Origin of the sequence: Streptomyces sp. NPDC021100, assembly GCF_044333095.1 — a bacterium.
Classification (GTDB): domain Bacteria; phylum Actinomycetota; class Actinomycetes; order Streptomycetales; family Streptomycetaceae; genus Streptomyces.
This window is the reverse complement of record NZ_JBIRQH010000014.1, coordinates 1-86,522: the sequence shown is the minus strand read 5'-3', so window position 1 is coordinate 86,522 and position 86,522 is coordinate 1. Positions and strand designations below refer to the sequence as shown.

The 86,522-nt window shown below is 74.6% G+C and carries 74 protein-coding genes, 2 tRNA genes and 3 pseudogenes; 32 read left to right on the top strand and 47 right to left on the bottom strand.

The window, feature by feature from the left end; genetic code table 11:
- From ACH4PU_RS23895 to ACH4PU_RS23885, 3 genes are all read left to right on the top strand, one after another.
- Positions 1-2,114, top strand: a 2,114-nt coding sequence (locus ACH4PU_RS23895; RefSeq protein ID WP_398275531.1) for a ferritin-like domain-containing protein, incomplete at its 5' end; no start/stop codon positions are given.
- Positions 2,111-3,733, top strand: a complete 1,623-nt coding sequence (locus ACH4PU_RS23890; RefSeq protein ID WP_398275528.1) for an FAD-dependent monooxygenase — start codon at positions 2,111-2,113, stop codon at positions 3,731-3,733. The genes ACH4PU_RS23895 and ACH4PU_RS23890, both read left to right, overlap by 4 nt.
- Positions 3,734-3,851: 118 nt before the next feature.
- On the top strand, positions 3,852-5,081 hold the full coding sequence (locus ACH4PU_RS23885; protein WP_398275526.1) for a cytochrome P450: 1,230 nt from the start codon (positions 3,852-3,854) through the stop codon (positions 5,079-5,081).
- A 4-nt stretch (positions 5,082-5,085) separates the two neighbouring features.
- On the opposite strand, the gene ACH4PU_RS23880 is transcribed toward ACH4PU_RS23885, so the two are convergent.
- The 4 genes from ACH4PU_RS23880 to ACH4PU_RS23865 all read right to left on the bottom strand — a co-directional run bounded on the left by ACH4PU_RS23880 (position 5,086) and on the right by ACH4PU_RS23865 (position 9,820).
- Positions 5,086-6,630 carry an FAD-dependent oxidoreductase gene (locus ACH4PU_RS23880; RefSeq protein ID WP_398275523.1) on the bottom strand — a complete coding sequence of 515 codons (1,545 nt, stop codon included), beginning with the start codon at positions 6,628-6,630 and terminating at the stop codon, positions 5,086-5,088.
- A gap of 275 nt (positions 6,631-6,905) precedes the next feature.
- The gene (locus ACH4PU_RS23875) at positions 6,906-7,232 is read right to left on the bottom strand and encodes a putative quinol monooxygenase (protein ID WP_398275809.1); all 327 of its coding nucleotides are present in this window, start codon (positions 7,230-7,232) and stop codon (positions 6,906-6,908) included.
- Between the two features lie 636 nt (positions 7,233-7,868).
- A tRNA-Leu gene (locus ACH4PU_RS23870) sits at positions 7,869-7,956 on the bottom strand.
- Between the two features lie 310 nt (positions 7,957-8,266).
- The gene (locus tag ACH4PU_RS23865) at positions 8,267-9,820 is read right to left on the bottom strand and encodes an aldehyde dehydrogenase family protein (RefSeq protein ID WP_398275520.1); all 1,554 of its coding nucleotides are present in this window, start codon (positions 9,818-9,820) and stop codon (positions 8,267-8,269) included.
- Positions 9,821-10,164: 344 nt separating this feature from the next.
- On the opposite strand from ACH4PU_RS23865, the gene fdhD reads away from it, so the two are divergent.
- Positions 10,165-10,998: a formate dehydrogenase accessory sulfurtransferase FdhD gene (fdhD, locus tag ACH4PU_RS23860; protein ID WP_398275517.1), complete on the top strand. Its 834-nt coding sequence runs from the start codon at positions 10,165-10,167 to the stop codon at positions 10,996-10,998.
- A gap of 39 nt (positions 10,999-11,037) precedes the next feature.
- On the opposite strand, the gene ACH4PU_RS23855 is transcribed toward fdhD, so the two are convergent.
- The gene (locus ACH4PU_RS23855) at positions 11,038-13,446 is read right to left on the bottom strand and encodes a GTPase-associated protein 1-related protein (RefSeq protein WP_398275514.1); all 2,409 of its coding nucleotides are present in this window, start codon (positions 13,444-13,446) and stop codon (positions 11,038-11,040) included.
- A 251-nt stretch (positions 13,447-13,697) separates the two neighbouring features.
- Entirely contained in the window at positions 13,698-14,159 is a 462-nt protein-coding gene (locus ACH4PU_RS23850) for a MarR family winged helix-turn-helix transcriptional regulator (RefSeq protein WP_398275511.1), read from the bottom strand.
- 135 nt (positions 14,160-14,294) lie between these two features.
- Between ACH4PU_RS23850 and ACH4PU_RS23845 the strand changes: the two genes are divergently transcribed.
- The gene (locus tag ACH4PU_RS23845) at positions 14,295-15,227 is read left to right on the top strand and encodes a zinc-binding alcohol dehydrogenase family protein (protein WP_398275508.1); all 933 of its coding nucleotides are present in this window, start codon (positions 14,295-14,297) and stop codon (positions 15,225-15,227) included.
- A gap of 20 nt (positions 15,228-15,247) precedes the next feature.
- Here the strand turns inward: ACH4PU_RS23845 and ACH4PU_RS23840 are convergent, their stop codons facing one another.
- A complete protein-coding gene (locus tag ACH4PU_RS23840; protein WP_398275505.1) occupies positions 15,248-16,303 on the bottom strand; it encodes a bile acid:sodium symporter family protein in 1,056 nt (351 codons plus the stop codon).
- Between the two features lie 85 nt (positions 16,304-16,388).
- Between ACH4PU_RS23840 and ACH4PU_RS23835 the strand changes: the two are divergent.
- Together ACH4PU_RS23835 and ACH4PU_RS23830 are read left to right on the top strand one after the other, a co-directional pair.
- A pseudogene (locus ACH4PU_RS23835) lies at positions 16,389-17,261 on the top strand (LysR family transcriptional regulator); the annotation flags it as partial.
- Positions 17,262-17,607: 346 nt separating this feature from the next.
- Complete coding sequence (locus tag ACH4PU_RS23830; RefSeq protein ID WP_398275502.1) at positions 17,608-19,446, top strand: AMP-dependent synthetase/ligase; 1,839 nt, start codon at positions 17,608-17,610, stop codon at positions 19,444-19,446.
- Positions 19,447-19,553: 107 nt separating this feature from the next.
- Here ACH4PU_RS23830 and ACH4PU_RS23825 read toward each other — a convergent pair whose 3' ends face one another.
- Positions 19,554-19,865, bottom strand: a complete 312-nt coding sequence (locus ACH4PU_RS23825; RefSeq protein ID WP_185943457.1) for a 4a-hydroxytetrahydrobiopterin dehydratase — start codon at positions 19,863-19,865, stop codon at positions 19,554-19,556.
- A 154-nt stretch (positions 19,866-20,019) separates the two neighbouring features.
- On the opposite strand from ACH4PU_RS23825, the gene ACH4PU_RS23820 reads away from it, so the two are divergent.
- Positions 20,020-20,826, top strand: coding sequence for a helix-turn-helix domain-containing protein (locus ACH4PU_RS23820; protein WP_398275498.1), 807 nt, complete (start codon positions 20,020-20,022; stop codon positions 20,824-20,826).
- Here ACH4PU_RS23820 and ACH4PU_RS23815 read toward each other — a convergent pair.
- Positions 20,816-21,184, bottom strand: coding sequence for a nuclear transport factor 2 family protein (locus ACH4PU_RS23815; RefSeq protein WP_398275495.1), 369 nt, complete (start codon positions 21,182-21,184; stop codon positions 20,816-20,818). The two genes, ACH4PU_RS23820 and ACH4PU_RS23815, sit on opposite strands and share 11 nt — an antisense overlap.
- A 102-nt stretch (positions 21,185-21,286) precedes the next feature.
- Positions 21,287-21,700 carry a hypothetical protein gene (locus tag ACH4PU_RS23810; RefSeq protein WP_398275492.1) on the bottom strand — a complete coding sequence of 138 codons (414 nt, stop codon included), beginning with the start codon at positions 21,698-21,700 and terminating at the stop codon, positions 21,287-21,289.
- Here ACH4PU_RS23810 and ACH4PU_RS23805 point away from each other — a divergent pair.
- The gene (locus ACH4PU_RS23805; RefSeq protein ID WP_398275489.1) at positions 21,699-22,097 is read left to right on the top strand and encodes a hypothetical protein; all 399 of its coding nucleotides are present in this window, start codon (positions 21,699-21,701) and stop codon (positions 22,095-22,097) included. The genes ACH4PU_RS23810 and ACH4PU_RS23805 overlap by 2 nt on opposite strands.
- Before the next feature lie 39 nt (positions 22,098-22,136).
- On the opposite strand, the gene ACH4PU_RS23800 is transcribed toward ACH4PU_RS23805, so the two are convergent.
- The gene (locus ACH4PU_RS23800) at positions 22,137-23,561 is read right to left on the bottom strand and encodes an amino acid permease (protein ID WP_398275486.1); all 1,425 of its coding nucleotides are present in this window, start codon (positions 23,559-23,561) and stop codon (positions 22,137-22,139) included.
- A gap of 364 nt (positions 23,562-23,925) precedes the next feature.
- On the opposite strand from ACH4PU_RS23800, the gene ACH4PU_RS23795 reads away from it, so the two are divergent.
- Positions 23,926-24,789: an SAM-dependent methyltransferase gene (locus ACH4PU_RS23795; protein WP_398275483.1), complete on the top strand. Its 864-nt coding sequence runs from the start codon at positions 23,926-23,928 to the stop codon at positions 24,787-24,789.
- Between the two features lie 12 nt (positions 24,790-24,801).
- Here ACH4PU_RS23795 and ACH4PU_RS23790 read toward each other — a convergent pair whose 3' ends face one another.
- Positions 24,802-25,593: an SGNH/GDSL hydrolase family protein gene (locus tag ACH4PU_RS23790; protein WP_398275480.1), complete on the bottom strand. Its 792-nt coding sequence runs from the start codon at positions 25,591-25,593 to the stop codon at positions 24,802-24,804.
- A 116-nt stretch (positions 25,594-25,709) separates the two neighbouring features.
- Between ACH4PU_RS23790 and ACH4PU_RS23785 the strand changes: the two genes are divergently transcribed.
- Together ACH4PU_RS23785 and ACH4PU_RS23780 are read left to right on the top strand one after the other, a co-directional pair.
- Positions 25,710-26,237 (top strand): GNAT family N-acetyltransferase, encoded by a 528-nt coding sequence (locus ACH4PU_RS23785; protein WP_398275477.1) that lies wholly within the window; start codon positions 25,710-25,712, stop codon positions 26,235-26,237.
- A gap of 321 nt (positions 26,238-26,558) precedes the next feature.
- Positions 26,559-30,131, top strand: a complete 3,573-nt coding sequence (locus ACH4PU_RS23780) for an NACHT domain-containing protein (RefSeq protein ID WP_398275474.1) — start codon at positions 26,559-26,561, stop codon at positions 30,129-30,131.
- Positions 30,132-30,179: 48 nt separating this feature from the next.
- Here the strand turns inward: ACH4PU_RS23780 and ACH4PU_RS23775 are convergent, their stop codons facing one another.
- A complete protein-coding gene (locus ACH4PU_RS23775; protein WP_398275471.1) occupies positions 30,180-31,274 on the bottom strand; it encodes an MBL fold metallo-hydrolase in 1,095 nt (364 codons plus the stop codon).
- Positions 31,275-31,530: 256 nt separating this feature from the next.
- Positions 31,531-32,784, bottom strand: a complete 1,254-nt coding sequence (locus ACH4PU_RS23770; protein WP_398275468.1) for a pyridoxal phosphate-dependent aminotransferase — start codon at positions 32,782-32,784, stop codon at positions 31,531-31,533.
- 337 nt (positions 32,785-33,121) lie between these two features.
- Between ACH4PU_RS23770 and ACH4PU_RS23765 the strand changes: the two genes are divergently transcribed.
- A complete protein-coding gene (locus ACH4PU_RS23765) occupies positions 33,122-33,490 on the top strand; it encodes a VOC family protein (RefSeq protein WP_398275465.1) in 369 nt (122 codons plus the stop codon).
- A 146-nt stretch (positions 33,491-33,636) separates the two neighbouring features.
- On the opposite strand, the gene ACH4PU_RS23760 is transcribed toward ACH4PU_RS23765, so the two are convergent.
- Positions 33,637-34,230, bottom strand: coding sequence for a TetR/AcrR family transcriptional regulator (locus ACH4PU_RS23760; RefSeq protein ID WP_398275462.1), 594 nt, complete (start codon positions 34,228-34,230; stop codon positions 33,637-33,639).
- 68 nt (positions 34,231-34,298) lie between these two features.
- Between ACH4PU_RS23760 and ACH4PU_RS23755 the strand changes: the two genes are divergently transcribed.
- Both ACH4PU_RS23755 and ACH4PU_RS23750 read left to right on the top strand, forming a co-directional pair.
- A complete protein-coding gene (locus ACH4PU_RS23755; RefSeq protein WP_398275459.1) occupies positions 34,299-35,117 on the top strand; it encodes a class I SAM-dependent methyltransferase in 819 nt (272 codons plus the stop codon).
- 228 nt (positions 35,118-35,345) lie between these two features.
- On the top strand, positions 35,346-35,780 hold the full coding sequence (locus ACH4PU_RS23750; protein ID WP_398275456.1) for a VOC family protein: 435 nt from the start codon (positions 35,346-35,348) through the stop codon (positions 35,778-35,780).
- 33 nt (positions 35,781-35,813) lie between these two features.
- Here ACH4PU_RS23750 and ACH4PU_RS23745 read toward each other — a convergent pair whose 3' ends face one another.
- Positions 35,814-36,428 carry a GNAT family N-acetyltransferase gene (locus ACH4PU_RS23745; protein WP_398275453.1) on the bottom strand — a complete coding sequence of 205 codons (615 nt, stop codon included), beginning with the start codon at positions 36,426-36,428 and terminating at the stop codon, positions 35,814-35,816.
- 157 nt (positions 36,429-36,585) lie between these two features.
- Here ACH4PU_RS23745 and ACH4PU_RS23740 point away from each other — a divergent pair, with 157 nt between their 5' ends.
- The 3 genes from ACH4PU_RS23740 to ACH4PU_RS23730 all read left to right on the top strand — a co-directional run bounded on the left by ACH4PU_RS23740 (position 36,586) and on the right by ACH4PU_RS23730 (position 38,274).
- Positions 36,586-36,882 (top strand): hypothetical protein, encoded by a 297-nt coding sequence (locus tag ACH4PU_RS23740; protein WP_398275450.1) that lies wholly within the window; start codon positions 36,586-36,588, stop codon positions 36,880-36,882.
- Positions 36,883-37,102: 220 nt separating this feature from the next.
- The gene (locus ACH4PU_RS23735; RefSeq protein WP_398275447.1) at positions 37,103-37,618 is read left to right on the top strand and encodes a GNAT family N-acetyltransferase; all 516 of its coding nucleotides are present in this window, start codon (positions 37,103-37,105) and stop codon (positions 37,616-37,618) included.
- Between the two features lie 155 nt (positions 37,619-37,773).
- Positions 37,774-38,274: a hypothetical protein gene (locus tag ACH4PU_RS23730; protein ID WP_398275444.1), complete on the top strand. Its 501-nt coding sequence runs from the start codon at positions 37,774-37,776 to the stop codon at positions 38,272-38,274.
- Positions 38,275-38,294: 20 nt separating this feature from the next.
- On the opposite strand, the pseudogene ACH4PU_RS23725 reads toward ACH4PU_RS23730, so the two are convergent.
- A pseudogene (locus ACH4PU_RS23725) lies at positions 38,295-39,542 on the bottom strand (glycosyltransferase).
- A gap of 164 nt (positions 39,543-39,706) precedes the next feature.
- Positions 39,707-40,288 (bottom strand): PadR family transcriptional regulator, encoded by a 582-nt coding sequence (locus ACH4PU_RS23720; RefSeq protein WP_398275441.1) that lies wholly within the window; start codon positions 40,286-40,288, stop codon positions 39,707-39,709.
- Positions 40,289-40,408: 120 nt separating this feature from the next.
- Between ACH4PU_RS23720 and ACH4PU_RS23715 the strand changes: the two genes are divergently transcribed.
- Complete coding sequence (locus ACH4PU_RS23715) at positions 40,409-40,858, top strand: nuclear transport factor 2 family protein (RefSeq protein WP_398275438.1); 450 nt, start codon at positions 40,409-40,411, stop codon at positions 40,856-40,858.
- Positions 40,859-40,881: 23 nt separating this feature from the next.
- Here ACH4PU_RS23715 and ACH4PU_RS23710 read toward each other — a convergent pair whose 3' ends face one another.
- The 4 genes from ACH4PU_RS23710 to ACH4PU_RS23695 all read right to left on the bottom strand — a co-directional run bounded on the left by ACH4PU_RS23710 (position 40,882) and on the right by ACH4PU_RS23695 (position 43,968).
- The gene (locus tag ACH4PU_RS23710) at positions 40,882-41,544 is read right to left on the bottom strand and encodes a hypothetical protein (protein WP_398275435.1); all 663 of its coding nucleotides are present in this window, start codon (positions 41,542-41,544) and stop codon (positions 40,882-40,884) included.
- 65 nt (positions 41,545-41,609) lie between these two features.
- Positions 41,610-43,187 carry a multicopper oxidase family protein gene (locus tag ACH4PU_RS23705; RefSeq protein ID WP_398275432.1) on the bottom strand — a complete coding sequence of 526 codons (1,578 nt, stop codon included), beginning with the start codon at positions 43,185-43,187 and terminating at the stop codon, positions 41,610-41,612.
- Positions 43,184-43,567: a hypothetical protein gene (locus ACH4PU_RS23700; protein WP_398275429.1), complete on the bottom strand. Its 384-nt coding sequence runs from the start codon at positions 43,565-43,567 to the stop codon at positions 43,184-43,186. Before ACH4PU_RS23700 ends, ACH4PU_RS23705 begins: the two co-directional genes overlap by 4 nt.
- A gap of 56 nt (positions 43,568-43,623) precedes the next feature.
- Entirely contained in the window at positions 43,624-43,968 is a 345-nt protein-coding gene (locus ACH4PU_RS23695; protein WP_398275426.1) for a darcynin family protein, read from the bottom strand.
- 107 nt (positions 43,969-44,075) lie between these two features.
- Between ACH4PU_RS23695 and ACH4PU_RS23690 the strand changes: the two genes are divergently transcribed.
- Positions 44,076-44,828 (top strand): TetR/AcrR family transcriptional regulator, encoded by a 753-nt coding sequence (locus tag ACH4PU_RS23690; protein WP_398275423.1) that lies wholly within the window; start codon positions 44,076-44,078, stop codon positions 44,826-44,828.
- 36 nt (positions 44,829-44,864) lie between these two features.
- A pseudogene (locus tag ACH4PU_RS23685) lies at positions 44,865-45,005 on the top strand (DUF6255 family natural product biosynthesis protein); the annotation flags it as partial.
- Between the two features lie 12 nt (positions 45,006-45,017).
- On the opposite strand, the gene ACH4PU_RS23680 reads toward ACH4PU_RS23685, so the two are convergent.
- Complete coding sequence (locus ACH4PU_RS23680) at positions 45,018-46,316, bottom strand: serine hydrolase domain-containing protein (protein WP_398275420.1); 1,299 nt, start codon at positions 46,314-46,316, stop codon at positions 45,018-45,020.
- Between the two features lie 71 nt (positions 46,317-46,387).
- The gene (locus ACH4PU_RS23675) at positions 46,388-47,149 is read right to left on the bottom strand and encodes a Clp protease N-terminal domain-containing protein (RefSeq protein ID WP_398275417.1); all 762 of its coding nucleotides are present in this window, start codon (positions 47,147-47,149) and stop codon (positions 46,388-46,390) included.
- Positions 47,150-47,282: 133 nt separating this feature from the next.
- Here ACH4PU_RS23675 and ACH4PU_RS23670 point away from each other — a divergent pair, with 133 nt between their 5' ends.
- On the top strand, positions 47,283-47,501 hold the full coding sequence (locus tag ACH4PU_RS23670; protein ID WP_398275806.1) for a DUF6255 family natural product biosynthesis protein: 219 nt from the start codon (positions 47,283-47,285) through the stop codon (positions 47,499-47,501).
- A 154-nt stretch (positions 47,502-47,655) separates the two neighbouring features.
- On the opposite strand, the gene ACH4PU_RS23665 is transcribed toward ACH4PU_RS23670, so the two are convergent.
- Positions 47,656-48,396, bottom strand: a complete 741-nt coding sequence (locus tag ACH4PU_RS23665) for an alpha/beta hydrolase (protein WP_398275414.1) — start codon at positions 48,394-48,396, stop codon at positions 47,656-47,658.
- 339 nt (positions 48,397-48,735) lie between these two features.
- On the opposite strand from ACH4PU_RS23665, the gene ACH4PU_RS23660 reads away from it, so the two are divergent.
- A complete protein-coding gene (locus tag ACH4PU_RS23660; RefSeq protein WP_398275411.1) occupies positions 48,736-49,440 on the top strand; it encodes a 2OG-Fe(II) oxygenase in 705 nt (234 codons plus the stop codon).
- A gap of 16 nt (positions 49,441-49,456) precedes the next feature.
- Positions 49,457-50,857 carry a hypothetical protein gene (locus ACH4PU_RS23655; RefSeq protein WP_398275408.1) on the top strand — a complete coding sequence of 467 codons (1,401 nt, stop codon included), beginning with the start codon at positions 49,457-49,459 and terminating at the stop codon, positions 50,855-50,857.
- A gap of 189 nt (positions 50,858-51,046) precedes the next feature.
- Here the strand turns inward: ACH4PU_RS23655 and ACH4PU_RS23650 are convergent, their stop codons facing one another.
- Positions 51,047-51,334 carry a cytochrome P450 gene (locus tag ACH4PU_RS23650; protein WP_398275405.1) on the bottom strand — a complete coding sequence of 96 codons (288 nt, stop codon included), beginning with the start codon at positions 51,332-51,334 and terminating at the stop codon, positions 51,047-51,049.
- Positions 51,335-52,364: 1,030 nt separating this feature from the next.
- Positions 52,365-53,303, bottom strand: a complete 939-nt coding sequence (locus tag ACH4PU_RS23645) for a LysR substrate-binding domain-containing protein (RefSeq protein WP_398275402.1) — start codon at positions 53,301-53,303, stop codon at positions 52,365-52,367.
- Between the two features lie 104 nt (positions 53,304-53,407).
- Between ACH4PU_RS23645 and ACH4PU_RS23640 the strand changes: the two genes are divergently transcribed.
- Together ACH4PU_RS23640 and ACH4PU_RS23635 are read left to right on the top strand one after the other, a co-directional pair.
- Positions 53,408-54,553 carry a diaminopropionate ammonia-lyase gene (locus ACH4PU_RS23640; protein ID WP_398275399.1) on the top strand — a complete coding sequence of 382 codons (1,146 nt, stop codon included), beginning with the start codon at positions 53,408-53,410 and terminating at the stop codon, positions 54,551-54,553.
- 245 nt (positions 54,554-54,798) lie between these two features.
- Entirely contained in the window at positions 54,799-55,272 is a 474-nt protein-coding gene (locus tag ACH4PU_RS23635; RefSeq protein WP_398275396.1) for an RICIN domain-containing protein, read from the top strand.
- Positions 55,273-55,752: 480 nt separating this feature from the next.
- On the opposite strand, the gene ACH4PU_RS23630 is transcribed toward ACH4PU_RS23635, so the two are convergent.
- Positions 55,753-56,496 (bottom strand): class I SAM-dependent DNA methyltransferase, encoded by a 744-nt coding sequence (locus ACH4PU_RS23630; RefSeq protein ID WP_398275393.1) that lies wholly within the window; start codon positions 56,494-56,496, stop codon positions 55,753-55,755.
- A 90-nt stretch (positions 56,497-56,586) separates the two neighbouring features.
- Positions 56,587-57,378: a metallophosphoesterase family protein gene (locus ACH4PU_RS23625; protein ID WP_398275390.1), complete on the bottom strand. Its 792-nt coding sequence runs from the start codon at positions 57,376-57,378 to the stop codon at positions 56,587-56,589.
- Positions 57,379-57,529: 151 nt separating this feature from the next.
- Between ACH4PU_RS23625 and ACH4PU_RS23620 the strand changes: the two genes are divergently transcribed.
- Positions 57,530-58,066: a hypothetical protein gene (locus ACH4PU_RS23620; RefSeq protein WP_398275387.1), complete on the top strand. Its 537-nt coding sequence runs from the start codon at positions 57,530-57,532 to the stop codon at positions 58,064-58,066.
- Positions 58,067-58,110: 44 nt separating this feature from the next.
- On the opposite strand, the gene ACH4PU_RS23615 is transcribed toward ACH4PU_RS23620, so the two are convergent.
- Together ACH4PU_RS23615 and ACH4PU_RS23610 are read right to left on the bottom strand one after the other, a co-directional pair.
- A complete protein-coding gene (locus tag ACH4PU_RS23615) occupies positions 58,111-58,923 on the bottom strand; it encodes an ABC transporter permease (protein ID WP_398275384.1) in 813 nt (270 codons plus the stop codon).
- On the bottom strand, positions 58,920-59,666 hold the full coding sequence (locus ACH4PU_RS23610) for an ATP-binding cassette domain-containing protein (protein WP_398275381.1): 747 nt from the start codon (positions 59,664-59,666) through the stop codon (positions 58,920-58,922). The genes ACH4PU_RS23615 and ACH4PU_RS23610 overlap by 4 nt, the downstream gene beginning before the upstream one ends.
- Before the next feature lie 273 nt (positions 59,667-59,939).
- Here ACH4PU_RS23610 and ACH4PU_RS23605 point away from each other — a divergent pair, with 273 nt between their 5' ends.
- The 3 genes from ACH4PU_RS23605 (at position 59,940) to ACH4PU_RS23595 (ending at position 62,226) form a co-directional block, all read left to right on the top strand.
- Entirely contained in the window at positions 59,940-61,367 is a 1,428-nt protein-coding gene (locus ACH4PU_RS23605; protein ID WP_398275378.1) for a sensor histidine kinase, read from the top strand.
- Complete coding sequence (locus tag ACH4PU_RS23600) at positions 61,364-62,044, top strand: response regulator (protein WP_398275375.1); 681 nt, start codon at positions 61,364-61,366, stop codon at positions 62,042-62,044. The genes ACH4PU_RS23605 and ACH4PU_RS23600 overlap by 4 nt, the downstream gene beginning before the upstream one ends.
- A gap of 108 nt (positions 62,045-62,152) precedes the next feature.
- A tRNA-Lys gene (locus ACH4PU_RS23595) sits at positions 62,153-62,226 on the top strand.
- A gap of 84 nt (positions 62,227-62,310) precedes the next feature.
- Here ACH4PU_RS23595 and ACH4PU_RS23590 read toward each other — a convergent pair.
- The 14 genes from ACH4PU_RS23590 to ACH4PU_RS23525 all read right to left on the bottom strand — a co-directional run bounded on the left by ACH4PU_RS23590 (position 62,311) and on the right by ACH4PU_RS23525 (position 81,360).
- The gene (locus ACH4PU_RS23590) at positions 62,311-62,574 is read right to left on the bottom strand and encodes a DUF1049 domain-containing protein (protein WP_398275372.1); all 264 of its coding nucleotides are present in this window, start codon (positions 62,572-62,574) and stop codon (positions 62,311-62,313) included.
- A gap of 92 nt (positions 62,575-62,666) precedes the next feature.
- Positions 62,667-63,275: a 4'-phosphopantetheinyl transferase family protein gene (locus ACH4PU_RS23585; RefSeq protein WP_398275369.1), complete on the bottom strand. Its 609-nt coding sequence runs from the start codon at positions 63,273-63,275 to the stop codon at positions 62,667-62,669.
- 424 nt (positions 63,276-63,699) lie between these two features.
- Positions 63,700-66,876, bottom strand: a complete 3,177-nt coding sequence (locus ACH4PU_RS23580) for an AMP-binding protein (RefSeq protein WP_398275366.1) — start codon at positions 66,874-66,876, stop codon at positions 63,700-63,702.
- Positions 66,877-66,985: 109 nt separating this feature from the next.
- Positions 66,986-67,627, bottom strand: coding sequence for an isochorismatase family protein (locus ACH4PU_RS23575; RefSeq protein ID WP_398275363.1), 642 nt, complete (start codon positions 67,625-67,627; stop codon positions 66,986-66,988).
- Between the two features lie 278 nt (positions 67,628-67,905).
- Positions 67,906-69,585 carry a (2,3-dihydroxybenzoyl)adenylate synthase gene (locus ACH4PU_RS23570; RefSeq protein WP_398275803.1) on the bottom strand — a complete coding sequence of 560 codons (1,680 nt, stop codon included), beginning with the start codon at positions 69,583-69,585 and terminating at the stop codon, positions 67,906-67,908.
- A gap of 26 nt (positions 69,586-69,611) precedes the next feature.
- Positions 69,612-70,856 carry an isochorismate synthase DhbC gene (gene dhbC / locus ACH4PU_RS23565; protein ID WP_398275800.1) on the bottom strand — a complete coding sequence of 415 codons (1,245 nt, stop codon included), beginning with the start codon at positions 70,854-70,856 and terminating at the stop codon, positions 69,612-69,614.
- Positions 70,857-71,233: 377 nt separating this feature from the next.
- Entirely contained in the window at positions 71,234-72,031 is a 798-nt protein-coding gene (locus ACH4PU_RS23560; protein WP_398275360.1) for a 2,3-dihydro-2,3-dihydroxybenzoate dehydrogenase, read from the bottom strand.
- 303 nt (positions 72,032-72,334) lie between these two features.
- Positions 72,335-74,335, bottom strand: coding sequence for a prolyl oligopeptidase family serine peptidase (locus ACH4PU_RS23555; RefSeq protein WP_398275357.1), 2,001 nt, complete (start codon positions 74,333-74,335; stop codon positions 72,335-72,337).
- A 5-nt stretch (positions 74,336-74,340) separates the two neighbouring features.
- Positions 74,341-75,747 carry a M20/M25/M40 family metallo-hydrolase gene (locus tag ACH4PU_RS23550; protein WP_398275354.1) on the bottom strand — a complete coding sequence of 469 codons (1,407 nt, stop codon included), beginning with the start codon at positions 75,745-75,747 and terminating at the stop codon, positions 74,341-74,343.
- 582 nt (positions 75,748-76,329) lie between these two features.
- On the bottom strand, positions 76,330-77,316 hold the full coding sequence (locus ACH4PU_RS23545) for an aldo/keto reductase (protein WP_398275351.1): 987 nt from the start codon (positions 77,314-77,316) through the stop codon (positions 76,330-76,332).
- Between the two features lie 97 nt (positions 77,317-77,413).
- A complete protein-coding gene (locus tag ACH4PU_RS23540) occupies positions 77,414-78,685 on the bottom strand; it encodes an FAD-dependent monooxygenase (RefSeq protein ID WP_398275348.1) in 1,272 nt (423 codons plus the stop codon).
- Between the two features lie 83 nt (positions 78,686-78,768).
- Complete coding sequence (locus tag ACH4PU_RS23535; RefSeq protein WP_398275345.1) at positions 78,769-79,668, bottom strand: SAM-dependent methyltransferase; 900 nt, start codon at positions 79,666-79,668, stop codon at positions 78,769-78,771.
- 222 nt (positions 79,669-79,890) lie between these two features.
- Positions 79,891-80,541: an isochorismatase family protein gene (locus ACH4PU_RS23530; RefSeq protein ID WP_398275342.1), complete on the bottom strand. Its 651-nt coding sequence runs from the start codon at positions 80,539-80,541 to the stop codon at positions 79,891-79,893.
- A gap of 33 nt (positions 80,542-80,574) precedes the next feature.
- Positions 80,575-81,360, bottom strand: coding sequence for a 2,3-dihydro-2,3-dihydroxybenzoate dehydrogenase (locus tag ACH4PU_RS23525; RefSeq protein WP_398275339.1), 786 nt, complete (start codon positions 81,358-81,360; stop codon positions 80,575-80,577).
- Positions 81,361-82,007: 647 nt separating this feature from the next.
- Between ACH4PU_RS23525 and ACH4PU_RS23520 the strand changes: the two genes are divergently transcribed.
- Positions 82,008-82,487, top strand: coding sequence for a DUF6314 family protein (locus tag ACH4PU_RS23520; RefSeq protein ID WP_398275336.1), 480 nt, complete (start codon positions 82,008-82,010; stop codon positions 82,485-82,487).
- A gap of 23 nt (positions 82,488-82,510) precedes the next feature.
- Here ACH4PU_RS23520 and ACH4PU_RS23515 read toward each other — a convergent pair whose 3' ends face one another.
- Both ACH4PU_RS23515 and ACH4PU_RS23510 read right to left on the bottom strand, forming a co-directional pair.
- Positions 82,511-85,075, bottom strand: coding sequence for an MFS transporter (locus ACH4PU_RS23515; protein WP_398275333.1), 2,565 nt, complete (start codon positions 85,073-85,075; stop codon positions 82,511-82,513).
- Positions 85,076-85,262: 187 nt separating this feature from the next.
- Positions 85,263-85,709, bottom strand: coding sequence for an SRPBCC family protein (locus ACH4PU_RS23510; RefSeq protein WP_185943525.1), 447 nt, complete (start codon positions 85,707-85,709; stop codon positions 85,263-85,265).
- Between the two features lie 171 nt (positions 85,710-85,880).
- On the opposite strand from ACH4PU_RS23510, the gene ACH4PU_RS23505 reads away from it, so the two are divergent.
- The gene (locus ACH4PU_RS23505; protein ID WP_398275330.1) at positions 85,881-86,396 is read left to right on the top strand and encodes a GNAT family N-acetyltransferase; all 516 of its coding nucleotides are present in this window, start codon (positions 85,881-85,883) and stop codon (positions 86,394-86,396) included.
- The last annotated feature ends 126 nt before the right edge of the window (positions 86,397-86,522 follow it).

Here is an 86,522-nt window from a genome sequence, read left to right as displayed (position 1 = left end):
GCAGCGCGGGCAGCGCGGGCAGCGCGGGCAGCGCGGGCAGCGCGGGCAGCGCGGGCAGCGCGGGCAGCGCGGGCAGCGCGGGCAGCGCGGGCAGCGCGGGCAGCGCCCCGAACGACCGGGTGGGCGGAACCGACAGCGGACCGGACGGCCGAACCGGCAGAACGGTCGGCGCACCGGGCGCCGTACCGCACGGCCCCGTGGGCGGCGCACCCCCGCCGGACGGCCGAGCGCGCAGCGCGAGCCCCGCACACGCGCCCGCCCCCGCACCGGCGCCTGCGCCGTACGCCCCGGAGTGCACCCTCACCACCGACGCCCGAGGCCACGCCCACCTCATCCTCCGCGGCGACCGCGCCGGCACCTGCCGGGTGCTGCTCTCGACCGGCCCCGCCGACGCCCCCGGCACCGACCCCCGCGCCCCCGGCTCCGCCTGGACCGCCTACGACGACGCGGACGCGCTCCGCTTCTGGGCGGGCGCCGGCTCGCTGGCCGTCCGCGTCCTGCCGGACGACTGGCACCTGGACGCGATCCCCCGCGAGAACGTGGACTTCGCCCTCCTCCACCGGGAGATCTTCGCCTACTACGAACAGGTCTCCACCTTCATGAAGTCCGAGGTCTTCAGCCTCGCCGACCGCTGCAAGGTCGAGACCTACGCCGAGCTCGCGTGGCAGATGTGCGACCCGCGCAACAAGGACCGCACGTACTACATGCCGCCCACCCGCGACCTCACCGACCCGAAGGCCCGGCTGCTCCTCGCCTACCTCCGCAACCAGCAGGCCAGGGCCCGCCCGCCGCTCGCCGTCCCCGCGCCGCCGCCCGCGCCGCCGGCGATCACCACCCGGGGCCGGCTGTGGGCCGTCCTCAAACAGGCGGCGACCCTCGAACTGGCCGTGATGCTCCAGTACTTGTACGCCGCCTTCTCCCTGCCCACGCACGGCGCGGGCCGCGTCCTCGTGCGGCGCGGCCTGTGGACCCCGCGCCAGCTGGAACTCGTCTGCGGCCAAGGCGGGGCGACGCTGGACGACGGGATCCGCGGCGGCCTGCTGACCGTCGCCCGCGAGGAGATGATCCACTTCCTGCTGGTCAACAACATCATCATGGCGCTCGGCGAACCGTTCCACGTTCCGGTGATCGACTTCGGCACGCTCAACGGGCGGCTCCCCGTACCCCTGGACTTCGCCCTGGAAGGGCTGAGCATCGGCAGCGTCCAGCGGTACATCGCCGTAGAGCAGCCCGCCGGCCTCACCCCTGAACTGCGGCGGGAGGGCGCGCCGCCCGGCCCGCCCGTGCCGCGCGCCGGCGCGTGGGGGTCGATCAGCGAGCTGTACGCGGCCATCCGGGAGGGGCTGCGGCGCGTCCCGGACCTGTTCCTGGTGGAGAAGGGCCGCGGCGGCGGCGAACACCACCTCTTCCTCCGCGAGTCCGTCAACACCGCACACCCGGACTACCAGCTGGAGGTCGACGACCTCGCGAGCGCGCTGTTCGCCGTCGACCTCATCACCGAGCAGGGCGAGGGCGGTTCCGGTGCCGCGCCCCCGCCGGAGACCTCGCACTTCGAGACGTTCCTGCGGATCGGCGAACTCCTCACCACCGAACGCGCCCCCGGACCGCACGGCCGGCTGCTCCCCTGGGACCCCGCCTATCCCGTGCTGCGCAACCCCACCCTCGGCACCGGCGACGCGGCCAAGGACCCCGTCACCGACCCCGAGGCACGGGCGGTCGCCCGGTTGTTCAACCAGGCGTACGAGTTGATGCTGCGGCTGATGGTCCAGCACTTCGGCGAGAGCGCCGACGGCAGCCTGCGCCGCTCGAAACTGATGAACGCCTCCATCGACGTGATGACGGGCATGATGCGCCCGCTGGCGGAACTGCTGGTCACCATGGACTCGGGCCGCCGCGGCCGGACGGCGGGGCCGACGTTCGAACTGGAGGCCGCGCCCCAGTCCGTGCCCCGCCCCGACGTCGCCCGCCGCGCCCTGGCCCTGCGCTTCGCCCACCTGGCCGCCGCGGCACGCGCCTGCCCCCGGGTGCCGGAGCAGGTCGGCGACATGGCGGCGTTCTACGCCGACTTCTTCCGGAGAGCAACGGAGCCGAAGGAGAGGAACCGCGAAGGATGAGGATCACATGGAGTGGCGAGCACGGGGGCCGGGGAGCGCCCTTCGACACCGACGTCCTGATCGTCGGCGCCGGCCCGGTCGGGCTGGCACTGGCCCTGGACCTGAGACACCGGGGCGTTCGCTTCCTGCTCCTCGACGCCTCCGACGGGCGGGTGGAGCACCCCAAGGTCGGTACGGTCGGACCGCGCTCGATGGAACTGTTCCGGCGCTGGGGCCTCGCGCACGCCATCCGGACGGCCGGCTGGCCCGGTGACCACCCGCTGGACGTGGCGTGGGTGACCGCGGTCGGCGGCCACGAGATCCACCGCCTGCCGTTCGGCACGTCCGACAGCCGGCCGCCGCTCCCCTGGACGCCGGAGCCCGAACAGGTCTGTCCGCAGCACCTGTTGGAGCCGCTGCTCGCCCGCGCGGTCGGTGTCCGCCCCGACGGGCCGCTGCGGCACGGCCACCGCCTCGACGGCTTCGTCCAGGACGCCACAGGCGTCACCGCCTCAGCCACCCGTCTCGCCGACGGCGCCGCCCTCACCGTGCGGGCCCGTTGGCTCGTCGGCTGTGACGGCGCCTCGTCGACCGTCCGCCGGCTCCTCGGCGTCGCCGCCCCTTCCCGCCACCCCACCCGCACCTTCCGCAACATCCTCTTCCACGCGCCGGAACTCGACGCGCGGCTCGGCGACCGCCGGGCCCTGGTCTACTTCCTCACCCGGCCACCGGACCTGCGCTACCCGCTGCGGTCGATGGACGGCCACGGGCTGTACCGGCTGATCGCCACCGCCGAGACGGCGCGGCACCAGGAAACGATGGCGCTGCTGCGGACCGTCGTCGCCGTGGACACCCCGCTGGAGGTGGTGTCCGAGCACGTGTGGCACCTGACCCACCGGATCGCCGACCGCTTCCGCGTCGGCCGCGTGCTGCTCGCCGGGGACGCGGCGCACACCCTCCCGCCGGCGGGCGGCTTCGGCATGAACACCGGCATCGGCGACGCCGCCGACCTCGGCTGGAAGCTCGCCGCCGAGCTGGCCGGCTGGGCGGGGCCGGGACTGCTCGACGCGTACGAGACGGAACGCCGCCCGGTCGCGGAGCGCGGCCTGGAGGCGGCCGGCGCCAACGTGCGGCGCACGGTGAGCCGCGCACTCCCCCAGGAGATCCTGCTCGACACCCCGGAGGGCGCCCGGGCCCGGGCGGCACTCGCCCGACGGCTGGACAGCGAGGCCGTCCGGACCGAATTCGACGCCCCCGACCTGCACTTCGGCCACCGCTACGCCTCCCCGCTGATCGTCACCGAGCCGGACGGCGACGACGGGGACTGGCGCTCCGACGCCCTCCCCGGCGCCCGCGCCCCGCACGCCTGGCTCGGCGGCGGCACGTCGACGCTGGACCTCTTCGGCACCGGCTTCCGCCTGCTGTGCTTCGCGGACGCCCCACCCCCGGACGCCCTCGCCGACGCCTTCGCCCGGCGGGGCGTACCGCTCGCGGTCACCCGCTGCCACGACCGGCTGGTGGCCCGGCTGTACGGCCGGCCGTACGTCCTGGTGCGCCCGGACGGCCATGTGGCCTGGCGCGCCGCCTGCCCGCCACTGGATCCGGGGCTGCTGGCGGACACGGTGCGGGGGGCGCGGTGAGGACGTCTTGGAGACGGACGTCCGGGGGCGCTTCGTCCGGGGGCTCGTCGTCCGGTAGCCCATCACCCGCAGGCCGAACGCCCGGTAGCCCATCGCCCGGTAGCCCACGGAGGCACCCTTGACACCCCTCGGCCCCTTCCGCCTCTCCGATGTGCACATCCCCGACCCGTATCCGCTCTACGAGCGCTACCGCGAGGACGACCCCGTCCACCAGGGCGAGGACGGCTGGTACCTCTTCCGCCACGCCGACGTCACCGCCGTCCTGTCCGACCGCCGGTACGGCCGCGGCGGCCTGCCCGCGCCGCTGCCGGCCGGGTGCCCGCATCTGCGGCGGACGGCCTCCCATTGGATGGTCTTCATGGACCCGCCGCGGCACACCCGCGTGCGCGCGCTGGTCGCGAGGAGTTTCACGCCCCGCGTGGTCGAGCGGCTGCGCCCCCGCGTCGACGAGCTCGCGGGCCGGCTCGTCGCCGATCTGGCCGAGACGCTGGCCGAGGACGGGCGGGCCGATCTGGTGGACCGGTTCGCCGCGCCCTTCCCGATCCTGGTGATCAGCGAGCTGCTGGGAGTGCCGGCGGACGACCGGCCCTGGTTCCGGGCGCGCGCGGTCGACCTCCAGCAGGCCACCAGCGCCCGCGCCGCCCGGCGGAGCGACGCCTACCGGGTGGCGGACGCGGCGGCGCGCGAACTCGACGCGTACTTCCGCGCCGAGCTGGCCCGGCGCCGCGCCACCGGGCCGACGGGACAAGGGGACGAGGGGGACCTGATAGCGGCCATGCTGCGGGCGGACGAGGAGGAGCCGCTGGGCGATGACGTCCTCGTCGGCACCTGCGTCCATCTGCTCACGGCCGGCCACGAGACCACCACCAACCTCCTCTGCAAGGGCCTGCTCGCCCTGCTCGACCACCCCTACCAGCTCGGACTGCTCAGTGAGCGCCCGGAGTTGCTGCCGGGGGCGGTGGAGGAACTGGTCCGCTACGACAGCCCGGTGCAGCTCATCAGCCGTCGCGCGCACGAGGACGGGGAGATCGGCGGGCATCCCGTCCGGCGGGGCGACAAGGTGACCCTGGTCCTGGGCTCGGCCAACCGCGATCCCCGCCGCTTCCCGCACCCCGACCGGCTGGACATCCGCCGTGACGCCCGCCGCCACTGCGGCTTCGGGCTGGGCGCCCACTACTGCCTGGGCGCCCCGCTGGCCCGGGTCGAGGCGGAGACCGGTCTCCGCCGGCTGCTGACCGGGCTGCCGGGGCTGCGACTGGCGGCGGACGAGCCGGACGGCCCGGTGCGGTACGCGGACGACCTGGTGTTCCACGGCCCGTCGAGGATGGTGGTGCGCGCGGACCGCTGAAGTCTCATACGAACCACCGTTCCAGATAGGCCGCCGGTGCGCGGCGGTCGCCGGAGGCGGCGCGGAGGCCCACGTACCCGTCGGGGCGGACGAGGAGGAGCGTCCCGGCGGGCACCGCACCGACCGCGTCGGCCTCGGGACGGACCCGGAACACCTCGATGGCCGCGCCGTACCGCTCCACGAGTCCCCCGAGCTCCGTGCCGCTTCCGCCGTCCTCGAAGACCAGGAGCGTCCACCTGCCGTAGGAAAGCAGTTCGTGGAGGCGCCGCCGGCCTCCGGCGTGGTCGCGGACGGGCAGGTCCGGCAGCCGGTCGCCGGCGCGCAGCGGCCCCCGGCCACCGGTGTCGGCGGAGAGGGCGCTCGGCCGGTGGTGCCGGGTGAAGTCGCTCATCATCAGCCGCGTCCGCCGTTCGGCCCACCGGCTGCCGATGACCACCGGCGCGGCGAGGCTCAGGGCCGCGAACGTCAGGGGGCCGGGCGGGAGTTCCGTGATGTTGTGGCGCATGTCCCGCATCACGCCGGCGGCCACGCGGCGCTGTTCGGCGGAGTACGTGTCGAGCAACTCCTCGCGGCAACGCCCCTGATGGACGGCCGCGAGCTTCCAGCCCAGGTTGTGGGCCGCGCACAGCCCGGCGTTGAGACCGTGCCCGCCGATGGGCGCCCACAGGTGGGCGCTGTCGCCGGCGAGCAGGGCGGCGCCGTGGCGGAGCCGCGCGGCGAGGCGGTCGTGGAAGCGGGCCCGGTTGGTCCACGGCGGGTCCGTCGGCACCAGCCGGACGTCGGGGTCGCCGGTGGCGCGGGCGACGAGCGCCCGCATCTCCTCGATGCCGGGCGGTTCCTCGCTGCGCGGCGCGGGGTCGTCGCGGAAGGCGAAGAACCGGTGCGCGCCCCCGGGCAGCGGGCTGACGATGAGGGAGACGCCCCGCTGGAGGAAGATCTGGGTGAGGTCGGGGTCGCGCGGAAAGCGCCAGTCGGGCTTGGCGTTGATCTGCACGGCCTGGAGGCCGGTCCGGCGCTCGCCCTCGAAGGGAATGCCGAGGGTCTTGCGCACGACGCTGTGCGCCCCCTCGCACCCCACGATCCACCGGCACGCGACCGTACGCCCCCGCCCGTCCGGCCCCCGCAGGTCGGCCTCGGCCCCGTCCGCCCCGACCCGCACCGCCACGGCCTCGGTGCCCCAGCCGACGTCGTCCCCCAGCGCCCGCAGCCGGCCGCGGAGCAGGCGCTCGGTGGCGTCCTGCTCGATGGCGAGCGGACAGGGGAAGGCCGTCCCCGGCACGGCCATGTCGTACTCCCCGCGCAGCCGCCCCCGCACCCGGAACGCCCCGCGCCGCACCACCACCCCCGCCCCGACCAGGTCCTCGGCACACCCGAGATCCCTCAGCGCCTCAAGGGCCCGCTGCCAGATGACACACGCCCGGGCCTCGCTCTTCGTACTCGGCTCCTTCTCGACGACGAGCACGTCCAGCCCGTACCGCCGCAGCGCGATCGCCAGGGCCAGCCCGGTGGGCCCGGCACCGACGACCACGACGTCCCGAACCTCCACCACGCAGCCCCCTCCCCGACGCCACCGCTTTGCCCCCCATCGTGCGGGAACCCCCACCCCGCCTTCAATGGCGCCTCTCTCCCGATTCTCCCGAAAGATCCCCCCGGAACATCCGGAACCGTCCCGACCCATCGGGGCAACGCGACAGCCTCGCACCCCACCCCTCCGGTCGGCTGGACGTCCCTCGCCACGCGTCCCCGCACGGCACCCGACGACACCGAGGCCCCGTGCGCCCTCCCGCAGGAGGGCGCACGGGGCCTCGGTCGTCGGACGACGGGTCAGCCGCGCGGGGAGAGCTCCGCCATCGCCGACCAGCCCTCGGACGGGACCTCGACGTTGACGATCTCGGGCGTCTTGGCGATCAGGTCGGGCATCCAGGCCATCGCCTTCTTGAAGTGCTCCGAGTTCACGTGCACCTCGCCGGCCGCGCCGTCCTTGAAGGCCTCGACCAGGACGAACTGGTTCGGGTCCTCGACGCTCCGCGACCACTCGAAGAACAGGTTGCCCGGCTCCCGCCGGGTGCCCTGGGTGAAGTCCTCGACGAGGCCGAGCCACTCGTCGCTGCGCTCCGGACGAATCGTGAACTTGACGACGATGAAGATCATGAACTGCTCCTGCGTGTGCGGCATCGGATCAGGGCTTTCACCCCGGATGTCCGATTATGCCGCGCGGCTGTGCGCGGACGATCTTCGGGGGGGCGCCCCGGTGTTTCACACGGCGGGCGGCGGCGCGCCGGACCGGGTGCGCTGGGGAGGTCGTGCACGGTCCGCGGGCCGCCGCCGGCGGCCGTGCCCTGGCCGCCGGCCTGACCACCGCCCCGGAGGCCCGCACGGCGGATGCCCCCGCCGGCCCCGTCATCCCCACCCTGGCCTTCTCGTTCTCCGACACGATGCCCGCGGACCAGCGCGACAGGTTCGTCGCCGAGACGAAGACCGTGGTGATGGGCTCGAAACGCGCCGAGAGCATCGACCACAAGCCGCAGCTCCGCCTGCCGGACGACGACCGCGCCCCCGTCTCCGTCTCCAGCGCGATCACCGAGATCCGCCGCAAGACCCTCCCCACCCTGCGGCGCCCCACGCCTACGGCCCCCGGAACGACTTCCGCACCCGGCGGCAGGCCGGATACCCGTACAAGGCCGCGTGGACGAACCACTCTCCACCGTCCGTCCGTTCCGCCGGCCACGCCAGGGTCCGAATCGGTTGGGCAAAACAGAAAGACCCCTGATGAACAGGGGTCTTCACTGGTGTCCGAGGGGGGACTTGAACCCCCACGCCCGATAAAGGGCACTAGCACCTCAAGCTAGCGCGTCTGCCATTCCGCCACCCGGACCGGGTGTGTCTCCCCGGGGCGTTCCCCGCGGCGACATGGATAACTCTATCAAGGTTTCGGAGCGCCTTTGACCAGGGCTTTTGGGGCGGCCATAAAGGGTGTTTATGGGCATACCAGGCGCCTTTGGCATCGCTCGGGGAGAGGTGGCCCCCGGTCGGCGGGGTTTCCGCCGTCGAGGGGGCGGTCCGGGCCGGGCGGGGGCGGGGTGCCGCCGGGGCGCCCGGGAATGTGCGCGGGGGACGGGCGCGTGGAGCGCGTGCCTCCCACGGGTCACGTGAGGCGTACGGCCACGGCGGTCCCGTCGGCCGCGTCAGGGCATCAGGTGGTAGTCCGGGAAGTTGCCCGGCAGCCGCTCCTCCGCCGACGGGCCCTGCGTCACCGCCTTGACCAGCAGGTCCCCGCCCACGAAGGCGCCCCGCCAGGACGCGCCGAAGCCGCCGAACAGCTCGTCGCGGTCACCGCGCGAGCGCGGCTTCCCGTGGCCGACCTTGAAGGCCCTGATCTGCGGGGCGAGGCGGGCGAAGGTCTCGGGGTCGTCACAGGAGAGGGTGGCGACCAGGGCGCCGTTGCTGGCGTTCATGGCGGCGAGCAGTTCCGCTTCGGTGTCCACGAGGACGATGGTGTCCACGGGGCCGAAGGGTTCCGCGTGGTGCAGGGGTGACGAGGGCGGCGGATTGAGCAGGGTGACCGGTGGCACGTATGCGCTCCGGTCCTGGCCGGGCAGGAAGTGCCCGTCCGCCAGGGAGCCCTGGTGCAGCGGGACGGCGCCCCGGTCGATCGCCTCGGCGACCTGGTCGGTGAGCTCCTTCGCCTTGGCCGCGTTGATCAGCGGCCCGAAGTCCAGGTCCGGGAGGTCGTCCGCCGGCCATTCCGCGGCCAGCGGATGCCCGAAGCGCACGGACCGCACCGCCGGCAGGTACACGGCGAGGAAGTCAGCGAACGCCGAGCGCTGCACCACGAAGCGGGGGTAGGCCGTGCACCGCTGCTTCCCGTAGTCGAAGGACTTGCGGATCAGCGGGGCGAAGGCGTCCCAGTCGGTGAAGTTCCAGATGCCCCAGGTGTTGAGGCCCTCCTGCTCCAGGATGTGGCGTTTGCCCAGGTCGGCGACGGCGGTCGCGACCCGCGCGCCGGTGTCCCGGCCGCCGACGAACGAGACGCAGCCGATCTCGGGCGCCCGGACGAGCGCCTCGGACAGCTCGCCGCCACTGCCGCTGACGAGGGTCAGGGGCAGGCCCTCGCGCACGGCGAGGGCGCAGGCCAGCGTCAGGCAGGACAGGCCGCCGTCGGTCGGGGTCTTGGCGATCACCGCGTTGCCGGCCAGCGCCTGGACGAGCATGGCGTGGACGAGCACGCTCATCGGGTAGTTCCAGCTGGCGATGTTCGACACCGGGCCGGCGAGCGGGACGCGGCCCGCCGTCATCCCGGCGATGCCGTCCACGTACCAGCGGACCCCGTCGATCGCCCGGTCCACATCGGCCCGCGCGAGCCGCCAGGGCTTGCCGATCTCCCAGACCAGCAGCAGGGCGAGGAGGTCCCGGTGCTCCTCCAGCGCGTCTAGGGCGGCGCTCACCCTGGCCCTGCGGTCGGCGAGCGGCACTTCGCGCCACATGCGGTGCTGGTCGAGCGCGGCGCGGACGGCTCGGTGGGCGGCCTCGGCGTCGAGGCGCGGGGGCCCGGCGACGGGCGTGCCGTCGACCGGGGAGACGGCGGGCAGCGGACGGCCGTCCGCGTGCCAGGCGCCGTTCCAGAGGTTGAGGACGCGGTCGTCCCGGAACGCCTCGGGGGCCACGTCCAGGCAGCGCCGCCAGGCGGTGTCCCATTCGGCGCCGGGGCGCAGGACGAGGGTGTTGAGGGTCGGTGCCATGAGGTTTCTCCGCTCTCGGTGCACAGTCGGGGCGGGGAACAGCACGTTGCCTACCGAACGGTAGCCTCCCGTCCGGCCCTGCGGCAGGGTGCCTGGTACGCGATGAGGCCCATGTCACGTGCGACCGCGGGTAAGGGGTGGGAAAGGTGCGGGAGGGGGCGCCATCCTCCGCCCGCTCTTCCCCGCCTACGTCAACGGGAGGGATCCGCGGCGGCGTTCGGCGCAGCCGGCGTCATCTCTCGTGGTGACCACCGCCCGCCCGAACGGCCCCGGCTCCCCCGCCGTCGCCGGCTCCGGTGAGAATGGGCCGTCCACCGCCGTCGACAGCAACGGAACCGATCAGCATGGGACGGGTCACCGCACGCCGCCGCGTCATCCGCATCCGGGACGGGGCGGTGAACACGCGCCCCGACACCCTGGTGGCGGAGGAGCCGCTGGAGATCCGGCTCAATGGCAAGCCGCTGGCGATCACCATGCGCACGCCGGGCGACGACTTCGCGCTGGCGGCGGGGTTCCTGGTCAGCGAGGGGGTGCTCGGACGGGCCGAGGAGCTGGCGAACATCGTCTACTGCGCGGGGGCCAAGGACGACGGCTCCAACACCTACAACGTCGTCGACGTCCGGCTCGCTCCCGGCGTGCCCGTCCCCGAGGTGAGCCTGGAGCGCAACGTCTACACCACGTCGTCGTGCGGGCTGTGCGGCAAGGCCAGCCTGGACGCGGTGCGGACCACGGCCCGTTGGCCGGTCGCGGACGGCCCGGACCCGGTCCGCCTCTCGCCCGCTCTGCTGGCCACCCTCCCCGACCGGCTGCGGGCGTCCCAGACGGTCTTCGACCGCACCGGCGGTCTGCACGGGGCGGCCCTCTTCACCGCGGAGGGCGAACTCCTGGACGTGCGCGAGGACGTGGGGCGGCACAACGCGGTCGACAAGCTCGTCGGCAGGGCGCTGCGCGAGGGGTCCCTGCCGCTGTCCGGCACCGTCCTGCTGGTCTCCGGTCGGGCCTCCTTCGAGCTGGCGCAGAAGGCGGTCATGGCGGGGATCCCCGTCCTGGCCGCCGTGTCGGCGCCGTCGTCCCTCGCCGTCGACCTGGCGGTGGAGACCGGGATGACCCTGGTGGGCTTCCTGCGCGGCTCGTCGATGAACGTCTACGCGGGCGAGGAGCGCGTCGTCCTGCCGTGACGGCGCCCTGGGCGTCCGGCTGCCGGCGGCCCGGCCCGCTCAGTCCGGCCGCGCCCTCGCCCCCGCCGTCCGGCACAGGGACCCGAGTCTGCCGAGCACTCCCGGGCGCCTGTTCCAGTCGAGGAACATCTCGTCCCAGGCGCCGTCCTGTTCACTCAGGAACCACTGGACCTCGTCCAGCTCCTCCCGGGTCATCCGGCGGACGGCGGGGCGCAGCACGGTGGCCAGCAGCTCGTTCCGGAGGTCGTCCCAGAGGTCGCTCTCGCCCGCCTCGGCGTTCCAGGCCATGAAGCAGACGCCCGCGAACTCGGGCGAGCGGCGGAGGACGAGGTCCGCGAGTCCGCTGCGGGCCATGCGGGCGTAGGCGGTGAGCAGTTCCTCGTCGCCGGAGCGGACGAGCGCGGAAAGCTCGTCGTGGCAGGGTTCGCCGGAGAGCAGCCTGCGGAGGAGGGCGCCGCACACGCGCTCGTCGATGGCCGGTTCCAGCGGCGCCGCCTGCTCGCGCAGGGCGAGGACCCGGGCGGCGAAGCCCGGCTGCTCCTCTCCGTCGGCGAGGGCTCCCGCCTGGTCGAGGAGGAGGAGCGCCGCGCGCCGGCGGGGGTCGAGCCGCTGGCCGCACCGCAGGATCAGGGTGCGGGCGACGGCGGGCGCGTGCTCGTCGTCCGGGCCGCTCTCCAGCGCGGACCGGACGAGCACGTCGTCGAGGCCGGCGGCGCGGTGCCGCTCGGCGGGCAGCCGGGCCAGCAGGGCGGCGGCCTCGGCCGGGGTGGGCCGGGCGCTGCCCCAGATCAGCCGGTAGGCGGTGCGCAGGACGGCGGGGTCGGAGCCGTGGCGGCGGCCGGCCGCCCGGGTGAGTGCGGTGAGGAGGTCGGTGCGGTCCTGGTCGGGCGGGAGCGGCCGGCCCGCGACGGCCGCCGCCATGCGCAGGTGGGGGTGGTCCACCAGCCGGTCCTTCGGGAAACCGGTGGTGAGGAGGCGGACGACGGACGACGGGTCGCCGGTGGCCGCGGTGCGCTCCAGGGCGTCGAGGACCGCCGCCGTCAGCCCCGGACGGCCGGTGACCGCCGCCCAGACCCGTTCCCGGTCCTGCTTGGCCTCCCCGAGCAGCGCGGCGCTCAGGCGGGCGGTGAGGACGGGGGTGTGGTCGACACGCAGGGCTTCCGCGAGGCGGAGGAGGGAGAGCACCTGTTCGAGGGGCTCCCCGGGGGTGGCGCGGTCGAGCTCCGCGCGCAGGTCGCGTCTGAGCCGTTCGCCGGCGGGGTGGTCCGTCAACGGCCCGAAGTGCTCGGCGAGTTCGGCGAGGGCGGCCCACTCCGCCGAGGTGCGGGGGGTGCCGCCCCGGGCCAGGGCGGCGATCACCGCGCCGGGCACCGTTCCGTCCGCCCTGTCCGTGCGGTCGCCCGGGGGGAGCTGTCCGTGCTGGCGGGCCCAGCGGGCGGCGGCCGCCCGTCCCGCCGAGTCCAGGACGATCCCTTCGCGGAGGGCGACGGCGGCGAGCCGGCCGGCGTCGTGGGTGGTGTCGCGGTCGCCGGCCGTGCGGAGCCGGGCGGCCTCCGTGAACAGCGCTGGCTTGCCCGCCAGGAGCACCCGGGCGGCCACGACGGCCCAGGGGTCGGGTTCGTCGCGGACGGGGCTGGACTGGCCGCCCGCGCAGTCGTGGACGCGGTAGCGCCGGTCGGCCGCCACATGGGCGTAGTCGAAGTCGGATCCGGGGAGGGCGCCGACGATCTGGTGCCGGGCGAGCAGGGGCCGGCGGGTGTAGGTGGTGAAGGTGAGCCGGTGGGCGTGCTCGCGCGGGAGGACGGCGCTGGCGACGGCGATCCAGTGCGCGATGCGGGTCGTGTCCCGCTCGATCACCAGGAGTTGGGGCGAGTCGGGGCTGCGGAACAGGGCGCGGACGTCCGTGAGGAACGGCTCCAGTCGCTCGGCGCGGGCGGTGACGAACTCCAGCAACCCCTCCTTGCCGATGCGGCGGGCCGGGGCGAAGGCCGCCAAGGGGATGGGGATTCCGTCGTCCGGGGTGGTGTCGGCCCAGGAGGGGGACTCCCACGCCTCGATGGGCAGCAGCCCACCGGGCAGGGGCCCGTCCTGCGTCAACCGGACGGCGTGGGCGTGGAAGGCGTGGCGCCGGCCGCGGAGGTAGGTGCCGGTGCACACGGTGCGGCAGAGCAGCCGGGTGCCGTCGGAGAGGCGGTTGTGGCTGAAGACGACGGGGAGGTCGGTGAGTTCACCGGTGGCCGCGTCGGGGCCGGTGGGGGTGGTGGAGCCGGTGGCGACGGCGGCGGACCCGTGGGCCGGTGCTGACGCGGGAGCGGTGTCCGGTGGTTCGTAGGCGAGCAGGGGCTCGGTCTCCCCGAGCAGGAGTGCGGGCAGGTCGGGGCTGGCGGCGGTGAAGCGGGGGCCCGAGGCCGCGGACGAGCAGGAGTAGTGCAGTTGCTGCAGGGTCACTCGGGCTCCTTTCGCGGTGCTGGGTCACGGCACGTCGTACGCCGATGGCTGCGCGCGGGGCGGGAGTTTCGGCGCGAGGCCATCCCACCAGATCCGAGGGGAGGCCGTCCGGGATTTGGCCGAATATCAGGGCCGGACCAGGGTCGTCTCAGGGCTTCCCCCACCTCGGTCCCACGGATCACCCAGCGACGTCCCGGACCCCGCCCTCACGCCCTCCCCGGCGGCGGCCCGGGGGCTGGCCCCGGAGCGGGTCAGCCCTGGTCGACGACCCGGGCGAGCAGGGCGAGGAACAGTTCGCGCTCGACCGGCGAAAGGGCGGACAGCAGCTCCTCGTTGGCCGCGTCCCCCAGCTCGGTGAGGCGGGCGAGACGCTTGCGGCCCTCGTCGGTGAGCGTGATGGCGTTCTTGCGGCGGTCGGACGGGTCGGGGGCGCGGGTGATCAGCGCCTGCGCCTGGAGGTCGTTGAGGATGCCGACCATGTCCTTCGGATCGAACCCCGTCGTCCGGCCGAGCTCCGCCTGGGCGACCGGGCCGAAGTCGGCCACGGCGGAGAGCACGGCGTGGTGGGGCATGCGCATGCCGTCCTGCGCGAGCGCGTCGGCGACGAGGCGGCGGCCGCGCGCGGAGGCGCGGTTGAGCAGCCAGCTCGGGAGGGACTGGATGTGTCCGAGGGCGGGTTCGCGGGCGCCGGGATCCGTACGGGTGTGTGCCATGCGTCGAGGGTAGCCCGGGCTCGTTGGGGATTCCCACGAAAAACCATGGGAATCCCCAACGATATCCGCTACAGTCATAACCATTGGGGCTCCCAATGAAGGAGTCCGGCGACCGACGACTGTGGAGGGTGCACCATGCGACGTGTCCGCTATTACGAGAACGGCGGCCCCGAGGTCCTGCGGGTCGAGGAGGCGGAGGTCCCCCGCCCCGGCCCGGGTGAACTGCTCGTGCGCGTCGAGGCGATCGGCGTCACCCTGCCCGTGACGCGGAAGGTCCGCGAGGGCGGGCCGCCCCTCCCGGCGGGGCTGGGCGGTGACGTGGCGGGAGAGGTCGTCGCGGTGGGCCCGGACGTGACCGGGTCCCGGCCGGGCGAGCGGGTCACCGGCCTCTGCTTCGGCGACGGGTACGCGGACCACGCCGTGCTGAACTCCTCGATGGCCTCCCGGATCCCCGACGGCGCGACCGCCACCGACGCGGTCGCCCTGGTCCGCTGCGGTCTCGTCGCGCGAGGCGCCTACGAGGCGGCACGCCCCGCCGAGGGCGAGTCGGTGCTGGTCACGGGCGCGGCGGGCGGTGCCGGGCATCTGGCCGTGCAGATCGCCCGGGCCCGTGGAGCGGGCCGGGTGGTGGCGGCGGTCGGCTCGCGGGAGAAGCTCGGATTCGTCAGGTCCCTGGGCGCCGACGAGGCCGTCACCTACGAGGAGGAGTCCTGGGGAGATCCGGTGGACGTCGTCCTGGACGCGGTCGGCGGCGACCTCCTCTCCCCCGCCGTCCGGGCGCTCGCGCCCGGCGGGCGGTTGGTGGCCTACAGCTCCGGCGGAGGCACTCTCCAGGCGTACGACCTGCTGGCCGGCGCGAAATCGGCGATCGGCTTCCAGATGGCCCTGATAGCCCGTCACCGTCCCGATCTGATGGAACGGTGGCGGCAGGACCTCTGGGCGCTGTACGCCGAGGGCCGGCTGCGGCCTCACGTCCATGCCGAGCTGCCCCTGGAGGACGCCGCCACGGCCCACGAGATCATGGAATCGCGCGCCAATCAGGGGAAGGTGGTCCTGCGGCCGGCGTGACGGGCGGCGCGGCTGTCCGGCTACCGCACCGGGCCGGTGGCGACCTCGGCCCGGCCCTGCGCCGCCGCGGCCGGCGCGGGCTCCGGGGCGTCGGTGTCCGGTCGGCGGGCGAAGCGCTTGGCGAGGACGGCGCAGACCATCAGCTGGAGCTGGTGGAAGAGCATCAGGGGCAGCACCGCGAGGCTGGACTCGGCCCCGAAGAGGACAGCGGCCATGGGCAGTCCGGCCGCGAGGCCCTTCTTCGAGCCCGCGAAGACGATGGCGATCCGGTCCGCGCGGGAGAAGCCGAGCCGGCGCGCGCCGTAGCCGGTGAGGAGGAGCATGACCGCCAGCAGGACGGCTTCCACCCCCAGCAGGGCCAGCAGCCGCCACGGCGTCACCTGGCTCCAGACACCGCGCACCATGCCCGCGCTGAAGGCCACGTAGACGACCATCAGCACCGAGGTGCGGTCGACGCGGCCCAGGACGGTGCGGTGGCGGCCGATGAAGCCGCCGATCCAGGGGCGCAGCACCTGGCCGGCGAGGAAGGGCACGAGCAGTTGCAGGACGATCGACAGCAGTGAGTCGAGGGAGAACCCGGCGCCGCTGTTACCGAGCAGTGCCGCCGCGAGGAGGGGGGTGAGGACGATGCCCACGAGGCTGGAGAAGGAGCCCGCGCAGATGGCCGCCGCCACGTTGCCACGGGCGATGGAGGTGAAGGCGATGGCCGACTGGATGGTGGAGGGCACCAGGCACAGGAAGAGGAAGCCGTCGTAGAGGCTCGGGGTCAGGACGTAGGGGACGAGGCCGCGGGCGGCGAGCCCGAGCAGGGGGAAGACGACGAAGGTGCAGCAGAGGACCGCCGTGTGCAGCCGCCAATGGCGCAGTCCCTCGACGGTCTCCCGGGTGGAGAGCCGGGCGCCGTAGAGGAAGAAGAGCAGGCTCACCAGGATCTTGGCGGCGATGCCGGCCACCGTCGCCGCCGAGCCGCGGGCCGGCAGCAGCACCGCGAGCAGGACCGTGCCGAGCAGGGCGGCGACGTAGGGATCGACGGGTATGCGGGACAGGAAGGAGGCCGGAAGGGCTGGTCGGCGCATGAGTGCCAGCCTGCCCGGGGGCACGGTCATCGGGAACCCCGTTCACCGTGCTGACTGTCATCACAAGCGGCGATAGGCTCGGGGCATGTTCGATCCGGTGCAGTTGCGGACCTTCCTCGCCGTCTCGCAGACGCTCAGCTTCACCCAGGCCGCCCACCGCCTGGGGGTGCGTCAGTCGACGGTCAGCCAGCAGGTGCGCAGGCTGGAGGAGGCGGCCGGCCGGCAGTTGTTCGCGCGTGACACGCACAGCGTGGAGCTGACCGAGGACGGGGAGGCCATGCTCGGCTTCGCCCGCACGATCCTGGAGGCGAACGAGCGGGCCGCCCACTGGTTCGCGGGGACGCGGTTGCGCGGGCGGCTGCGCTTCGGGGCCTCCGAGGACTTCGTCCTCACCCGGCTGCCCGAGGTCCTGGAGCGCTTCCGGCGGGAGCACCCGGAGGTGGACCTGGAGCTCACGGTGGACCTGTCGGACACGCTGCACGAGCAGATGGCGGCCGGCCGCTTCGACCTGGTGCTGGTCAAGCGGCACCCCCGGCAGCCGCAGAACGGCCGGCTCGTCTGGCGTGACCGCCTGGTGTGGATCGGCAGCGAGCGGCTGCGCCTGGACGCCCGCCGGCCCCTGCCCCTGGTCGTCTTCCCGGCCCCGGCGATCACGCGGGCGCGGGCCCTGGACGTCCTGGAGCGCGACGGCCGGGCCTGGCGGGTGACGTGCACCAGCCGCAGCCTCAACGGCCTGGTCGCGGCGGCCCGGGCCGGGCTGGGGGTGATGGCCCATACGCGCGGCATGATCCCGCCGGGGCTGGCGCCCGTCCCGGCCCGCGCCGGGCTGCCGGAGCTCGGCGCCATCGACGTCGTCCTGCTGCAGGGGCCCGGTCCCGAACGGGACAGCGCGGTGCGGGGCAGCGCCGAGGCGCTGTCCCAGGCGATCCTCGTGGCCGGCGACCGGCTGCACACCCCAGCCGAACTGAACGAGCCGACGGAGCCCGCAGATCCAGCCGGACAGGCGGACCCGGCCGGGCAGACGGATCCGGCCGGGCAGACGGGCCCGAGCAGGCGGACGGGTCCGGCCGGGCAAGCGGATCCGGGCAAGCCGGCCCCGGCCCCTCCAGGGGCCGGGGGTGTCGCCGACCGCCCCTGAAACGGTCGGGATCGGTCACCGGACCGATCGGAAGCGAACGAGCCAGGTCAGGGAGATTTCGTGCAGATACCGTGAGCCCCGTCCGTCCACCGGAACCTCAGGGTTCACCGTTGAGGGATCGGGTACGGTCACCCGCGCTGTGCGGAGCGTGGCGAGGAGCGAGGTTGTGCGCGAGATCACCGTCCCACCCCTGGTACCGGTGCCGCCCTCCGGCGGTCTGGCGGACGCCGTGTTCGAGCACGCGGCCGCCACCCCGGGCCGGGTGACGTTCGGCCGCAGGGTGGCCGGCGGCTGGCGGGACGTGACGGCGGCGGCCTTCCGGGACCAGGTGACGGCCCTGGCCAGGGGCCTGCTGGCCGAGGGCGTCCGCGCGGGCGACCGGGTCGCGATCGTCTCCCGGACCCGCTACGAGTGGACCCTCTTCGACTTCGCCCTGTGGTCCGTCGGCGCCCAGTCGGTGCCGCTGTACCCGGGGGCGTCCGTGGAGCAGGTCTTCTGGACGCTGCACGACGCGGAGGTCTCCGCCTGCGTCGTCGAGCACGGCGACCACGCCATGACCGTCGGCTCCGTCATCGACCGGCTGCCCGGCCTGCGCCGGCTGTGGCAGCTCGACGCGGGCGCCGTCGAGGAGCTGACCGCGGCCGGCACCGGGGTCGCGGAGGAGGAGGTCCACCGCCGGCGCGCGGCCGTCACCCCCGACACCCCGGCCACCGTCCTCTACACCCCGGGCACCACCGGCCGCCCCAAGGCGTGCGTTCTCACCCACGCCAACTTCATGGCGGAGACCGACAACGTCGTCGGCCGCTTCGGCCCGATCTTCCGCCCCGGCTCGGGCCCCGGGGAGCAGGCGTCCACCCTGCTCGTCCTGCCGCTCGACCATGTCCTGGGCCGGATGGTGCAGGTCGCCGCCGTACGGGCCGGGGTGCGGGTGGGGCACCAGTCCAGGATGTCGGGGCCGGTGTTCCTGTCCGAGCTGCGGAGTTTCCGCCCGACGTTCCTCGCCGCGGTGCCCTATGTGTACGAGCGGGTCTTCAGCGCCGCCCGGCGCGAGGCCGAACGCACCGGCCGCGAGCGGACGTTCGAGCGGGCGGTGGAGGTGGCCGTCCGCCACTCCGGCGCCCTGGAGGAGCGGGCGTTCGGCGCCGGCCCGGGTCCGGGCACAGCCCTGCGCGTGCGGCGCCGGGTCTTCGACCGGCTCGTCTACTCCGGGCTCCGGGAGAGCCTGGGCGGCCGGCTGCGGTTCGCGCTGTCGGGCGGCGCCGTCCTCGACCGCCGGCTCGGCCTCTTCTTCGCCGGCGCCGGCATCACTCTCGTCGAGGGCTACGGCCTGACGGAGACCACGGGCGCCGTGACCGCCAACCCGCCGGAGCGCCCGCGCTTCGGCACGGTCGGCACACCCGTCCCCGGCACGGGCGTGCGCATAGCGGACGACGGCGAGGTGTGGCTGCGGGGCCCGCAGGTCTTCGCCGGCTACCTGGGCGACCCGCGCGGCAGCGAGGCGGTCCTCCGCGACGGCTGGCTGGCCACCGGGGACCTGGGCGCCCTCGACGACCACGGGTATCTGACGATCAGAGGCCGCAAGGCGGAGTCCCTGGCGACCTCCGACGGGACGGGTGTGCTGCCCTCGGCGCTGGAGGAACGGGTCCGGGCGCACCCCCTGGTGGACCGCTGCCTGGTCGTCGGCAACGGCCGCCCGTTCCTCGCCGCGCTGGTCACCCTGGACCGCCCGGCGGTCGCGCACTGGTGCGCGATGCGCGGCCGGCCCGTCCCGCCCCCGGGCGCACTGGTGCGGGACCGCGAGCTGGAGGCCGAGATCCGGCGCGCCGTGGTGGCCGCCAACGCGCAGGCGCCGCCGGCCGAGTCGATCCGCACGTTCCGCATCCTCGCCGGCCAGTTCACCGAGGAGCAGGGGCTGCTGACGCCCACCATGAAGCTGAAACGGCGGGCGATAGAGAAGGCGTACGCGACAGACGTCGACGCGCTCTACCGGCTGACCGTGTCCTGAAAGTGGATCGTGTCCGGAAAGCCGACCGTCTCGTGAGAGCGACCGGCACCCCGCGGCCGGACGGCCCGCTCGGACAGACGGCCCGCTCGGTCAGGCGGCCCGCTCGGTCAGGCGGCCCGCGCCCCGTGCCCGGCGGCCACCGCCTCGATCCTGCGCGCGAGTTCGATGTCCAGGCCGGTCACCTTGCCGCCCACGCTGTGCGTGTTCACCGCGACACCGACCCGGTCGTAGCCGAGCGTGACCTCGGCGTGGTGCCCCAACTCGTCCTGGATGACCGCGATGTGCAGCACCAGCGCCGCCGCCGGGAGGTGCCCGGCGAAGGTGTAGGTACGGCGCAGCAGCAGTCCGTCCGTCGTCCAGCCGGGGAGCTCCCGGAGGCGCTCCTCGACGTCCTGCTGCGACAGCGGTTCGACCGTCATGACAGCTCCTCCTCGTCGCACCCTGCTCCGTCTTCGGCGCACCGCGCACCGCCGGGTACCCCGGGGCCGGTGCCCGGGGCCCGTCCCCCAAGCCTCCCACGGGGCGGGGGTTGTTTCCCGTCGGCCCGAGGGGCGGCGGGTTACGGTCGCACGCATGACCATTACTGCGACCCCGACGGTCCCGCAAGTGGGCGAGCTGCTGCGCTCCTGGCGGAACCGCCGCCGGATCAGCCAGCTGGAACTGGCCCTGCGCGCCGACTCCTCGGCCCGGCACATCAGCTTCGTCGAGACGGGCCGGTCGCGGCCGAGCGAGGAGATGGTGCTGCGCCTCGCCGACCATCTGGACATACCCGTCCGGGAGCGGAACACCCTGCTGATGGCGGCGGGTTACGCCCCGCGCTACCCCGAGCGGTCGCTGGACGACCCGGCGCTGAGCGACATGCGCGCGAACCTCGACGTCCTGCTGCGCGGCTACGAGCCGTTCCCCGCGCTCGTCGTCGACGGCACGTACCAGGTGCTGGCGGCCAACCGGGGCGTCGCCATGCTGCTGGAGGGCGTGGCCGAGGAACTGCTCGCCCCGCCGCTGAACGCCATGCGGCTGACCCTGCACCCGCGCGGGATGGCCCCGCGCATCCGCAACTTCCCCGAGTGGCGTCGCCATCTGCTGCACCAGATGGACCGCCAGCTCTCCCTGATGCGGTCCGCGCCGCTGCGCGCCCTGTACGACGAGGTGGCGGCCTACCCGCTGCCGGACCCCTGCGGCGAGGAGCGGGCAGGCGACCGGAGCGCGCCCTACGCGCTGCCGATGCTGATCGAACACGACGGCCGGACGCTGTCGTTCGTCTCCGCCATCGCCACCTTCAACACCCCGCTGGACGTGACCGTCTCCGAACTGGCGCTGGAGACCTTCCTCCCCGCCGACGCGGAGACGGCCGCGTACCTGCGGGGCCTCACGCCGTAGCCGGGACCCGGTCGAGGAAGCCGAGGACGCCGCTGATGCGGCCGTCCTCGGTGAGCACGGCCACGTCGAAGCCTGCGACGGGCGCGGAGCCGTCGGCGGTGGAGACCAGTTCCCAGCCGAAGCGGACGGTGTTGTGGTGCCCGTCCACGGCACCGGCCGGCCGGAACTCGAAGCCGGGGAACCGCTCGTGCGCGGCGGTGATCACGGCGGCGATCCCGTCGTGCCCGGTGACGTCGGCCAGCGGGTCGGTGTAGGAGCCGTCCTCGGTCCAGGCGGCGGCGACGGCCGCGGCGCGGGACTCCGCGTCGGCGTTCCAGGCGGCGAGGTAGCGGGCGACGGCGGTCTCGTACACGGACATGGCGAACTCTCTTCCTGCTGAAGGGGCTTGGGGGCCTCCGAACCCGAGCGCCCGGGTCCGGAGGCATGCCCACAGCCTGCCGTGCGCTCGGGCGGACGGCGATTACCTCTCAGGTAGTGGCCCGCTGCGGAAGCCGGCCTTCACCCCGCGGCGCCGACCCCGGCGTCCCGCGCGCACAGCGCGGCCTGGACCCGGTTGCCCACTGTCCGTCGGCCCGTACTCCAGCCGGCCGCCGAGCGCCGTGACACGCTCGGTGAGCCCGATCAGACCGTATCCACCGCCCAGCGCGGCGGCTTCGGACGGGGTGCCGGCGTCGTTGCGCACCTCGACGGCGGATTCCGCCGTTCCGTAGCGGACGGTGACCCGGGCGGGTGCGCCGGAGGCGTGTTTGCGGGCGTTGGTCAGGGCTTCCCGGACCACGCGGTGGACGGCGAGGCGGTGGCTGACCGGGACGGACTCGGCGTCGCCCGCGAGGTCCGCCTCGACCGTCTGCCCGGCGGAGCGCGCCTCGGCCATGGTGGCGGCCGGCGACCGCATCCGGCTGCTACCGGAGTCGATCACCGACCTCGATCTGGGCGAACACCGCTACGACACGATCGTTTCCTGTCTGCCGTTCACCAACTTCGCACCGGAGAGGGTCGAGGCGATCCTCGGGCGGTATCTGCGCGCGCTCGTCCCCGGCGGGCACCTGACCTTCTTCGCCTATCTGGGCACCCGGCACCTGCGCGCCCTGACGAGCACCAGGGCCGAGGCCCGCCGGCACCGGGCGGTGGACGCGGTGCTGGACGCGTACACGTCCCGGTACGGCGTCGGGCGGCACGTCGTCTGGGACAACGTGCCGCCCGCTCGCGTACACCACCTGCGTGCCTCGGCCGGTCACCACGGCGACCTGTGCGCCATGAGGGACCGCTGAGGGCATCCGATCCGCCGGAGGGCCGTCACCCCCGGGCATTCAGCGCCCGGCGGCCGCCTCCGGCTCGGGAGCCGCCGCCTCGGAGGGCACCGAGACCGCGGGCTCCTCGGACGCGGCCCGCCGCTCCGCCGTCCCGACGGGCTGCTCCGGCGCGCGGCGGGCCGCCATCCACACATAGACGAGGACACCCGCGAAGAGGAACAGGACGCCCTGGTAGACCGCCTTGTAGCCGGCGCCCGCGACCAGCCAGAAGGAGAAGGCGAACGCGCCGAGCGCCAGGACCAGGTCGCGGGTCAGCCGGCCCGGGCGCACCCGGTCGCGCCGGCCGGTGAGCAGGAAGTACACCTGGGCGGCGGCGGCCAGCAGGTAGGGCACGGTCGCGGAGAACGTGGTGACCAGCACCAGGATCTCGAAGACCCCGCCCGCCCCCGACACGTAGTTGATCACCGTCAGCAGGGTGGCCAGGACGGACGCGGCGAGCACGCCCGCCGTCGGCACCCCGCGCCGCTTGCGCGCGAACACGGCCGGGAACAGGCCGTCCTTGGCCGCCGCGTACGGGGCCTGGGCGCTCATCAGCGTCCAGCCGTTGAGCGCCCCCACGATGGAGATCACGGCGGCGGCGGCGATCAGGGTGCCGCCCCACTCCCCGCCGAACATCGCGTTCACGGCGTCGGAGAACGGCGCCGTGGAGTTCACGAGCGTGCCGTGCGGCACGGTGCCGAAGACCGCGAGGGTGCCGAGCAGGTACACCAGGGCCGCGCCGATGGTGCCGAGCACGCTGGCCCGGCCGACGTTGCGCTCCGGGTCGCGGACCTCGCCCGCGCTCATCGCCGCCGACTCGACGCCGACGTAGCTGTAGAGCAGGATCGCCGCGGACGCGGTCAGGCCGCCGGCCCAGTTTCCGCCGCCCTCGGTGAAGGAGCCCAGGTTGTGCGGGTCGAAGTAGAACAGCCCGACGACCGCCACGAACAGCAGCGGGATGAACTTGAGCACCGTGGAGACCAGTTGCACGGCCCCCACCCAGCGGGTGCCGGCGAGGTTGGCCAGGGCCGGCAGCCAGAGCATCAGCAGGGCCACGGCCAGGTCGGAGCCCATCGAGCCCTTGCCGCCCGTCAGCGCGTGGAAGTAGCCGACGCCGGCCACCGCCAGCGCGGCGTTGCTGACCCAGGTCATGGTCCAGTACGACCACGCGGAGAGGAAGCCGGCGAAGTCACCGAACGCCTCGCGCGCGTACACGTACGGGCCGCCGGTCCGCGGATGCCGCTCCGCGAGCCGGCCGAAGACCAGGGCGAGCGCGATGGCCCCGACGGTCAGCACGCCGAAGGCGAGCAGGCTGACGGTGCCGTACGGGGCGACGGAGGCGGGCAGCAGGAAGATGCCGCCGCCGATGATGTTCCCCATGACCAGCGCTATCGCCGTGGGGAGGCCGAAACGGCGCGCGGGGGTGCCGTCGGTTTCGTGCATGGGGTGGTGCGCCTCTCATCCTGCGGGCAGGTCGCAGATATGTGCGACAGAAGCACATGGTGACCAGTGGGGGGCGCGGCGCAAAATCGCTCTTTTTTGTCCCGCGGAAGGCCGCCTTCCGCCGGAAAAGGTCCAGCTCGGCGAGGCGCCGGCCGTGATTCGTCCACCCGCTCCCGAACGGGGTGCGGAGGGTTCCGGCCAGCCGGCCGCGGCTTCCGTCCCGTTTCGCCGGACGCGTCCTGCCGCGCGCGGCCGGGTCCGGGGGCAACGTTCGGGAGATCGTCCGCGTCTCCGCGGGCGACGCTCACCGATCAGGCCGGTCGATCAGCCCGTTCCCGTTCTCTTCCCCCAGGAGGAACCCGTCATGATCAGTGGTTTTCGTGAGGTCACCCCCCAGGCCATCGCGGAACTCTACGACCGCTACAGCGAACGGACCGCCGCGCTGCTCGGCGGCAGCATCCACTTCGGCCACTGGCCCGATCCGGCGGACGGCACCCCCACCGCCCCCGCCCTCTCCGTCACCACGGCGTCCGCCCGCATGACCCGGCTGATGACCGACGCCCTCGGGGTCGGGCCGGGCGACCGCGTCCTGGACGCCGGCTGCGGCACCGGCCGCCCCGCCCTCCAGCTCGCCCGGACCACCGGCGCGACCGTCACCGGCATCACCCTCAGCGGAGAGCAGGTCCGCCTGGCGTCCGCCGCCGCGGCGGCCGAGGGTCTGTCCGACCGGGTCTCCTTCCGGCTCGCCGACGCGGCCGAGCCGCCCTTCCCCGCCGGCTCCTTCGACGGGGCCTGGCTCTTCGAGTCCCTCCTCCACATGCCCGACCCCCGGCACGTCCTGCGCCGGATCCACGGCGTCCTGCGCCCGGGCGCCCGGCTCGCCATCGCCAACGTGGTCGAACGCGCACCCCTGCCGGCCGCGAGCCGCCCGGCCCTCGACACCTTCTGCGCACTCAACCGGATCGCCGCGATCCTGCCGCTCGCGGACTACCCGGCGCTGCTCGCCGACGCGGGACTGGCCGTCGAGAGCGTCATGGACGTCTCGGAGCACAGCGTCCCGCAGACCCTCCGCGCCCTCTGCGCGGCCCTCCGGGCGGACGGGACGGACATCCCCCCGGAGGAACGCGAGGAGGCCCGGGCCCTGCTCGACGCGATGGACCGGCTCGCGGCCACGCCCGAGCTGGGTTACGCGATCGTGGTCGCCTCGAAACCGCGGCGGCCGTGGTGACGGGACCACCGCTCAGAGCCCGCGCGACAGCAGCCCGAAGTACCCGTGCTGCCCTGCCCCGTTGGGGTGGTACGACTCCCAGAACAGCGGTCCGGCCGGGTTGGTCCACGGCGCGCCGGAGCAGGCGCCGTGCCCGGCGAAGGCCCGGCGCGCGTCGAGGTAGGTGAACCGCGCGGCCCGGGCGCGGTCGGCGATCACCGCGTCGAGATGGTCGAGCGCGGTGTCCATCCGCCGGGCGTTCGGCGGGGAGGGGATCAGGCAGGAGGAAGCGCCGAAGAGGCGGGGGTATCCCAGCACCACCACCCGTGCGTGCGGCGCCCGTTGGGCGATCGCGTGGTACGCGGTGTCCAGCCGGCGGGGCAGGGAGCGGTCCATCTCGGCCTCGGCCCGGTCCGCCTCCCCGTCGCACGCGCCGGGCAGGCCGACGCTGCAGGCGAGCATGACGCGGGAGTAGCCCACGTCGTTGCCGCCGAGGGTCAGGGTGACGAGGCGGATCCCGGGGTCCAGCGCGACGGCCTGCTTCCGCAGCACGTCGTCGCTGTTGGCGCCCGCACAGGCGGGGAACCGGAAGTCCCGCACTCCGTGGGCGGCGGCCCACAGCGGCCCGTAGGCGCGCGGGCTTCTCAGGCACAGCCCGCTCGCCGGGTCGTAGGGCCCGGCACCGACGCCGGACGAGAACGAGTCGCCGAGCGCGGCGTAGGAGACGGGCGGTCCGGCGGCGGCGGGCGGCGGCGCGGACCAGAGCAGGGACGAGGCGGCGGCGAGGACGGCGGCGAACCGGGCGGCGCGGAAGGTCGGACGCACAGGATCTCCCTGGGTCGTGGACGGTGCGCCGTTCCTACCATCCGCAACTGCCCCAAGGGTGGCCGATCGTGGCCCGATTCACCTCTAGGAGGCGCTGGAATGGGCAGGATGCCCCCATGACGATCACCCTGCGCACCCCGCGACTGACGCTGCGCCGCTGGCGCGAGGACGACCTCGAACCGATGGCGGCCATCAACGGCGATCCGGACGTGATGCGGTGGATCAGGGACGGCTCGGTGCAGGACCGCGCCCAGACGGCCGCGAGCATCGCCGCCTGGGAACGCGAGTGGGAGGAGCACGGCATCGGCCTCTTCGCGGCCGAGCTCCGGGAGGACGGGCGGCTGGCCGGCTTCATCGGCCTGTCCGTTCCCCACTACCTGCCCGAGATCCTGCCCGCCGTCGAGATCGGCTGGCGGCTCGGCCGCCCCTTCTGGGGCCGCGGCCTGGCCACCGAAGGCGCCCGCGCCGTCCTGGACTTCGCCCTCCGCGACCGCGGTCTGGCCCGGATCGTCAGCGTGCACGCGGTAGGGAACGACGCGTCGGAGGGTGTCATGCGGAAGCTCGGGATGCGGTTCGATCGGGAGACGAGACATCCCCTGTCGGGGGCGGCTGTCCGTGTGCACGTGCTGGAGGCGAAGCCGTAGGGGTGGGGGTGCCCCGGTCCCGCCCTTTCTCCCCCAGCTACCGCTGGGAGGTGCCCCCAGTTTCTTGCGGGGGCAAGCCCCCGCACCCCCGAAACCGCGCTTCGCGCGGTTGTCCTCAAACGCCGGACGGGCTGATTTCAGCCCGTCCGGCGTTTGAGGACGAGCGGCGAAGCCGCGACAGCGGGGTCTGGGGCGCAGCCCCAGGAAACGGCGAAAGGGCGGGACCGGGGCACCCCCCCAACCCCCCGCTTGCGACCGCTTTCCCCCGGTGCCTACCGTAAAACGACCGCCCCTCCCCACCCCTCCGGGAGGAGACGCAGCATGACGCAGGTCGTCCGTCGCCCGCCCGGCAAGTCCCGCCCCCGCCCCGCCCCCGTCGCGACGCTCCCCTTCCGCCGGGCGGCGGCCGCCCTGCACTGGGCCGTCCTCTCCCGCCGGCACCGCCGCACGGTCCGCCGCGAGGCCCGGCACGGTGCGCCCCGCCCGGGCAAGTGGCGCCGGTGGAACTCGTACACGGCCGTCTCCCGCGCCTGCTGTCTGCTGATCGCGCTGGTGGTGGCCGCGTGGTGCGCGGAGGGGGTGTACATCGTCGTCACCGGGCAGACGACGCCGTTCGAGACCTGGCGCAAGGGGAACGCGGGCTTCGACGCGCTGATCCGCTTCGTCGGCCCGGTGCTGACCGCCGGGATCGCGTCCGCCGCGTTCCTGTTCTGCTGGTACGGCTGGACGAAGCGGCGCTATCTGGCCAAGGCCCGGCGCAGCCCGCACGAGCTGGTTCCGACGGCCGGGCCGGACACCGCCGAGATCGTCGGGCGCCAGGAGGTGGCGCAGGTGATCGCGGAGCGGCTCCGGGACCGGGCCACCCGGCGGCCGTACCTGCTGGTCGGCGGCCTGGGGACGGGAAAGACCGCGGTCCTGGTGCGGCTCACCGAGATGCTGGCGCGGCAGGGTGCCGTGCCCGTGCCCGTCCGGCTGCGGGACACCGCGGACCAGGGCGAGCTGAACTTCGAGCAGCTGGCCCGGCGCCGGTTCGCGGAGGAGGCGCCGCAGGGCATCCTGGCGCGCAGCAAGAACGAGCGCGTCTGGCAGCAACTGCTGGCGGACGACAAGCCGGTGGTGATCGCGGACGGGCTGGAGGAGGCCGTGCAGGGCGAGCGGTTCCAGGACGACCGGGACAACATCATCCGCCGGGCCGTCGAGCGCGCCCACGAGGAGCGCCTCCCGCTGGTCATCGCGTCCCGTCCGCACACACCGCTGGAGGGGACGCACGCCGCGATCATCGAGCTGGAGCCGCTCAGCGAGGAGGAGGCGCTGCACTTCGTGGAGGACCGGGCCGCCGAGTCGGACGAGCGCCGTCTCGACTGGATCGTGGAGACGGCGGAGGCCACCGAGTCGCCCCTCTACCTGCAGATCGCCCGCGAACTGCACCGCCACCACAGCCTGGAGCGCGACCGGCCGCGCAACGACCCGCACCGGCTGGACACCCGCAGCTGGGACCGGTCCACGCTGCGGCTGTGGCTGCTGGAGACCTGGTACCACGCGCTGGTCGAGGGCCGGCTGCGGCAGGACGTCGGACTGGCGGCGGCGGAGCGCCGGGACACCCTCACGGCCGTCTCCGCGCTGGCCTGCGCCGGGCTGCTCCAGGACAAGCTGGAGGTCGGCTTCGGCGACCTGCTGGGCGAGGACGTCCATCCGGGCCCGGCCCGGCGGGCCGGGGCGACGGCCGGGCGCCTGTGGGCCGGACACCGCTTCGACCGGTACGGCAAGCGCGCCGACGCCTTCTCCGAGTGGCACCGCGAACGGCTCTGGGACGCCCTCCGCGAGCGGCTCGGGGACGAGGAGAAGCGGCAGTTGACGGTCGGCAACACGGGCCAGTGCCAGGCCGCGCTCGCCCGGGCGGCCTCCCGCGCGGACGCCCTGGGCCTGGTCGAGGGGTTCGAGCGGAAGGTCCGCTTCCCGCACAGCGTCATCCAGGCGTACCTCGGTTTCCGGATGCTCGCCCACCTCGGGGAGCGCCGCACCGCCGCCCTCGTGCAGCAGGCCCTGTCGCCGCCCGGGCCCAGCCGGGAGCTGCTCATCGCGCTGGTGCTGCTCTCCCGGGCGCGCGCGGTCGAACTCGCGGGCACCGGCGGCGGTCTGGCGGCGGACGTCCGCCGTGATCTGCACGAGCTGTGGCGGCGGTCGCCGCTGGGCGGCAGGTCGCTGGCCCGGCAGCTCGCCGCCGCGGCCGACCGCCGTACGGACCCCAAGGCGCTGGATCTGTACGCCGCCGCGCTGGAGATGGACGCGGTGGAGGAGGAGCCGCGACTGCTGGCCGCCGTCACCACCACGCTGACCCGGCGGTGGGGGGACGTCAAGGGGAACGTCCGGACTCTGGAGGAGGCCAAGCTCGGCCTCGTCAAGCAGCTCGGCGCGGCGCTGCGCGAGGCGGCCGGGAAGACCGACACCGTCCCGCTGTACGAGCGGCTCTTCGAGCTGGCCCGGCAGGAGCCGTCGCACATCGTCCGGCTGGCGGCGGCCCAGGAGTTCGGCAACGGCGGGGACGCGGCGTTCGCCGTGATCCGCCGGCGGGTCGGCGTCGACTCCGACCCGGTGGAGGAGTACCGGGCGCGGGTGCGCGCGCTGAAGGACGAGCGGCGGCGGGCGTACGACGCGTGGGCCGCCGCGCGCGGGGCGCCGGCCGGCCGGGGCTCCGGGTCCGGAGCGCCGGACCCGCACGACCGGGAGCGGCAGGACCTCCACCGCCGCTACCGGCAGCAACGGGTGGACCTGATACGCGAGTTCGTCATCCGGGCCTGGATGGTCCCGATGCTGCTCGGGTCCGTCTCCGACGGCCACCGCGACGAGGCGCGGTACCGGCTGACGAAGTGGATGCGCCACCTCGACCCGCGGCACACCGGCGGCACCCCCGACCTGCCGCTGGTCCTGGAGAACGCGCTCGCCCAGGGCTTCAAGTACGCCGCGAACCGGCGGAAGCGGCACCCGCTGGCGTACGAGGGCGGGCGCAGCGAGCTGATCCGGCACGCGGAGACGGTCCTCCAGCAGTCCCGGTGCTGGTACGCGCAGCTCACGCTGGTGCAGGCGCTCTGCCTGTGGGAGCTGCCGGACAGCATCGCCCGCGGCGGGCCGGACCCGGGGGCGGCGGATCCGGAGTGCGCGGACGACGACGCGGGACCGCCCGCCGCCCGGCCGACCACCGCCGTGCAGACGGTGCGCCGCTGGCTGTCGATGGCGGGCACGGGGGCGGTGGACGGCCCGGCGGGACGGCCTGTCCTGCACCCGTTCGTCGCCGAGGCCGGGGACCTGGCGGCGCTCGCCCTGGAGACCCGGCGCCCGGAACGTTTCCTCTGGATCGACGAGCAGGCCGTCGTCGACACGATCGGTTCCCGCGCCTGCGCTCCTCGGCGCTACCGCAAGCACAACCTGTGGCTGCCGCCCTCGGTCGGCTGGAGCACTCTCGACGCGCGCGCCCAGCGCCTCGTCGCCGACGTGCTGGTGCTGACGAACCTGATCGAGCGGGACGGCCGGCCGGACGAGGTGGAGGACCGGTTCCGCCGCTCGGGGCGGCCGGGCGCCACGCTGCCGCCCTGCCTCACCCAGGACCGGACGCCCCTCCACCCGGAGCTGACGGCCGGGACCTCCGCGCTCCCGGCGCCGGGCTCGACCTGCCTGCCCACCTGCCCGTTCCAGTTCTGCCCGTACCCGCCGCGCGGCGTCCGGCCGCGGGCCGAGCTGCGCGAGCCCTTCTGCCGGCAGCAGCAGGCCCTGCTGCGGGGCCGGGGGCGGCGGCGCTCCCCCGGTGTGCTGCGCCGGCGGACGCCGCACTGGGCGGGCATGCGGGCCCGCGAGCTGCACGGCTTCTGGGAGGCGATGGCCGCCCGGTCACGGGGGTGAGCCGGGGACGCCCGTTTTCACCGCGCGGCGCGGTGGGGGCGCCCGTCCTCACTGCGCGGCGCCGTCCCACGCCCGCCGCGCGCTCTCCGGCGCCGCGCCCCGGACGCTCTCCGACCCCGCCGGCCCCTCCAGCACCCGGGAGCCGCCGACGGGCAGGTCCCACAGGTCGTCCCGGTCCCGACCCGCCGCCCCCCAGGCGGCGCGCACCCGGCGCAGCGGCTCCATCGGCGGTTCCGCGGACAGCAGGAAGGTGCCCCAGTGCATCGGGGCCATGATCCGGGCGCCCAGGTCCTGGCAGGCCCGGACGGCCTCCTCCGGGTCCGTGTGGACCGGCCCGAGCATCCAGCGCGGCGCGTACGCGCCGATCGGCAGCAGCGCCACGTCGATGCCCGGGTAGCGGGCGCCGATGCGCTGGAACCAGTGGCCGTAACCGGTGTCGCCGGCGAAGTGGACGCGCCGGCCGTCCGGGGCCGTGAGCACCCAGCCGCCCCACAGCGAGCGGCAGGTGTCGGTGAACGTCCGCTTGCTCCAGTGGTGGGCGGGCACGAAGTCGAAGCGGACGGGCCCGGCGGCGCCCGGCAGTTCGACCGCTTCCCACCAGTCCAGTTCGGTGACCCGGGTGAAGCCGCGCCGCCGTGCCCAGCGGCCGAGACCCGCGGGGAGCAGGAGGTGGGTGTGGCGCGGGAGCCGCTTGAGGGTGGGGGCGTCCAGGTGGTCGTAGTGGTTGTGGCTGATGACGACGGCGTCCACCCTGGGCAGGTCCTCCCAGGGGACGCCGGCCGGGGTGATTCTGGGCGGGGTGCCGAGGATCCGCCGGGACCACACCGGGTCCGTGAGGACGGTGAGCCCGCCGACGGCGATCACCCAGCTGGCGTGTCCGGCCCAGGTGACGGCGACCGTGGCGGCGTTGACGACCGGGGGCGGGCCGGGCGTGACGGGCAGCTCGGGGACCTCCCGCAGCGCCTCGGCGCCCGGCCGCAGCATCCCCTCCCGGGCGAGCCGGGCCAGCGCCCGGACGCCGGGCAGCGGCGCGGTGAGCCGGTCGGCGAAGGACCGCGGCCAGCTACGGATCTCCCCCGTCGGACGCGGTTCCGGGAGGGAGCCCCCGGGTTCCGAGAGGGGGCGCTCGGTCTGCTCGGTCATCGATGGGCTCCGTTCGGGGGGACCGGGGTGCCGGCGCGGCGCGGGGGCGGCGGCACCCTCGTCGACGGTGGTCGGGAACCTGTCGGGAACCTCAGGTGCCGGTGCCGGCTCACGCGTCCTCGCCGGTTCACCTGCCCTGGCCGGCTCATGTGCGGGTGCCGACTCACCTGCCTCGGCCGCCGGCTCATGTGCCCCAGCCGGCTCATGTGCCGTGACCTGCCCACCTGCCGGTGCCGGCTCACCCGCCCCGGCCGGCTCACGTGCCGGTGCCGGCCAGGGCGTGGAACGCCGCTTCCAGGCCGGCCAGCGCCTCGGCCGCCTCCGGCAGGGCCGGCGGGTCCGGGGAGTCGAGGGCGCGCTGCCGCGGTTCGTCGCCGGTGCCGAGGAACGGCAGGGCGGAGAGCCGGACGCGCAGGGCGTCCGGGTCGTCCCCGAAGCGGTGGCCGCCGGGGACGGGATGGCCGAGCACCGCGCCCAGGTGCGCCTCCAGCTCGACGGAGTCGGTGATGCCCCGCCGGGCGAGGCCGGCGCGCAGCTCGCCGAGGTCGGCGTAGAGGTGGGGGCCGGTCTGGGGCGGGCGGGCGAGCGCCCCGGCCGCGGTGACCCGCTCCAGGACGGCGGCGGCCATCCGCCCGTAGAGCCGCGCGGCGGCCGTGGTGTGCTCGCGGACGGGAGGCGGTTCGGTCAGTGCCCAGCGGGCGGCGACGGCGACGGGCGGCGCGAGTTCGGCGCGCAGCGCGTCCAGGACGGACGCCACCCGGGCGCGCAGCACGGCGCCGGGACCGGACTCCGGGAACAGGGCGAACGCGGCCGGCCAGGCCGCCGGCAGGAGGGTCCCGGCGAGCTCGGTGAGGACCACCACGCGCTCGGGGTACATCTCGGCGGGCCCGACGAAGACGGTGGCGTGCGGGTCGTGGCGGACGTCCCGCCAGGTCTCGTCGCTGACGACCGTCAGGTCCGCGCCGGCCGCGGCCTCGCACACCTCGTGCACCAGCTCCGGCGGCGCGACCGTACCGGTGGTGTCGTCGGCGACCGACAGGACGAGGAACCGCGGCCTGCCGCCCTCGGCGCGGATCCTGCGGACGGTCTCCAGCAGGGCGACGGGATCGGGGACGCCACCGGCCTCGGCGGTGACGGGCACGTGGTACGCCAGCCGGCCGGCGAGCCGGGCGAGCGGCGCGTACCAGGACGCGCAGGGGCGGGTCAGCAGCACCTCGCCGCCGGCGGAGGCCAGCAGGGCCAGCAGCAGCGGCTGGGCGCCGGGCGCGGCGAGGACGTCGGAACGCTCGGGGGCGGGGCCCCGGCGGGCCCGGTAGCCGCAGGCCGCCGCCCGGAGCTCGGGCCCGCCGCCGACGGGCTCCGGCCCGGTCCGGGACGCGGCCTCGGCGAACCGCTCGCGCAGTTCGGGCGGGACGGGCAGCCCGCGCTCGGCGGCGGGGAACGTGGGGAACGCGGGGGGCGCGGAAGGCGAGGGGGGCGCAGGGGGCGTGCACGAGTGGTTTCGCTGCATCCTGCGCACCTCCGTCCCGCGGATCGCCGTCCGCCGCGCCCGCTTGTCCGGCGGAGCTTTTCCGCAAACGTTTTTCTGTCCACCTTCGCAGATCACGGCGGTGCCCGGCCGCCTGACACGGGCGGGCGGGTGACGGACCGGACCACGGAACGGCACGGGACGTGGCCGCCGGGGGCGGGCGGGAGGACCACCATGCCCGACGGGCGGAACGCCCGGGAAGAGGACGGGGGAGCTCCGGCCGGGTGGCGCGCCGTGCGGGAACTGCCGTCCCATGAACGGGAGTTCGGCCACCCGAGGCCATCTTCCACACCGCCCCAGGGCAACTAGCCTGGCTGCCATGAACATTCTCGGGACTTCGCTAAGGGTGTGCGTCGGCGATCTGGAAGCGGCGATCGCCGTCTACGAACGACTGACCGGCGCGGAAGCGGTGCGCTTCCGGCGGGGCGGCGTGTCGGTTGCCGCGGTCGGCTGCTTCTTCCTGATGAGCGGCCCCGAGGCGGAACTGTCCATCCTGCGGAAGATCACCGCCACCATCGCGGTGACGGACGTGGACGAGGCGGTCCGCGACCTGAAGGCGGTCGGCGCGGAGGTCATCGCCGGCCCGGTGCCGACGCCGATCGGGCGGAATCTGGTGGCTCGGCATCCGGACGGATCGGTCTTCGAGTACGTGGACCGGGCGCGGACATCCAGCCCGTCCGGCGCTTGAGGACTGGGGGCACCCCCTCTGGGAGCGCGCAGCGCGCTTCGGGGTGCGCGGCGGAGCCCCGCAAGAAACTGGGGGCACCTCCCAGCGGTAGCTGGGGGAGAAAGGGCGGGTCCGGGGCACAGCCGCCCGCAGGGCGACCCGCCCGCCTAACCCTCCCGCACGACGCCGCCAAGGACCGCCCCGACGGTCCTGCGCACCGCGTCCGCGCCGGGCGGCGGGCCCGTCCGGTCGGCGAAGAGCAGGTGCGCCGCCCCGATCAGCGTCGGGGCGAGGACGTCGACGTCGGCGTCGAGCGCGAGGCGGCCGAGTCCGCGCTCGGCGGCGAGGTACGAGGCGAGCACGGCCGCCGCGTCCGTCAGGAGCGGGACACCGGTGGGCCGTTCGCGGCGCAGCCGGGCCCGCAGCCCGTCCCGGGAGGTGACGAGCCCGACGATCGCGACCGCGACCGTCTCGAACAGCCCGGTGAGCGCGTCGGCGAGGCGACCGGTGAGGTCGCCCGTCCCGGCGGAGGCGCGCAGGGCGGCGCCCTGTTCCTCGACCCGCCGGACGCGGTCCAGCACGAGCTCGGCGAGGAACGCGTCGAAGTCGGCGAAGTGCCGGTGCAGGACGCCCTTGGCGCATCCCGCCTCCGTGGTGACCGCCCGGCTGGTCAGCGCGGAGGGCCCGTCCCGCAGCAGGACCCGTTCCGCCGCGTCGAACAGCTGCTCCCGCGCATCCCGCATGGCCACGCCCGTCGGCATCGCGCACCGTTCCCTTTCCGTCGGTCGCCTCCCCCGACAAGTGGGCATGCGCCCACTAGAGTGGGCGCATGCCCACTCCCTTGCCCGAGGGAGCACATCCCTCACCTCACGCGCCCCATCTTGCCCGCCACGTCGCGGAGTCGTTCGGCGCGGACCCCGAGCGCTACGACCGGGCGCGGCCCCGCTACCCCGACGCACTGATCCGCCGGATCACCGCCGCGGGCCCCGGCCCCCTCGACGTCCTCGACGTCGGCACCGGAACCGGCATCGTCGCCCGGCACTTCCGCGCGGCCGGCCACCGCGTGCTCGGCGTGGAGGTCGACGACCGGATGGCCGCCTGGGCGCGGCGCGGCGGACTCGCCGTGGAGACCGGCGCCTTCGAGACCTGGGACCCCTCCGGCCGGACCTTCGACGCCGTCGTCTCCGGACAGACCTGGCACTGGATCGACCCCGCCGCCGGCCCGGTGAAGGCCGCCGAGGCGCTGCGGCTGGGCGGCCGGCTGGCCGTCTTCTGGAACGCGGCGCTGCCGTCCCCCGAGGTGGCGGAGGCGTTCGCCGCGGTCTACGACCGGCTGCTGCCCGGCTCCCTCGCCGCCCGCCAGTGGACACCGGGCCCGGACCCCTATGGCCCGCTGTGCGCGCGGGCGGCCGACGGCATCCGGGGCTCGGGCGCGTTCGGCGCGCCGGAGCGGTGGCGGTTCGACTGGGAGCGGACGTACACCCGGGACGAATGGCTGGACCAACTTCCCACGTCGGGCGCCCACACGGGGCTTCCGCCAGAGGTCCTGGAGCGGGTGCTGGACGGCGTCGGCGCGGCCGTCGACGGGCTGGGGGGAGCGTTCACGCTGCGGTACGCGGCCGTGGCGGTCACGGCGGTACGCGCCTGACGCGGCGTCAACCAGGGCCTGACGTTGCTCCACCGAGTGAAGGTCCACTAAGGTCGGCGACGTGACTGCCGGGTCGGCCATGGGCCATACACGAGCAGGGTTCCCGGCCTCGGAGTGAGTGTGAGGCGGGTGAGAGCCCCGCCTTCCTTTCCGCGTCTTCCGTTCCGCGGGCGCCTGTTGTGGCGCGCCGCGCATCAGCGAACCCCTGACACGGAGAAACACACACCCATGCCGCACGCACCACAGTCCTCGCCCGCCCCCGCGGTCGAGTCCGTCACGCCCGTCGTCCAGCTGAACCACACCGCCGTCTACGCCGCGGACCGCCGGCAGTCAGCGGAGTTCCTCGCCGGCGTCCTGGGCGTGGAAGTCGGCGCGCCCTTCGGGCCGTTCCTCCCCGTCGACCTCGGCAACGGGGTGACGCTCGACTACTGCGAGAAGCGCGACGAGCCGATCCAGTCGCAGCACTACGCGTTCCTCGTGCCGGAGGAGCGGTTCGACGGCATGATCGACCGGCTGGAGGCGCTCGGGGTCACCTACTACGCGGATCCGCACCACGCCGAACCGGGCCGGGTCAACGGCTGGTTCGGCGGGCGCGGCGCGTACTTCGAGGACCCGTCGGGTCATAACATGGAGATCATGACCCGCCCCTACGTCCGCCCGTAGCGGCAGGGCCCGTAGCGGCGGGCGCGGCCCCGGCTACGCCTGGACGCCGGCGGGACGGCGCGGCTCACGCCACATGCCCCACAGCGTGGGCCCGCCGCCCGGCAGCACCATCTCCTCGCGCACGGTGAAGCCGAAGTGCTCGTAGACGGGGATGTTGGACTCCTTGGAGGACTCCAGGTAGGTGGGCATGCCCGAGGCGTCGGCCTTGGCCAGCCCGGAACGCAGCAGGGCGGACCCCTGCCCCTGACCCTGGGCGGCCGGGTCGGCACCGATCAACGCCAGGGACCAGTGCGGCTCCTGAGGCGTGTGCCGGGCGGCCGTCTCGACGGCCTCCCCGAACAGCCCGGCCCGGTCGCCGAGCAGGGCCACCAGCTCCTGAATGGTCTCCGCGTCGGGCACGGCCTTCTCCTGTGCCTCCGGCGCCACCCAGAACGCGGCAGCGTCCGCGGTGCGCTCGCACACGCCGTTGAGGACATACTGCCGGCTGAAAATCGTCGAGAAGTAGGCGGTCAACGACGCTTCGCGCGAAGCCTCCTCGGGGAAGAACCAGCGCATCATCGGGTCGTCGTCGAAGGCACGGGCCAGAAAGCGGCTGATCGAAGCGGCATCGTCGATGACCGCCGCCGTCGGCGTGTTCGTTATCGGCATACGTGTATTGTGCATCCAGCGATCTTGGCCCGCGGACGGGGGTCGGGTTCCGGCCGATCGCTGTTGCGATGCGCCCCCGGACGCTCCCCCACCGTCACCGGCCCGCTAACCTCCCGGAACCCGGGGTGCGAGGCCGTGGGACGTGACGGAGGTGGCTGTGCGATCCCCTGGAGAAGCGGCACGCGCCCGCCTGGAATGGTGGGCCAACAGCGAGATGTGCCTGATCAGCGCTCCCGTTCGGGTGACCGCCGGGCCCGGTGGTCATGCCTGGGAGGCGGTGGCCGAGACGGATCCGGGCCACGCGGAGAGCGAGGAGCTGCGGCAACTCGCCCGGAAAGACCCCTGGTTCACCCTCAGACTGGCGGACGGATCGAGCGTCCCGGTCGAGGTGGAGCCGTCGGGGGACGTCCTGAAGCTGCGGGAGGCCGCGGACGGCGCGGGGGCGCCTCGCTGACCGCCCCGCACGCGCCCGCGCGCGCCCGGACATGACCCAGAGCACGTTTACGCCGCACGCGGCAGGGTGTTACGTTCGCGCCGACGCGAGAGACGCGTGTGATCACGGATGAGGAGGTCGATGAATATGGCCGTCGCAGGCCTTCTTCGGCATCCCCTCATCCGGCCCGCGCACTAGCCGAACAGCGTGGTCCGGTCGCCACAACGACCAGGAGAATCACGTGCATTCCCCCATCGCGACACCCCGCACCCAGCTGACCACCGAGCGCCTCGTCCTGCGCCCCTGGACCACCGCCGAGGCCGCGGCGGTCCTCGCCGGCGCCCGCTCGGCGCAGTGGGCGGACGACTTCCCCGCCGAAGGCGACCACGTCATCGCCGGCCTTCTCCGGCAGAACCCGGCATGGCTCGGCGAGCACGGCCACCGGTTGGTCGTCGAACGGTCCGGCGGTCACCTCGTGGGCTCCATCGGCCTGTTCTGGCCGCCCGCCGAGGGGGTCCTGGAGCTCGGATACGGCATCGTGGCCTCCCGACGCGGCCGGGGCTACGCCACCGAGGCCACCCGGGCCCTGGCGGTGTTCGCCCTCGCCGCACCCGGCGTCCACACCGTGTCCGCCGGTGCCGAGCTGTCGAACCCGGCGTCCGTCCGCGTCCTGGAGAAGGCGGGCTTCCGCCGCTCCGCCACCGACGGCGACGTGGCCCGCTTCGAGCTCACCGCACCGGAGCGGTACGCCCGGTGACCCCGGGGGCCGACGGCTCTCACCGGCCTGCCACCGGCCCGCCGTCGGCCCCGACCGTCACCTGAACGAGCGATGTTCACCCCAGTCCCCCGGCATCACACTCGAAGGCGGGCGGTGCGTACTCCGCACGCATCGCAGGGTGAAGGAGGACCGTGATGTTCCTCGTGACCACGCGTGGCTGGCCCGCCGCCGGGGCCTCGGCCCTGCTCCTGGCGGCGACGGCCGCACTGCCGAGCACCGCGGCCGGCGCCGCGCGCACCCCGCTGGCGACCGTCAACTGCGCCGGTTCGATCAACGTGAACGTGCACCCCGTCAACGGCGCCGTCGACGGCAAGAGCGGCAGCGACTTCCGCTGTGCGACGCCCGATCAGTCCTTCGCGGCCGTACTGACGATCTCCGGCTCGGTGACCGGCAGCGGCGACCTCTTCTTCACCACGAGAACCACCGACAGCCTCAAGCGGTCGGACACCGGCCAGGTCATCACCTTCTCCATCGACCGCCGCTTCGACCGGGACAGCGCCGGAGCGTCCGGCAACGCCACCGAACGCGGCTCCAGCGGCCAGGCGAACGACTCCGGGACGGGCTTCTTCGGCACCGGGACGGGCCTGGTCACCTTCGTCATCAACAACAACTACCTGCTCGACGTCCACACCTGAGGGCACGGTCGGTCGCACCCTCACCCGGTCACAGCCGGTCCCCTCCCCCGCCCGGCCGCCACCTTGAGCAACCGCTCGGCGGCCACCCGCGCCCCGTCTCCCCGGACGGTGCCCGCCACCTCCCGCGCCCGTGCGCCGGTCCCGGGCTCCAGCGCCGTGGCGAGCGCGGCGGACAGCGACGCGGCCGTAGGCGCCGGCCCGCCGTGGCCGTGCACCGCGCCGATGCCCAACTCGGCGACCCGGGCGCCCCAGTAGGGCTGATCCGCGATCAGCGGAACCACCACCTGCGGCGCCCCGGCCCGCGCCGCCGCCGTCGTGGTGCCCGCGCCGCCGTGGTGCACGACGGCGGCCACCCGGCGGAACAGCGCCTGCTGGTTGACCTCGCCCACGACGAAGCAGTCGCCGGCGTCGTCCACCGGGGCCAGGCCGGCCCAGCCGCGCGCGAAGAGGACGCGGCGCCCCCGCGCCCGGCACGCCTCGACGGCCACCCGGGCGATGCCCTCGGGGGCGTGCGCGGCCATGCTGCCGAAGCCCACGTACACCGGTGGCGCGCCCGCGTCCAGGAACTTCTCCAGGTCGTCCGGGAGCGGGCGGTCGTCGGGCAGGATCCACGGCCCCGTCCGCACGAGGTCGAAGTCCGTCATGCCCTCCGACGGGCACAGCGTCGGGTCCGCCGCGAGCCACGGCCGGCCGACGAAGACGTGGTCGCGGACGTTGTCGACGGGCGGCAGGCCGAGCGCCGCCCGGTGGGTGTTCAGCGCCTCGCCGTACAGGGCGTTGACGCGCTCGGCGTCCTGCCGCCACAGCACCCGCAGGTCGGTCTCGCCCTCGGGGGACGGGGTGCCGGGGCGCGCGCCGGGGCGGAAGCGGGGTGACGGCAGCCCGTAGATGTGGAAGCAGGCGTACACGTAGCCGATGCCGAGCTTCTGGGCCACGTCCCGCGCCCCCGCCGGCATCAGGCCGGTCGCCAGGACGACGTCACAGCCCTCGGCCGCCGCCGTGAGCGTCTCGAAGCGGGCGGCGACGAGCGCGGGGGGCGAGCCGGAACGCGTCCTCCCGCGTGGGCGGCCGGGTGCCGGACACCACCGGCCGTACCGCCGGCCCCAGCGGCACGAACCGCACCCCGGCCCGCTCGAGCAGCACCGCGAACTCCTCGTCCGGCGGCGCGCAGACGCGCGCCTCCCCACCGAGCTCCCGCACCGCGGCCGCCAGTCCCGCGATCGGTTCGACGTCCCCGCGCGATCCCATGCCGTGAGCAGTACTCGCATCCTTCGCGACCCCTATGTCCGTTCGATCCGGCTTTGGCCGCTGATTGTGCGGGGTGGTGGGGGCCTTGCCGCAAGTCCCCTGTTGGGTTATACGTTGAGAGTGGCGAGGAGTGCGTGTTCTCCTCGCCTTCGTCGATTCCCCCCTCCGGGACCGTTGTGGCCCGTCATGGATGACGGTCCCCGAGCGGGCCGGCCGGGCGCCGTTGCCGCAGGACGGTGATCGTGCGCTCGCACCAGTCGCGGTTGCCCTGTTCGAAGGCGAGGCCGCGCAGGCAGGTGAGGTACGGGCCGACGCGGTCGCCGTGGCGGAGGAACTCCTCCTCCGTGCGGTCACCGCGCATGCCGCCCAGCAGCCTGCCGAAGAGGTCGATCTTGGCCTGGGCGAAGGCGGCGCGCTCGGCGAGTTGGGCGATCAGCGCGTCGGTGTCGACCTCGTCGGCGGCCTGGACCTTGACGAGCAGGTCGTCACGGATGAAGGAAGGCTTCGCGGACGCGGCCGCGAACGCCTCCAGTTCGGCCCGCCCGGCGTCGGTCACCCGGAACAGCCGCTTGGTGGGCCGGGTTTCCTGGACCACCTCCCGGCCCGCGACGAGCCCGTCCTTCTCCAGGCGGCTCAACTCGGCGTAGAGCTGCTGCGGCCGCGCGTGCCAGAAGTTCGCCACGCCCAGGTCGAACGCCTTGGTCAGCTCATACCCGCTGAGCTCCCCCTCCAGCAGTGCCGCCAGCACGGCGTGCCGTAGCGCCATCGGATCGCCTTCCTCCATCTCCCTGTCCCGCCCTGCCGCACCCCTGTCGCGAGGCGCACCAGCATGGTACTCATGAATATGAGTAATCACCTTTATGAGTAGCAGGAGCGTGAGCCAGGCATGACCACTGCCGACCGATCCCGCACCACCGACCGATTCCGCGCCGCCGTCGACAACCGCGATCTGGCGGCCCTGGACGACCTGTTCACCGAGGACATCCGCTTCTACAGTCCCGTCAAGTTCACTCCCCTCGAAGGCAAACCGATGGTGCTCCGCCTCTTCGGCGTGCTGCTGCGCACCTTCCACGACTTCCGCTACGTCGGCGACCACACGGGCACCGCGCAGACCAGCGCCGACGGCACCCCGGCCCCGTCGGCGGTGCTGCTCTTCCGCGCCCGGGCGGGCGGCAAGGAGATCCACGGGATCGACCTGCTGCACTTCGACGAGGACGGCCGCATCAAGGAGTTCACGGTCATGGTCCGTCCCCAGTCCGCCGCCCTCGCACTGGGCGAAGCGGTCCACGCCGGCCTGGTCGCGGACGCCGACCCGGGGGCGGATGCCGGCCGGTAGGCGGGCCCCGAGCGACCACGGGTTCAGGCCGTGCAACCCATCGTGTAACCCACCGCCCGGGCCCGCGCGGCCACCGCGTCGAAGTCGGCGGTCGAGGACAACGCGGTCACCGTCCGGCGGCTCAGCGGCGCGCCGGCCAGGACCGCCGCCACGGCGTCACGGTCGACGCCCTGCTCGAGGCAGTCCTCGGCGTAGTCGGCGTACGCGTCCGCGCCGCGGTCGGTGAGCAGGCCGAACAGCCAGCCGGAGCCGTCCGTTTCGTCGTCGGCGAACTCGACCGGGCCGTGCCGCCAGGCCGCCGCGCCCTTCTCCCGCCATACGCACACCGTCGCGTCGAAGAATCCGTCGAGCCGGAACTCCGGCGTCTCCGCGTACCGCGCGAGGGGCGCGGGCAGCCCGTCGAGGAGGCCGCGCCAGTGCACGCGCGGCCACTCCCGCCAGGGAGTGGCCGCGCTCTCGTGGTCGAACCCGTAGAGGAACACGCCGGCCGGGTCGAAGACGACGGCGTACTCGTCGCCGGAGCCGTTGTCCATGGTGGCCAGGCCGACGCCCGGCCGCCAGTCGGGCGTGAACGAGTGGGCGGGAAAGGACGGATCGAGGACGAAGTCGAGCAGGGCGAGTGCCCGGCAATGGGACTGGAGGGCATCCGGGTCGGGCAGCAGCTTCACCAGCGTGTGAACGGTCATGGCTCCATTGAACCGCCCACCACTGACATCGCCCCGACCCTCAGCCCCCAGCCCCCAGCCCCCGGCTACGCGCGCGCTGGACGACCCGGAAGTTCCCCATCATCGCCACGTCCTCGTGTTCGAGGGTTGTGGCAGTGCGGCATGTACCGCCCCCGGTAGCCGGCGAACCGCACCAGCACCTCCACCACCTCGAACGGGCGGACGTCCACCGTGTCCTTCCAGCCGGCGTCCGGGGCGGCGGGCGGCCTGCCGCCGCGTGCCGCGACCTGGAACTGGGCGAGGTGGACGTGGACGGGGTGGTGGAAGTCGCTGCTGAAGCGCCAGCGTTCCACCGTGCCCAGGCGCGGTGCCGCCAGGTCGGCCCGGGGGTCGAAGGGGCGGCCGTTGACGGTCCAGAGCGGACGGCCCTCGCCCGCGTTCGTGCGGCGGAAGTCGAAGGTGCGGACCGGCAGGTCGGCGCGCGGCGCCAGGTGCTCGTAGGAGGTGGCGAGGCGGGGAGGGGCGCGGCTGTCGTCCCGGCCCCCGCGCAGGACGTCGAAGCGCATGACGTCCCGCATGCCGCCCCGGGCCGCCGTGTTGCGCAACGTGACGCGCGTGCCGAGCGGGTGGCCGCCGAAGTCGGCGACGACGTCGGCCCGTTCTCCGGGGGCCAGGGTGACGCTACGCAGCGGCCGCGGGGCGAGGAGGAGGCCGCCGCCGCTGCCGACCTGGAGGAACCCCGCGCGGGGCCCCTGGTCGGCCTCCGGGGTGAGCTGGTAGCGGCGGGCGTTGGAGGCGTTGAGGAGGCGGAAGCGGTGGCGGGTGGCCGAGACCTCCAGGACGGGCCAGGGCGCGCCGTTGACGAGCTGGACGTCGCCGAGCACCCCGTCCGGGAAGGCGTCGTGGACGCGGCCGGGGGCCGGGTAGCGGAAGGAGCCGTCCTCGTCGAACGAGCGGTCGCACAGCATCAGCGGGATGTCGCGGTCACCGCCGGGTAGCGGAAGCCGGTCCTCCTCCTCGTCGCGGACAAGGAAGAAGCCCGCCAGGCCGCGCCAGACCTGCGGGGCGCTGAAGTCCATGCGGTGGTCGTGGTACCAGAGCGTCGCGGCCCGCTGCGGCAGCGGGTAGGCGTAGTCGCGGTACCCGACGGCGACGCGGCCGTCCGGCACGTCGCCCGCCATGCCGTCGTGGGTCCGTGTCCCGCGCACCCGGCCCGGTGCACAACCGGCCGGGAGGAGCAGGTCGGTGGGGTAGCCGTCCGACTCCGGCGGGGTGACGCCGCCGTGCAGGTGCGTCACCGTCGGAACGCCGAGGCTGTTGCGCACCCGGAGCACCGCCCCGCGCCCCGAGCGGGCGGTGAACGTCGGACCGGGGAAGATCCCGTCGTACCCCCACGCCGTCGTCCTGCGGCCGGGCAGGATCTCGACGCGGCCCTCGCGCTGCTCCACCTCGTAGACGTCCGTTCCCCGTTCGCGGCGCGCGGGCCGGGCCACGGGCGGTACGGGCAGGGGGACGCCGAAGGGCCTCGGCGGCGGGCCCGCGCTCGCCGGCACCCGGCCGGTCGACGCGCCCGCCAGCCGGGACCAGCCCGCCGCCCCCACCGTCACCGCCGCACCGGCACCGGCCGTCAGCCCCAGCACCCCGCGTCGGCTCAGGAGCCTCACCCGGCCACCTCCGTGACGGCGACGGCGGGGGTGACACGGTGCGAGAACGCCCAGTACGCCATGGCCGTCGCGCAGCCGAAGACGGCCATGCCCAGCGGCATGTGCCCGGCCAGCGCACGCGCCTCGCCGAGCCCCCGCTGTATGCCCACCAGCACCACCAGCCCCGCGCTCACCACCGCCGGCCAGCCGGGGGCGCGCAGCCACCGCCACACCACCAGGGCGGCGGCCGTCTCGACGACGGTCAGGGCGCTCAGCACACCCGCGTTGGCCGCGTGCCAGGCGAGCAAATCCAGATCGCCGGTGACGAAGAGGCCGGCCAGGGCGGCCTGGACGAGCGTGTCCAGCAGCACCGCCACGGCTGCGGCTCGCAGCACGCGCATCGGCCACACGCGCCCCGGCCGTCGGGGCCCGTTCACCGATCCGTCACGGCGCCCGCTCACCGGTCCGCCCCGGCGGCCAGCGCCCGCTCGTACGCCTCGAAGCCGTCCTCGACCCCCAGGAACACCTCGCCGAACGTCAGGTACCCCTCGGCGATGACGGGTGTGTCCCGCAGCGCCTCGACCAGGAAGTAGTACGCGCCCAGGTCATCCGTCTCCAGCACGACGAAGTCCGAGAAGCGGCCGTTGAACGCCTCGGCGTCGAAGAAGCGGGCCCGGACCCGGTCCGCGTAGGCGGCGAAGACGGGCTCCAGGTGCGCGGCACGCATCGCGTTGCGCTGTTCACGCGAGAGGGCCAGCCAGCGCGGGGTGACCGTGTAGGTGAGGACGATGCCGTACGTCATTCCAGACTCCCCCGAGGAGACAGCTCATTGCTAACACCGTTAACTTTCCGGGAGAAGGTAAAGTTACAGGTGTTCACTTTGTCAAGCGGGAAGGCGGGCCGAGCCCGATGACCAGCAATGCGGGACCGCGCACCGGCCGCCGCCACCGGGTGCGCGAGGAGGCGCTGGCGGAGATCCTGCGCACAGGCCGGCGGCTCCTCGTCGAGGAGGGGCCGGGGGCCGTCACCCTGAGGGCCATCGCCCGCGAGATGGGCATGACCGCGCCCGGCCTCTACCGCTACCACGCCGGCCACCGCGACCTGATCCAGGCCCTGGCCTCGTCCCTCTACGACGAACTCGCCGCCACCCTGGCCGCCGCCCGCGACCGCCACCCGGACACCGAGCCGGGGAGGCAACTGCGCGAGGCCTGCCGCGAGTTGCGCCGCTGGGCGCTCGCCCACCCCCGCGAGTTCGGGCTGCTGTTCGCCAAGCCGGACGCGGACGCGGACACCACGCCCGGCACCGCCGCCCACGACTCCGGCTGGCGTTTCGGCGGCGTCCTCCTCGGCCTCATGGTCCGGCTGTGGCGCGACGGAACGATCCGCCCGCCCGCCGGCCTCGACCCCGCGTGGACGGCGCAACTGGAGGAGGTCCGCGAGCATCTCGACGGCGAGCCGGTGCCGTTGGACGTCATCTACGTGTTCGTCGCCTGCTGGGCGCGCCTGTACGGGACGGTCGCCGTCGAGGTCTTCGGACACCTCGACTTCGCCCTCACCGACCCCGAGCCCCTCTTCGAGCGCACCCTCGACGACATCCTGACCGCTCTGGGCGTCACGGACGTACGGCCTGGGACCGTACGGGGCCGAACGGTGAAAGGCTGAGCGGCTGAGCGCGATCAGGATGCCCGGCCGGCCGGCTGGACGGAGTCCGGGCCGACGCTCGTCTGCACCGCGTGCGGGGTGCGCCGCTTCCCCGACTACGCGGCCCTGTGGTGGCCGACCTGGGAGTACCGGGCGGTGGGCCCGTACAGACCCTGGGTGCGGGACGGCCGGGTCCGTCCCGTCACGGAGTCATGTGCTGTCGTCCCGACGCATGACACGCATCCTGAAGCGCAGGCTGTCCGGCGTACCTCGGTCGTCGAAGTCGAGGAACGCCACAGGCCCGCCGGGCGAGTCGAAGGTCCGGCGGTCGCGTGGAGCGAGCGGAAGGCCGGGGTGGCCCTCGATGTGGGCGAGCAGGCCGTCACCGGTCGGCGCGATGTCGACAGCGGCCGCTTGTGAGACGTACCGGCCCGCGTAACGGGACAGGTCCACTGGGCCGGGGTCCGTTTCCGGACCGGGTGGCGGCCCAGGCCGGTCGAGCAGCGCGGTGACGGCGTCGATCCCCTGGTCGGAGTTGGTGAGCACGACGACGGCGGTCCGGGTGGCGGGGTCGGCGGCGATCAGGCCGGACTGGCCGGGATTGGCGCCGCCGACGCGCACGCTGGACTGAACCGCGTTGGCCCAGACCATCCAACCGAATCCGGCGCCGAGCATCGTCGCCACGCCGCCGGGGGCCGGTACGTGCAGCGTGCGCATGACCTCCGTGCCGGGTCTGCGCAGATGCGCCAGGGTGAAGCGGCCGAGGTCGGCCGAGGTGGACACCAGGGTGCCGCCGGCCGGGTCGAGGCCGCGCGTGCACATCGGGTTGTCGATCCGCCGGGGCAACACCGCCGGTTCGCCGCCACGGACCACATGACCGCGGACGGAGCTCAGGTCGTGTTCGGCGTCCACGCCGGTGACGAAGCCCGTGTCGCGCATACTCGCCGGGTCGAGGACCTTCTCGCGGAGCGCCTCTCGCCACGTCCGCCCCAGCAGGACTTCGACCAGTCGGCCCGCGAGGACGACGCCGCCGTTGCAGTAGGAGAACGTCGCACCCGGCGGGAACAGCGAGCCCGCGCCTCGCAGCATCTCCACATAGCGCGCGATGGCGTCGTCGTTCCCGGTGTCGACGAAGACGTCGCCGGCGTCCAACCCCGAGGAGTGCGACAGCAGATGACGTACGAGCACGCCGCCCCAGGGTCCGGGGACGAACCGGGCCAAGGGGTCGTCCAGACCGAGCAGGCCGTCGAGGACGCAGCGCATCACCAGGTCGGCCGTAAGGAGCTTGGTGACGGAGCCGACCCGGAACCCGGTGCCGGTGGTCATCGGCTCGCCGGTCTCCGCGTCGGCCACGCCCGCCGCCCCCACGCCCACCGTGCCGCCGGCGACACCCGCGACCTGCACACCGACGACCGACGGTAGTGCCGCCAGCCGTTCGGCCGTCGCCTGCGGGTCGGCGGCCAGGGTTCCGATGGGGTCGAGCGCGAGGTCGTCGAGGGCGTTCGGCACGGATTCCACCACACACTTCCCAACGTCATGAGGATGAGGACGGCCGACGGGAGGATCCGCCGCCACGGTGATCACGCTTCGGGGGCGAGGCCGAGATGCTCCTCCAGGCGTGCGATGCGCCGGTTCAGCGGTTCCAGCTCGGCACGCACGGCCGCGGCGAGTGCGTCCCGCGCGTCGGCGGGCTTCCGCGGCCGGCCCTGTCCGTCTTCGGCCCGCAGGTGGACGTAGCCCGCGAGCGCGGCGGTGACGGCTCGGCGGACGAGCTTGGGATCGGCTCCCAGCGCCCGTAGTACCTGACCGGCGATGCCGTCGGGTTCGGCGGCCAGGCCCAGCAACAGATGTTCGCAGCCGACGTAGTTGTGGCCGAGGGCGGCCGCCTCGGTGACGGCCAGTTCCAGGGCGCGGGCCGCGGGTCCGTCGGGTCGGCGTGGATCGCCGTCGGGCAGGGTGGCCACCTGTTGTCCGGACCGGCGGCGGGCCAGTTCCCGTCCGACCCGTTCCGGCTCGATCTCCATCGCGCGCAGCACGTGCAGGGCCAGGTTGGTGCCCTCGTCCAGCATCGCGCCCAGCAGGTGGTGGGTGGCCGTCCTCGGGGCGCCTGCGTTCCGTGCCCGTTCCACCGCCAGTCCGAGCACGGTGCGCGCCCGCGCGGTGAAGTGCGCCAGCGCCCCGGTCGGTGCGTCACCGGCATCGGCCAGGATCGCCTCCGGGACGGCGGTCACCCGGCGTACGGCCTGTTCCAGAGCCCGTTGGCACACCGCCGACACCGGGACGCCGGTCTTCTTGACCGCCTCGGCCAGATCATCGGGCAGATAGACGTTGACCTTTGGCATGCCCCCTACCGTAACCCCATAGGGGTTATGGGTCGAGAGGTGCGCCGCGCCTGAGTCCAACAACTGGCCCGGACTAGCTGGCGATTGGCCGTACCATGGGCCGCCACCAGAGGGCGGCGCACGCGTGAGGGAGATGCCGCCGGCCGCCAACTGCCGCCATCCGGCGCCCGGCTGGACGGAGTCCTGGCCGGCGCTCGTCTGCACAGCCTGCGGGGTGCGCCGCTTCCCGGACTACGCGGCCCTGTGGTGGCCGGCCCAGGAGTACCGGGCGGCGGGGCCGCGCCCGTTCATCGGCGGCCGTCGCCCTGTGCCGCAGAGCTTTGAGCCCGTGTCACCGATGTCCGATCGGTAAAGGCCCCTGTCACGGGCGCGCTGCCACCGCGCCGTACGGCGGGTGGGACCGAGCACCGCCCCGGCCGGCCGGCACCGACGATGGCCGGTACCGTCGCGGCCGGGGCGGTCGTGCTGCCGCCGGCCACCGCCGTCGCAGAGGGGCCGGGCCGCCGCTAGCGCAGGTGCCGGGTGAAGAACCGGGCCGCGGCGTCCCCCGCGAACTGCGGGACGCCGGTATGTCCTCCCATATTGGCGTGCAGCGTCTTCTCCTCGGAACCGAACGCGTCGAAGAGGTCCAGGGCCGCCTGCCGGTCGTTGCCCTCGTCGTCCCACTGCAGCAGGACGTGCAGGGGAATGGTGACGCGGCGGGCCTCCTCGAACATGGCGCGAGGGATGAAACTCCCGGCGAACAGGACAGCGGCCGAGATGCGCGGCTCGACCACCGCCAGCCGGGTCCCGATGGAGATCACTCCCCCTGAGTACCCGACAGGACCGCCGATTTCGGGCAGCGACAACAAGGCGTCCAGGGCGGTCTGCCATTCCGGGACCGCCCGGTCGACCAGGGGGAGGACGAGGGCGTCGATGATCTCGTCGCCGACCGGCTCGCCGGCCTCCATGGCCCGGCGCAGGGCGGCGCGGGCCTGTTCGGCGGCGGGCCAACGGGGCCGGTCGCCGCTTCCGGGCAGTTCGATGGTGGCCGTGGCGAAGCCGTCCGCCGCGGAGTGCCGGGCTCGGGCCACCAGCCGGGGGTACGCCTTGCGCAGTCCGAGGGGAGGGGGGCCGAGCAGGATCAGCGGCACCGGTGCGGACAAGGATGCGGATGCGGGCGTCCACAGGATGCCGGGGATCTCACCGAGGGTGAACTCGCGCTCGAGGAGGCCGTCGTCGAGGCGTCGTTCAGAAGTGACATGCATGGTCGTGCCTTTCGGGAGTGCACGGAACGGCGCTCCCGGGCGACGACCTATCGCCCGACCGTGACCCCGGAGGAGAGCACCCACGTCGATACGTTCACGGGTACCACCTCCTCGATGTCTTGCACGGCTGCGGGAAGGTTAGCAGACAGTGGGATCAGCCTTCGATGAGACGAACAGGCATCGCGCCCCACGCTCGCCCCGCACTCGGATCCGCCTCGAACTCGCGTGCGAGCACGATGCAAAGGGCCCGCGTTCGCCCGCCCGGATGGCACCGACGGGCGCCCGTTTCATCCCGTACGCCCCGTGGTACCCCTGCCGCAAGCATGCGGAGGTGCGGGGATGACCGAGAGCGTGGGCGTGGCCGAGAGCGTGACCGAGGCGGAGCGCGGGAGCACGTCGCGGGGGACGGCCTCGACGGCGGTGACGTTGGCGACGCAGATCTGCCGGTTCGACGACGTCCTGGGCGCGGCGGAGGCGGACCGGCTGCTGGAGGAGGGGTGCCACGCGCTGATGGACGAGGTGAGGGGGCGGGGCGCGGGGGCGGAGGCGATGGTTCCGCCGACGTGGCGGTGCGCGGACCAGGCCGCCCGGTTCCCGTCGCTCACCGCCGTGGTGACGCGGCTGGCGCCGATGGTGATGACGATGCTGGGGGTGCCGGTGGTGGATCCCCGGGTGTCGTTCGGGTTCACGATGCACAACGAACTGCCGCCCGACGCGCGGCGGCAGGACCCGCCCGTACGCGACAGCGAGGCCCCGGGGTCGGAGTCGGGCTCGGGCAGTACGCACCGCATCTCGTTCATCTACCACCTGCACCGCAGGCCACGCGGGTTCACCGGCGGCCAGACGCGGATCTACGACACGACCGTCCGCGAGGGGCACCCGGGTATCGCGGAGTCGTTCCGGGACGTGCAGCCGGACCACGACTCGCTGGTCTTCTTCCCGTCCGACGCCTGGTACCAGGTGCGTCCGGTGGCCTCGCCGTCGGCGAAGCTGCTCGACAGCCGGTTCGCCTTCCACGGCCGGCTCGGCTCCGGTCCCCGGTGAGCGGGGAGACCGGCTCATGACCGCCGCGGCGCCCGCGCGTCTGACCGTCGGCACGGCCGTCCACGACGACTACGACGGCGCGTACTTCACGCTCCTCTCCCTCCGCCTCCACCACCCCGAGGCCGCCGACCGCGTCGACCTGCTCGTCGTGGACGGCGATCCGGACGGTCCGGGCGGCGCGGGCCTGCCGGCACTGGCGGACACCGTCCCGCGCCTGCGCCGCGTACCCGCCGGGCACCTGCGCGGCAGCGCGCTGCGGGACCTCGTCGTCCGGGAGGCCCGGACGGAGTGGGTGCTGACGGTGGACCCGGGCGTCCTGCTCGCGCCGGGTGCCCTCGCCGGCCTCCTCGCGTACGCGGACGAGCACCCGCACTCCCCCGACCTGCTGCACGGGCCGCTGCTCGGGGACGGTCTACGCGACATGCGGACCCACCTCGACCCGGTGTTCGACGGCGCGTCGTTCGGCACGCCGGGGTGCAATCCGCGCGGGACGGATCCGGCGGCGCCGCCGTTCGAGATCGGCATGCAGGATCTCGGGCTGTTCGCCTGCCGTACGGACGTCTGGCCGGGGCTCAACCCGCGGCTACGGGGGGCGGGGGCGGAAGTGGGGTCGCTGCACAAGCGGTTCCGGGCGGCGGGGGCGCGGGCACTGTGCCTGCCGTTCCTGCGCTGGACGCGGCGGTCGGTCCGGCCGCCCGGCACGGCCGTTCCCGTGGAGACCGCCGACCGCTGCCGCGATCACCTCCTCGCGTGGGAGGAGGCGGGCCTGGCCGTCGAGCCCGTCGTCGACCACTACCGCGAGGCGTGCGGTGACGTCGTCGACGACTGGGTGGCCGAGCACGCCGCCGAACGCGGGCATCCGCTGGACGAGTTCGACGCGCTGGTGTGCGTCAACGCCGACGCCGACGTGCACCGCTGGGTGGCCGCCCACCGCCGCTTCCGGCGGCTGGGCATCGCCGGGCGCGTACGCCGCCTCCCGGCGCCCGCCGTCCCCGGCGAACCGGCGGCCGGGTACGCCCTCGCACACCGGACGGCCGTCGCCGAGGCGCGGCAGCGGGGGCTGCGGCACGTGCTGGTCTTCGAGGACGACGTCGTCTTCTGCCACGACGCGACGAGCGTGCTCCGGGCGCACGTCGCGGAGCTGGCCGACCGGCGGTGGACCGTCTGCCGGTTCGGCGGGGCGGCGGTCGCGTACCACGCGCGCGTCTTCGACCGGCTGCTGGACGAACTCCCCGAAAAGGAGGCGGAGATGAGGGCCTGGGCCGGCGGGCACGGGGGTCTGGAGCGGTTCTGCGCCCGGCACTTCGCCGACACGCTCGTCCGGGTCTCGCCCGCGGTGACCTCGCGGGAACTGGCGGATCCGGAGGCCGGGGCGTACCGGGGAGCCGGGGCGTATCGGGAGGCCGGCCTGCGGTGAGGCGGCTCGGTGCCACCGTCGCAGGGGGTGGTCCGGCGCGTCGAGCGGCCGACGCACCGGACCACTTCGTGCTCTGTGTACGGCCTCTACCAGAGCCAACGATGCGTCGGCTTGTTCCTGAAGACGCGCCGGAGGGCTGCGATCACGACCGATCACCTCCTTTCCCTTGCCTCCCCCCTCCCTTCCGGTTCAAGACGCTGTGGCGGCGCGGTGCAGGACGAAGGGCCGCGGAACGGCGGCGTCCGTCACCACCGGGTACGTGGCACTCGCCGGGACGCTCAGGCGGGCCCCCGCGCCGAGGCGGTCCATCGCCGTGGCGACCATGCTGTGGGCGACCCCCGCGGCCGCACACGCGAACGGGCCCGCGCCGAACGGCAGATAGGGGCCGCAGCCGTCCGGCCGTGGCCACCGCTCGGGGTCGAAGATCCTGGGCTCGGTCCAGCGGTGCTCGTCGTGGTGGAGCAGGTACGGGCTCACGGACAGGGTCGTTCCGGTGGGGAAGCGGACGCCGCCGAACCTCCTGCGGGTACGGGACGCGGCGCCCGACCACCCAGACCATCGGGCGGTAGCGGGCGGCCTCGCGCACGAGCGAGTCCGTCGGCCACGGCCAGGGCCGGGACGCGCCTCCCGGGGCGTGGAGACAGGCCAGCAGCAGCGACCACGCCGGCACGTACCCGACGTTGCGCACGACGGACTGGTGGATCACCCGGTACAGGTCGGCCGCCGCCCGGTCGCCGAGGTCGTCGGGGCAGGCGAGCAGGACCGTGTCGAGGAGATCGCGCGGGCGTCGGGGAACGGTCTGCCGCCGCCGCTCTCGTACGTGGGCGAGCAACGCCCCGACCAGCCTGGCCCGCAGCACCTCCGCCCGCGCCCGCTGCCGTACGCGGGGCTGCCGGACGAGGACACCGCCGTGTACGGACCGGTGCGTCAGCCGCCGCAGCGGAGGCGCGGCGTCCGGGTGCAGCAGCAGATCCGCCGCGCTGCGGAAGACCAGGTCGGGGCCGGTGACGGGCCACGGGCTGGCGGGGGCCAGCCGGGCCACGGCGTTCTCCATGCCGGTGCGGAAGGCGGGTTCGTACGCGCGCAGCGCCTGGCGGGCCTCGCGGCCTACGGCGATCTGGGCCGACCGGGTCGGGAGAAGGTCACCGAAGAAAGGCGAGCGGCCGGTATTGAAGGCGGGGTCGTCGAGCACGCGGAGGGCCGGCTCGGTATCGCGCACACACCAGCCGCCCCACGGCAGCGCGAACACCGCCGCGTCGCTCCGGCGAGCCAGGTCTTCGAGGAACCCGTGCGGATCACGCGTGAACCGGCGCATGTACCCGACGCCGCCACTCATCAGACCACCTCCCCGACGCGCGACTCGGGCGTGCACCGGCTCGGCCGTGAACCGGCCGCCAGGGGTTCCCTCCCAGGGGAACAGACCCCGTCGGACATCGCATCCGCGGCCCGTCTCACCCCGCCGACCTCAGCCCCCCGACCTCACCCCACCGGCCTCAGCCCACCGACTTCACCCCGCCGGCTTCGCCACGCCTTCCGCCGCCCGGCGGAGGGCCGCGCGGCAGGCGGTGATCGCGGGGTGCCGGGCACGGCCGCGGCGGACGACGGTGGAGATGCGGCGGGTGTGGCGGGCGCGTGGGAGGGGGTGGAGGCGGACGGTGGGGTGGCGGCCGTTCCAGATGAGGTCGGGGAGGAAGGCGGCGGCGTGGCCCTCCTCGACGAGGCGGAGGTGCAGGTGGAGGTCGCTGGACTCGAAGCGGACGTCGGGTTCGAAGCCGGCGTCCCGGCAGAGCGACACGGCCCAGCGGTGGGCGGCGGTGCCCTCAGGTTCCATCACCCAGGGGTGGCCGGCGAGGGAGCGGAGGGTGATCGGAGGGCCGTCGTCCGCCGGATGGGCCGGATGGGCCGGATGGGCCGGGTGAGGGGCGGCGAGGCGGAGGGTGTCGGCGAGGAGGGGCTCCTGGTCCAGTTCGGCCGGGTGGGGGATCGCGCCGCCGGGGTACTCCTCGGTGACGACCAGGTCGAAGTCCCGTGCCAGCAGGGCAGGAAGCGCGTCTTCCGGTTCGCTCTCGGTGACGTGCGGCCGCAGCCGCGGGTGGGCCGCGCGGAGCAGCGTCAGGGCGGGGGGAACGAGCGTGAGCGCGGCCGTCTGGAAGGCGGCGACGCGGAGGGTGCCGGCGACGTCGGTCAGGGAATCGGCGATGTCCGCCTGGGCGCGTTCCAGGCGTTCGAGGACCGCTTCGGTGTGGGCGACGAGGATCTCCGCCTGATGCGTCAGCCGCACCCGTCGTCCCACCGGCTCCAGAAGCCTCACTCCTGCCTCCGCTTCCAGCTGCGAGAGCTGCTGGGAGACCGTGGAGGGGCTGTAGGAGAGGGCCGCGGCGACGGCGGCGAGGGTGCCGCGGTGTTTGAGCTCGCGGAGGAGGCGGAGGCGGTGGAGGTCGAACACGGGTGTTCCCCTCTGGGGATGGGCTGACCGTTCGCTTTTCCCGATGAATATAGGTCGGAATCATGCGCTGGACCGGAGTGTGGGACGGGCCGCAGGCTGCTGCCATGACCGCTGCCCCTCCCTCTGCCGCCCTCCTCGCCCCCGCGTGGTTCGCCCGTCCGGCCGCCCGGTCCTGGACCTGTGCGCCCGGCCCCGCCGGAGTGCGGGAGTTCCACGCCGCGCTGCCCGGATACGCGCCCACGCCCCTGACCGAACTGCCCCGGCTCGCCGCCGAACTGGGCGTGGGGCGGATCTTCGTCAAGGACGAGTCGTCCCGGCTGGGGCTGCCCGCCTTCAAGGCGCTGGGCGCGTTCTGGGCGGTGCACCGCATCCTCGCCGAACGGGCGGCGGAGGGGCCGGACGCGGCCGCGATCACCTTGGTGACCGCCACCGACGGCAACCACGGCCGGGCCCTCGCCCGGGCGGCCCGCGACCGCGGGACGCGGACCCGCGTCTTCGTCCCGTCGGGCGTCCACCCCGCCGCCGTCGCGGCCATCGAGGGCGAGGGCGCCGAGGTGGTCCCGGTGGCGGGACCGTACGACGAGGCCGTGCGGCAGGCGGCCGGGGCGGCGCGCGCGGAGGACGCGGTCCTCGTCCAGGACATGGCCTGGCCGGGCTACGAACGCATCCCCGGCTGGATCGTGGAGGGCTACTCCACGCTGTTCGCCGAGATCGACGAGCAGCTGGCGGCGGCCGGCGCGGGGGCTCCCGGGCTGGTGGCCGTCCCCGTCGGCGTCGGTTCGCTGGCCCAGGCCGCCGTCACCCACTACCGCGGCCGCCCTCCGGCCGGCGGGCGGCCGGGCCCGGCGCTGCTCGCCGTCGAGCCGGAGGCGGCGGCGAGCCTCCTGACGAGCCTCACGCGCGGCGAGCCGGTGACCGTCGCCACCGGCGAGACCGCCATGGCGGGCCTGAACTGCGGAACGCCGTCCGCCCTCGCCTGGCCCTTCCTCCGGGACGGCCTGGACGCCGCCGTCGCCGTCAGCGAGGCCGGCGCCGCCCGGGCGATGGCCGACCTGGCCGGGTCCGGCGTCCCGTCCGGACCCTGCGGCGCCGCGTCCCTGGCGGGCCTGCGGACGGCGCTGTCGGGGCCGGACGCGGTCGCGCGGCGGGACGCGCTGGGGATAGGACCGGAATCGACGGTGGTGTTGCTGAGCACGGAGGGGCGGGAGGCGAATCCGTACACGGCGACCGCCGGCTCAGACGCCCGGTGACCAACGGCTGAGCCGCCCGCTGACCGCCGGTGAGCCGGCCGGCGGCCAAGGGCGAGCCGCCCGGTGACCACCGGCTGAGCCGCCCGCTGGCGGCGCGCCCTCCCCCGGGTGAGGCGGCCGTGCGCCCGAGGGGTGACGCGGGGGCCTCACCCCGGTACGGGACGCGGGGACCGGGGACGTATGCCTCCGCCCGGAAGTCCGAGGCGCCCGCGATGGGGCGCCGCGCGTCAGAAAGGGAGTCGGCCTTGGCTCTGGTACCGAACGGCGTCTACACGATCGCCCGGCCCGGCGGCCGGTTCCTCACCCTCCGCGACGGCTCCGCCGAACCGGGCACGCCCACGCTGCTCATGCCACGCACCGCCGGCCCGGGCGAACAGGAGTGGATCCTGGAGGAGCTCGACGACGGGACGCGCACCGTCCGCAACGTGCGGAGCGGGACGCTGCTCGGCTTCCACGGGCAGCCCGAGCCGGGGAAGCAGGTGGGGGCGGGGGCGCGGCACCGGTCCTGGGCACTGCGGCCCGCGCACCTCGGCTCGGGCGCGGGCCTCCTCTTCCACCTCGTCGTCCCGGACGACGCGGACGGCTCCGCCGACTGCCCCCTGGGCGCGGAGCTCGCCGTCGACGTCGCTCCGGAGCCGGCCTGGGCGGGCCACGTCGTCCTCCGGCCACTGGGGGCGGGGGGCCCGGAGCGGGCCTGGGAGTTCCGGGGGGTGGGGTAGGGGGAAGCCCCCGGCACGCAGGAGGCTGCCCGGCTTGCGCTTCCGGTCACGAAGGGTCGGGGTCGGAGCAGTCATGCCGCGTCGCGGCGTCTGCGCGGTTCGGCTGGACGGCGCTGTTGACGGGCTTGACGGCGCCGTCGCGGCCGGGGGCAGGCGGTTGAAAAAGAATGTGTCAAGTACCTCAAATCTTCCGGCCGTTCAGGAGAACCGGGGGGATCCGCGTACCGCCCGCCCCGGCCGCTGGGCCACCGGACCGGACTGGACTGGACCGAACTGGACCGGATGCCGCAATACGAGCCGTCCGCGCTGAGCCACGCCGTCTTCACCGATCCCTCCCCTCTACCGGTCCGCGACGCGCACACCGGAGGGGCCCCACACACCAATGACGAACTCGTGGCGATCCAGGGCAACCCACGGGGCGTTCCACCTGGACAGCCGACGAGCGGCCGCCGGCAGGGAGCAGGCGCGGAGCCGGGCGTCTTACGCGTCGTCGTCCGCGCGTTCGTACACGCTCACGTGGCGCCAGCTCGCCGCGGTGAACGGCTCGCCGTTCCACCCGCCCCAGCGGTCTCGCAGCCGGAGTCCGGCGAGGCGGGCCATGAGGTCGAACTCGGGCGGGTGGGCCAGCCGCAGCCGGATCGGGGACAGCCTGATGCCCCGACTGCTGATGCGGATGTGGTTCACGTCGAGGATCTGGGTCACCGGGTCGTACCGGCCGGCGTCGAGATCGACGTAGTCCAGGCCGACCCGCTCGGTGTCGAGGTACTGGTGACCGGCGCGTGAAGGCGCCGTGGGGATGCGGCACTCGACGACGAACACGCCGCCGTCGGCGAGGTGCGCGGCGGCGTTCCGGAAGCACCTGACCTGGTCTTCTTGGGTCAGCAGATTGCCGATCGTATTGAAGACGAGGTAGACCAGACCGTAGTGGCGGCCGGTGGTGACGCGGGACATGTCGCCCATGGTGACGTCGATCCGGTCGCCATCCGGCTTCTCGCGCATCCGGGCGACCATGTCGCGCGACAGCTCGATCCCGTCCACCCGTACTCCCGCCCGCAGGAGGGGCAGCGCGATCCGGCCGGTGCCCACCGCGAGTTCGAGGGCGTCCCGGCCCCCCGCCAGGCCGGCCAGGAACGCGACGGTCTCGGCCTCGTCACCGCGCGGTTCGTCGTCGTAGCGCTGCGAAACCTCGTATCCGAAACTCGTCCGGGGGTCGAATCCCTCCACGGAACGCTCCTCTCGCGACCGGCCGGGCCACTGGTCCGTGCGCCGACGGACCCGGACCCTAGCGCCCAAGTGCTTCCCGGCTCCAGGCATTTACCGCGCGACCGGACCCGGTGGCACAGGAGCGGTCCTGCCGTCCCGGGGGCCGAACGCGCGGAGCGCCTCCGCGTCCGTCGTCCTCGCCCGGACGTAGTGGTCCGCCCAGGTCCGGGCGGCGGGGAAGGCCGACTCCGCCGCCACGCGGGCCACGGCGGCGCCCACGTCGAACGGGGTGTGCCGCAGGTGCACCTGGCCGTCGCGGAGCAGGGCCCAGGACGCGCCCGGGCGGCCGTACGGCATGCCGACGCTGCCGGAGTTGACGACGAGGCGCCCGTCGACGAGGCGTGCGTACGGCATGTGGGTGTGGCCGCACACCACGGTCCGTACGTCGTCGGGCACGTCGGCGAAGACCTCGGCCCAGCGGTCGAGGCGGGTGTCGACGAGGACGACCTCGGCGTCGTCGCGCGGGGTGCCGTGACAGAAGACGACTCTGCCGTCGAAGCCGTCGACTTCCCTGATCACCGGGTGGGGCAGGTTCGCGAGGAGTTCCACGTCCTCGTCCCGTAGCCGCCGGGCGGCCCACAGGTCCACTTCCCAGGCGTGGTCGGGCGGGAGCTCGCCCCGCGCCAGTGCGGCGAGTTCCCGGTCGGCGTTGCCGCGGATCAGGAGGGCCTGGTCGCCGAGGGCGCGCAGCCGGTCCAGTACCTCGCGGGGCTGCGGGCCGGCCGCGTGGTCGCCGGTGACGATGATCAGGTCGGCCGTGATGACGTCGGGCTCGGCCAGGACGGCCTCCAGGGCCGGCAGTACGCCGTGGATGTCGGACAGGACGGCGACGCTCGCGACCATCGGGGAGCCTTTCGCGGAGCAGGCGTTCGGGCCACAGCCTGCCCCGAACGGCCATGGTGCAACCAGAGGTTCGGCGGACCCGTGGGAGGGCGGCGCACTACCCTACGGGCACGCCGCGTCACACGCCGCGGTCGAGTGAGGAGGAACTCCCGTGTCGTCCACCTGCGATCCCCAGTACGCCCCCGCCGGCGATGTGGGCGCGGCGCTCATGTTGATCGACTCCCGGCTCAAGACCGTCCAGGCGGGCAAGAGCCGGACGGATCCCGAACAGCGGGAGCTGATGGCCCGGTTCACGGCCTCCCTCGACGCCGAGGGGGCCAATGACGTGCTGGACGGGGCGTGCACGCTCATCTTCATGTTCATGAAGTGGCTGCGGGAGGCGTACGCGGCGCACGACAAGGACGTCTTCGCGTATGTGGTGCCCAACGTCGTGGGCACGATGCGCATGATGCCCAGGAGCGTCCGCCCCGAGGCGATTCCGACGATGGCGGGGCTGATCATCGCCGCGGGTGCCGATCTGAGCCCCAGCCTGTGGCGCAAGCAGTACGGGTTCTGGACCGAGGCCGAGATGAACCCGCTGGAGGTCACCGCCTTCCTGCTCGCGGATCACATCAACCGCCTCACCGAGGACCCTGACTTCGCCACTCGGCTGATCACCGACGCGCTGTCGAGCGTGGACGAGGACTGACGTTCCGTACGTTCACCCGGCACGCTCCCGCTCACCCGTCACGTTCACACGTCGCGCCGCCGGACGACGAGGACGGCCAGTGCCACCGCGGTCAGCGGCCAGAGCACGTACACGGCCCAGGAACCGGGGACCGTCGCCGAGTAGGCGAGGGATCCGGGGCCGGGGTCCCAGTTCTGGACCAGGCGCGACCAGGCGGACGAGACCAGCGCGTGTCTCACGTCCGCCGCCCAGCGGACGCGCTCCGAGAACATCGGGGGCAGCATCAGCAGCAGGAAGACGCTGGTCACCATGGTCGCGGCGGAGTGCCGCAGCAGGACGCCGAGACCCAGGCCGACCAGGGCGCAGACCGGGGCCAGCAGCGCGGTGGCCACCAGCGCCCGGAAGACGCCGGGGTGGGTGAGGGGGACGCCGGCGTGGCGCTCGTTCAGGACGGCTTGGGACGCCAGGAAGGAACCGGTGGCGGCGATCACCCCGACCACCGTCCAGAGCGCGGCGGTGACCACGGCCTTCGCCAGGACGACCGCACCGCGGGCGGGGACGGCCACGGTGGTGGCGCGGATCAGGCCGGTGCTGTACTCGCTCACGACGGTGAGGGCGCCGACGCTGCCGGCGACGAGGGTGAGCGTCCAGGAGCCGGCCGGCGGATAGGCGTCGAAGGGGAGGAAGTCGGCGGGTCCGGGGCGGGAGGCGCGGTCCGACGCCGTCGCCGCGACGGCGGAGCCGATGACGAAGAGGAGCGTGAGGGCGAGGGTCCAGGGGGTGGAGCGCAGGGAGCGGGTTTTGATCCACTCGGCGGCCAGGAGGTCGCGGAAGCGGGCGGGCGCCGCATGGCCGGGAAAGGGCGTCGGGTTCGTCATCGGGGGTGTCCTGCCGGGTATTCCGTCGCGGTCGCGGTGAGTTCCATGAAGGCCGCCTCCAGGGAGGCGGTGTGGGTGGTCAGTTCGTCGAGGCGGATGCGGTGCTCGTGGGCGAGCGCGCCGATGCGGGCGGCCGGGAGGCCGGTGACGACCAGGTCGTCGGCGGTGTTCTCCATCTCCGACATCAGGTGACTGGAGAGGAAGACGGTGCGCCCCTCGGCGGCCAGGCGCCGGAAGAGGCGGCGCACCCAGAGCACGCCCTCCGGGTCCATGCCGTTGACCGGTTCGTCGAAGAGAAGCACGGGCGGGTCGCCGAGCAGGGCCGCCGCGATGCCCAGCCGCTGCTTCATGCCGAGGGAGAAGCCGCCGACACGGCGGTTCGCGGCCTCGGCCAGCCCCACCTCCCCCAGCACCTCGTCCACCCGGCGGCGCGGAACGGCGTTGCTCCGGGCCAGGGCGGCCAGGTGAGCCGCGGCGGTGCGCCCGCCGTGGACGTGGGCGGCGTCGAGGAGGGCGCCCACGTGCCGCAGGCCGCGCGGGTGACGGCGGAACGGGACGCCGTCGACGGTGGCCGTTCCGGCGGTGGGCGCGTCCAGGCCGAGGACCATCCGGAGGGTGGTGGACTTGCCGGCTCCGTTGGGGCCGAGGAATCCGGTGACCCGGCCGGGGCGGACGGTGAAGGACAACCGGTCGACGGCGGTCTTGCCGCCGTAGCGCTTGGTGAGTTCGCTGACTTCGATCACGGGTCCCAGCCTGTCCGGACGGCCCGGGTCCGGGCATGAGGCCGGGAGCGGCAATGCGGATGGGCGGGTTCGCCCGGGGGCGTACGTCCACGGGCTGATGCCGGGTGGGAGGCGGGCGGCTAGTCTCGCGGCGTGAAATCCCTGATGAGCGCGTTGCCGACGGCCGGGCGGGCCGCCGGTCCCGGCCCCGCTCCCGGTTCCGGTCCTGCTCCCGGTCCCGGCCCCGCGCCGCGGCCTTCCCGGCGGGTGGCGCGGCCGAGGACGAGGGTCCTGGTGTGGGCGGGAGGAGTCGGCTACCTCCTCGCCGTCGGACTGCTGATCGGGGGCGCGCCACGGGCGTCGGACACGGCCCACGGCCTCGGGGCGCTGCTGGCCGTGAGCCTGCTCGCCGGCATGGCGCGCCGGGCGCCGCTGCTCGCGCTGGGGCTGGCGCTGCTCGGGTCGACCCTGGTGGTGGCGGGCACGCCGGGTTCCTTCCACCCGGATCCGGCCGTCCGCCCGGATGCGTCGGTGGCGTACCAGGGCCAGTTCCTGTCGTACCTGGGGGTGGACGTCGTCCTGGCCCTCGTCGTCGCCACCCGCGCCCGGCGGACCTCCGTCGTCGCCGTGGCCGTGACGGCCGCCGTCCAGCTTCCGGTGATCGGCCTGTTCGCGCACGGGGACAACATGACGGTCAACGCGGTGACCGCCGTCCTGGCCCTGTCCGCGTGCTGCACGGCCGGGCTGCTCGGCCGCGAGCGCCGCGAGCACGCGGTGGCGCTGCGGGCGCGGGAAGCGGCGCTGCGCGCGCGGGAGGTGGCCGAGGCGGTGACCGCCGAACGGCTGCGGATCGCAAGGGAGTTGCACGACATGGTCGCGCACAGCGTCGGCATCATCGCCATCCAGGCGGGGGTGGGGAGCCGGGTGATCGAGACGCAGCCGGCGGAGGCGCGCGAGGCCCTGCGCGCGATCGAGTCCACCAGCAGGGAGACCCTGGCGGGGCTGCGGCGCACGCTGGTGTCGCTGCGGCAGGCGCAGCGGGGCGCGGACGCCGTCGGACGACGGGACTCCGCGGCACAGCGGGACGGCGCGGGACGGCGGGACGGCGCGGGACGGCGGGACGGCGCGGATGCCGGGGAACGGCCGCCGCTCGCCCCCGCGCCGGGGCTCGCGGACCTCGAACGGCTGGCGGCGTCGACGGCGGACGCGGGCGTCCGCGTCAACCTGCGCCGGGAGGGCGAACAGCGCCCGCTGCCCGGGGACATCGACCTGTCCGCCTACCGGATCGCGCAGGAGGCGCTGACGAACGTGGTGCGGCACGCGGGGACAGGGTGGTGTCGGGTGACCGTGAGCTACGGGGCGGAGGAGCTGGTGGTGGAGGTCGTGGACGACGGGTGCGGCGGGACGCGGGGTGCCGATGGGAGGCGGGCCCGCGACTCCGGCGACTTCAGCGGCCCCGAAGACCCCGGCGGCTTCGACGGCCCCGGCGGCTTCGGCCACTCCGGCGGCTTCGGCATCATCGGCATGCGCGAGCGCGTCGCCCTGCTGGGCGGTCACCTCAGCGCCGGTCCGCGCGCCGGGGGCGGCTTCCGGGTGGCGGCCCGGCTGCCACTGCCCGCGCCCGTCGGTGTCAAGGCCCCGGCCGACGTCCCGGCTTCCACCCCGGCTTTCACCCCGGCCGACGTCCCGGCTTCCGCCGACGCCGGGGCGGAGACCCGATGACCGTCCGGATCCTGCTCGCCGACGATCAGCCGCTGGTGCGTTCCGGGCTGCGCGTGCTCATGGCCGACCACCCCGGGCTGGAGGTCGTCGGCGAGGCCGCCGACGGCCTGGAGGCCGTCCGGCTCACCGGTGAACTCCGCCCCGACGTCGTCGTGATGGACATCCGGATGCCCGGCATGGACGGGATCGAGGCCACCCGGCGGATCACGTCCGGCCCGACGACGGCCCGCGTCCTCGTGCTGACCACCTTCGACGAGGACGAGCACGTCTACGGCGCGCTCCGGGCCGGCGCGAGCGGATTCGCCGTCAAGGACATGGCGCTGGACGACATCCTCGCGGCGGTCCGCGTGGTCGCGGCGGGCGACGCGCTGCTCGCACCGGGCGTGACGCGCCGCCTGATCGCCGACTTCGCCGCGGAACGCTCCGGGCCCGACGCGTCGAGGCGTCCCCCGGCGGCGGTCGAGACCGCGGTCGAGGGCATAACCGAGCGCGAACGGGAGGTGCTGACCCTGGTCGGGCGCGGCCGGTCGAACGCCGAGATCGCACAGGACCTCTTCATCACGGTGGCCACGGCCAAGTCGCATGTGTCGCGGCTGCTCACGAAGCTGGGCGCCCGGGACCGGGTGCAGCTGGTGATCACCGCTTACGAGGCGGGGCTGGTGTCGCCCTCGGGCTGAACGGCCCCTGAACAGCCCCTGACCACACATGACACACGGAGCGGCACGGAACGTGAGCGGATCCTGACCGCGTTTGCTTCGGCCGGAAGATCTGATAATTTTCTTCCCGCGCCGCTAGCTCAGTTGGTTAGAGCGGCTGACTCTTAATCAGCAGGTCCGGGGTTCGAGTCCCTGGTGGCGCACTGGAATTCGGGCCCCCGTCTCGCAAGAGGCGGGGGCCCGAGGCGTGTTGGCATCGACGGCGTCCGCGCGGCGGCGCCACTCCGTCATCGACGCCGTACGGTCACGAACCGCCCCAGCAGCCAGCCGATCACCAGCATCGCGCCGAGCGCCAGCCACAGCGGCGTCGAGACCTCCGGACCGATGATCCGGATCGTGACGTGCCGGGTGTTCTCGAAGATGAAGACGATCGCCAGTACGGCGACGACCAGCAGGACGACCCGTCCCGTCGTCGCCATCTCCCGCAGCCGGCTCCCCGCGGAACCGGCGCGGGACGGACCGCTCGTCGAGGACTTGTGCTTGGAGGCCATGACCTCACCTTCGCAGGGTGCGCGCCACCGCGGGCGCGGGACTGCTCCGTTCGGGTGAGGGGCGGGGCGGGACGGCGTTGAGCAGTGGACGGTTACCCGTCCGCGAGGGCCACCGCCGCCGTGTATCCCGGGGCCGCCTCGACGTCGGTCAGCGTCCACCCGGGCGGTGAGGCGGGTCGCGGGCCGCAGCCCACGTACGTCACCGACAGCCGCTCCGCGAGGCCGGTGCCCGTTCCCTTGAGGTACGCCTCCTTACGCGTCCAGCAGCGGGAGAAGGCCGTCGTCCGGTCGGCGGGCGGGAGGGCCTCCAGCTCGGCCACCTCCCGGGGGTGCAGCGAACGGCCGACGCTGTCGACCACCGACGCCTGCTGCACCTCCTCCACGTCCGCCCCGACCGGCGTGTCCGCGAAGGCGAGGAGCGCCAGGTCGCCGGCGTGGGAGAGGTTGAAGTGCAGGGGCGCGCCGGCCGCCGCCGGACGGCCGTGCGGGGCGCCGCAGCAGGGGCAGGGTTCCCGGATCAGCTCGACGGATTCCGGCGCCACGCCGAGGTACGCGCCGAGCAGCCGGCGCAGGGCGAGGTGCGCGGCGACGTAGCGGTCGCGGTGCAGGTCCCGGACGAAGGAGGCGGCGCGGGCGCGTTCGCCCGCGTCCAGGACCGCCTCGTACTCCTCGCGGGAGGCGGGGTGGTCCCCGTCCGGCATGCGCAGCAGCCAGAGGGCGGGGGCGCCCGCGGCCGCTTCCGGGGTCCAGGGGGCGGGGAGCGGGTCGTCGCCCAGGATTCGGGGGCGGAGGGGGGCGCCCGGGGGTGGGGATGAGGTTGCCGACTCAGTGGGAGGACCGGGGGTACGGGACGCGTCGGCCGTACGGGAAGGCCCGGGGCTGCGGGTGGCACCGGATGCGTGGGACTCGCCGGATGTGCCGGTGGGAACGGATGCGCCGGTGGGATCCGGCGGCCTGGGCGCGCTCGCCGCGTCGGACGTACCCGGTGTGCTGGGCAAGGGCCTCTCCCCGTCGTCTCTCGTCCCCGTCATGGCTCCCCGTCTCCGGGCGGGCCAGCGTACCCGTGTCCCGTCCGACCGGCCTCGGCGGCGGCATCCGCCGAGGCCGGAGCTGGTGGCCGGCGGTTCATCCGGCCGACGGCCCGACGGCCGGCGCCTCGCCGCCCGGGCCGTGCGCGCCGAGGAGTTCGACGCCGCCGTCCGCGTGCCGCCGGGCCCTGCGGCCCGTACGGTACATCCGCGTTCCGGGCGGCCCGTACGGGTCGGCCGGGAAACGGCCGGCGGTACGGGCCGGGTGGCCTGCGTACCCGGTGGCGAGCGGGGCGCCCGCGACGTACAACTCGCCCGGGGCGCCCGGCGGGCAGGGCCGGAGCGCCGGGTCGAGGACATGGAGGCGCGCGTTCCAGACGGGCCGTACGGTTCCGGGCGGCGTGGCCCCCTCCGGCGTACAGGTGTGGTGCGCCGCCGTGGCCGCCTCCGGCGGGCCGAAGTGGTGGTGGAGGGCGGCGTGCGGCAGCGCGTGGTGGAACCGGTCGACGGTCGGCCGGTCCGGCGGTTCCCCGCCGGTCAGGACGTGCCGCAACCGCCCGCACTCCCCCGCCTCCGGCGTGCCCAGGAACCGCCGGAGGGCATCGGTGTCGAAGCGGGCGACGGTGACGTCGAGTTCGCGTATGCGACGCGCTGTCGACGCGCCCGGCGCGGCCAGGACGAGTGTCGCTCCTTCACGGAGGGGCCAGAGCAGCTCCACCGCCAAGGTGTCCGGGGTGAGCGGGGCTTGGAGAAGGAGGCGGTCGGCTGGTGTGAGGGGGTGGTGGTGCTGGAGCCAGCGGAGGCGGTTGTCGAGGGTGGAGTGGGGGACGACGGCGGTGTGGGGGTGGTTGGGGTTGGGGTTGGAGGTGAGGGTGGGGCTGAGGCGGGTGGCATAGGCCGGGTGGTGGGGAGTCAGTGCGCGGGCCGGGTCGGCGGGCGGGTGGGCCGCGAGAAGGGACTGGAGGGCGGGGTCGTCCAGCAAGACGGTTCGGGCGCCTCCGGCGGGCCGGGTGGGCCCGGCGAATTGGGCGAGCCGGGCGGATTGAGCGGCCGCGGTCGTCAGGACGCAGACGGGTGCGAGCTGTTCACGGTACGGAGCGGCGGTACCCGGGCCGTCCTCGCGCGGGCCGTCATCGGGCGAGCCGCCTCCGCGCAGACCGTCATCAGGCCGGCCGCCTTCGTGGAGACCGTCATCAGACCAGCCGCCTTCGTGCGGACCACCATCGGGCCGGCCGCCTTCACGCAGGCCGTCATCAGGCCGGCCGCCTCCATGCGGGCCGTCACCGGGCCGGCCGCCTTCCCACAGGCCGTCATCAGGCGAACCGCCTCCGCACGGGTCGTCATCAGACCAGCCGCCTCCGCGCGGACCACCATCGGGCCGGCCGGCGTCACGCGCGTCACCACCGAGCGGGTCACCCCCGCGCTCCTCGCCCACCCACGGAGCGTCCGCGTACAGCCGTTCCCCCGCCCCCGTGAACAAGCAGGCACCGCCCGCCTTCAGGACGGCGAGCAGGGCCACCACCCTCGCGGTCGACCAGGGCAGGTCGACGACGGCGAAGGTGCCCGGGCGGAGGCCGAGGGTCGTGAGGTGGCGGGCCAGGCGGTTGGCCCGGGCGTTGAGCTGGGCGTAGGTCAGGTGCTCGTCGCCGGCCACCAGGGCGGTCGCCCCGGGGGCGCGGGCGGCGCGGGACTCGAAGGGGCCGATCGCTGTCGTGGGCGGGACGGAGACGGCCGTGTCATTGCCTTCGCGAAGGGCCTGTTCGTGTTCCTCGTCAGGGACGAGGGACACGGCGGAGAGCGGTGTGTGGGGGTCGAGGGCCGGGAGGCGGGTCAGCAGGGTGTGGAGTGGGTGCCGCGGCCCGCTCGGCGCGGGGAGGTGGCCGGTCCCTGTGTCCTGACTACCCCACGTATCCCACGTGCCCCACATATCCACTCGGAGGCCCCCGTCCGCCGCCTCGGTGAAGTGGGAGGCGACGGCGGCCTCTTCGCCGGAGGTGTCGGGCACGAGCGGGTGGAGCGCGGAGGGCGCTCCGGCGAACGTGATCGGCTCCTCCGCCGGGACGACGTCGACCAGCGGTGCGGTGAGCGCGGGGTGCCCGGCCGGGAGGCCGAGGTCGCGGCGGAGGTCGGCGCGGCGGTAGCGCTGGTGGGCACGGGCCTCGCGGACGGCGTCGTCGGCCTGCCGGACCAGGCCGGCGAGGGTCGCGTCGGGGGTGACCGCGAGCCGCAGCGGGACCGTGTTCCGTACGGTCCCGGGCACGCGCAGCGCCGCCGGTCCCGTACGCCCGGGCAGCGGCAGCCCGAGCACGGCGTCCCGGTGTCCGGTGGCGCGGCACAGGTGCAGGGCCTGGGCGGCGAGGAGCAGCCCGGTCCAGGAACCGCGGACGGACGCGGCGAGTTCGCGCAGCCCGGCCGTGGTCTCGGGGTCGAGGTGGAAGGCGTGGCAGGCGTTACGGGCGGGGCAGCCGTGAGCGCTCCTCAGACCGTCCGCCCCCTCCCCCGAGGTCAGGTGCGCGAGGCGGCTCCGCCAGTACGCGCGGTCTTGTTCGCGGGCGGGCGAGGCGCGGTAGGCCGCGTCCTCGGCGACGAGGTCCGCGAGCCGGCCGAACGGGCTCGGGCCCGGATCCTCGCCGGCCGCCAGGGCCGTGTACACCTCGGCCACCCGGCGGTCCACCAGCCGGTGGCCGTGCGCGTCGAGCAGGACCCCGTGCACCCGCCGGTACCAGAGCCAGCGCCGGCCGCCGACCCGGAACAGCGCGTACGCGAACAGCGGGCCGCCGGCCGGGGCGAACGGCCGGCCGAGGTCCGCGCGCATCCACGCCAGCGCGGTGCGGACCGCCTCCGGGTCCTCGCTTCCGTCTCCCCCGCCGGTCTCCTCCATCCCCTCCCTCGCGTGCAAGTCCGCGGCACACAAGGGGAATCCGTGGCCCGGCGGCTCGATCGCGATCGGCCGCCGGCGGGGGCCGTCGGGGGTGTCGACGACGCGAATCCGCAACGCGTCCGCCTCGCCGACCGTGCGGTGCAGCGCCTCCGCGAACAGGACCGGGTCGAGCGGCCCGCGGATCTCCCGGTACGCGGCGGGGGCCGGCGCCGCGCCGCCCGGGTCGCGGGCCTGCCGGGACCACAGCTCGCGCTGGGCCGACGTCAGCCGGAGGCCCTGCGATGCGGCTGTCTCCCCGGCGTTCTCCCGTGCCTTCTCCCGGGCGTCCTCCCGGGTGTTCTCTCTGGTGAGGGGGCGCGGGAGCGGGAACCGGTCGAGGGTCCGTACGGTCACCGTCGCGCTCCCGCCGTCGTCTCGGGAACCGCCGGGAGCGGCCCGCCGCGGTCGCCACGGCCCGGCCGCCGGGGGCGGCGGCGCCGGTCTCGGTTCGGGGACATGGCCGTCAGTTCCCCTCGGCGCCCGTCAGGATCCGGTCGGTCGTGGTGACGACGGCGCACTTGGCGGCGGCCCAGCGGAGGGCCATGGCGTGGTCCTCGGCCGAGAAGTCGGCCACGGCGTCCGCGACGACGAACGGCCGGATGTCGCGCATCCACGCGTCGCAGGCCGTCATCATGACGCCGATGTGCGCGTAGACGCCGACGATGACGAGCTGGTCGCGGCCCTGCCCGGCCATCCGCTCGGCCAGGTCGGAGCGGACGAACGCGCTGTACTTCCACTTGGTGAGGACGGTGTCCCCGGCATCGGGCGCCACCGCCTCGGCGATCGCCTCCGCGTGCCCGTCGGCGGGCAGCCCGGGCCCCCAGAAGTCCTGCTGGAGGCCGCGCTCGGCGGGGCTCTGCCCGCCGGGCTGCGCCGAGTACACGACCGGGATGCCGAGCCGCGCGCACTCCTTCTTCAACCGGCCGACGTTGGCGAGCAGTTCGGTCACCGGTGAGGCGCCGGCGGTGAAGGCGCCGAGGAAGTAGTTCTGGAGGTCGTGAACGAGCAGGACCGCGCGGTCCGGGTCGACGGCCCAGTCGACCTTGTTCACCGGGAGATCGGCCTCGGCGGGCATGGGGTAGGGGGTGATGGCGGGGAGCGCCATGGTGCGGTGGCCTTTCGGTGGGGGCGGGGATCGGTGGGGTGGGGTGCGGGCGGCTCACGCCGCGCTGTCGTTGCCGTGCTTGCTCGTTACTGCTCGCGGTTGTCATGGCCGGAACCGGTGGGTGCGGGCCGGTCCGACCGGTCCGGCCAGTGACGGTCGGTGATGGTCGGTGCCGGCCCGGTGCCGGCCCGGTGCCGGCCCGGTGCCCACCGACCCGACCGGTGACGGTTCGGTGCCGATCGGTGCCGGTCCGCATGACGTCGGATACGGCGCCTCCCTCAGCGCCCCTTCCCCGCCAGCTCCGCCGCGATCGCCGCCCTGAGGTCCTTCTTCGACACCTTGCCGACCCCGGTCTGCGGGAAGGCGTCCGTGAACTCCACCCGGTCCGGGACCTTGTAGTCGGCCAGCCCCCGCCCGCGGATGAACTTCTTCAGCGCGCCGGACCGCACCGGCTCGGCCCCCTCCCGCAACACCACGTAGGCACAGGTGCGTTCGCCGAGGTAGGGGTCGGGCATGGAGACGACGGCGGCGTCGTGCACCGAGGGGTGGGCGAGGATGTGGTTCTCGATCTCCTCGGCGGCGACCTTCTCGCCGCCCCGGTTGATCTGGTCCTTGGCCCGGCCCTCGACGACGAGGTAGCCGTCCTCCGTGAGCCGGACCACGTCACCGGTGCGGTAGAAGCCGTCGGGAGTGAAGGACGTGGCGTTGTGATCGGGCGCGCGCCAGTAGCCGCGGATGGTGTACGGGCCCCGGGTGAGCAGGTGCCCGGTCTCGCCCAGGGGCAGGTCGGCGTCCGCGTCGTCGACGACGCGGATCTCGTCGTCGGGGGAGATCGGCCGGCCCTGGGTGCCGACGATGATCTCCTCGGGGTCGTCGAGGCGCGTGTAGTTGACCAGGCCCTCGGCCATGCCGAAGACCTGCTGGAGGGTGCAGCCGAGGGCGGGCCGCACCCGCCGGGCGGCCTCCTCGCTGAACTTCGCGCCGCCCACGAGCAGGACGTCCAGGCTGGACAGGTCGTACGGAGTGGCGGCCGCCGCCTCCGTCCAGACGAGGGCGAGCGGCGGCACCAGGCCCGTGATCGTCACGCCCTCGCGCTCGATGAGCGGGAACGCCACGTCCGGACTGGGCCGCGGCGCGAGGACCACGCGGGCTCCGGCGTGGAGGGCGCCAAGCGTACCCGGCGAGCTCAGCGGGAAGTTGTGGGCGGCGGGCAGGGCGCAGAGGTAGACGCTGTGCTCGTCCACCCGGCAGATCTCGTTGGAGCCGCGGAGCGAGTAGATGTAGTCGTCGTGCGTGCGCGGGATGAGCTTGGGTACGCCGGTGGAGCCGCCGGAGAGCTGGAGGAAGGCCAGGTCGTGCGGTGCGGGCCCGTCGGACGCGTCGTCGAAGGCCCCGGCGGGCGTCCTCGGGACGTCCGCGAGGGCGGTGTGCGGCCCGGGGTCGCCGGCGACGAGGACGTGCCGGAGGGTGGGCACCTCGGCGCGGACGCGGGAGGCGAGCTCGCGGTGGTCGTAGCCGCCCTCGACGTCCGGGATCACGTACGCGGCGGCCTCGGTGAACGCGCAGAAGTGCCGGATCTCGCTGTCGCGGTGCGCTGGCAGGGCGAACACCGGCAGCGCGCCGATGCGGAACAGCGCGAAGACGACCTCGAAGAACTCCGCGACATTGGGGAGTTGGACGACGACGCGGTCGCCCTTGCCGATGCCGAGGGCCAGCAGTCCGGCGGCCATCCGGTCGGCCCGCCCGTCGAGCTCCCCGTACGTCCAGCGGCGGGTGGTGGAGCCGTCCGGCGCGGGGCCGGGGTCGGTGATCGCGATCCGGTCCGGGTGGGCGGCCGCGCGCTCGCGCAGCATCCGCCCGAAGGTCTCGCCGCGCCAGTATCCGGCGGCGCGGTAGCGCTCGGCGAACTCGGGCGGGTAGCCGGGCGCGTCGGGGCTCCCGGCACCCTCGCCGGTCATCGCCCCACCGCCGTCATGGATGTCCGTCACTGGTCAACTCCCACTGCCTGCAAGAACGTACGGAACTTGGCGCCCGTCTCGGCGGTCTCCGCCTGGGGGTCGGACTGCTCGACCACGCCCGCCCCGGCGTACAGCCGCAGCCGCCGGGCGGCCGGTTCGGCCTCGGCGCAGCGGATCGTGACGACCCATTCGCCGTCGCCGTCGGCGTCGCCCCAGCCGACCATTCCGGTGTACGCGCCGCGGTCGAACGGTTCGAGTTCCCCGATGACGCGGCGGGCGGTGTCGGTCGGGGTGCCGCAGACGGCGGGGGTGGGGTGGAGGGCGCAGGCCAGTTCCAGCGCGGAGACGGCCGGGTCGGCCGGCTCGGCCTGGATGGTGGTGGAGAGGTGCCACATGGCGGCCGTGCGCACGAGGGTGGGGCGGTCGGGGACGTCGAGGGAGCGGCAGTACGGGGCGAGCGCGTCGCGGATCGCGTCGACGACCATGGCGTGCTCGTGCAGGTCCTTCTCGGACTCCAGCAGGGCCGCCGCCCGGCGGACGTCCTCGGCCAGGTCGGCGCTGCGCGGCGTCGAACCGGCGAGGGGGTTGGTGACGATCCGTCCGCCCCGCTTGGAGACGAGCAGTTCGGGGCTGGCGCCGAGCAGCGTCCGGCCGGGTCCGGAGGGGACAGCGAAGGTGTAGCCCGTGGGGTCGCGGCGGGCGAGGCGGTCGAGCAGCGCGGGGAGGTCGAGGTCGCGGGAGGAGGTGAGGCGGAGGGTGCGGGAGAGGACGACCTTGCCGAACTCCCCGTCCTTCATCCGGCGCACCGCCTCGGCGACGGCCGCCGCGTAGCCGGCGGGCGCGGGCTCCGGGCGGACGTCCCACTCGGCGGCGGGCGGGGGCACGGCGGGGAGCGCCATGAGCGGGTCGGCGGCCGGCGACGGAGCGGTGCGGACGGTCTCCGGGACGGCGAGGGCGGCCGGCGCGCTCCGGTCGAAGGGCACGGCCCCGATGACGAGGGGCGCGGGGCGGCCCGCGCGCCGCTGCGCCTCCAGGGTCGCGGCGACGCGCCGGGCCAACGGGGCGTCGCCGTGCGGGACTTCGGCGCGCACGCCGTGGGCGAGGAGGGTGCGGGTGGGCGAGGCGAAGAAGCGGGTGTCGTGGGGGTCGTAGGCGTGGAGGAGTTCGGTCGCGGCGCCGACGGCTTCGAGGCCGTCTCGCCGGTCCGCGGTGTCGTGCGGGCCCTCCGGGGACGGCGAGGACGACACCGGCGTCGCCGGTGACGCGGATATCGCGCCGGTGACGCCGTTCCGGCCGGCGGGCTCGTTCGGCGGCGGGGCGGTGACGTGCTGAACCGTGGTCACCTACTGCTCCGTTCCTCCGGCGGGGGTGGACGCCGGGCGTGGGGTGGGGTGTGGGGCCGGCCTGGAGGGGCGGACGGCAAGGGCGGACGGGAGGGGCCGGAAAGGCGGAGAGGGCCGGGAGCGCCGGGAGGGCCTGAGCGCCGGAAGGGAAGCGGCGGGGCAGGGGAATGACCGCTCCACGGGACGGCGGCGGGGACGGCGACTGGGGCGGAGGCGGGGCGGCGGCAGACGGTGGCGGCGCGGCCGACGGCCGCGCCGGCGGATGGCCCGTCGCCCCTCTCCCCGCCGCCGACGGAGACGTTCCGTCAGGCGCGCAGCGTCGCGCCGCCGTCCACGTACAGGTCGTGCATGGTGATGTGCCGGGCGCGGTCCGAGACGAGGAAGACGACGGCGTCGGCGATGTCCGAGGGTTCGGCGATCCGGCCGAGGGGGATGCCGACGCGGTACGTGCCGGGGTCGCCGTCGACGACGCGGGCGGGCGCCTCGTCGTCCGTCCACAGCGCCCGTTGCATGGCGGTGTCGGTGGAGCCGGGGGACACGACGTTGCAGCGCACGCCGCTGCGGCCGAGTTCGAGGCCCAGGCATTTGGTGAACATGGTCGCCGCCGCCTTGGAGGCGGCGTAGGCGGCCATGCCGGTCCGGGGGACGCCCGCCGCGTTGGAGCCGACCGTCACGACGCAGCCGGTGCCGCGCGCGGCCATCCGGCGGGCGGCGGCGCGGGAGGCGACGAAGACGCCGGTGGTGTTGACGGCGAACGTACGGTCCCAGGCCTCGTCGGTGAGCGCGACGACGGGGGAAGGGTAAAGGACCCCGGCCACGTTGACGAGGATGCCGAGCGGGCCGACGGACGTCTCGACCTCCTCGACGACGGCCTCGACGGCGGCGGCGTCCGACACGTCGGCGGTGTGGGCGGTGACCCGCTCCGGCCCGTACTCCGCCGCCAGTTTCCCGATGCCGTCGGGCACCGCGTCGAGGGCCGCGACCCGGGCTCCCCGGGCGACGAGGGCCCGGACCACGGCCTCGCCTATGCCCTGTCCGGCGCCGGTGACCAGCGCGACGCGGCCGGAGAGTTCAGTGTGCTCCACGACGGGTTCCCCCACCATCCAGTTCGAATAAGGTAAGCCTTACCTTACATGAGCCGCTGGCCTGGGGGAATCACCGCTACCGCGCGTCCGTCCCTCCCCTTCGATTCCCGAGGCGGACGCGGAACGGCCCCGGGTCCGGGTGAACGTCAGGATGAGCGTCCGGGTAAACGTCCGGGTGTACGCCCGGATGAACTCCGCGCGACGGACCGAGGCGACCTCCGCCCCGACCCGACCACGGCTGAGCCTCGACCGAGTCCCGACTGGGCCCCCGCCGGACGTCGATCAAGTCCCGCCCCGGCCCCGGCCGGCCCCCGCCCGCCGTCACCGATCCAGCTCCACCTCCGGCACCCCCGGCGCACTGAACCCGAACGTCTGGGCGTAGAGCGAGAGTTCCGCCTCCAGGGCCCGTACCAGCGTCTCCTTCCGGCGGAAGCCGTGCCCCTCCCCCTCGAAGGCGAGGAACGCGTGCGGCACCCCGCGTCCGCGCGCCGCCCGGGCCAGGGCCTCGCTCTGCCCGGGCGGGCAGACCGGGTCGTCCAGGCCGTGGAGGAGGAGGAAGGGCACCTTGATGCGGTCCGCCCGGCGCAGCGGCGACCGTTCGCGGTAGCGCTCGGGCACTCGGTCGCGCGGGCCGATCAGGCTCTCCGTGTAGTGGGACTCGAAGTCGTGGGTGCCGCCGTCGGCCTCCGTCGTGAGGTCCAGGAACGGGAAGAGCATCGTGCCGCACGCGTACAGGTCCGTGCCGGCGAGGGAGTGGGCGGCCGTCCAGCCGCCCGCGCTGCCGCCCTGGACCGCGAGCCGGGCCGGGTCGGCGGCCCCCTCGGCGACCAGCGCCCCGGCGACCGTCGCGCAGTCCTCCACGTCGACGACACCCCAGCGCTCCCGCAGCCGTTCGCGGTAGGCGCGGCCGTAGCCCGTCGAACCGCCGTAGTCGACGACGGCGACGCCGATGCCGCGCGACGTGAAGTAGGCGATGCCCAGGTCGAGGGCGAGCGGCGTCCGGCCGGTCGGTCCGCCGTGCGCGCGGACGACGAACGGGGGCAGTTCGCCGTCCGGGACGGTCCGTTCGGGGTGGCGCGGCCGGTGGATCCGGGCGTGCACCTCGCGGCCGTCGGGCCCGGTGAAGGTACGGACCTCCGGGCGCGGGAGATACGCCGGGTCGACGACGTCCCGGTGCGCGGCGCCGACCACCCGGGCCCGGCCCGTCCGCCCGTCCAGCTCGACGACCTCGTAGCCGGCGGCGGGCCCGGCGGCGATGCCGACCACGCGGGTGCCGTGCGCGCCCAGCGCGGGCACCCACTCCGTCCACGGCCCGGCGACGTCGGCGACGGCCCCGGTCTCCGGGTCGAGGACGCCGAGCACCTGGGCGCCGGCGCCGTGCAGCACGGCGACCGGGCCGCCGGCCAGCGGGACGAACCAGCGCTGCCCCAGCTGCCACAGCGGACCCGCGAACTCTTGTGCCGCGGGACACAGGTTGACGGCCCGGCCGGTCTCCGGATCGACGCGGTGCAGGTTCCACCAGCCCGTACGGTCGGTGACGGCGAGCAGGGTGCCGTCGGGCGCCCACTCCACCTGGGCGACGGCTTCCCGCGGGCCGCCGAGGACGGTCCGCACGTCCGAGAGCCGGTCGCCGCCCGCTCCGCCGTCGACGCGTGCGATCCGCAGCTCGGTGCCGTCCCAGGGCATGCGGGGGTGGTCCCAGGCCAGCCAGGCGACCCGGCGGCCGTCCGGCGAGAGGCGCGGGCCGGTCACGAAGCGGTGGCGGTCGTCCGTCAGCTCGCGGACCGCCGACCGGTCCCCGGCCGCGCGGCCGTCGAGCGGGACGGCGGCAAGCAGCCGCCGCACGTCGCCCGAGCCCGCCCCCGTGAACTCCTCCAGGACGCACCAGACTTCGCCCCGCTCGGGGCGGAGCACCGGGTCCGCCCAGCGCAGCCCGCCGCCGACGGCGGACGTCGGGGTCAGCGGCCGGGGCGACGGGTCGGGCCCGTCCGGCTCCCACGCGTACAGCCGCTGGTCCGGGCCGTGCGCGAAGACCAGCAGCGGTCCGCCGCCGGCCCGGGCCGTCCCGGCCCAGGCGCGGCCGCCGTACTCGTGCACCCGGGTGCGGACGTCCCACGGCGCGGGCAGCGCTACAGCCTCGCCGCCGTCGGGACGCCGCCGGACCAGCGCCCGGCGGCCCCCCTCCGTCGGCCGGCCCGCGACCCACCAGACGTCGTCGCCGACCCAGCCCGCGAAGTCGGGACGGCCGCCGTGCTCCGCCACCAGGGCGGCGTCCACGGGGGACGGCCAGGTTCCGCAGGGCGCCGGGGACTTGGGCACCATGATCGCTACGCCTCCTCGGGCAGGGGGTGGTGGGACGAGCAGGGACCCGACGCGTCGTGCATCACAAAGCGGTCCAGGACGCGCACACCGAAGTGCAGGGCGTCCACGGGCACCCGCTCGTCGACGCCGTGGAACAGCCCCTGGTAGTCGAAGCCCGGCGGCAGCCGCAGCGGCGAGAATCCGTACCCCGCGACGCCCAGCCGGGAGAACTGCTTGGCGTCCGTGCCGCCGGACATGCAGAACGGCACCACGTGCGCCTCGGGGTCGAAGTGCTCCAGCGCGGCCCGCATCCGGGCGAACACCGGCGCGTCCACCGGCGCTTGCAGGGCCCGCTCGCGGTGGAAGAACGTCCAGTCCACGTCCGGGCCGGTGAGCCGGTCCAGGGTGGCGGCGAACTCCTCGTCCCCGCCCGGCACGGTCCGGCCGTCGACGAACGCGGTGGCCGTCCCCGGAATCACGTTGATCTTGTAACCGGCGCTGAGCATGGTGGGGTTGGCGCTGTTCCGGACGGTCGCCGCCACCAGCTTGGCGGCGGGCCCCAGCTTGCCCAGCAGCTCCTCGACCTCCTCCGGGCGCGGCCCGTCGCGGTCCACGTCGATGCCGTGGGCGGCGGCCAGTTCGCGCAGCGCGGCGCGGACGACCGGGGTCAGCCGGACCGGCCACTCGTGCTCGGCGATCCGGGTGACGGCGGCGGCCAGCCGGGCCACCGCGTTCTCCCGGTTCACCTTGGAACCGTGCCCGGCCGTGCCCCGGGCCCTCAGCTCCACCCACGCCGAGCCGCGCTCTCCCGCCGCCACCGGATACAGCCGCAGCCCGCCGGCCCCGTGCACGGTGTACGCGCCCGACTCGCCGATCGCCTCGGTGCAGCCCTCGAACAGCGCGGCGTGCTCGTCCGCGAGAAAGCCGGCACCCGCCTCCCCCTTGTCCTCCTCGTCCGCGGTGAACGCCAGCACGATGTCGCGCGGCGGCAGGACACCCGCCCGCGCCCAGGCGCGGACCACGGCCAGCACCATGGCGTCCGTGTTCTTCATGTCGAGCGCGCCGCGCCCCCAGACGACGCCGTCCCGCACCTCGCCCGAGAAGGGGTGCACGGCCCAGTCCGCCGGCTCGGCCGGGACGACGTCCAGGTGCCCGTGGACGAGCAGCGCCCCCGCGACGGGGTCCCGGCCCGGGACCCGGGCCACCACATTCGTCCGCCCGGGCTTCCGCTCCAGCAGGAACGGCTCGATCCCCACCTCGGCGAGCCGCTCCGCCACGTACTCGGCGGCGGGCCGCTCCCGGCAGTCGCCGCCACCGCGGTTGGTGGTGTCGATCCGGATCAGATCGGAGGTGAACCGGACGACTTCGTCGAGCGCCCGCGCGTCCACCCGTCCCCCGTCGCCGTCCACCCCTGCTGCCGTGCCACTAGCCATACGCTTCCTCCACCGCCCCCGCCACGACGGGACGGATCGCCTCGGACATGGTCGGCGTGGTGCGGCGCGTGAGGCCGGGCGGCGCGAAGCCCGTACGGTCCACCGAGCGGCGACGGTGCGCACCCGCGCACCGCCCGACCCCCTCGGCGCGCACGGCACACCCACTCCCCCGGCCGTCACCCGTCACCTGCACCACCAGCCCACCGTAAGCGCCTCCACCGACGAACCCGGGCGACCCGTCGAACCACCGCGCGCCGTCCACCCGTACGCCGCGCCCACGCGCCGATGCGCCCCCGCAGGGGCCCGTGGGGGCTCAGCCGGCCTCCGCCGACGGCGTTCGCGCCCGCCGCGCCGCCCGCAGCGGTAAAGGATCTTCGCCACCTTCCCGTTCTACCTCAGAGGTAACGCGTCCGCACAGGCCCCGCCATCTCGCCGTTACCGTGAAGCGCCCTCCCCGTACGGCTCGTTGACGGCAGGGCGGACGGAACTCACTGCCCCGCGCCCCGCGGCCACACTCTGCGCGCCTCTGGTCCAACCCGCTTACCGGGTGGGCACGTTCACGACGCCCGCGCCCTCACCCGGTCACCGCCTCAACCCCAGCACCCGGTGCGGCCGGTAAGGCGCCTCCAGTCGGGCGGTCTCGTCGTCCGTCAGGACCAGGTCCACGGCGGCCACCGCGTCGTCCACGTGGGAGGCGCGGGTGGCGCCGATGATCGGGGCCGCGACGGGGGGCTTGGAGAGGAGCCAGGCGAGGGCTACGCGGGCCGGGGGGAGGTCGCGGGCGGTGGCTACCGCGCGGAGGGCGTCCACGACGTCGAAGTCCGCTTCCTCGTAGAGGCGGCGGGCGAGTTCGTCGTTGCCGGAGCGGAGGGTGCGGTGGGTGCCGTCGCGGTCGCGGGTGCCGGTGAGCATGCCGCGGGCCAGGGGGCTCCAGGGGACGCAGCTGACGTTCTCGTCGCGGCAGAGGGGGAGCATTTCGCGTTCCTCCTCGCGGTAGAGGAGGTTGTAGTAGTTCTGCATGGAGACGAAGGGGGTCCAGCCGTTGGCCCGGGCCAGGTGCTGAGCCTTGGCGAACTGCCAGGCCCACATGCTGGAGGCGCCCAGGGCGCGGACCTTGCCGGCGACGACGAGTTCGTGGAGCGCCTCCAAAGTCTCCTCGATGGGCGTGTCGTAGTCCCAGCGGTGGATCTGGTACAGGTCGACGTGGTCGGTGCCGAGCCTGCGGAGGGAGGCGTCGATGGCCTTGGTGATGTGTTTGCGGGACAGGCCGCGGTCGTCGGGGCCCGGGCCCATGGGGAAGTAGACCTTGGTGGCGAGGACGTAGTCCTCACGGCGCGGGAAGAGGCGGGAGAGCAGGCGTCCCGTGATCTCCTCGCTGAGGCCGGCCGAGTACATGTCGGCCGTGTCGAAGAACGTGACGCCCGCCTCGACCGCGCGCCGGACGACGGGTTCGGCGGCCTCCTCGTCCAGGAACCACTTCTGCGCGGTGGGGCCGCCGCCGTAGCTCATCATGCCCAGGCATATCCGGGACACCTTCAGGTCCGAGCCACCCAGTTGTACGTAGCGCACGTCGTCTCCCGTTCCTCGCGGACGATCGGTCCTTGCCGCTCAGCTCACAGAGGCATCCTGCGGCCCGGGCCGGTGGAATTGAAGACGCGTGCAGGGGTCAGGTCCCGGACGGCGGGGTGTAGGAGGAGCGGGAGTTGAGGGCGGCGGCCTCGCCGGCCGCCCTCCGGTGGGCCGTCGCGGCGCGTTCCAGGTCGCGCCGCGCGTCCGGGCCTCCGGCGGCCGCGCGGGCCCGGGCGACGCGGTCCATCTCGCGGTTGGCGAGGACGACGGCCGCGGTGGGGGCCTTCCGCTCGTCCTCGTACGCCGCCAGGGCCCGGACGGGGTCGGGCTCGGTGGCGAGGCGGTGGGCCAGGACGCGGGCGTCGAGCACCGCCTGGGAGCCGCCGTTGGCGCCGGAGGGGTACGCGGGGTGGGCGGCGTCGCCGAGGAGGGTGACGCGGCCCTCGCCCCAGGCCGGGAGGGGGTCGCGGTCGACCATGGGGTACTCGAGGATCCGCTCGGCGCCGGCGAGGAGCGCGGGCAGGTCCGTCCAGTCGAACCGCCAGTCCGCGTAGTACGGGAGGACGTCCGCCAGGCGGCCGGGGCGGTTCCGGTGCGCGTCGCCGGCGAGCGGGCCGGGGGCGCCCGTCGGCACCGCGCAGACCCAGTTGAGGAGCGTCCGGCCGCGTGCGAGGGCCGCGGGCGAGATCTGGTACGCGACGAACTGGGTGTTCCGCTCGTCGGACGCGAGGAGCAGCGCGTTGCCCGGCGGGAAGGCGTCGGTCTCGGTGACGCCCCGCCACATGGTGACGCCGCTCCACCGGAGCGGGCCCTGGGCGGGGTGGAGGCGGGCGCGGAGCCGGGAGTGGATGCCGTCGGCGGCGACGAGGACCCGGGCGGCGTGGCGCTCGTGCCGGTCGGTGGTCCGGTCGAGGGCGTGGACGTGGACGGCGTCGGGGGTCTGGGTGAAGTCCTCGACGCGGACGCCGGTCCGGACGGCCTCCGGGCCGATCCGCTCTCTCACCGTTCTCAGCAGCATCATCTGTAAGTCGCCGCGGTGCACGGAGTACTGCGGCCAGCGGTAGCCGGCGGCCGTGCCGCGCGGGTCGCGGTAGCGGACGGTGCCGTGCCGGTCGGCGAAGACGTGGGCGACGGCGGGGACGCCGAGGGCGGCCAGTTCGTCGGCCAGGCCGAGTTCATGCAGTTCCCGGACGGCGGCGGGCTGCAGGTTGATGCCCACGCCGAGCGGGGAGATGTGGCGCGAGGACTCCAGGACGAGCGGCCGGATGCCGACGGCGTGCAGGCTGAGGGCGGTGGTGAGGCCGCCGATGCCGGCGCCGGCTATCACGACGTCGGCCGACAGGCACTGGGCGGGGTGCGGTGTGGTCATGTCTCCTCGTCGGGGCAGGGTGTGGAGGGCCGCCCGCTCGCGCGCGCGACAGCGGGCGGCCCCCGGTGTCGCCGCGCCGCGGTTCAGCGCACGGCGTGGACGAGTTCGCCGCCGCGCGGCCCCGCCTCCGGCCACCGCCCGAGGGCCTGGCCCACCGCCGCGTAGGTCACCGTCTCCGGCCGCCAGCCCCGCTCGGTGAACAGCGGATCGGGCTCGTCGGTGCCGTACCGCCACCCGGCGCCCGAGCGTTCGAGGAGGCGCAGCATCGGGCGGACGGCCGGGTCGTGGAACAGGGAGCCCGCGACGAAGTCGGTGAGGAGGTGGCTGCCGGGGGCGGAGAGTTCGGTGATGCGGTCGAGGAGGCGGAGGACGTCCCCCTCCTCCAGGTACTGGGTAAGGCCCTCGACCAGCCAGCAGGCGGGCTTGTCGGGGCGGAACCCGGCCGCCGTGAGGGGCCCGGCCCAGTCGGCGGCGAGGTCGGCGCCGACCGGCACCCGGCGGGCGCAGCGCGGCGCGGCGTCGCCGAGCAGCGACTCCTTCAGCCGCAGCAGGTCCGGGCGGTCGACCTCATAGAGGACGGTGGTGGGGAGCGGGAGGCGGTAGGCGCGGCTGTCCATGCCCGCGGCGAGCAGGACGAGTTGGCGGGGCGCGTCGGGGGCCTCGGGCACGTCGGGTGCGTCGGGTGTTCCGGAGGCGGCGCCGCCCGTGACCGTCAGGAGGTGGTCGTCGAAGTAGCGGGTGCGGACGGGTATGGCCTCCACCACGCCGGCCCGGTCGGCCAGTCTCCGTCCCGTGTCGCCGGCGAGGACGGCGGCGAACGGGTCGTCGAAGAGCCGGTCCGGCCGCTCGGACTCGCGGGCGCGCAGGGCGGCCGTCATCCGGGCGGTGTTGGCGACGGGGTCGAGGTCCTCCGCGGGGGTGGCGGCGACGGGGTCGAGGCGATCGGCGGGCGCGTCGGGGCGGTCGGCGGTCGAGTCGTGCATCGCGGTGGGGCTCCGTTCGTCGGTCGCTGGTACGGGCGCGCGGGGCGCCCGATGACTCACCCCCGTTCGGTACAGCCCTCCCGTATTACCACCTACGCGGACAAGCGGATAAGAGGACCGTGTGGCGGGTGTTGCTCACGTTGATTGTGGTGCGGGTGAGGCCAGGGATTCGCTCACCCCCGCCCCCTCCGCCACGGAACGGCGAAGCCGGCCCGCGCGCGGTCACGCGGCCCGCTCCGGGGCGACGGCGGCCAGCGCGGCGGCGGTGGGGAGGACGACGGCGCAGCGCGTCGCCGCGTACTCCAGGGCCATGCGGTGGTACCCGGCCGTGAAGTCGGCGACGGCGTCGGCGACCACGAAGGTCTCGATGTCGTGCGAGAACGCCTCGTGGGCGGACATCAGGATGCCGACGTGCGCGTAGACGCCGCAGATGACCAGCTGGTCGCGCCGCTGACGGCGCATCAGGTCGAGCAGTCCGGTGCGGCAGAACGCGGACGGCCGCCACTTGGTCAGCACCACGTCCCCCTCCCCGGGCGCCACCTCGGGGACGACCGCCCGGTGCTCCTCCCCCGCCGGCATCCCGGCACCCCAGATGTCCTTCAGCAGGCCGCGCTGCTCGTCGGTCATCCCGCCGGGCTGCGCCGTGTAGACGACGGGCGCGCCGGCGCGGGCCCACGCCCCGCGCAGCGCCGCGGCGTTGGCGACGAGCTCGGCGGCCGGGGACTGCCCGGCGGGGAACGGGCGCAGGAAGTAGTGCTGCATGTCGTGGACGAGCAGCACCGCGCGCCGGGGGTCGACGGCCCAGCCCGCGGTGTTCTCCGGGAGGGAGTCGGTGGCCGGCATGGGGTACGGGGCTATCGGCGGGATGGCCATGGGCGTCCTTTCCATGAGGGAGTGGCGGCGGCGTCAGGCGCCGAGGGTGGCTCCGCCGTCGACGGTGAGGTGGTGCATCGTGATGTGCGCGGCGCGGTCGGAGAGCAGGAACAGGACCGCGTCGGCGATGTCCTCGGGGCGGGCGACCTTCCGGAGCGGGATGCCGAGGCGGTATTCCTCCGCCACGCCGTCGACCGAGTGCGCGCGGGCGGCGTCCGCGTCGTCCCAGAGGGCCGTGAGCATGGCGGTGTCCGTCGAGCCGGGGCCGACCACGTTGCACCGGACGCCGCAGGCGGCGAGCTCCAGGCCGAGGCAGGCGGTGAACATGCTCGCGGCGGCCTTGGACGCGGCGTAGGCGGCGAGGTTCACGCGCGGGGTGCGGCCGGCGTTGGAGGCGATGGTGACGATGGCGCCGGAGCGGCGGCGGGCCATCCGGTCGGCGACGGCCCGGCTGACGTGGAAGACGCCGGTGGCGTTGACGTCGAGGACGGCGTTCCAGTCGGCCTCGGTGAGCTCGCGGACGCTGCCGGAGCGGAGGATGCCGGCGCCGTTGACGAGGTGGGTGAGCGGCCCGAGTTCGCGTTCCGCCGTGTCGACGGCCGCCTCGACCCCGGCGGCGGAGGTGACGTCGGCGGGCAGGGCGAGGACTCGCCGGCCGGCGCCGGTCAGGTCGGCTGCCAGGGCCGCCAGCGCGCCCTCGTCCCGGTCGAGCAGGGCCACGGCCACGCCCTCGGCGGCCAGGGCGCGGGCCACGGCCTCGCCTATGCCGCCCGCGGCGCCGGTGACGAGCGCCGTGCCGTGCAGTCCGAACACCGTCATGTGTGGGGTCTCCTTCGTCGGCGGTCCCGGACGACGTCCGGGGCGGTTCCCGGGCTCCGGGCGGAGCGGGAGCCGGGCGCTTCGGGGCGGTTCACCGTGGAGCCGTTGCACGTCGGAGGACGCTGACCGGCGGCCGCCGCCCCCGCGGGCGTCAGGGCTGCCACCCGGCGGGCTCGGGCCGGGGAGAGGCGGCGCCGGTCGTCGGCGGGACGGGTGACGAGGCCGCCCCGCTTGCCGGTTCCCAGGCTGCCGATCTCGTCGTCCCGGCGCAATCCCTCGGTGCGGACGGGGGTTTCGGTGCGGGGGCGTGGTCCGGGTGGCGGTGCGGAGGGACGGACCGGGTCGCGGACCGCGCGGCCCGGGCACGCGGCGGGGCGCCCCGCCCCTCGCCGCGCGGGCAGCCCTCGCGGCGGTGCCGCTCACCGCACTCGGCGGAACGGCGGGAAAGCGGTTCGGTACGGCGGCGCGGCGGCCCCGGGGGACGGGGAACACACCACGTGGCGGACCGCTCCCCCGGGAACGCGTCGCGGACGCGCACCGCGCGATCGAGACGGGGCACGGGCGGGGCGAGTTCGCGCTGGTGACGGGCTCACGGTGGGCCGGCGCACGGGGAGGGAGCGCCTGGCCCCCACGCGATAATGCCTCCCATGAGCTCCACCGCCCCCGCCTCGACGACCCCGGGCAGCCCCCACCCCGTCCCCGACGCCGTCGCGCACCTCACCGGGCGGTGGACGGTCCACCGCGTCCTCCGCGACCTGGCCACCGGCCAGGAGGGCACCTTCACCGGCACGGCCGTGTTCCGTCCGGCCGCCGGCGCGACGCACCTGCTGCACGTCGAGGACGGCGGGCTCACCTGGAACGGCACCACCGGGCGGGCGGGCCGGACGCTCCTGCTGTACGGCCGGCCGGACGGCACGGCCGACGTCCGCTTCGCCGACGGCCGTCCCTTCCACCCCCTGGACCTGCGGACCGGGCACTGGACCACCCGCCACCCCTGCGGCCGGGACCGCTACGACGGGACGTTCACCGTCGTCTCGGCCGACGAGTGGCGGCTCGCCTGGCGCACCACGGGACCGGCCAAGGACCAGCTCCAGCACGCGGTGTACCGGCGCGCCGAGAGCCCGTGAACCCGGCTTGAGGCCGCCGGGTCTCACCTCCCGTGGCGCTCCCGGAACATGTCCGTCATCCCCTGGTCCGCGTGGCCCAGCTGCAGATCCCGTTCCGTCCGGCCGCCCCCGGCGACCTGCAGCACCGTCGCCACCGGCGGGTACCCGGCCGCGACCACCGTGTACTCCCCCGCGGACAGGTCGACGAAGCGGAACGTGCCGTCGGCGCCCGTGATCGCGGAGTCCACGACGTTCCCGGCCGCGTCGAGCAGGGTGACCCGGGCGTCCTCGACCGGCCGGCCGCCCCCGGCGCGGACCGTGCCGCGCAGCACCGCGCCGCCCGCCAGCTCGACGTCCTGCCGGGTCTCGCGGGCGGACTGGACGGTGACGGGGAGCGCGGCCGGGCGGTAGGCGGGGGCGCTGGCGGCCAGGGTGTACTCGCCGGCGACGAGTTCGCCGATGACGTAGCCGCCCTCGTGCCCGGTCCGGGTGGAGGCGACGACCTCGCCCTGGACGCTGGTGAGCGTCACCAGCGCCTCGCACACCGGGCTGCCGTCGGCGGCGCGGACGGTGCCCGCGAGCCGGCCGGCGCCGCCGAGGACGACGTCGAGCTCGACCGGCCGGTCGCCGACGGTCACGGTGACCGCCTGCGGCTGGTGGCCCCCGGCCGCGGCGATGAGGACGTACGAGCCCGCGCCGGGCGTGTTCAGCGCGTACCGGCCGTCGTCGCCGCTGGAGCCGCGCCCGATCTGCCGCCCCTGGGCGTCGATGAGGGTGAGCGCGGCGCGGGCGACGGTGGTGCCGTCCTGGTGCTGCACGGCGCCGGTGACGGGCACCGCGGCGGCGTACGGCGTGCCGTCCGGGGCGTGCATCCCCTCACGCGCGTACGCCCCCTCACGGAGGTACGCCCCCTCTCGCGCGTACGCGCCCCCACGGCCGTACGCCTCACGCGCCGGATCCGGCTCGGTGATCAGCGGTGCGGGCGGCGGCGTCGGCTCGTTGCGGGCGGGCGGGATGGTGGGCGCTTCGGGGGCGTTGTGGGACACCAGTGGTTTCTCCTTCAGCAGGAAGGCGAGCAGGAAGCCGAGGACGAACACCGGCACCAGGTAGAGGAAGATCCGCGGCATGGCGTCCGCGTACGCCCGGATGTAGCCGTCCCGCAGCGCCGCCGGGAGGGCGTGCACCAGGCCGGGCGTGAGGGAGTCGGCGTCCGGGAGTCCGGCGCGCCGCGGCAGTTCGCCGGCGAGGCGGTGGGCCAGCCGGTGCGCGAAGAGGGTGCCGAAGACGGCCGCGCCGACCGAACCGCCGATCTGCCGGAAGAAGTTGTTGGCGCTGGTGGCGGTCCCGAGGTCGGCGGGGTGGACGGAGTTCTGCACGGCGAGGATCAGGACGGGCAGGGCCAGGCCGATACCGGTGCCGAGGACGGCCATCCAGAGGCTGTAGACCAGCCGGCCCGTCCCGGCGTCCAGGTGCGACAGCAGGTACATGCCTTCGGCGGCGAGGGCGCAGCCGAGGACGGGCAGCAGCTTGTAGTGGCCGGTGCGGCTGACGAGTTGGCCGGCGACGAGGGAGGCGGCCACGACGCCGCCCATCATCGGCAGCATCAGCAGCCCGGACTCGGTGGCGCCGGCCCCGTCGACCATCTGCAGGAAGGTCGGCAGGTAGCTGGCGGCGCCGAAGAGGCCGACGCCGACCACCGCGCCGATCAGCCCGGTGACGAGGAAGACGGAGTCGCGGAACAGGTGCGGCGGGATGATGGGTTCGGCCGCGTACTGCTCGACGACGAGGAACAGCAGGGCCGTGCCGAGCGCGCCGGCGGCGAGGCCGAGGGTGACGCGGTCGGTCCACGCGTACTCGGTGCCGCCCCAACTGGTCAGCAGCACCAGGCAGGTGGCGGAGGTGCTGAGCAGCAGCGCGCCGAGGACGTCGAACCGGCCGCGGGCGGTGGGCCGGGGCAGGTCCAGGGCCTTGAGGACGACGGCGAGGGTGACCAGCCCGAACGGGACGTTGACGTAGAAGCACCAGCGCCAGGAGGTGTGGTCGGTGAAGAACCCGCCCAGCAGCGGCCCGGCGACGGAGGCGAGCCCGAAGGCGGCGCTGATGACGCCCATGAAGCGGCCGCGCTCGCGGGGCGGGACGATGTCGGCGATGATCGCCTGCACGCCGATCAGCAGCCCGCCGGCGCCGACGCCCTGGAGCGCGCGGAAGGCGATGAACTGGTCCATGGTCCGCGACCAGCCGGCCAGTCCGGAGCCGAGGACGAAGACGACGATCGCGAAGACGAAGACGGTCTTGCGGCCGAGGAGGTCGCCGACCTTGCCGTAGAGCGGCAGCACCACCGTGGAGGTGAGCAGGTAGGCGGTGACGGCCCAGGGCATCCGGTCCACGCCGTGCAGGTCGCCGACGATCCGCGGGAGGGCGGTGGCCACGATCGTCTGGTCGAGCGCCGCGAGGAGCAGGGTGAGCATCAGCGCGATGAAGACGACGCGGACCCGCCCCCGTCCCGGCCGGGGGTCCCGGTCGGGATCACCGGCCGGGACGGGGCCGCTCGCGGGCAGGGCGGGTGGACCGCTCGTCACCACGATGGCCTCGGAGATGGACCCGCCCACGTGTGTGCTCCCGTCGTCGCGCCTGGTCGTCCGGCCGCCCTTTTTTCGCATTACGCGACAACGGGGAGCAAGCGCGACGTTTTACCCGGGAGTACGGCCGTGACGGCTTTCCGCCGGTCGGAGGCGTTGTGACGGCCCGGTGCGGGGCCGGGAAAACCACTCGTACAGGTGAGAGGCCGCCAGGGGCTCAGCCCTTCTCCACCTCACCGGCGAGCCGGGCGAGGACGGCGTCGTGGATCCGGGCCAGCCCCTTGGGCGCGAAGGTCCGCTCGAAGAAGCCGCCGATGCCGGTGGCGCCGGTCCAGGTGGTGCTGACGACGACCTTGGCGCGGCCCTCGCCGGCGGGGGTGACCGTCCAGGTGGTCACCATGCTGGAGTTGCGGTCCTTCTCCACCAGCTGCCCGGCGGACGGCTCGGTGACCTCCAGCAGGCAGTCCCGGACGCGCTTGCTGGTGGCCTGGAGCTTCCAGTGCACCAGCGTGCCCTCGCCGTCGCCGCCCTCCCGGACCTCGTACTCGCTGTACTGCTCGGGCAGCAGCTTGGCACGGGTGCCGCTGTAGTCGGCGAGCGTGTCGAACACCTCCTCCGGGTCCGCCGCGATGATCCGCTCGGTGGTGGCCTCGACCTGGCCCATGACTTGCCCTCCGGGATTCCGGGATGACGATATGTGCAGCAGCCCGCGCGTCCCGCGGGTGCGGGCAAAGCCAATCACCATCGCCACACCCGCCCAAATCGGGGGGCGCTCGTTCCGCGTACATCCCGACGTTTCCGTCTGCGGGCGCCCCGGGACCGCTAACGTGCGTGCATGGTGCGCATACGGAAGATGGCCGACGACGACGTGGACGCCGTGGCGGAGATCCGGATCACCGGCTGGCGGACGGCGTACCGGGGACTCGTCCCCGACGCGTACCTCGACGCCATGGACCCGGCCGCGGACGCCGCCGCGCACCGGGCGCGCCGGGCAACGGCCGAGTACCCGATGGTGGAGCTGGTCGCCGAGTCCCCCGCCGACGGCGTCGTGGGCTGGGCTTGCCTGGGCCCCTGCCGCGACGACGATGTCCCGGCGCCCGCCGGTGAGCTGTACGCCCTCTACGTGCGGCCCGCGCTCGTCGGCACCGGCGTGGGGCGCGCGCTGTGCGCCGGCGCGCTGGAGGGCGCGCGGGAGCGGGGGGACGCCCGGCTGGGCCTGTGGGTGCTGCGCGAGAACGCGCGCGCCCGTCGCTTCTACGCTCGTGCGGGGTTCGCGGCGGATGGGGCGGAGCGGGTGGATGTGGTGGAGGGGGAGCCGGTGGTGGAGGTGCGGTATGTGCGGGGGGTGTAGGGGGGGTGCCCCGGTCCCGCCCTTTCACCGTTTCCTGGGGCTGCGCCCCAGACCCCCTTGTCCTCAAGCGCCGGACGGGCTGAATCAGCCCGTCCGGCGCTTGAGGACAGCGCCCGCAGGGCGCTT

What these genes read in the sequence shown, in the direction of transcription:
- ACH4PU_RS23890 (WP_398275528.1), top strand. Translation starts at nt 2,111, where the DNA reads ATGAGGATCACATGGAGTGGCGAGCACGGGGGCCGGGGAGCGCCCTTC.
- ACH4PU_RS23875 (WP_398275809.1), bottom strand. Translation starts at nt 7,232, where the DNA reads ATGATCTTCATCGTCGTCAAGTTCACGATTCGTCCGGAGCGCAGCGAC.
- ACH4PU_RS23865 (WP_398275520.1), bottom strand. Translation starts at nt 9,820, where the DNA reads ATGGCACCGACCCTCAACACCCTCGTCCTGCGCCCCGGCGCCGAATGG.
- fdhD (WP_398275517.1), top strand. Translation starts at nt 10,165, where the DNA reads ATGGGACGGGTCACCGCACGCCGCCGCGTCATCCGCATCCGGGACGGG.
- ACH4PU_RS23850 (WP_398275511.1), bottom strand. Translation starts at nt 14,159, where the DNA reads ATGGCACACACCCGTACGGATCCCGGCGCCCGCGAACCCGCCCTCGGA.
- ACH4PU_RS23845 (WP_398275508.1), top strand. Translation starts at nt 14,295, where the DNA reads ATGCGACGTGTCCGCTATTACGAGAACGGCGGCCCCGAGGTCCTGCGG.
- ACH4PU_RS23840 (WP_398275505.1), bottom strand. Translation starts at nt 16,303, where the DNA reads ATGCGCCGACCAGCCCTTCCGGCCTCCTTCCTGTCCCGCATACCCGTC.
- ACH4PU_RS23825 (WP_185943457.1), bottom strand. Translation starts at nt 19,865, where the DNA reads ATGACGGTCGAACCGCTGTCGCAGCAGGACGTCGAGGAGCGCCTCCGG.
- ACH4PU_RS23820 (WP_398275498.1), top strand. Translation starts at nt 20,020, where the DNA reads ATGACCATTACTGCGACCCCGACGGTCCCGCAAGTGGGCGAGCTGCTG.
- ACH4PU_RS23815 (WP_398275495.1), bottom strand. Translation starts at nt 21,184, where the DNA reads ATGTCCGTGTACGAGACCGCCGTCGCCCGCTACCTCGCCGCCTGGAAC.
- ACH4PU_RS23805 (WP_398275489.1), top strand. Translation starts at nt 21,699, where the DNA reads ATGGTGGCGGCCGGCGACCGCATCCGGCTGCTACCGGAGTCGATCACC.
- ACH4PU_RS23810 (WP_398275492.1), bottom strand. Translation starts at nt 21,700, where the DNA reads ATGGCCGAGGCGCGCTCCGCCGGGCAGACGGTCGAGGCGGACCTCGCG.
- ACH4PU_RS23800 (WP_398275486.1), bottom strand. Translation starts at nt 23,561, where the DNA reads ATGCACGAAACCGACGGCACCCCCGCGCGCCGTTTCGGCCTCCCCACG.
- ACH4PU_RS23795 (WP_398275483.1), top strand. Translation starts at nt 23,926, where the DNA reads ATGATCAGTGGTTTTCGTGAGGTCACCCCCCAGGCCATCGCGGAACTC.
- ACH4PU_RS23785 (WP_398275477.1), top strand. Translation starts at nt 25,710, where the DNA reads ATGACGATCACCCTGCGCACCCCGCGACTGACGCTGCGCCGCTGGCGC.
- ACH4PU_RS23780 (WP_398275474.1), top strand. Translation starts at nt 26,559, where the DNA reads ATGACGCAGGTCGTCCGTCGCCCGCCCGGCAAGTCCCGCCCCCGCCCC.
- ACH4PU_RS23775 (WP_398275471.1), bottom strand. Translation starts at nt 31,274, where the DNA reads ATGACCGAGCAGACCGAGCGCCCCCTCTCGGAACCCGGGGGCTCCCTC.
- ACH4PU_RS23770 (WP_398275468.1), bottom strand. Translation starts at nt 32,784, where the DNA reads ATGCAGCGAAACCACTCGTGCACGCCCCCTGCGCCCCCCTCGCCTTCC.
- ACH4PU_RS23765 (WP_398275465.1), top strand. Translation starts at nt 33,122, where the DNA reads ATGAACATTCTCGGGACTTCGCTAAGGGTGTGCGTCGGCGATCTGGAA.
- ACH4PU_RS23760 (WP_398275462.1), bottom strand. Translation starts at nt 34,230, where the DNA reads ATGCCGACGGGCGTGGCCATGCGGGATGCGCGGGAGCAGCTGTTCGAC.
- ACH4PU_RS23755 (WP_398275459.1), top strand. Translation starts at nt 34,299, where the DNA reads ATGCCCACTCCCTTGCCCGAGGGAGCACATCCCTCACCTCACGCGCCC.
- ACH4PU_RS23750 (WP_398275456.1), top strand. Translation starts at nt 35,346, where the DNA reads ATGCCGCACGCACCACAGTCCTCGCCCGCCCCCGCGGTCGAGTCCGTC.
- ACH4PU_RS23745 (WP_398275453.1), bottom strand. Translation starts at nt 36,428, where the DNA reads ATGCCGATAACGAACACGCCGACGGCGGCGGTCATCGACGATGCCGCT.
- ACH4PU_RS23730 (WP_398275444.1), top strand. Translation starts at nt 37,774, where the DNA reads ATGTTCCTCGTGACCACGCGTGGCTGGCCCGCCGCCGGGGCCTCGGCC.
- ACH4PU_RS23720 (WP_398275441.1), bottom strand. Translation starts at nt 40,288, where the DNA reads ATGGCGCTACGGCACGCCGTGCTGGCGGCACTGCTGGAGGGGGAGCTC.
- ACH4PU_RS23715 (WP_398275438.1), top strand. Translation starts at nt 40,409, where the DNA reads ATGACCACTGCCGACCGATCCCGCACCACCGACCGATTCCGCGCCGCC.
- ACH4PU_RS23710 (WP_398275435.1), bottom strand. Translation starts at nt 41,544, where the DNA reads ATGACCGTTCACACGCTGGTGAAGCTGCTGCCCGACCCGGATGCCCTC.
- ACH4PU_RS23700 (WP_398275429.1), bottom strand. Translation starts at nt 43,567, where the DNA reads ATGCGCGTGCTGCGAGCCGCAGCCGTGGCGGTGCTGCTGGACACGCTC.
- ACH4PU_RS23695 (WP_398275426.1), bottom strand. Translation starts at nt 43,968, where the DNA reads ATGACGTACGGCATCGTCCTCACCTACACGGTCACCCCGCGCTGGCTG.
- ACH4PU_RS23690 (WP_398275423.1), top strand. Translation starts at nt 44,076, where the DNA reads ATGACCAGCAATGCGGGACCGCGCACCGGCCGCCGCCACCGGGTGCGC.
- ACH4PU_RS23675 (WP_398275417.1), bottom strand. Translation starts at nt 47,149, where the DNA reads ATGCCAAAGGTCAACGTCTATCTGCCCGATGATCTGGCCGAGGCGGTC.
- ACH4PU_RS23670 (WP_398275806.1), top strand. Translation starts at nt 47,283, where the DNA reads ATGCCGCCGGCCGCCAACTGCCGCCATCCGGCGCCCGGCTGGACGGAG.
- ACH4PU_RS23665 (WP_398275414.1), bottom strand. Translation starts at nt 48,396, where the DNA reads ATGCATGTCACTTCTGAACGACGCCTCGACGACGGCCTCCTCGAGCGC.
- ACH4PU_RS23660 (WP_398275411.1), top strand. Translation starts at nt 48,736, where the DNA reads ATGACCGAGAGCGTGGGCGTGGCCGAGAGCGTGACCGAGGCGGAGCGC.
- ACH4PU_RS23655 (WP_398275408.1), top strand. Translation starts at nt 49,457, where the DNA reads ATGACCGCCGCGGCGCCCGCGCGTCTGACCGTCGGCACGGCCGTCCAC.
- ACH4PU_RS23640 (WP_398275399.1), top strand. Translation starts at nt 53,408, where the DNA reads ATGACCGCTGCCCCTCCCTCTGCCGCCCTCCTCGCCCCCGCGTGGTTC.
- ACH4PU_RS23625 (WP_398275390.1), bottom strand. Translation starts at nt 57,378, where the DNA reads ATGGTCGCGAGCGTCGCCGTCCTGTCCGACATCCACGGCGTACTGCCG.
- ACH4PU_RS23615 (WP_398275384.1), bottom strand. Translation starts at nt 58,923, where the DNA reads ATGACGAACCCGACGCCCTTTCCCGGCCATGCGGCGCCCGCCCGCTTC.
- ACH4PU_RS23600 (WP_398275375.1), top strand. Translation starts at nt 61,364, where the DNA reads ATGACCGTCCGGATCCTGCTCGCCGACGATCAGCCGCTGGTGCGTTCC.
- ACH4PU_RS23590 (WP_398275372.1), bottom strand. Translation starts at nt 62,574, where the DNA reads ATGGCCTCCAAGCACAAGTCCTCGACGAGCGGTCCGTCCCGCGCCGGT.
- ACH4PU_RS23585 (WP_398275369.1), bottom strand. Translation starts at nt 63,275, where the DNA reads ATGCCGGACGGGGACCACCCCGCCTCCCGCGAGGAGTACGAGGCGGTC.
- ACH4PU_RS23575 (WP_398275363.1), bottom strand. Translation starts at nt 67,627, where the DNA reads ATGGCGCTCCCCGCCATCACCCCCTACCCCATGCCCGCCGAGGCCGAT.
- ACH4PU_RS23570 (WP_398275803.1), bottom strand. Translation starts at nt 69,585, where the DNA reads ATGACCGGCGAGGGTGCCGGGAGCCCCGACGCGCCCGGCTACCCGCCC.
- ACH4PU_RS23560 (WP_398275360.1), bottom strand. Translation starts at nt 72,031, where the DNA reads ATGGTGGGGGAACCCGTCGTGGAGCACACTGAACTCTCCGGCCGCGTC.
- ACH4PU_RS23555 (WP_398275357.1), bottom strand. Translation starts at nt 74,335, where the DNA reads ATGGTGCCCAAGTCCCCGGCGCCCTGCGGAACCTGGCCGTCCCCCGTG.
- ACH4PU_RS23550 (WP_398275354.1), bottom strand. Translation starts at nt 75,747, where the DNA reads ATGGCTAGTGGCACGGCAGCAGGGGTGGACGGCGACGGGGGACGGGTG.
- ACH4PU_RS23540 (WP_398275348.1), bottom strand. Translation starts at nt 78,685, where the DNA reads ATGACCACACCGCACCCCGCCCAGTGCCTGTCGGCCGACGTCGTGATA.
- ACH4PU_RS23535 (WP_398275345.1), bottom strand. Translation starts at nt 79,668, where the DNA reads ATGCACGACTCGACCGCCGACCGCCCCGACGCGCCCGCCGATCGCCTC.
- ACH4PU_RS23530 (WP_398275342.1), bottom strand. Translation starts at nt 80,541, where the DNA reads ATGGCCATCCCGCCGATAGCCCCGTACCCCATGCCGGCCACCGACTCC.
- ACH4PU_RS23525 (WP_398275339.1), bottom strand. Translation starts at nt 81,360, where the DNA reads ATGACGGTGTTCGGACTGCACGGCACGGCGCTCGTCACCGGCGCCGCG.
- ACH4PU_RS23520 (WP_398275336.1), top strand. Translation starts at nt 82,008, where the DNA reads ATGAGCTCCACCGCCCCCGCCTCGACGACCCCGGGCAGCCCCCACCCC.
- ACH4PU_RS23510 (WP_185943525.1), bottom strand. Translation starts at nt 85,709, where the DNA reads ATGGGCCAGGTCGAGGCCACCACCGAGCGGATCATCGCGGCGGACCCG.
- ACH4PU_RS23505 (WP_398275330.1), top strand. Translation starts at nt 85,881, where the DNA reads ATGGTGCGCATACGGAAGATGGCCGACGACGACGTGGACGCCGTGGCG.